The organism is Streptomyces sp. NBC_00353 (assembly GCF_036108815.1).
Lineage (GTDB): Bacteria > Actinomycetota > Actinomycetes > Streptomycetales > Streptomycetaceae > Streptomyces.
On the sequence record NZ_CP107985.1, the window covers coordinates 631,603 to 744,645 of the forward strand.

General features: G+C 68.6%; 106 protein-coding genes and 13 pseudogenes (2 of these 119 cut by a window edge). 55 read left to right on the forward strand and 64 right to left on the reverse strand.

The window, feature by feature from the left end; translation table 11 throughout:
* Nucleotides 1-2,525: the 5' portion of an AMP-binding protein gene (locus OHA88_RS02930; RefSeq protein ID WP_328624077.1), read on the reverse strand. Its footprint begins 940 nt before the window's first position; only the first 2,525 of its 3,465 coding nucleotides appear in the window; its start codon is at nt 2,523-2,525; its stop codon lies beyond the left edge, outside the window.
* A gap of 188 nt (nt 2,526-2,713) precedes the next feature.
* Between OHA88_RS02930 and OHA88_RS02935 the strand changes: the two genes are divergently transcribed.
* Entirely contained in the window at nt 2,714-3,709 is a 996-nt protein-coding gene (locus tag OHA88_RS02935; RefSeq protein WP_328624078.1) for an NADP-dependent oxidoreductase, read from the forward strand.
* A 96-nt stretch (nt 3,710-3,805) separates the two neighbouring features.
* On the opposite strand, the gene OHA88_RS02940 is transcribed toward OHA88_RS02935, so the two are convergent.
* Complete coding sequence (locus OHA88_RS02940) at nt 3,806-4,375, reverse strand: dienelactone hydrolase family protein (protein WP_328624079.1); 570 nt, start codon at nt 4,373-4,375, stop codon at nt 3,806-3,808.
* 441 nt (nt 4,376-4,816) lie between these two features.
* On the opposite strand from OHA88_RS02940, the gene OHA88_RS02945 reads away from it, so the two are divergent.
* The gene (locus tag OHA88_RS02945; protein ID WP_328624080.1) at nt 4,817-5,545 is read left to right on the forward strand and encodes a helix-turn-helix transcriptional regulator; all 729 of its coding nucleotides are present in this window, start codon (nt 4,817-4,819) and stop codon (nt 5,543-5,545) included.
* Here the strand turns inward: OHA88_RS02945 and OHA88_RS02950 are convergent.
* Nucleotides 5,540-6,415 carry a metallophosphoesterase family protein gene (locus OHA88_RS02950; RefSeq protein WP_328624081.1) on the reverse strand — a complete coding sequence of 292 codons (876 nt, stop codon included), beginning with the start codon at nt 6,413-6,415 and terminating at the stop codon, nt 5,540-5,542. The genes OHA88_RS02945 and OHA88_RS02950 overlap by 6 nt on opposite strands.
* A gap of 39 nt (nt 6,416-6,454) precedes the next feature.
* Nucleotides 6,455-7,585 (reverse strand): DNA glycosylase AlkZ-like family protein, encoded by a 1,131-nt coding sequence (locus OHA88_RS02955; RefSeq protein WP_328624082.1) that lies wholly within the window; start codon nt 7,583-7,585, stop codon nt 6,455-6,457.
* A gap of 251 nt (nt 7,586-7,836) precedes the next feature.
* On the opposite strand from OHA88_RS02955, the gene OHA88_RS02960 reads away from it, so the two are divergent.
* The 6 genes from OHA88_RS02960 (at nt 7,837) to OHA88_RS02985 (ending at nt 23,866) form a co-directional block, all read left to right on the forward strand.
* Nucleotides 7,837-8,871: a GNAT family N-acetyltransferase gene (locus OHA88_RS02960; RefSeq protein ID WP_328624083.1), complete on the forward strand. Its 1,035-nt coding sequence runs from the start codon at nt 7,837-7,839 to the stop codon at nt 8,869-8,871.
* Between the two features lie 86 nt (nt 8,872-8,957).
* Nucleotides 8,958-14,351, forward strand: a complete 5,394-nt coding sequence (locus OHA88_RS02965; RefSeq protein ID WP_328624084.1) for a type I polyketide synthase — start codon at nt 8,958-8,960, stop codon at nt 14,349-14,351.
* Nucleotides 14,351-16,681 carry a lantibiotic dehydratase gene (locus OHA88_RS02970; RefSeq protein ID WP_328624085.1) on the forward strand — a complete coding sequence of 777 codons (2,331 nt, stop codon included), beginning with the start codon at nt 14,351-14,353 and terminating at the stop codon, nt 16,679-16,681. The genes OHA88_RS02965 and OHA88_RS02970 overlap by 1 nt, the downstream gene beginning before the upstream one ends.
* A complete protein-coding gene (locus tag OHA88_RS02975) occupies nt 16,678-19,614 on the forward strand; it encodes an AMP-binding protein (protein WP_328624086.1) in 2,937 nt (978 codons plus the stop codon). Before OHA88_RS02970 ends, OHA88_RS02975 begins: the two co-directional genes overlap by 4 nt.
* Nucleotides 19,611-23,087: a condensation domain-containing protein gene (locus OHA88_RS02980; protein WP_328624087.1), complete on the forward strand. Its 3,477-nt coding sequence runs from the start codon at nt 19,611-19,613 to the stop codon at nt 23,085-23,087. The genes OHA88_RS02975 and OHA88_RS02980 overlap by 4 nt, the downstream gene beginning before the upstream one ends.
* A gap of 53 nt (nt 23,088-23,140) precedes the next feature.
* A complete protein-coding gene (locus OHA88_RS02985; protein WP_328624088.1) occupies nt 23,141-23,866 on the forward strand; it encodes a 4'-phosphopantetheinyl transferase family protein in 726 nt (241 codons plus the stop codon).
* Nucleotides 23,867-23,882: 16 nt separating this feature from the next.
* Here OHA88_RS02985 and OHA88_RS02990 read toward each other — a convergent pair whose 3' ends face one another.
* From OHA88_RS02990 to OHA88_RS03000, 3 genes are all read right to left on the reverse strand, one after another.
* Nucleotides 23,883-24,047 (reverse strand): hypothetical protein, encoded by a 165-nt coding sequence (locus tag OHA88_RS02990; protein WP_328624089.1) that lies wholly within the window; start codon nt 24,045-24,047, stop codon nt 23,883-23,885.
* A gap of 86 nt (nt 24,048-24,133) precedes the next feature.
* Nucleotides 24,134-24,547 (reverse strand): ATP-binding protein, encoded by a 414-nt coding sequence (locus OHA88_RS02995; protein ID WP_328624090.1) that lies wholly within the window; start codon nt 24,545-24,547, stop codon nt 24,134-24,136.
* Between the two features lie 97 nt (nt 24,548-24,644).
* Nucleotides 24,645-25,004 carry a hypothetical protein gene (locus OHA88_RS03000; RefSeq protein WP_328624091.1) on the reverse strand — a complete coding sequence of 120 codons (360 nt, stop codon included), beginning with the start codon at nt 25,002-25,004 and terminating at the stop codon, nt 24,645-24,647.
* Between the two features lie 462 nt (nt 25,005-25,466).
* Between OHA88_RS03000 and OHA88_RS03005 the strand changes: the two genes are divergently transcribed.
* On the forward strand, nt 25,467-26,150 hold the full coding sequence (locus tag OHA88_RS03005) for a helix-turn-helix domain-containing protein (protein ID WP_328624092.1): 684 nt from the start codon (nt 25,467-25,469) through the stop codon (nt 26,148-26,150).
* Nucleotides 26,147-26,455 carry a hypothetical protein gene (locus OHA88_RS03010; RefSeq protein ID WP_328624093.1) on the forward strand — a complete coding sequence of 103 codons (309 nt, stop codon included), beginning with the start codon at nt 26,147-26,149 and terminating at the stop codon, nt 26,453-26,455. Before OHA88_RS03005 ends, OHA88_RS03010 begins: the two co-directional genes overlap by 4 nt.
* Here the strand turns inward: OHA88_RS03010 and cutA are convergent.
* The gene (gene cutA, locus OHA88_RS03015) at nt 26,452-26,772 is read right to left on the reverse strand and encodes a divalent-cation tolerance protein CutA (RefSeq protein WP_328624094.1); all 321 of its coding nucleotides are present in this window, start codon (nt 26,770-26,772) and stop codon (nt 26,452-26,454) included. The genes OHA88_RS03010 and cutA overlap by 4 nt on opposite strands.
* 69 nt (nt 26,773-26,841) lie before the next feature.
* Here cutA and OHA88_RS03020 point away from each other — a divergent pair, with 69 nt between their 5' ends.
* Nucleotides 26,842-27,120, forward strand: a complete 279-nt coding sequence (locus OHA88_RS03020; protein WP_328624095.1) for a hypothetical protein — start codon at nt 26,842-26,844, stop codon at nt 27,118-27,120.
* A gap of 164 nt (nt 27,121-27,284) precedes the next feature.
* Here OHA88_RS03020 and OHA88_RS03025 read toward each other — a convergent pair whose 3' ends face one another.
* A complete protein-coding gene (locus tag OHA88_RS03025) occupies nt 27,285-28,931 on the reverse strand; it encodes a DUF1416 domain-containing protein (protein WP_328624096.1) in 1,647 nt (548 codons plus the stop codon).
* Between the two features lie 43 nt (nt 28,932-28,974).
* A complete protein-coding gene (locus OHA88_RS03030) occupies nt 28,975-29,808 on the reverse strand; it encodes a sulfurtransferase (RefSeq protein WP_328624097.1) in 834 nt (277 codons plus the stop codon).
* Nucleotides 29,809-30,479: 671 nt separating this feature from the next.
* Here OHA88_RS03030 and OHA88_RS03035 point away from each other — a divergent pair.
* The 3 genes from OHA88_RS03035 (at nt 30,480) to OHA88_RS03045 (ending at nt 31,674) form a co-directional block, all read left to right on the forward strand.
* The gene (locus OHA88_RS03035; RefSeq protein WP_328624098.1) at nt 30,480-30,689 is read left to right on the forward strand and encodes a hypothetical protein; all 210 of its coding nucleotides are present in this window, start codon (nt 30,480-30,482) and stop codon (nt 30,687-30,689) included.
* Nucleotides 30,690-30,988: 299 nt separating this feature from the next.
* Entirely contained in the window at nt 30,989-31,291 is a 303-nt protein-coding gene (locus OHA88_RS03040; RefSeq protein WP_328624099.1) for a type II toxin -antitoxin system TacA 1-like antitoxin, read from the forward strand.
* On the forward strand, nt 31,288-31,674 hold the full coding sequence (locus OHA88_RS03045) for a fic family toxin-antitoxin system, toxin component (protein ID WP_328624100.1): 387 nt from the start codon (nt 31,288-31,290) through the stop codon (nt 31,672-31,674). The genes OHA88_RS03040 and OHA88_RS03045 overlap by 4 nt, the downstream gene beginning before the upstream one ends.
* A 132-nt stretch (nt 31,675-31,806) precedes the next feature.
* Here OHA88_RS03045 and OHA88_RS03050 read toward each other — a convergent pair whose 3' ends face one another.
* Together OHA88_RS03050 and OHA88_RS44465 are read right to left on the reverse strand one after the other, a co-directional pair.
* Nucleotides 31,807-32,487: a hypothetical protein gene (locus tag OHA88_RS03050; protein ID WP_443044161.1), complete on the reverse strand. Its 681-nt coding sequence runs from the start codon at nt 32,485-32,487 to the stop codon at nt 31,807-31,809.
* Complete coding sequence (locus OHA88_RS44465; RefSeq protein WP_425898159.1) at nt 32,403-33,560, reverse strand: ATP-binding protein; 1,158 nt, start codon at nt 33,558-33,560, stop codon at nt 32,403-32,405. Before OHA88_RS44465 ends, OHA88_RS03050 begins: the two co-directional genes overlap by 85 nt.
* On the opposite strand from OHA88_RS44465, the gene OHA88_RS03055 reads away from it, so the two are divergent.
* A complete protein-coding gene (locus OHA88_RS03055) occupies nt 33,496-34,464 on the forward strand; it encodes an SDR family NAD(P)-dependent oxidoreductase (protein WP_328624102.1) in 969 nt (322 codons plus the stop codon). The two genes, OHA88_RS44465 and OHA88_RS03055, sit on opposite strands and share 65 nt — an antisense overlap.
* Nucleotides 34,465-34,563: 99 nt before the next feature.
* Complete coding sequence (locus OHA88_RS03060; RefSeq protein ID WP_328624103.1) at nt 34,564-35,442, forward strand: ISAs1 family transposase; 879 nt, start codon at nt 34,564-34,566, stop codon at nt 35,440-35,442.
* Here OHA88_RS03060 and OHA88_RS03065 read toward each other — a convergent pair.
* The 5 genes from OHA88_RS03065 to OHA88_RS03085 all read right to left on the reverse strand — a co-directional run bounded on the left by OHA88_RS03065 (nt 35,365) and on the right by OHA88_RS03085 (nt 39,597).
* The gene (locus OHA88_RS03065) at nt 35,365-36,267 is read right to left on the reverse strand and encodes a phosphotransferase family protein (RefSeq protein WP_328624104.1); all 903 of its coding nucleotides are present in this window, start codon (nt 36,265-36,267) and stop codon (nt 35,365-35,367) included. The two genes, OHA88_RS03060 and OHA88_RS03065, sit on opposite strands and share 78 nt — an antisense overlap.
* Before the next feature lie 194 nt (nt 36,268-36,461).
* On the reverse strand, nt 36,462-36,965 hold the full coding sequence (locus OHA88_RS03070) for a hypothetical protein (protein WP_328624105.1): 504 nt from the start codon (nt 36,963-36,965) through the stop codon (nt 36,462-36,464).
* Nucleotides 36,949-37,809, reverse strand: coding sequence for a hypothetical protein (locus OHA88_RS03075; RefSeq protein WP_328624106.1), 861 nt, complete (start codon nt 37,807-37,809; stop codon nt 36,949-36,951). Before OHA88_RS03075 ends, OHA88_RS03070 begins: the two co-directional genes overlap by 17 nt.
* A 64-nt stretch (nt 37,810-37,873) precedes the next feature.
* A complete protein-coding gene (locus OHA88_RS03080; protein WP_328624107.1) occupies nt 37,874-39,205 on the reverse strand; it encodes an RNA polymerase sigma factor in 1,332 nt (443 codons plus the stop codon).
* Nucleotides 39,178-39,597: a YciI family protein gene (locus OHA88_RS03085; RefSeq protein WP_328624108.1), complete on the reverse strand. Its 420-nt coding sequence runs from the start codon at nt 39,595-39,597 to the stop codon at nt 39,178-39,180. Before OHA88_RS03085 ends, OHA88_RS03080 begins: the two co-directional genes overlap by 28 nt.
* Nucleotides 39,598-39,859: 262 nt before the next feature.
* Between OHA88_RS03085 and OHA88_RS03090 the strand changes: the two are divergent.
* A pseudogene (locus OHA88_RS03090) lies at nt 39,860-40,090 on the forward strand (transposase family protein); the annotation flags it as partial.
* 181 nt (nt 40,091-40,271) lie between these two features.
* Here the strand turns inward: OHA88_RS03090 and OHA88_RS03095 are convergent.
* Both OHA88_RS03095 and OHA88_RS03100 read right to left on the reverse strand, forming a co-directional pair.
* Complete coding sequence (locus OHA88_RS03095; RefSeq protein WP_328624109.1) at nt 40,272-41,861, reverse strand: hypothetical protein; 1,590 nt, start codon at nt 41,859-41,861, stop codon at nt 40,272-40,274.
* Nucleotides 41,862-42,779: 918 nt separating this feature from the next.
* Nucleotides 42,780-43,628 (reverse strand): universal stress protein, encoded by an 849-nt coding sequence (locus OHA88_RS03100; RefSeq protein WP_328624110.1) that lies wholly within the window; start codon nt 43,626-43,628, stop codon nt 42,780-42,782.
* 429 nt (nt 43,629-44,057) lie between these two features.
* Between OHA88_RS03100 and OHA88_RS03105 the strand changes: the two are divergent.
* Nucleotides 44,058-45,161, forward strand: a pseudogene (locus tag OHA88_RS03105) (IS110 family transposase); the annotation flags it as partial.
* Here OHA88_RS03105 and OHA88_RS03110 read toward each other — a convergent pair.
* Nucleotides 45,154-45,639 (reverse strand): hypothetical protein, encoded by a 486-nt coding sequence (locus tag OHA88_RS03110; protein WP_328624111.1) that lies wholly within the window; start codon nt 45,637-45,639, stop codon nt 45,154-45,156. The pseudogene OHA88_RS03105 and the gene OHA88_RS03110 overlap by 8 nt on opposite strands.
* Nucleotides 45,640-46,335: 696 nt before the next feature.
* On the opposite strand from OHA88_RS03110, the gene OHA88_RS03115 reads away from it, so the two are divergent.
* The 3 genes from OHA88_RS03115 to OHA88_RS03125 are packed head-to-tail and all read left to right on the forward strand — an operon-like array spanning nt 46,336 to nt 47,431.
* A complete protein-coding gene (locus OHA88_RS03115; protein WP_328624112.1) occupies nt 46,336-46,899 on the forward strand; it encodes a DUF4240 domain-containing protein in 564 nt (187 codons plus the stop codon).
* Complete coding sequence (locus OHA88_RS03120; protein WP_328624113.1) at nt 46,896-47,015, forward strand: CbrC family protein; 120 nt, start codon at nt 46,896-46,898, stop codon at nt 47,013-47,015. Before OHA88_RS03115 ends, OHA88_RS03120 begins: the two co-directional genes overlap by 4 nt.
* Nucleotides 47,000-47,431 (forward strand): CbrC family protein, encoded by a 432-nt coding sequence (locus OHA88_RS03125; RefSeq protein ID WP_328624114.1) that lies wholly within the window; start codon nt 47,000-47,002, stop codon nt 47,429-47,431. The genes OHA88_RS03120 and OHA88_RS03125 overlap by 16 nt, the downstream gene beginning before the upstream one ends.
* Nucleotides 47,432-47,613: 182 nt before the next feature.
* Here the strand turns inward: OHA88_RS03125 and OHA88_RS03130 are convergent.
* Nucleotides 47,614-48,557, reverse strand: a pseudogene (locus OHA88_RS03130) (integrase core domain-containing protein); the annotation flags it as partial.
* 193 nt (nt 48,558-48,750) lie between these two features.
* Between OHA88_RS03130 and OHA88_RS03140 the strand changes: the two are divergent.
* A pseudogene (locus OHA88_RS03140) lies at nt 48,751-48,992 on the forward strand (hypothetical protein).
* On the opposite strand, the gene OHA88_RS03145 reads toward OHA88_RS03140, so the two are convergent.
* The 7 genes and pseudogenes from OHA88_RS03145 to OHA88_RS03180 form a co-directional block, all read right to left on the reverse strand.
* Nucleotides 48,943-49,482 (reverse strand): hypothetical protein, encoded by a 540-nt coding sequence (locus OHA88_RS03145; protein ID WP_328624115.1) that lies wholly within the window; start codon nt 49,480-49,482, stop codon nt 48,943-48,945. The pseudogene OHA88_RS03140 and the gene OHA88_RS03145 sit on opposite strands and share 50 nt — an antisense overlap.
* Nucleotides 49,483-49,892: 410 nt before the next feature.
* Nucleotides 49,893-50,168, reverse strand: coding sequence for a hypothetical protein (locus tag OHA88_RS03155; RefSeq protein WP_328624116.1), 276 nt, complete (start codon nt 50,166-50,168; stop codon nt 49,893-49,895).
* A gap of 60 nt (nt 50,169-50,228) precedes the next feature.
* Nucleotides 50,229-50,417: a hypothetical protein gene (locus OHA88_RS03160; RefSeq protein WP_328624117.1), complete on the reverse strand. Its 189-nt coding sequence runs from the start codon at nt 50,415-50,417 to the stop codon at nt 50,229-50,231.
* Nucleotides 50,418-50,847: 430 nt separating this feature from the next.
* Nucleotides 50,848-51,125, reverse strand: a pseudogene (locus OHA88_RS03165) (IS1380 family transposase); the annotation flags it as partial.
* Between the two features lie 158 nt (nt 51,126-51,283).
* Nucleotides 51,284-51,892, reverse strand: a complete 609-nt coding sequence (wrbA, locus tag OHA88_RS03170; RefSeq protein WP_328624118.1) for an NAD(P)H:quinone oxidoreductase — start codon at nt 51,890-51,892, stop codon at nt 51,284-51,286.
* A gap of 384 nt (nt 51,893-52,276) precedes the next feature.
* The gene (locus OHA88_RS03175; RefSeq protein WP_328624119.1) at nt 52,277-52,579 is read right to left on the reverse strand and encodes a muconolactone Delta-isomerase family protein; all 303 of its coding nucleotides are present in this window, start codon (nt 52,577-52,579) and stop codon (nt 52,277-52,279) included.
* A 49-nt stretch (nt 52,580-52,628) separates the two neighbouring features.
* Nucleotides 52,629-53,009: a nuclear transport factor 2 family protein gene (locus tag OHA88_RS03180; protein ID WP_328624120.1), complete on the reverse strand. Its 381-nt coding sequence runs from the start codon at nt 53,007-53,009 to the stop codon at nt 52,629-52,631.
* A 204-nt stretch (nt 53,010-53,213) separates the two neighbouring features.
* Between OHA88_RS03180 and OHA88_RS03185 the strand changes: the two genes are divergently transcribed.
* Complete coding sequence (locus OHA88_RS03185) at nt 53,214-53,831, forward strand: TetR/AcrR family transcriptional regulator (RefSeq protein WP_328624121.1); 618 nt, start codon at nt 53,214-53,216, stop codon at nt 53,829-53,831.
* 245 nt (nt 53,832-54,076) lie between these two features.
* Here OHA88_RS03185 and OHA88_RS03190 read toward each other — a convergent pair whose 3' ends face one another.
* The 3 genes from OHA88_RS03190 to OHA88_RS44470 all read right to left on the reverse strand — a co-directional run bounded on the left by OHA88_RS03190 (nt 54,077) and on the right by OHA88_RS44470 (nt 55,845).
* Nucleotides 54,077-54,547: a VOC family protein gene (locus OHA88_RS03190; protein ID WP_328624122.1), complete on the reverse strand. Its 471-nt coding sequence runs from the start codon at nt 54,545-54,547 to the stop codon at nt 54,077-54,079.
* Between the two features lie 147 nt (nt 54,548-54,694).
* Nucleotides 54,695-55,405: an SDR family NAD(P)-dependent oxidoreductase gene (locus OHA88_RS03195; RefSeq protein WP_328624123.1), complete on the reverse strand. Its 711-nt coding sequence runs from the start codon at nt 55,403-55,405 to the stop codon at nt 54,695-54,697.
* Nucleotides 55,406-55,539: 134 nt separating this feature from the next.
* Nucleotides 55,540-55,845 (reverse strand): hypothetical protein, encoded by a 306-nt coding sequence (locus OHA88_RS44470; RefSeq protein WP_443044163.1) that lies wholly within the window; start codon nt 55,843-55,845, stop codon nt 55,540-55,542.
* Nucleotides 55,846-56,051: 206 nt separating this feature from the next.
* On the opposite strand from OHA88_RS44470, the pseudogene OHA88_RS03205 reads away from it, so the two are divergent.
* The 3 genes and pseudogenes from OHA88_RS03205 to OHA88_RS03215 all read left to right on the forward strand — a co-directional run.
* A pseudogene (locus OHA88_RS03205) lies at nt 56,052-56,554 on the forward strand (tyrosine-type recombinase/integrase); the annotation flags it as partial.
* A 748-nt stretch (nt 56,555-57,302) separates the two neighbouring features.
* Nucleotides 57,303-57,665, forward strand: coding sequence for a hypothetical protein (locus OHA88_RS03210; protein WP_328624124.1), 363 nt, complete (start codon nt 57,303-57,305; stop codon nt 57,663-57,665).
* 50 nt (nt 57,666-57,715) lie between these two features.
* Nucleotides 57,716-57,901, forward strand: a complete 186-nt coding sequence (locus tag OHA88_RS03215) for a hypothetical protein (RefSeq protein WP_425901640.1) — start codon at nt 57,716-57,718, stop codon at nt 57,899-57,901.
* Nucleotides 57,902-58,072: 171 nt separating this feature from the next.
* Here the strand turns inward: OHA88_RS03215 and OHA88_RS03220 are convergent.
* A pseudogene (locus tag OHA88_RS03220) lies at nt 58,073-58,866 on the reverse strand (IS5 family transposase).
* Between the two features lie 170 nt (nt 58,867-59,036).
* On the opposite strand from OHA88_RS03220, the gene OHA88_RS03225 reads away from it, so the two are divergent.
* A complete protein-coding gene (locus OHA88_RS03225; RefSeq protein WP_328624125.1) occupies nt 59,037-59,798 on the forward strand; it encodes a maleylpyruvate isomerase family mycothiol-dependent enzyme in 762 nt (253 codons plus the stop codon).
* Between the two features lie 4 nt (nt 59,799-59,802).
* Here the strand turns inward: OHA88_RS03225 and OHA88_RS03230 are convergent, their stop codons facing one another.
* From OHA88_RS03230 to OHA88_RS03265, 8 genes and pseudogenes are all read right to left on the reverse strand, one after another.
* Nucleotides 59,803-59,928, reverse strand: a complete 126-nt coding sequence (locus OHA88_RS03230) for a hypothetical protein (RefSeq protein WP_328624126.1) — start codon at nt 59,926-59,928, stop codon at nt 59,803-59,805.
* Between the two features lie 209 nt (nt 59,929-60,137).
* Nucleotides 60,138-60,710 (reverse strand): hypothetical protein, encoded by a 573-nt coding sequence (locus OHA88_RS03235; RefSeq protein WP_328624127.1) that lies wholly within the window; start codon nt 60,708-60,710, stop codon nt 60,138-60,140.
* A gap of 420 nt (nt 60,711-61,130) precedes the next feature.
* Nucleotides 61,131-61,415 carry a hypothetical protein gene (locus OHA88_RS03240; RefSeq protein ID WP_328624128.1) on the reverse strand — a complete coding sequence of 95 codons (285 nt, stop codon included), beginning with the start codon at nt 61,413-61,415 and terminating at the stop codon, nt 61,131-61,133.
* 854 nt (nt 61,416-62,269) lie between these two features.
* The gene (locus OHA88_RS03245) at nt 62,270-62,887 is read right to left on the reverse strand and encodes a hypothetical protein (protein ID WP_261702483.1); all 618 of its coding nucleotides are present in this window, start codon (nt 62,885-62,887) and stop codon (nt 62,270-62,272) included.
* Nucleotides 62,888-63,515: 628 nt separating this feature from the next.
* Nucleotides 63,516-63,956 (reverse strand): hypothetical protein, encoded by a 441-nt coding sequence (locus OHA88_RS03250; protein WP_328624129.1) that lies wholly within the window; start codon nt 63,954-63,956, stop codon nt 63,516-63,518.
* Nucleotides 63,957-64,015: 59 nt separating this feature from the next.
* Nucleotides 64,016-64,204 (reverse strand): hypothetical protein, encoded by a 189-nt coding sequence (locus OHA88_RS03255; RefSeq protein ID WP_328624130.1) that lies wholly within the window; start codon nt 64,202-64,204, stop codon nt 64,016-64,018.
* Nucleotides 64,205-64,309: 105 nt separating this feature from the next.
* On the reverse strand, nt 64,310-64,648 hold the full coding sequence (locus OHA88_RS03260) for a hypothetical protein (RefSeq protein WP_328624131.1): 339 nt from the start codon (nt 64,646-64,648) through the stop codon (nt 64,310-64,312).
* 29 nt (nt 64,649-64,677) lie between these two features.
* Nucleotides 64,678-64,869, reverse strand: a pseudogene (locus OHA88_RS03265) (NUDIX hydrolase); the annotation flags it as partial.
* A 103-nt stretch (nt 64,870-64,972) separates the two neighbouring features.
* On the opposite strand from OHA88_RS03265, the gene OHA88_RS03270 reads away from it, so the two are divergent.
* Entirely contained in the window at nt 64,973-65,413 is a 441-nt protein-coding gene (locus OHA88_RS03270; protein WP_267006468.1) for a hypothetical protein, read from the forward strand.
* A gap of 182 nt (nt 65,414-65,595) precedes the next feature.
* On the opposite strand, the gene OHA88_RS03275 is transcribed toward OHA88_RS03270, so the two are convergent.
* Nucleotides 65,596-66,072 carry a tetratricopeptide repeat protein gene (locus OHA88_RS03275; protein WP_328624132.1) on the reverse strand — a complete coding sequence of 159 codons (477 nt, stop codon included), beginning with the start codon at nt 66,070-66,072 and terminating at the stop codon, nt 65,596-65,598.
* 338 nt (nt 66,073-66,410) lie between these two features.
* Here OHA88_RS03275 and OHA88_RS03280 point away from each other — a divergent pair.
* From OHA88_RS03280 to OHA88_RS03290, 3 genes and pseudogenes are all read left to right on the forward strand, one after another.
* A pseudogene (locus OHA88_RS03280) lies at nt 66,411-67,884 on the forward strand (IS1380 family transposase).
* A 451-nt stretch (nt 67,885-68,335) separates the two neighbouring features.
* Complete coding sequence (locus OHA88_RS03285) at nt 68,336-68,998, forward strand: Type 1 glutamine amidotransferase-like domain-containing protein (RefSeq protein WP_443044164.1); 663 nt, start codon at nt 68,336-68,338, stop codon at nt 68,996-68,998.
* Between the two features lie 688 nt (nt 68,999-69,686).
* Complete coding sequence (locus OHA88_RS03290) at nt 69,687-70,274, forward strand: hypothetical protein (RefSeq protein ID WP_328624134.1); 588 nt, start codon at nt 69,687-69,689, stop codon at nt 70,272-70,274.
* 62 nt (nt 70,275-70,336) lie between these two features.
* Here the strand turns inward: OHA88_RS03290 and OHA88_RS03295 are convergent.
* Nucleotides 70,337-71,554 (reverse strand): annotated as a pseudogene (locus OHA88_RS03295) (IS701 family transposase).
* Entirely contained in the window at nt 71,554-71,880 is a 327-nt protein-coding gene (locus OHA88_RS03300) for a helix-turn-helix domain-containing protein (RefSeq protein ID WP_328624135.1), read from the reverse strand. The pseudogene OHA88_RS03295 and the gene OHA88_RS03300 overlap by 1 nt, the downstream one beginning before the upstream one ends.
* Between OHA88_RS03300 and OHA88_RS03305 the strand changes: the two genes are divergently transcribed.
* From OHA88_RS03305 to OHA88_RS03320, 4 genes are all read left to right on the forward strand, one after another.
* Entirely contained in the window at nt 71,867-72,223 is a 357-nt protein-coding gene (locus tag OHA88_RS03305; protein ID WP_328624136.1) for a hypothetical protein, read from the forward strand. The genes OHA88_RS03300 and OHA88_RS03305 overlap by 14 nt on opposite strands.
* A gap of 71 nt (nt 72,224-72,294) precedes the next feature.
* Nucleotides 72,295-72,489 carry a hypothetical protein gene (locus tag OHA88_RS03310; RefSeq protein WP_328624137.1) on the forward strand — a complete coding sequence of 65 codons (195 nt, stop codon included), beginning with the start codon at nt 72,295-72,297 and terminating at the stop codon, nt 72,487-72,489.
* A gap of 14 nt (nt 72,490-72,503) precedes the next feature.
* Nucleotides 72,504-73,136 carry a DUF2461 family protein gene (locus tag OHA88_RS03315; RefSeq protein ID WP_328624138.1) on the forward strand — a complete coding sequence of 211 codons (633 nt, stop codon included), beginning with the start codon at nt 72,504-72,506 and terminating at the stop codon, nt 73,134-73,136.
* Between the two features lie 69 nt (nt 73,137-73,205).
* Complete coding sequence (locus OHA88_RS03320; RefSeq protein ID WP_328624139.1) at nt 73,206-73,970, forward strand: hypothetical protein; 765 nt, start codon at nt 73,206-73,208, stop codon at nt 73,968-73,970.
* 148 nt (nt 73,971-74,118) lie between these two features.
* Here the strand turns inward: OHA88_RS03320 and OHA88_RS03325 are convergent, their stop codons facing one another.
* Together OHA88_RS03325 and OHA88_RS44475 are read right to left on the reverse strand one after the other, a co-directional pair.
* Entirely contained in the window at nt 74,119-74,484 is a 366-nt protein-coding gene (locus OHA88_RS03325; RefSeq protein WP_328624140.1) for a hypothetical protein, read from the reverse strand.
* Nucleotides 74,485-74,623: 139 nt separating this feature from the next.
* Nucleotides 74,624-75,013: a polymorphic toxin type 24 domain-containing protein gene (locus tag OHA88_RS44475; RefSeq protein WP_443044165.1), complete on the reverse strand. Its 390-nt coding sequence runs from the start codon at nt 75,011-75,013 to the stop codon at nt 74,624-74,626.
* Between the two features lie 143 nt (nt 75,014-75,156).
* Between OHA88_RS44475 and OHA88_RS03330 the strand changes: the two genes are divergently transcribed.
* Nucleotides 75,157-76,005 (forward strand): hypothetical protein, encoded by an 849-nt coding sequence (locus OHA88_RS03330; protein ID WP_328624141.1) that lies wholly within the window; start codon nt 75,157-75,159, stop codon nt 76,003-76,005.
* Between the two features lie 939 nt (nt 76,006-76,944).
* On the opposite strand, the gene OHA88_RS03335 is transcribed toward OHA88_RS03330, so the two are convergent.
* From OHA88_RS03335 to OHA88_RS03370, 8 genes are all read right to left on the reverse strand, one after another.
* Nucleotides 76,945-77,199, reverse strand: coding sequence for a hypothetical protein (locus tag OHA88_RS03335; RefSeq protein WP_328624142.1), 255 nt, complete (start codon nt 77,197-77,199; stop codon nt 76,945-76,947).
* Nucleotides 77,096-77,803, reverse strand: coding sequence for a Ku protein (locus OHA88_RS03340; RefSeq protein WP_328629571.1), 708 nt, complete (start codon nt 77,801-77,803; stop codon nt 77,096-77,098). Before OHA88_RS03340 ends, OHA88_RS03335 begins: the two co-directional genes overlap by 104 nt.
* A gap of 1 nt (nt 77,804) precedes the next feature.
* The gene (gene ku, locus OHA88_RS03345) at nt 77,805-78,179 is read right to left on the reverse strand and encodes a non-homologous end joining protein Ku (RefSeq protein WP_328624143.1); all 375 of its coding nucleotides are present in this window, start codon (nt 78,177-78,179) and stop codon (nt 77,805-77,807) included.
* Nucleotides 78,180-78,333: 154 nt separating this feature from the next.
* Complete coding sequence (locus OHA88_RS03350) at nt 78,334-79,254, reverse strand: hypothetical protein (protein WP_328624144.1); 921 nt, start codon at nt 79,252-79,254, stop codon at nt 78,334-78,336.
* A gap of 479 nt (nt 79,255-79,733) precedes the next feature.
* Nucleotides 79,734-80,372, reverse strand: a complete 639-nt coding sequence (locus OHA88_RS03355; protein WP_328624145.1) for a Dps family protein — start codon at nt 80,370-80,372, stop codon at nt 79,734-79,736.
* Between the two features lie 177 nt (nt 80,373-80,549).
* Nucleotides 80,550-80,984 carry a DUF6343 family protein gene (locus tag OHA88_RS03360; protein ID WP_328624146.1) on the reverse strand — a complete coding sequence of 145 codons (435 nt, stop codon included), beginning with the start codon at nt 80,982-80,984 and terminating at the stop codon, nt 80,550-80,552.
* 483 nt (nt 80,985-81,467) lie between these two features.
* Nucleotides 81,468-81,950 (reverse strand): SPW repeat protein, encoded by a 483-nt coding sequence (locus tag OHA88_RS03365; protein WP_328624147.1) that lies wholly within the window; start codon nt 81,948-81,950, stop codon nt 81,468-81,470.
* A gap of 394 nt (nt 81,951-82,344) precedes the next feature.
* On the reverse strand, nt 82,345-82,599 hold the full coding sequence (locus OHA88_RS03370; protein WP_328624148.1) for a hypothetical protein: 255 nt from the start codon (nt 82,597-82,599) through the stop codon (nt 82,345-82,347).
* A 527-nt stretch (nt 82,600-83,126) separates the two neighbouring features.
* Here OHA88_RS03370 and OHA88_RS03375 point away from each other — a divergent pair.
* Together OHA88_RS03375 and OHA88_RS03380 are read left to right on the forward strand one after the other, a co-directional pair.
* Nucleotides 83,127-83,285 (forward strand): hypothetical protein, encoded by a 159-nt coding sequence (locus tag OHA88_RS03375; protein ID WP_328624149.1) that lies wholly within the window; start codon nt 83,127-83,129, stop codon nt 83,283-83,285.
* Between the two features lie 352 nt (nt 83,286-83,637).
* Entirely contained in the window at nt 83,638-83,913 is a 276-nt protein-coding gene (locus OHA88_RS03380; protein ID WP_328624150.1) for a hypothetical protein, read from the forward strand.
* Between the two features lie 180 nt (nt 83,914-84,093).
* On the opposite strand, the gene OHA88_RS03385 is transcribed toward OHA88_RS03380, so the two are convergent.
* Together OHA88_RS03385 and OHA88_RS03390 are read right to left on the reverse strand one after the other, a co-directional pair.
* On the reverse strand, nt 84,094-84,447 hold the full coding sequence (locus OHA88_RS03385; RefSeq protein ID WP_328624151.1) for a hypothetical protein: 354 nt from the start codon (nt 84,445-84,447) through the stop codon (nt 84,094-84,096).
* Between the two features lie 217 nt (nt 84,448-84,664).
* Entirely contained in the window at nt 84,665-85,216 is a 552-nt protein-coding gene (locus OHA88_RS03390) for a hypothetical protein (protein WP_328624152.1), read from the reverse strand.
* Nucleotides 85,217-85,862: 646 nt separating this feature from the next.
* On the opposite strand from OHA88_RS03390, the gene OHA88_RS03395 reads away from it, so the two are divergent.
* A complete protein-coding gene (locus tag OHA88_RS03395) occupies nt 85,863-86,096 on the forward strand; it encodes a hypothetical protein (protein ID WP_328624153.1) in 234 nt (77 codons plus the stop codon).
* A gap of 76 nt (nt 86,097-86,172) precedes the next feature.
* Here the strand turns inward: OHA88_RS03395 and OHA88_RS03400 are convergent, their stop codons facing one another.
* Nucleotides 86,173-87,369, reverse strand: a complete 1,197-nt coding sequence (locus OHA88_RS03400) for a PP2C family protein-serine/threonine phosphatase (RefSeq protein ID WP_328624154.1) — start codon at nt 87,367-87,369, stop codon at nt 86,173-86,175.
* A gap of 1,074 nt (nt 87,370-88,443) precedes the next feature.
* Here OHA88_RS03400 and OHA88_RS03405 point away from each other — a divergent pair.
* The 6 genes and pseudogenes from OHA88_RS03405 (at nt 88,444) to OHA88_RS03430 (ending at nt 92,547) form a co-directional block, all read left to right on the forward strand.
* Nucleotides 88,444-89,316: a Rieske (2Fe-2S) protein gene (locus tag OHA88_RS03405; RefSeq protein ID WP_328624155.1), complete on the forward strand. Its 873-nt coding sequence runs from the start codon at nt 88,444-88,446 to the stop codon at nt 89,314-89,316.
* 541 nt (nt 89,317-89,857) lie between these two features.
* Complete coding sequence (locus tag OHA88_RS03410) at nt 89,858-90,013, forward strand: acyl carrier protein (protein WP_328624156.1); 156 nt, start codon at nt 89,858-89,860, stop codon at nt 90,011-90,013.
* A 67-nt stretch (nt 90,014-90,080) separates the two neighbouring features.
* Nucleotides 90,081-90,722, forward strand: coding sequence for a hypothetical protein (locus tag OHA88_RS03415; RefSeq protein WP_328624157.1), 642 nt, complete (start codon nt 90,081-90,083; stop codon nt 90,720-90,722).
* A 165-nt stretch (nt 90,723-90,887) separates the two neighbouring features.
* Nucleotides 90,888-91,151: a hypothetical protein gene (locus OHA88_RS03420; protein ID WP_328624158.1), complete on the forward strand. Its 264-nt coding sequence runs from the start codon at nt 90,888-90,890 to the stop codon at nt 91,149-91,151.
* Nucleotides 91,152-91,268: 117 nt separating this feature from the next.
* Nucleotides 91,269-91,565, forward strand: a pseudogene (locus tag OHA88_RS03425) (helix-turn-helix domain-containing protein); the annotation flags it as partial.
* Between the two features lie 277 nt (nt 91,566-91,842).
* Nucleotides 91,843-92,547, forward strand: coding sequence for a recombinase family protein (locus OHA88_RS03430; protein WP_328624159.1), 705 nt, complete (start codon nt 91,843-91,845; stop codon nt 92,545-92,547).
* A gap of 10 nt (nt 92,548-92,557) precedes the next feature.
* On the opposite strand, the gene OHA88_RS03435 is transcribed toward OHA88_RS03430, so the two are convergent.
* Together OHA88_RS03435 and OHA88_RS03440 are read right to left on the reverse strand one after the other, a co-directional pair.
* On the reverse strand, nt 92,558-94,906 hold the full coding sequence (locus tag OHA88_RS03435) for an FtsX-like permease family protein (RefSeq protein WP_328624160.1): 2,349 nt from the start codon (nt 94,904-94,906) through the stop codon (nt 92,558-92,560).
* Entirely contained in the window at nt 94,903-95,610 is a 708-nt protein-coding gene (locus tag OHA88_RS03440; RefSeq protein ID WP_326608112.1) for an ABC transporter ATP-binding protein, read from the reverse strand. The genes OHA88_RS03435 and OHA88_RS03440 overlap by 4 nt, the downstream gene beginning before the upstream one ends.
* Nucleotides 95,611-95,824: 214 nt before the next feature.
* On the opposite strand from OHA88_RS03440, the gene OHA88_RS03445 reads away from it, so the two are divergent.
* Together OHA88_RS03445 and OHA88_RS03450 are read left to right on the forward strand one after the other, a co-directional pair.
* Nucleotides 95,825-97,135 (forward strand): sensor histidine kinase, encoded by a 1,311-nt coding sequence (locus OHA88_RS03445; RefSeq protein WP_443044346.1) that lies wholly within the window; start codon nt 95,825-95,827, stop codon nt 97,133-97,135.
* Nucleotides 97,132-97,830, forward strand: a complete 699-nt coding sequence (locus OHA88_RS03450; RefSeq protein WP_328624162.1) for a response regulator transcription factor — start codon at nt 97,132-97,134, stop codon at nt 97,828-97,830. Before OHA88_RS03445 ends, OHA88_RS03450 begins: the two co-directional genes overlap by 4 nt.
* Nucleotides 97,831-97,961: 131 nt before the next feature.
* Here the strand turns inward: OHA88_RS03450 and OHA88_RS03455 are convergent, their stop codons facing one another.
* Complete coding sequence (locus OHA88_RS03455; RefSeq protein ID WP_328624163.1) at nt 97,962-99,464, reverse strand: alpha/beta hydrolase; 1,503 nt, start codon at nt 99,462-99,464, stop codon at nt 97,962-97,964.
* A 97-nt stretch (nt 99,465-99,561) separates the two neighbouring features.
* Between OHA88_RS03455 and OHA88_RS03460 the strand changes: the two genes are divergently transcribed.
* Complete coding sequence (locus tag OHA88_RS03460; RefSeq protein ID WP_328624164.1) at nt 99,562-100,497, forward strand: helix-turn-helix domain-containing protein; 936 nt, start codon at nt 99,562-99,564, stop codon at nt 100,495-100,497.
* Nucleotides 100,498-100,675: 178 nt separating this feature from the next.
* Here OHA88_RS03460 and OHA88_RS03465 read toward each other — a convergent pair whose 3' ends face one another.
* Nucleotides 100,676-101,836, reverse strand: a complete 1,161-nt coding sequence (locus OHA88_RS03465) for an NAD-dependent formate dehydrogenase (protein WP_328624165.1) — start codon at nt 101,834-101,836, stop codon at nt 100,676-100,678.
* A gap of 136 nt (nt 101,837-101,972) precedes the next feature.
* On the reverse strand, nt 101,973-102,908 hold the full coding sequence (locus OHA88_RS03470; RefSeq protein ID WP_328624166.1) for a LysR family transcriptional regulator: 936 nt from the start codon (nt 102,906-102,908) through the stop codon (nt 101,973-101,975).
* Between the two features lie 46 nt (nt 102,909-102,954).
* Between OHA88_RS03470 and OHA88_RS03475 the strand changes: the two genes are divergently transcribed.
* The 7 genes and pseudogenes from OHA88_RS03475 to OHA88_RS03505 all read left to right on the forward strand — a co-directional run bounded on the left by OHA88_RS03475 (nt 102,955) and on the right by OHA88_RS03505 (nt 109,717).
* Nucleotides 102,955-103,371: a TOBE domain-containing protein gene (locus OHA88_RS03475; protein WP_328624167.1), complete on the forward strand. Its 417-nt coding sequence runs from the start codon at nt 102,955-102,957 to the stop codon at nt 103,369-103,371.
* A gap of 843 nt (nt 103,372-104,214) precedes the next feature.
* Nucleotides 104,215-104,483 (forward strand): annotated as a pseudogene (locus OHA88_RS03480) (FAD binding domain-containing protein); the annotation flags it as partial.
* A gap of 134 nt (nt 104,484-104,617) precedes the next feature.
* The gene (locus OHA88_RS03485) at nt 104,618-104,749 is read left to right on the forward strand and encodes a hypothetical protein (RefSeq protein ID WP_328624168.1); all 132 of its coding nucleotides are present in this window, start codon (nt 104,618-104,620) and stop codon (nt 104,747-104,749) included.
* Between the two features lie 201 nt (nt 104,750-104,950).
* Nucleotides 104,951-106,651, forward strand: coding sequence for an L-aspartate oxidase (locus OHA88_RS03490; protein ID WP_328629572.1), 1,701 nt, complete (start codon nt 104,951-104,953; stop codon nt 106,649-106,651).
* A gap of 286 nt (nt 106,652-106,937) precedes the next feature.
* Nucleotides 106,938-107,117, forward strand: coding sequence for a hypothetical protein (locus OHA88_RS03495; protein WP_328624169.1), 180 nt, complete (start codon nt 106,938-106,940; stop codon nt 107,115-107,117).
* A 512-nt stretch (nt 107,118-107,629) separates the two neighbouring features.
* A complete protein-coding gene (locus OHA88_RS03500) occupies nt 107,630-108,016 on the forward strand; it encodes a hypothetical protein (RefSeq protein WP_328624170.1) in 387 nt (128 codons plus the stop codon).
* Between the two features lie 801 nt (nt 108,017-108,817).
* Nucleotides 108,818-109,717 (forward strand): RNA polymerase subunit sigma, encoded by a 900-nt coding sequence (locus OHA88_RS03505; protein ID WP_328624171.1) that lies wholly within the window; start codon nt 108,818-108,820, stop codon nt 109,715-109,717.
* 262 nt (nt 109,718-109,979) lie between these two features.
* On the opposite strand, the gene OHA88_RS03510 is transcribed toward OHA88_RS03505, so the two are convergent.
* From OHA88_RS03510 to OHA88_RS03520, 3 genes and pseudogenes are all read right to left on the reverse strand, one after another.
* Nucleotides 109,980-110,930, reverse strand: a complete 951-nt coding sequence (locus OHA88_RS03510) for a sigma-70 family RNA polymerase sigma factor (protein ID WP_328629573.1) — start codon at nt 110,928-110,930, stop codon at nt 109,980-109,982.
* A gap of 931 nt (nt 110,931-111,861) precedes the next feature.
* Nucleotides 111,862-112,215: pseudogene (locus tag OHA88_RS03515) on the reverse strand (IS110 family transposase); the annotation flags it as partial.
* Nucleotides 112,216-112,566: 351 nt separating this feature from the next.
* Nucleotides 112,567-113,043, reverse strand: partial view of an N-acetylmuramoyl-L-alanine amidase gene (locus OHA88_RS03520; RefSeq protein WP_328624172.1) — the end only. It continues 1,419 nt past the right edge of the window; only the last 477 of its 1,896 coding nucleotides appear in the window; its start codon lies off the right edge, out of view — the gene reads right to left on this strand; the stop codon is at nt 112,567-112,569.

Here is a 113,043-nt window from a genome sequence, read left to right on the forward strand (position 1 = left end):
CGGCCGGCGGCGTAGGCGCTGTAGAAGGCGCCCACCTCACGGGCGAGGAGGGCGCTCGACCAGAAGTCCGTGATGATGTGGTGCATCCGCACCAGAAGCACGTCAGCGCTGGAGGAGCGGTAGAGGCCGACGTGCAGGAGTGGACCGGTGACCAGGTCCATCGGAGTGCTTGACACGGCGGTCAGGTGTGCGGTGAGGGCGCGTTCGTCCAGCTCGGGCACGTCGTGCACCTCGACCGTGACCGGGCGCTCCGGGTGGACGACCTGTACCAGCTCCTCGTCCAGCACCTCGAACGTCGTACGCAGCACCGGGTGCCGGGCAGAGACGGCGCCCAATGCCCTCTGGAGCGCGTCGAGATCGACCGACTCCGGCAGACGCAGCGCGGTGGCGACGGTGAACTCGGGATTGTCCGGCTCGAGTTGCTGCATCAGCCAGATCTCACGCGCGCCGTGCGACAGCGGTGCCTGTATCCTTCCGGCCGCATCCACGGCCGGCGACGGGGCTCCATTCCAGTGCGCCCCCGCCTTGACCGTCCCGGGAACACGCGGTGAGCCGCCGTCGATGATCTGCTCGAGAATCCCCTCCATGGCCCCGCCGGCGAGCACATCACCGAGCGGCACCGTGACACCGAACTCGGCCTCCAGCCGGTGCTGCAACGTGACGAGGGCGAGCGAGTCCAGGCCGATCGCCAGGAGCGGGACCTGCACGTCGAGCGTGTCCGGCGCGACGCCGACGAGCTGTGCGACGAGGGCACGCAGCCGGTACTCCACATCGTCGCGGGACCCCGGCAGCGCATCGGCCGCGGGCGCACGGGCCGCAGGCACACGCGGTGCGATCTCCGTCAGCTCGCCTGCCAGGTGGCGCGCGCGACACAGACTGCGCTGGACCTTGCCGCTGGAGGTCTTCGGCACCGTGCCTCGGCCCACCAACATGATCGTGTGGGCTCGCAGACCGTGGACGAGGGCCACCGCCTCACGAACCCGGGCGGTGATCTCGACGCCGTCGACGGCTTCGGCCGCCCCCCGCACCTCCATCACCAGTACCAGCCGCTCTTCGGCAGAGCCATCAGGCATTTGGAACGCCGCAGAACAGCCGACCCGCAGCGCCGGGTGCGCGTGCTCCGCGGTGAACTCGATGTCGTGCGGATAGTGGTTCCGGCCGCGCACAATGAGAAGGTCCTTGCGCCGCCCGGTCACAACCAGCCGCCCCTCCAGCTGGAATCCCAGATCCCCGGTACGCAGATAGTCGGCGTCCTCGCCTTCGATGCGTGCGCCGAACACGCGCTCGGTCTCCTCAGGGCGACGCCAGTACCCGCGGGCGACGCTCGGCCCCGTCACCCAGATCTCCCCCACCACGCCCTCGGGGCATCGCTGCCCGGTCCCGGCGTCGACGATCGCGATCTCCTGGTCCGCGGGGCCGGATCCGCAGGAGACGAGCGATACGTCCGACCCCGCACCGGAGGCGGCTGTGTTGCCGGCCAGTGCGTCGCGATCGACGTGGACGCGAGGCACCGGCTTGCCCCGTTCCGTGCCGCTGACGATTAGTGTGGCTTCGGCGAGGCCGTAACACGCCAGGAAGGCGTCCGCCCGGAAGCCTGCCGGCCCGAAGACAGCGGCGAACCTGTCCAGCGTCTCCGGGCGGGTCGGCTCGGCCCCGTTGAACGCCACCTTCCATGAGCTCAGATCGAGCTGGGCCACCTCCTGTGGAGTGGCACGGCGGGCACACAGCTCGTAGGCGAAGTTGGGGCCCCCGCTGACGCTGACGCCAAGGCTCGAGATCTTCCGCAGCCAGCGCATCGGCTGCTCGAGGAAGTGCAGCGGCGACAGCAGCGTCACGGGACAGCCCGAATACAACGGCTGCAGCAGCCCGCCGATCAGACCCATGTCGTGGTAGGGCGGCAGCCAGATCAGAGCCTGGCTGTCGGAGTCGGTGCCGAAGTACCTCTGGATCATGCCGAGGTTGTGCAGCAGATTCGCATGCGAGACCATCACGCCGCGCGGTGCGGCCGTGGAGCCGGAGGTGTACTGCAGGAAGGCCGTCGAACCCGGATCGACCGCGACGGGGGCGGATGTCTCCGCGGACACGGCATCGACCGCGATCCAGCGCAGCTTCCGCAGTTGCGGCGCATGCTCACCGAGATCGTCGATGAACCCGAGCAGATCCGACGTCGTCAGGGCGATGACCGGATCGGCGTCGCCCACCACGCCGATGAGTCGGGGCAGGGTGCGTTCGCGCCGGAAGGGGTCGGGCGGATAGCACGGCACCGCCACCACTCCGGCATAGAGGCAGCCGAAGAACGCGGACACGTAATCGAGTCCGGGCGCCAGCAACAGCAGCGCCCGCTCCCCGGGTTCGACCCCCGCGGTATGAAGCGAGGCGGCGATCGCGGATGCCCGTCGGTCGAGGTCGGCGTAGCTCAGCGTCTCCCGCTCCGCTTCGCCGTCGCTCAGATAGGTGTAGCCGATCGAGTCCGGCCGCTCGCGCGTACGCTCCCGCAACAGCTCGGAGACGGTGCGCGCATCCACGAGCTGTTCCTTCGGCGCCACGGTGAACCTCCAGCAAGAGGGGCGACACACGCGCGTACGCGACAGCACCGCTGACGGTATCCGGGTGTCGGGTCAACTGAAGCAAGGCAACGCCAGGCAAGGCGTCCCGTCCTGTCACAGGAACCTGGGGCGACGGCAATCCTCCGGAGGCACCTACCGTGAGTCCCATGAAAGGCCGCGAGATCCACCTCACTTCAAGGCCTCTCGGCTGGCCGTCGGAGGACGACTTCTGCATGGCTGAAGTCGTGGTGGCCGATCCGCAGGCCGGTGAACTGCTCGTCCGCAACCAGGTGATGTCCGTGGACCCCTACATGCGCGGGCGGATGAACGAAATCCCGTCGTATGTGGCGCCGTTCGACATCGGGCGTCCGCTGGAAGGCAGCGCCGTCGGCACGGTGATCGAGTCCGGGTCCGCGCTCTTCGCACCGGGCGACGTCGTCCTGCACAACGCCGGCTGGCGGGAGTACGCGACGGTGGCGGAGGACGCCGCGACGAAGGTGGACGTCAATCTTGCGCCGCCCTCGGCCTACCTCGGGGTGCTCGGGATGCCCGGCCTCACCGCCTACGCCGGCATTCTGGAGGTCGCTGCCCTGTGCCCCGGCGAGGTCGTGTTCGTGTCGGCGGCCGCCGGTGCCGTCGGCAGCGCGGCAGGACAGATCGCACGGCTGAGAGGAGCCGCGCGGGTGGTCGGGTCCGCCGGCTCCCCCGACAAGGTCGCGTATCTGCGCGGCATCGGGTTCGATGCCTCCTTCGACTACCACGACGGCGCTCTGCGCCGTTCGCTGCGCACCGCCGCGCCGGACGGTGTCGACATCTACTTCGACAACGTCGGCGGGCGGCAACTCGAGGTCGCCATCGGAGCCATGCGCCCGCACGGGCGGGTTGCCATGTGCGGTGCGATCTCGATGTACAACGCCGATGAACCACCGGCAGCGCCCCGGAACCTGGCGCTCGCCATGGGCAAGCGGCTCACCCTTCGGGGCTTTCTCGCCGGCGACTTCGCGCACCTGCGGGATCAGTTCGTCGCGGAGGCCGCCGGGTGGCTGCACCGCGGCGAGCTGCACTACCGGGAGACCTTCGCCGAGGGTCTCCCCGCCGCACCTAGCGCCTTCCTGGACATGATGCGCGGGCGTAACCTGGGCAAGATGCTCGTACGCCTCTGACGAGGGCTGGTCCGCCCCTGCCCAGGATGCGGGCGCGCTTCCGGCACGGCCCGCACAGCGTTCAGCGCGCGGCTGAGCGCCGGTTCGCAGCGGGGGTCAGATCGCCGCGAGGAACGTCCGCACCCGCTCCATCAACAGGTTGGAGGCCTCCGCGTCGAAGGCGTCGAGCGAAGCGTCGGTGAACAGGTGCTGATCACCTGGATAGGTGAACAACTCCGCAGCCGATGCGGACTTGGCCAGCTCGCGTGCCGCCGGCAGGTCCTCCTCGAAGAACTCGTCGCCTTCCTTGCCGTGCATCTGCACCGGCACGTTGTCGGGCCAGGACGTCCCGAACTCCGCGACGGGGATGCAGGAGTGCATCAGCAGTGCTCCCCGTGCGCCGGGTCGCGTCTGCGCAAGCTTCTGGGCGATGGTCACGCCGAAGGAGAAGCCGCCGTAGACCAGCTCCGGACCCAGGTCCTCGGCCGCCGCCACACCACGCGCTCTGAGGGTGTCGAACCCGGTCTCCCGCGCGAACCCCATCCCCTCCTCGAGGCTCCCGAAAGTGCGGCCCTCGAACAGGTCCGGCGTGTGCACGGTGTGGCCGGCCTGTCGCAGTTCACCGGCGAACGCCTGAACCCCGTCGGTCAAGCCCTGGATGTGGTGGAAAAGCAGAACCTCAGCCATCTCCGCAGTCTTCTCTCGTTATTGATCGACTGTTCCGAAAACGCACCACGACACTAGCCCGTCGCCCCGGCAGGTAACAACCTCTCACCTCATGGGTGCGCGACAAACTACTTTGCCCACTTTTGGCGGCGCTGATGAGCACAGAATTCGGCACGGACGGTCACTGAGAGGCATGCCCGCAGATAGGACGCGGATACGGCCGGACGCGCCGACACCGCGGACGCGCCGCACCCAACTTGCATGCAGACAGAGGGTGTTCGGCCGCGTAACGTGATGCGCGCTACGCGGGTCACATCTCCGAAGACCCGAAGGTTGACATGTCCGCACAGGGGTACCCATGTTCCCCAACAGACTTCCCGGTTCGCGGATGAACCTCACGCCGCGACAAGCGCAGCGAGCATCACCCGGCGCACCTGACGTCCGTCGATCGCGCTACCGCCAGTGGCAGCCTTCTTCCTTGGGACACGCATGATTCGTACAGACCTGCTCGTGACCTCTCCGTGCTTCCTCCTGGGCCTGAGTCAGGTCCTCACAGCGGCCGGGGTCAGAATAGTCGCCACCCGAACCTCGGCCGACGAGGAGCCGTGCTGGCTCGCCGACGTGGCGGTCATCGACGCCGACGCAGCCGCTGGTGCAGACCTCGACATCGTCACGGACGCCGCCCGGTCAATGGCAGTGCTCGTCCTCACCAACGACCTCACCGCAAACAGCAATGAATTCTTAAATGCAGGCGCGGTAGGGGTCATCAGCAAAGACGAGCCGGGGTCCGGAATCGTGCGCGCCGTCCAGCTCGCCGCCGCCGGATCAGCCGGTCGCACAGAGTTCACCCGCACCACCCCCCATCTCACCGGCAGCAAAGTCCAGGCGGGCCAACCCACGCTCTCAGAACGCGAGCAGCAGGTTCTCAGCCAGATCGCCCAGGGCAGGACGCACGGCCAGATCGCGACCCGCCTGGGGATAAGCCAGCACACCGTCGACACGTACGTGAAACGCATACGCGTCAAACTCGACGTAGGAAACAAGGCCGAGCTCACCCGCGCCGCGCTTCTCGGCAAATTCGTCACCTCCGTAGAGGACGAGGAAGCCGGCGGCACCGCGAGCATTCCCTCGTCCCGCGTCCCTTCTCCTGCCGAGTCTCACTTGGGACGGGACGGAGCTCCCGTGTCATAAACGTCCAACCGCACTGACTCCACAGGCAATCAACCGTGGCGCGAACGGTGTCTCCCGATTCCCCCACTCGCGCGGATAGCCGAGGGAAACTTCCTCGACGGCGACACCGTCATGGACCGACGACCGCGGCATATGCAGATGACCGTGCACGACAGCATGGATCGGGAAGCGCTTGTGCCACTCGGAGGTGAGCCGCGTGCCGCACCACATGGCCAGATGCGGGGAGAACATTCGCCGTACCGGCTCTTCGATCAGAGGGTAGTGGTTGACCACGATGATCGGGCTGCCCTTTCCGAGGTCGGCCAACCGCTTCTCGGTCGACGCGACGCGGGCGTGGCACCATTCCTGACGTGTCGGGTACGGATCCGGGTGTAACAGCAATTCGTCGCTGAACACATGCCCCGCCTCCCATGCCGCCTCCAGCGCGGAGTCGAGATCTGTGCCGGGGTCGCGGAACGAGTAGTCGTACAGCAGATGGACCGGGGCGATGACGAGTTCCTGCTCTGGGGCGCGCCACGTCACGTACTCGTCCTCGGGCGTCAGCACCTCGATCTTGCGGCACTTCTCCACCAAGCCCGCGTACCGCTCCACTCCCCGGCTCTGGTCCTCGTCGCGCGGATGCGTCCACAGTTCATGGTTGCCCGGCGTCCAGATGACCCGCCGGAAGCGACTGCGCAGACCCGCCAGCACCTCCTGTGTCCGCGATGACGACTCCGCCACGTCTCCCGCGACGAGGAGCCAGTCATCGGGATGCTGCGCGGCCAGTCCGTCGGCGATGCTCCGGTTCACTGGATGTCCGACGTGAAGGTCGCTCACCGCCCACAGGTGCGGATGAGCCCGGTCAGCACATTTCCGGCGCGGATCATCCATGTCGCCCTCTGCCTCCCTTTCATCGGCCGCATGCGTCGTTCAGGGACGTTCCACCTCCAGATCGAGCCATTCGGCGAGTGCGTCCACCTCCGCGTCGACGGCTGCTGTCATTTTCCTCGTGAAAGCCTCGTCCTCATGGACGGCGTTGACCCTGAGGACACCCTCTTTCCGGTCCGCGGACGCATCGAGCTTGCCCACCAGGCGATCGTGGAAAAGAATCGGGAGCGCGAAATAGCCCCAGCGACGTTTCGCCGCGGGCTTGTACATCTCGATTCCGAATTCGAAGTCAAAGAGCTCCATCGTGCGCTTGCGGTCGTGGATCAAACGGTCGAAGGGGGACAACAGCGCGGCCCGCCCCTCGAACGGCTGCCCCAGATACATGGGGTCGACGCGCCACTCGCCCTTGACTCCCTCCACGACGGCCGCCTCGCCTGCGCCGCCGACGTCGTAGGGCTCGATGGGCACCTTGGTCGACTTGGTGCGCGCGATCCCCAACGCCCGCAGCCTCCGCTCGTTCCGTTCCCGCAACGCCTCCTCCGGGTCCGGCACCGGCGCGTCCGGGTACACCCGGTCGGCCAGGTCCCACAGCCGGTTGCGGCCCTGGCGCCCCGCGATCGCCACCTCCCCCAGATCTGCCATGGTCCCCAGCAGCCGGATCACGTTCTGATCGTTCGTCCATCCTGTCGACTTCCACGGAAGCGCACACGTGTCCGGGATGTCGCGAGAGAGCAGCGGCCCGCCGGCCTCCAGCCGGGAAAGGATGTCCCGGCGGCATGCGTCATTGGCCTCGAGCCAGCCGTGCAGCCTCTTCTCCCAGTCGGCCGTCGGCGGCCGATCCCTCATCTCCGCCATTTCGGCCCGGAAAAGCACCGCGTCCTCGACCGGCCGGCTGGTCGCCCCGATCTCGACGAGCTGTCGCTCCTGCAGCACCTGGACCAGGTGTTCCGGCGCGTAGGCCGCACCGAGCCTGCTCCACGACACCAGATCCGCAGCCGGCGCGATGGCTGCGGTCGGATCCAGCTGCAGCAGCGTCAGATGCCTAACCATGGCGGTCAGTTCCGTCGGCCGCTCGCCATGCAGGAGCTGCGCGCGAATCGCGATGCACCGTGCATCCGCACGACTCAGTATGTGAACCTTCATCAGCCTTCCTCCAAAGTGGTTCCGCCTCACCACTCTGCGCCATGTTCATGGAGCGGTCGTTGGTTTCCAGAATGAGTGGGCGTCACGTCAGATACGAAAAATCCCCCCGCCGAGCGCACTGTTCATCCAAGCCGTTCCACGGGCAAACCTGTGAGGCGAGTCTCGGATCAGCCGCACGAAGCGTCATGCCGCCCGTTCGGGTGACTGGTCTCCTGCCTGCCCTGCGTTGTCCCCTACAAAGGGGGCCCCTCCCAAAGGCCCGCAGGCGACGGGATGAGGCAATGCGTACCGAGGAAGTCGACAAGGTATCGAGCGACCTCCTGGACGAACTCGGCATCACGGCACCCGATCACGTCCTGGGGGAACTGGAGCGCCACCACATCATGGCGCGCCGACGCGGCGCCCACATCACCTACTTGGTGGTGCGCCGCACATCGGGCACCGCTCTCGGCCTGCTCCCCCTCTATCAGTTCTCGCGCCCCTACGAGTCGTCCCTCACCCCGGAGAGCATCTTCGAAGGCGGGATGTCTTCGACCGGCTCCCGACTGTGTTCGGCCGGCGGTGCCGGCGGCTACCGGAATCATCTGGTCCTGAGGTCTCCGATCGCGTCCGCGTGCGGCGCCGACGCCGCACGCGCATTGATCTCAGCTGCCCGGGAGGTCGCCTCGACGGTCGGCTGCCCGCAGGTCCTGATCCCGGACCTCGACCCGGCACAGGCTGGATGGCTGGCGGAACTCGAGACGGATGCCATCGCGGTCGCCACGCGCGACAAGGCCGTGATGCCGATCGAATGGGGCCACTTCTCCGAGTATCTGGCCGCTCTGCCGCGCAAGCGCAGATGGCAGGTCCGCCAGGAGCGCCGCGCCTTCGCGGACAGCGGGATCGTCGTACGCGACGAACCACTGTCAGCGGTGGCCGACGAGGTCGCCCCTCTGCTCGCGCAGACCCAGCAGCGCCACGGCGACACCGCGGGCCCTCTCGAGGCGGAGTTCTACCTGGCCATGCTCGCGATGACGTCCGGTTCCGAGGTACGCGCGCTGGTGGGACATCTTTCCGGGAGACCGGTGGCATTCTCGGTGGTCCATCGCCGCGGCGGTACTTGGACGATTCGTGCGGTGGGCCGCGACTATGCGGCACCGGACCACAGTCAATACTTCAACTTGACCTATTACGAACCCATCACCCGCGCCATCGCCGACGGCGCCACACTGATCGACTTCGGTGCCGGATCCCTCTCCGCCAAGCGCTTCCGCGGATGCCGGCTCCAGCCCCTTCGATCCCTGCTCATCGCCACCGCACCGTCCCGAGAACGGTGATCGGTCGCCTGTTTCGGCGACAGGACCAATCCCCACCCGGGCCGTAGCTTCCAATCCATCGCACATCGTTGATCGAGGAGGCCTCAGTGGACGATGACGACAAGATCGCGGTGGTCGGGGTCGCAGCACAGGTCCCCGGCGCGTCTTGCGTCGACGCCTACTGGCTGAACCTCGTCCGGGGCAAGGAGTCCGTGGCAGCACTGAGCGACGAACACCTGCGCGACCACGGCGTCTCCGAAGACCTGTTGACGAACGCCGCGTACGTCAAGGCAGCCGCCTTGGTGCCGGACGCCCAGTATTTCGACGCCGACCTGTTCTCCATGACTCCTCGGGAAGCGCAGACCTGCGACCCGCAGATCCGGCTGTTCCTCGAAACCGCCCACACGGCCATCGAAAACGCCGGCTACGACCCGACCACCATCAGCGCGGGAACCGGAGTCTTCGCCTCGGCCGGCGCGCCGCTTTACCACGAGCACCACCTGCGCCCCCAGAAGGACGCGCTGGGCTTTCCGCTCTCCGATGTATCGACCCTCAATCTCGGCGGCTACATCGCCACCATGACTTCGTACAAACTCAACCTGCACGGGCCCAGCCTGACCGTGCAGACCGCCTGCTCCAGCACCCTGGTCGCCTTGCACCTGGCATGCCAGTCGCTGCGCAACGGGGACTGCGACACCGCGCTCGTCGGAGGGGCCAGCATCGACTTCCCGTACGGGCACGGCTATCTCTGGTCGGAAGGCGGAGTCCAGTCCCGCAGCGGCCGCTGCCGGCCCTTCGACGCGGAGGCCGACGGCACCGTTTTCGGCGGGGGCGCCTGTGCGGTCCTGCTGAAGAGGCTTCCCGACGCCCTCGCCGACCACGATCACATCCGCGCCGTGATCCGCGGAAGCGCGATCAACAACGACGGGTCCGACAAGGTCAGTTTCGGCGCGCCCAACGCGGCCGCGCAGCGGGCAGTCGTGATGGAAGCACTGGCCGTGGCCGACGTACGACCGGGCGACATCTCCTACGTCGAGGCGCACGGGACCGGCACCGTCGTGGGTGATCCCATCGAGATCAGCGCGCTGACCGACGCCTTCGTCGGCCTCGCCGAGGAGCCGCTCCCGGTCGGCAGCTGCTCCATCGGGTCGGTGAAGGGCAACATCGGGCATCTGGGGCCGGTGGCCGGCCTGGCGGGATTCATCAAGGCGGTACTCGCGCTGGAACACGAACAGCTGCCGCCCAGCATCAACTACCGGTCGCCCAACCCCCGACTCGACCTCGGATCCTCCCTGTTCCGCGTACAAGACCGGCTCACTGCCTGGCCGCGGGACCCCGAGCGGCCACGCCGCGCGGGCGTCAGTTCCATGGGGATCGGTGGCTCCAACGCCCACGTCGTGCTGGAGGAGCCCCCCGTCGTCCCCTCCGCCCTGCATCAAGGGGAACCGCGTCTGGTGGTCTGGTCGAGCCCCACCGCAGACGCCGAGCCGGCCGTCCGCGCCGGCCTCGCCGATGCCTTCCTGAAACTGGGGGACGAGGTGTTCGCGGACGCGGTGGCGACACTGCAGCACGGCCGCCAGACCCACCCGATCCGGGCGGCCGCCGTATGCGTCGGCGCTCACGACGCAGCCACCACCATGACGGCGGCCGACACCGGCCGGATCCTCGTCTCGCGACAGCCACTGACGAGCCCGCCCTCTGTCTGTCTGCTGTTCCCCGGCCAGGGTTCCCAGCATGTCGAGATGGCGCACGGCCTCTACCGGCGCGTGCCGGGTTTCGCGCGGGCACTCGACGAGTGGCTCGAGCGACTGGACGCTCCTGACCTGCCGCTGCGCGACTGCTGGCGCGGGACCGCCGGGCTCGACATCACCGAGACCTCCCTCGCCCAGCCTCTCCTGTTCGCCACCGAACTCGCCCTGGCGCAGATGTGGCAGCAGGCGGGCGTCCGCCCCGCCGCCCTCCTCGGCCACAGCCTGGGCGAGCTGGCGGCCGCCACCGTCGCCGGGATCCTCGAACCCGATGCTGCCGCCGCACTCGTCCTGGCCCGCGCCAGGGCGATGCGCGATCACGCAGCCGGCGGCGGCATGCTCGCTGCCGCGACCGGTGCGGACGCACTCCACGACGTTCTCACCGGGACCGTCACCGTGGCCGTGATCAACCGGGCCGACCAGGTGGTGCTGGCCGGGTCCGACGACGACCTCGCCGACGTGGCCGAGGAGCTGACCAACCGTGGTGTCGCATGCACCCGGCTGCCCACCTCGAGTGCCTTTCACACACCCCTGCTCCGGGACGCCGCCCGCGCATTCGAGAAGGCCTTCACCGGCGTGACCTTGTCGCCACCGGCCCTGCCTGTCTATTCAGCCGCCACCGGACGCACCATCACCGCGGACGAGGCCGTCGACCCGGCCTTCTGGGTGAGTCAGCTCATGGAGCCCGTGCAGTTCGCCACCGCCCTCGACGCGCTGGTCGAGACCGGGCCCGGCATGCTTCTCGAGGTCGGCCCCGGGCAGGTACTCACCGAGCTGGCCCGCCGCCACGAGCGGGTTCGAGACGCCTCCGTCGCCGTGGTGCCGACGCTGCCGCGGCGTAGCGGAACGGCTGCGGGTGACGACACCGACCCGGACATGACCGCCATGCTGACCGCCGCAGCGCACCTGTGGACGGCTGGTACCGATATCTCCTGGGAGGCCGTCGGGCAGGCTCCGCTGCGCCATCGGATCCCACTGCCCGGCTACCCCTACCAGCGCAAACGGCACTGGGTCGAGACACCGCCGGCAGCAGCTGACCTCATGACCGCGCCGGATCCGACCGCCCAAACCCACACCGCACAACCGCCGGCTCTTGCGGGAACCGGCGTCGACAACGGTCAGCCCAGCCCGTTCTCGACCCTGCGCTGGACCTCCTCCGCTCCGACACCACCCCCTCTCACCCGCGCGCGGGCCACAGCCGTCGTCTTCCTCCCTGCCGCCGAAGACCGCGCGAACGACGTGGTGGCCGCGCTCAAGCGCGCCGAGATGCACACGATCCGGATCCGTCCGGCCGACGCCTACCGCCACGACGGCGACGAGTTCGGGATCCGCCCCGGTGTCACCGCCGACATCGAGCAGGTCTTCGCCGCACTTGCCCGCCACGGGACCGAGGCCGACCTCCTGGTGCATGCCATCACGGCTGCTCCCTGGCCGCCTGCGTCGACGGCCACCGTCCAACAGCAGCTGGACGACAGCTTCTTCAGCGCACTCGCGCTCGTCCAACACGGCCTGCGGACCAGCACCACGGGCCGCGTCCCCGAGCTCATCACGCTGACCTCGGGCGCGGTCGACGTCTCAGGAGCCGACCCGGTCGACCCGGTGAAGGCGAGCATCCACGGAGTCATCCGCGCCCTGGCCGCCGAACTGCCTCGGCAACGCTGCAAGGTCATCGACTTCTCCTCCAACACTCCCGTCGACGAACTGCGCGATGAACTCTGCCGTGCCGGTGAGGACCTCGTCGTCGCACTGCGCGGGCGTCACCGCTGGGTGCCCCGGGAGACGCCGCTGCAACTGCCACCCCACCACGCATCGGCTCTTCGTTCCGGAGGCGTATACGTCATCACCGGAGGGATGGGCGCACTTGGACTGACAATCATGCGCAGCATCGCCGCGACAGGCATCCGGCCGCGGATCGCGCTGCTCGGTCGCACCCTTCCCGCCACCGAAGAGCCCGTCGACACCTGGTCGGCCGACGTCACGACCGCCGTACGGGACGCCACCGCGCTCGGGGCAGAGGTCCGCCTGCTCGCGTGCGACGTAGGTGACCCGCGGCAGGTGCGGCGCGCCCTCGACATCGTCGCGGCCACCTTCGGGCCGGTCCAGGGCCTGCTGCATCTCGCGGGGGTCGCAGGCAACGGGATTCTGCAGGTCCGCGATCCGGAGCGAGCCGCCGAGGTGCTGCGCCCCAAGGTGCACGGAACGCTCGCCCTCGCGGAGGCGCTCGCCGGCCGGCCCGTACTCGACTGGATCGTGCTCTTCTCGAGTCGCGCTGCCGTCGACGGCCTCGTCGGCGGCGGCGACTACGCCGCGGCGAACGCGGTCATGGACCTGTGCACGCGCCTCGACCAGTTCCCCGCGGACCGGGTGCTGAGCATCAACTACCCGAGCTGGACCACCGTCGGCATGGCCAGCCGACCCGACGGCGCGCCCGCGGTCGGCGAACTGCACTGGACCACCACGCTGGACGCCGAGAACACCTGGGCGCTCGACGAGCACCGGCTCGACGGCACCCCCATCCTGCCCGGAACCGCCCACCTCGGCCTGGTCACGCGCGCGTTCGGCCAGACCGTGCCGGAGGACACCGGCCGCGCATTGGTGCTCTCCGATGTGGCCTTCGTCGCGCCCTTGACTGCGCGCCGGGCGAGGCGTGTGACTGTCGTGTTCGCCCCCGACGGTGCCCGCCACCGCTTCGAGGTCCGCTCCCAGCCCGCGGACGACACGACCGCACGGTGGGTCACGCACGCCACCGGACGGATCGAACACCGGAGCGTCGAGGCGCCTGCCTGCGATCTCACGGCACTGCGCAAGGCCACCCGTCCGACGGCGGGATCCGCTGCCGGGGCCTTCACACTCGGAGCACGCTGGGACTCGGTCGTGGAAGTCCGCGACAGTGCGCACGAGAGGCTTGTCGAGCTGCGGCTCCCGGCGCAGTTCACCGACGATCTCCGCACACACCCGCTGCATCCGGCACTGCTGGACCTGGCGACCTCCGCGCTGCGGGGGTGCCCGGGGCCCGGCCCCGAGGATCGGGCCGACGAGGCGTATCTGCCCTTCCTCTACCGTGCGCTCACGGTCTTCGCGCCGCTTCAGGAAGAGATCTCCGCCCACATCCGCCGGAAGGAGATCCACCACGGACAGCTCGTGGCGGACATCGACGTCATCGGCGCCGACGGCGTCCTCCTCGTCTCCATCGAAGGCTTCACGATGCGGAAGATCGACCGGACCGCGTTCGACGCCGACCACGGTGACCACGACGCTGACACCCAGGACCACGCAGGCATCGACCCATCCGTCGGAACCGACATCCTGATGCGTCTGCTCGCTGCCAAGACTCCCGAACAGATACTTGTGCGCCCACACCGGAACGGCCGACCGGTGCCCGTACTATCTGCCGCACACCTCACTTCCGGGCTGCCGGCTTCCGAAACCATTCGCGCTGAGTCTTCCCGGCCACTACCGAAACCGGAGCCCGCAAGCGCACCAACAGGGCCTGCGGCACCGGCCGCTGATTCCTGGACAGATACGCCGGGCTCGACCTCGGACCGCCTTCGCGGCCTGTGGGCGCGCACCCTGGGGCACGACCAGTTCGCACCCGACGACGACTTCTTCGACCTGGGGGGCAACTCACTGACCGCGATTGAACTGATGGCGCAGATCCGAGAGGTGTTCGACATCGAGTTGACCGTCGGGTTCCTCTTCGAAGCCCCCACCTTGGCCGAACTCGCCGAGGTCATCGACCAACGGGTGCAGTGATGACAGCCGCACCGCACACCTCCACCGCCCCCGGGCCCGCGGCGGATCCCGCACACCGCCTCACGCTGCACAACGACTGGTCGCTGTGGCGGCTGGCCGCCCTGCGCAGCGCCGGCATGCCGATCTCATGGCTCGACAGGTTCGCGGTACCCGACTGCGCGGACGACGAATCCGACATCCGCAGCCGCGAGACCTCCGCAGCGGCAGTACGCTCTGTCGTCGCACAACCCGCCTTCCTCGAAGCTGTCACCTGGCAGAACCCGGCTCTCATCCGGAACTGGATGGGCCGCTTCGCCGCAGATCTCGCCGCAGACGGAGACGGACGCCTCTCCCGCAGAGACCAGCGCGAAGCCCTCGTCGCCTTCCTCGCACAGCGCTACTGCGCGAAGAACGAGACCATCGGCTTCTTCGGCCCCGTCGCCTGGGCACGGTTCGGCGACGACCACGCCGGTGTCCGCACGCGCGGCACGGCCGGGCTGCGCAGCCGCACCCTCTTCCGCGAGCACTGGGCCGTCGACGCGATCGCCCGTACCTTCGCGGAGCGGCCGGCCCTCCACACCCACCTGATCGCCCGGCGGCACCCGGCGTGCTCCTTCGACGGCGGAGTACTGCGCCGACCACGACGCCGACCGCAGCCTCTGAACCCCGACGAAGCCGCCCTGGCCGCTGTCCTTGACCGCCCGCGCCGGGTGGGTGAGCTGCTGAGCGCGTACGGACCTCCCGAATCGGCGCCGGCCGCCGCGCGGGCCCTGGAGCGGCTCGCGGCGACCGGAGCAGTCCTCATCGGATTGCCCGTCCCGGTCACCGATCAGCCGGAAGACGCACTGCGCGACCATCTCTCGCAGATCCCGGACGAGAAGCTGCGCGACAGCCTGCTGGCCGAACTCGACCACCTCGACGAAGCCGTCGACGCCGTCGCGGCCATGGCGGGCGACCCGGTGGCGCTGCACGGCGCCCTGGACCGGCTCGGGGCAGAGTTCCGGTCCCTGACCGGAGTCGGCGATCAACGCGCCAAGCCCGATCGTGACCTCGGACGGTGCATCGTGTACGAGGACTGCCGACGGGACCTCGACGTCGACATCGGCACGGACCTGATCGACGATCTCCGTGCCCCGCTCGGACTCCTCCTGGACACCGCCCGCTGGCTCGTGTGCGAGAACGGAGCCGAGCTCGAGCGGGACCTCGCGGCACGCGCGGAATCCCTGCATGCCGCCTCAGGACGGCCGGTAGCACTGTGCGACCTGGTGATGGCCTCCGGAGATATCCTCAGCGGACTGCCCGGCAGCACGGTCTCGCGGGTCGCCGCCGACTTCCAGGCACGCTGGACGGAACTGCTCGCCACCGCCACCGAATCCTCGGCGTCCTCGGTCCGGCTCACCACCGCGGCAACGGCCCCGCTGGTGCGCCTGCTGTTCCCTGCCGGCCCGGTCCGATGGCGCGCCGCCCGGCAGCACAGCCCGGACCTGATGCTCCGCGCACGCCCCGGCAGCCGTCCGCAATGGGTGCTCGGCGAGCTGCACCTCGCCGTCAACACGCTGGAGAACCGCGCCTTCGCCACCCAGGCCGACGATCGTGCGGAACTGCTCGCGGCAACCGCGGCCGACTTCCCGGACGGCCGCTTCGTGCCCGTGTACCCGGCCGCGTCACCAGCGGTCACCTCACGCACCTACCCTCCGCTGGCCCTCGACCTTCCCGAGCTCTACCAGTACTGGTCCTGGACCGCGGACGAGGGGCATCCCTCGGGCAGGACCGTACTGCCCGGCGCAGGTCTGCTCGTCGAACAGGACGACACAAGCCGACTCCTCGTCCGCTCGGCCGACGGCACCTGGCGGGCGCCGCTCACCGAAGTGCTCGGCGAATTTTTCACCGCAGTCGTCGCGAACCAGTTCAGCATCCGGCCCCGAGCCGCCCACCAGCCCCGCCTGCTGCTCGACGACGTGGTCATCGCACGTGAGACCTGGCATCTGCCGGTGTCGGAGCTCCCCTACACCGTCGACAACGACTACCGTCATCGCGCGCTGCGCCGGCGACTGCAGGAGCTGGGCATGCCGCGCTGGGTGTTCGCCCGGACCCCGGACCAGCCGAAGCCCTACCTCGTCGACCAGGACGCGCCGCTGTCCCTGCGCAACCTCGCACGGGGTCTGCGCCGGAGCGCCGCCTCCGACGCCTCCACCGCCGTCACCTTCACCGAGATGCTCCCTGCCACGGACGAGCTGTGGCTCGCCGGACCCGACGGCCAGCCGCACACCAGCGAACTGCGCGTTGTCGTCCACGACGACGCCCAGGTCACGTCCCCGCTGACAACGCCAGATCGGACGGCATCCGCATGACCGCATTCTCGTCAGCCTGGTTCAGCGACGTGGTCAATCCGGACGGGGACGGACCTCTCGTGATCGCGCTGCCCTACGCCGGCGGTTCAGGGCGCGCGTTCCGCCAGCTGCACCAGTACCTGCCCGGCGACAGTGTTCTGGTGATCGTCGACCTGCCGGGACACGGACCCCGGCTGTCCGAACCCTGCCTGCGCGATGCGGACGACGTCGTCACCGGGCTGCTCGGGGCGCTGGAAGAACTCCCGGCGGAACGGATCGTGCTCCTGGGGTACAGCATGGGCGGGTGGCTCGCCTACGAAGCGGCCGCACGACTCACCGACGCGGGAACTCCGCCCATGGGCCTCGTCGTGTGCGGCACACGCGCGCCCCAGACTGGGATCGGGCATCCGTCAGTCACGACGCATCCCCCCGGCCGGGCCTTCCTCCGCGCCGCCGTCGAGATGGGGCTCGCCGCCCCGGAGATGCTCGAGGTCCCGGGCATGGCCGATCTCTTCGCCGAGCCTCTGCACGCGGACTTCGCGGTGGTGCAGAGCTACCGCTACCGGCCGCGCCCCCCGCTCTCCGTACCGAACTGCGTCGTCGGCTTCGACTCCGACTGGCTGGTGCCCGAGCCGTCGCTCCGGGCCTGGGACGACGTGTGCACGCATCCGCTGCACCGCCGCGTCAAGGGCACCCATCTCGCACTGCACGAGGACGAGGCGGCGTTCGGCGCAGCGGTGGCGGCAGGAGTGGCGCACATCAGTGCCACCCATCCGCCGCAGCCGGTCACGACGGTCCAGACGGCCTCGGCTCGGCCATCCGACGAGGGGAACATCGCGGACCGGGCCGTCCCCGACGGCGTCACCGCAGTGGGCCTCGTAGCGCAGACTGCGCGGCAGACACCGGACGCACCGGCCGTCGTGGACAAGGACCGCGTCGTCTACACCTACCAGGATCTCCTGAAACTCTCGGCGCAGGTCGCCCGGCTTCTCCACGAGCACCGCATCGAAGCCGGCCACCATGTGGCGTTCATCGGACGGCGCAATCCGGGATCCGTCGTCGCGATCCTCGGCACAGCCCTGGCGGGCGCCGCGTTCGTACCCATCAGCGACAAGTGGCCGCTCGAACGGACGGCGTACGTCCTGCGCTCGACACGAGTGCGCTGCCTTCTCGGTTTCGCCGATGACCTGGCCCTGCTTGAGCAACTTGGTGCCGCCTGTCCCGATCTCACCGACGTCGTGCTCCTCGATGTCCCCACGGAATGCCCTCCGCAGCCACGTCCCACACGTCCGCCCACCGAACAGGCCACCACCGAAAGCGACTTCAAGGAGATCGCCGACTGCGTCATCGCCGAAGAGCCGCGCACCGTACTGCAGATCGGTCTGGGGCAGGGCGAACTGCTGAAGCTTGTCGCACCTCATGTGGACCTGTTCACCGCCGTCGACGCGGACGACAACGCGATCCGCACGGCGACCGCGTGGGCCCAGGACCACGGCGTGTTCGCCGATCTCCAGGTCGGCCAACCGGAACGCCTCGATGAGCTGGTGTCGACCACCGTCGACGTGGCCGTCCTGCCCGCAGGTCCCTCCCCAGCGCTGCTGAACGCCGTCACAGCCGTCGTCCGGCCCGGCGGTGCCGTACTCCTGCCGGGTCCCGCACCGCACGAACCCGGCCCCGCCTGGGCGGTACGGCCCCCGACGCAGGGCAGTCACACGACCGTGCTGCGCCGGACAGACCTGCCACCGGACACAGCGGACCGGCCCGCCCAGCGCGTGCACACCAGATGGCACCTCGCCCGGCAGCCCGATTCCCCGCCACCCGTCTCGGCCGGTCCGGGCGACGTCGCCTACGTGATCTACACCTCCGGCTCCACCGGCCACCCCAAGGGCGTCGCGGTCAGCAACAGCGCACTGCTCAACACACTCTCGGGCTCCGCCGAACAGTTCGCCGTCCAAGCCGACGACAAACTTCTGCAAGTGACGTCATTCTGCTTCGACCTCTCCATCTTCGATGTCTTCGGGGTGCTGTCCGCAGGGGGCGTCCTGCGCATCGCCGACGACACCGAACTCGCCGAACCCCGAGTGCTCGCACGGGTGTTGCTTGACGAGGAGATAACCGTGTGGAACTCGGCACCCTCGATGTTCGCCTGGCTCCTCCCGTTCCTCACCGGCAGCGACGCGCCACGTGAGCAGCGAACGTCCCTGCGCCTGATGTTGCTCGCCGGCGACTGGATCCCTGTGTCCATGCCCGACGAAACCCGTGAGGTCTTTCCCAAAGTGCGGATCGTCAATCTGGGCGGCGCCACCGAGACCGCAGTCTGGTCGTGCTTCTACGAGATCGACTCCGTGGACCCGGAGTGGCCGAGCATTCCCTACGGGCGCCCGCTGAAGGGCTCGCACTACTACATCCTCGACGAGCAGCGACAACCCGTCGCGCTCGACGAAGTCGGCCAGATCTACGCGGCTGGGGACTCGCTCGCTCTCGGATACCACGGCGATCCCGCACAGACCGCGCGGAGCTTCGTCCCCGACCCGTTCCGGCCCGGGCAGCGCATGTACGCCAGTGGTGACCGCGGCCGCTGGCGGGCGGACGGGGAGATGCAGTTGCTGGGCCGGATCGACCACCAGGTGAAGATCCGCGGATACCGCGTCGAGCTCGAGGAGATCGAGGCCGTGATGGCCAGTGCGCAGAATGTTCGATCGGCCGTCATCGTCACCTGCGACCGCGGCGGGAACCGGACGCTCGCCGGCTTCTACACCTGCCGCGGATCCGGAACAACCAGCGCCGAGATGCGCGAGCTGCTGGCATCCCATCTCCCGCCTTACATGATCCCGAGCCATCTCGGTCGCCTGGACACATTCCCCCTCACCACCAACGGCAAGGTGGACCGGGCCGCGCTGGCACAGCTCGTGCTCCAGGCCGGTCCGACCACCTCCACCGGAGGGCAGCAGTGACCGCCCCCGACAGCGGTCTCCCCCGCCGACTGCACGACATCTGGACCGACCTGCTCGGCGACTCCGACCCAGATGCCGGATTCCTCGAAGCCGGCGGACACTCGGTGCTGGCGGCCAGGCTCATCGCCCGTATCGGCGCCGAGCTCGATGCCACACTCAGCCTCGCCACCCTCATCAGGGACAACCCTTCGTTCCATGACCTCGTCGCGTTTGTCGAGCGGGCCAGGCACGATCCCTCCCCTGCCGGCCCACGTCCCGCCGCCCCGGAGTCAACCGCCGACAACCACCCGGAACCGGCGCCCATCTCTCCCGCCATGCGCAGAATCTGGACGTGGCACCAACTCCACCCGGACTCCCCCGCCTACAACGTCGTGCGGGTCCTCACGCTCGACGCCCAGGTGCAACCCGCGACGCTGCGCGCCGCCCTGGCGGACCTCGCCGACCGTCATGACGCCTTGCGCTGCCGCGTCGTCGAACCCGCACCCGCCCGCGCCGAGATCGTCATCGACGAGGCAGTCTCCGTACCTCTCGTGATCGACGTCGTACACGGCACGTCACACGACGACGTGGCCGACCAGGTCGACACCGCACTGCGCCGGACCGCCGACCGGCCGATCCCACTCGACACCGCACCGCTGTGGCGGTGCGGACTCGTCTGGTCACCCGCCACCGGGCGCACCTGGATCGCCCTGGTGATGCACCACCTCATCAGCGACCTGCGCTCCTCGGACATCGTGCTCAACGACCTGGCGATCGCCTACGCCGCACGCCAGGACGGAGCCGCACCGCAGTGGCCGCGCCCGGCCCCCGGTCTCCTCCCCCACCTCCGCCGCCAGGCCGGCCACGCCGACTCCGCACAGTGGAAGGCCGACCTCGACTGGTGGGGTCAGCGGCTGGCCGCCCGCGCCCGCACCCCGCTGCCCGGGCCTGCACCACTCGCAGCCGGACCTGACGAGCACCGGGCCACCACCCACACCGTCGACCTGCCGGCCCGAGCCGGCCACGCGGTGGACTCGATGGTGCGCGGCGCCGGAATCACACCGGCGGTCTTCTTCCTGACCATCGCCACCACGATTCTCGCGTCACGCTCCGGAGGCGACCCGGGTGTGGTCGGCGTGCCGAGCCTCCGGGTGGCGGAGCCCTCGGACGAACAGACCGTTTCCTTCCTCCTCGACACATTGCTGCTGGACCCCGGCGATCCCGCCGCAGACAAGCGCACCGTCGTCGAGGCCTGCGCGGCGACACGCCTCACGCTCCTAGACGCCGTGGACCACGCGACGCCCACCTACGACGAGATCCTCGACCGCCTGCAGCTCCCGCGCACGTCCCGCAGTCCACTCATCCGCCTCTGGTTCAACGACCTCACCGGGGCAGCTCCACCAGCGCGGTTCGCCAACCATGCGAGCACGGAACACGACCTCGCGCCCGGGTGGGCACTGTTCGACCTCAGCCTGTACGTCATACGCACCGCCGACGGCTACCGCCTGCACCTCGCCGCCCCGCAGCGATCAGCACACCACGATGTTGCCGATCTCACCGATCTCGCGGAGCAGGTGGCACGGGTCTGCTCAGCCGCCGCAGCCGACCCGCAGCGCCAACTCGTCGGCCTCCTGCCGCCGGCGCGGAACGGCGGACACAGCACCACACCACCCGCCCCCGGTCACGCGCCGTCGACGGTCGAACTCCTCACCCGTACAGCAGGCGAACAGCCCACCGCCCCGGCTCTCGACACCGACGACGGAGTCGTCGACCGGCGCACACTCGACCACGCCGTCACCGCCCGCGCCGCCCAGGTGCTGGCAACGGCTGAAGCCGGAGACCTCGTCGCCCTGCCCGCTCGACGGGACCGTCTCTTCATCGAGCGGCTGCTCGCCTGTCTGCGCGCCAAGGTCACCCCCGTACTGATCGATGCCGCGTGGCCGAAGGCACGCCGCGACGCAGCGGCTCTGGGCAGCCGCGCCTCCCATGCCTTCCCCGACGACGACGGCCCTCTGCAAGCCCTTCCTGCCCCGCCCCGGCAGGCGCACGACCTTCCCGCGCCGGCACATGTGCTCTTCACCTCCGGCACGACCGCCGACCCACTCCCGGTACTCATACCGACACCTGTCACCGACGCCGCGATCGCCGACCTCGCGGCCTGGCTCGGAGTAGGCAGCGACGACCGCATCGCCCTGCTCAGCGGACCGGCTCACGACCCTGCCCTGCGCGACATCGGCCTCGCGGTCCGGACGGGAGCATGCCTCTGCCTGCCCGCGCCGAGTGAGCAGGCCGACCTCACCAGGCTTGCCCAGTGGCTGCACACCCAGCGGATCAGCGTCCTCAGCGCGACCCCGACCCTGCTGACCCTGGCCTTCGGCTCGGCTCAGGGCACCCAACGCCTCCCCCACCTGCGCCTCGTCATCTGCGGGGGCGCCCCGCTCACCACCGCGACGGCGGCACTGATCAGGTCGCGAGCACCGAAAGCCGTCATCATCAACGGCTACGGATGCGTCGAGACCCCGCAACTGGTGGTCACACACCGCCTCGATCCCGACGACCCGCTCCCCGACACCTCACACGTACCCATCGGTCGTCCGCTGCCTGGCAGGAGGGTCGAGCTCCTCACCACGGACGGGCGCCGATGCACCGACGGAGAACGCGGTGAACTCTGGGTCGGCGAACCGTGGATCGCGTCCGGATACCTCACCGATGCACCCGAGCGGTTCGTCACCGGCTCCCGCCGGCTGGTGCGCACCGGCGACCTCGCGCAGCGGGACTCGACCGGGCTGCTCCACCTGGTCGGTCGCCTCGATCGGCAGGTTCTGGTCAATTCCCACCGTGTCCTGCTCGACGAGGTCGAGGCAGCGGCACGCGGCTGCCCCGGGGTCGCGGACGCGGTGGCCGAACTCGTCGGCGACGAAGACCACCAGGCGCTGCGGCTGTGGGTACAGCCCCTGGCTGCGGAGTCGCGTCCGCAGGAGGCGGCCGTGCGCACGCATCTCACCGAAGTGCTCGCTGCGCCGGCCCTTCCCGCCACGATCACGTTCGTCGACCGGCTTGACCTGTCCGCGAATCTCAAGCCCGCTGCCCCAGGCGCGGGAGCACACACCGCGCCTTCCCCCGGGTCCTCTACGTCACTCGACGCCCGGCTCCAAGACACCGCCGCGGCGGTACTCGGCCACCCCGTCTCCACCACGACCAACTTCTTCGACGCCGGCTTCACCTCGATCACGCTGCTGCAGTTCGGGGCAGAACTGAGCACCGTCCTCGGCCGACGGGTGGAACCGCTCTGGCTGTTCCAGCACCCGAACCTGCGGGCGCTCGCTGCGGCTCTCGGCCTCACCGCCCACCCCCTTACCGGGGCCGACGGCGCCCGTCACGGCACTCCGCCACCTCACAACCCCAGCGGGCCCGGCCACCAGGAGAGCCGCGAGCGTCTGCGTGACGCCCGGCGCCGGGCCAGGCAGCAGACCCGCACGTCCACGGACCAGTGAACCGCCCCATCGGCCAAGACACCTCGTGAAGGCCGGAGGGCAGGCTAGGGAGGATGGATCAGGTGACGCTCAGACCCGGCAATCTGGCGGAGATCGCAGTATCCGGCCGGCCGGCACCAGGGCCGCTGCCCCCAACCGGTCCGGCGCTGTGGGAAATAGTGCCGGAGGCCTGGCGCACCGATGTCTCCGAGTTGGCCACTGAGGTACTCGACGCCAGGGAGCGAGAGCGGGCCGCGGCATTCCGGTTTCCGGAAGATCGGGAGGCGTACGTGGTCGCGCATGTGGGGCTGCGGCTGCTGCTGGGCGCATACCTGAACACACCAGTCGGTTCCGTGGCGCTGGAGCGGCGACCCTGTCCCGTCTGCGGCGGGCCGCATGGTCGACCAGCGGTGCCAGGTGACGAGGTCCACTTCTCCCTCTCGCACACCAGAGGGCAGGTGCTCTTCGCGTTCGCTCTCGCGCCGGTGGGGGCGGATGTGGAGCAAGTCCCCTCGGCGTCCCGGGTGGATCCGGTGGTCCGGACTCTGCACCCGGAGGAGCAGAGGGAACTGGCGGCACTACCTGCGCAGGCGCGGGCCGAGGCCTTCGGCCGAGTGTGGGTGCGCAAGGAAGCCTTCTTCAAAGGGCTTGGTACAGGGCTTTCCCGCGGGCTCGAGCAGGACTACGTCGGCGTGCTGCCACGCGGTGCGATACAGCCGCCCGGTTGGGAGATCAGGGATGTGGCCGTGGGGCATGGCTTCCAGGCCGCGGTCGCTGTGCAGCAAGTCAGGACACGGTAGGCCACGAAGAGCGTCTTCATACGGCGGCCTCGCCGGGGCGGGCGAGTCGGCGGACGCACGGCTGGCAGCAGTAGAACGGGGCGTCCCCCTGCTCCAGGCTCTGTACGGGGCCGAGCCACAGAACGGGTACGTCGGGCTCGTCGCAGCGCCAGCAGTGGCCGGTTATCCACGTCCGGTGCACAGCTCGGCTATCCGTCCTTGATGCCGAGGACCAGCGCGGCGAGCAGCACGGCGAGCGTGACCACGTAGAGGATCTGGCCGAGGCGTTCATTCACCAGGCACCTCCGACAACTCCGTCCACACGCGCTTCCCCCAGGGCAGCGGGTCGACGCCCCACCGGCCGCCGCTCAACGCGTCCACGATCGTCAGGCCACGCCCGGACTCTGCATCCGCGCCGACGGGGCGAGGCCGCGGCAGTTCTCGCGACAGGTCCATCACGGCGACGCGCACCCGCCGCCGGTCCAGGCGCGTCACGGTCACCCGCACCGCCTCCCGTTTCGCGTGCGTGATCGCGTTCGACATCAGTTCGGCGATGACGAGCTGGATGGCATCCTCCAACTCGTCCAGGCCCCAGAAACGGAGAGCCGACGATGCCAGGCGTCGCGCGACCCGCGCGGAGCCGGGGGTCCTCGGCAGGGTCTCGGTGTAGGCGGACTTCCGGCCGACTCTGGTCTCAATCACCACGGACGCCCCCAACCTCAGGGGCCTGGAAGCAGCACTGTCGACCGCTTCAGGGGCCCGCGGCGACATGGTTGCCACCTTTCCGGAATGGCGGGACTCAAGCATCTCGACGACCCTCCGGGCTGCGGAGGACATCCCGGCCGGAGCTCGCCAGAGCGACGATGCGGTCGGGCGGACACAGAAGTCCCGGACCGTCGAGCTGGGTCACCCACCACGGGCCAGTCTCAACGCGTTCGATGACGTCGGGTGCGGGGACCAGGAGCAAGCCGCGTTGCGGGTGCGCCACTGTGCCCGGCATCGGCGGCAGCTGCGCCACGCGGGCCGGGAGCAGCGCCGTGTACGAACCCTCCCGGCCGAACCCTTCCGCGTTGTAGAACAACGGGCCGCCTTCGAGGGCGTCCGCGAGCGGTGCGGCGCACGCCTCCGGGCTGTCCAGGCCGATTGCAGCGTGGACCACGGCCGCCCGGATCACCGCGGCAGCGAACAGGCCTCCCGGCCGCAACCAAGCCGCCCCGTTCTCCTCTCACTCGACCTTCGCCTGCGGTCGTAGCGGAGCAGCAGACAGCAGCCAGTGCCCGGAGGCCAACATCCGCTCAGCGCGGCTCGTCACGACTTCTTGCGGTCCTGCCGGGACGAGGCCAACGGCTTCGACCCCTCTCATTGCGCTACCTCCAAGGAAGCGCAACGGGTGTCCACCCTGAACTTTCCCGCACGGAAGGCGAGTTGGGTACGATCAAGCACGGCGACTCCTAACCAGTCGTCCACGCCCCGGGCCGGCGGACAGCACCGCCTCCCGGGGCCTTGGCGTACAGAGTGGTATTCCTGCCAAACCTCTGCCTCCTGGCGCGGGGTATACCCATGATGGGTACGCACCGTGGACGACCACCACGCAGACTCAGGCGAGCAGGAAGAGTGCCGCATGATCTACCAGCCGCCCACGGACCTGCCGCGGGACCTCCTCAAAGACGAGGACATGCAACGCGCGCTGACCGGCCATGACTTCGGGAAAGTCTTCCGGCTCGCACGCGAACGGGCGGGGATCAGCTACTCGAAGATCGCCGCCGAGTGCGACATCAAGCCCGACAGGGTCGGGACACTCGCGCGTGGCCAAGTCCGGATCACGACCTTCGAGAAGATCGTGCAGATCGCGGATGCTCTACGCGTCCCTGGACGCGTGCTCGGCCTCGCTCCCCGCCCGTGGGAGACGGACGCCGCTCCTGCTGCAACATCCGCATTCGATGGCGGTCGCACCCGCGACGCCGAATCCCTCTACGAAGAGAGCCGCGACTTCGCGCGCGACGCACAGGACACCGACCTCTACGGCAACAGCCTTGCCTTCCTCGCCTACAACACCATCGCAGACGACCGGCGCACCGCCGTCGCGTTCGCAGAGGACTCTGCGCCACGATCACCGCCCGGACGCCGTCCTCCGTCCGCGCCCTCCTCTACGAACGGCTCGCCTGGGCCTGCGCCGTCGACAACCAGGCGGACGGCACGGAAGTCGCCCTCACCGCCGCACGCAAGGCCCTTGCCGACGCGCAGGACGACGAACCTCAGCCCGACTGGTCCGTCTGGGTCGACGACACCGAGCTCGACATCATGACGGGCCGCTGCTGGACCGAGCTCCGTCGTCCTCTCCGCGCCGTACCCGTCCTCACCGACGCCCTCAACCGGTACTCCGACGACCACGCACGCGACAAAGCGCTCTACCTCTCCTGGCTCGCCAACGCCTACCTCACGGCCGGCGAGGTCGAGCAGGCGGCCGTGACGACCGGCCGCGCGCTCGAACTCTCAACAGGTGTCGCCTCCATCCGGCCCCGGCAGCGCATCGCCCCGCTACTCGACCAGCTACGCCCTCACACGGATCTATCCGTCGTCCGGGACCTTCTGGAGCATGCGGCCGGTTAGGGAGCTACAGAGTCAGCGATCCACTTCTTGCACCCTTCGGCTCCCAGGGTGATCGGTACGGCACGCAGCTCCGGGTTGGCCCACAGGTGATGCTCAAGGAGGTGCGCCTCCAGCTCCGGGTAGCGGTCCGTCGTCGTCTTGAGGAGGAGCTGCCAATCCTCGCCTGTGCCGTACTCGCCCAGGTGCCAGAACACGCTCGTGACCGGCCCGATGACCTGCGCACCGGCGGCGAGCCGCTGCTGGACTGCCGGGCCCGCGAGATCGATTGCCTGCTGCTTCGTCTCCGTGGCCGTGGATACCTGCACGTATTCAGTCATGGGGCCGAGTGTATGAACTGGCGAGTCCCGTGTGCCGTGAACCGGCCACCGCCAGTACGATCGCGCCCCGTGGCAATCGAACTGAGCGACGAACTGATTGAACTGGAAAAGGCGGCATGGGCCGAGCAGCAGGAGAACCGGCTGACGGTGGAGACCGTGGCCCGCGTGCAGGTGGCGATCACCGACCACGCCGAAGCGACGGAACAAAACCGCTACGACGTCGAGCAGGAACTGAAGAGGGTCACGTGGGACATTCCGAGCCTGGCGGCGGCTGACCTGCGCAGGGGCCCCGCCGGGTTCCTTGCACACCAGTTCGGAGCGGCCGGGCCGCAGCGTCACCGTGGTTGAGGTCGACGTGCCCGGGATGATGCCCTTCTCGGCCCCTGCGCCGCGGCCGCGTGGCACGCCTCCACCCCATGCCGCCGCATCGATGCCCCCGGGGAGCCGATGGGGCGCTGCCCAAGGGAGTGACCTGCCGACCCCCGCCGGACTCGGTCTCGAACCTCTGTGCGCTAACCCTCCTGCACCACGGGGCGCGCGTGCTCGACGGTGTCGTCAATGAGGACGACCTGGTGTCCGACGGCGGCGAGCAGCGAGGCGGCGATCGCGGCCCGGAAGCCGCTGCGGCAATGCACCCAGTGCTCGGCCTCCGGCAGGGACACGATGGCGTTGGGCAGTTCGGGCAGCGGGATGTGGCGGGCGCCGGGCAGGTGGCCGGAGCGCCACTCGCGGTCACTGCGGACGTCCAGGACCTCCACCTGTCGCCCGGTCCGGACAGTGGCGAGGGTGGCGAAGTCGGATCGCGGGTAGGAGGCCAGCTCTTGTGGGCCGACCCATTCGAGCGGGTTTCCGACGGCGGCAGCCGCAAGATGGTCGAAGCCGATCCGCAGCAGCTCGATGCGGGCTGCCTGCAACTCGTTGTGGTCGGCGGCCAGCAGGGTGACGGGGGCGTCGAACGGAACCAGCCAGCCGAGGTAGGTGGCAAGGGATCCGGAGGCGTCGAAGTTGACCGTGCCCGGCAGATGGACCGGTGCGTAGTCGGCTCGCGGACGCACGTCGACCACCCACTCGCCCGCTGTGATCCGGTCGGCCAGTTCGGCCGGATCCGCAAGCCTTGGCCCGGGGAGCGAGGCGCGGGGCGGCGGCCCGGCGGCGTTGATCGGCGCCATCCGGCGGTAGTACGCGGGGCAGGGCTCCAGACCCGTCAGTGTCCCGGTCACGAAGGTGTCTTCGGTTTGGCTGAAGACAGGGTTCACGGCCCGTTCGCGGCCGATGGTGGAGCGTTGGACCGCGCCGACGGTCGTCGCGGCGCAGAAGCTGCCGAAGCCGTGGGTCGGCAGGATGACGGTGTCTTCGGGTAGTACCTCGGCCAGGTGGCGCACTGATCGGTACTGCTGATGGGCGAGCGGCTCGGCGAGGTCTGCACCCATGAGGTCGGTACGGCCCGTGGTGCCGTACAGCAGGGAGCCGCCGGTGCATACCAGCCGAGGTGCCCCGTCGGCGGGCGCGAAGGCGTAGGCGAGGTGGTGGTCGGTGTGCCCGGGTGTGGCGATCACCTGGATCCGCAGCTTCCCGGCCGTCAGTTGGTCGCCGTCGCCGACCCGGACGGCGTCGAAGCCAAGGGGCGGCCCGGCTGGCACCGCGTACGCCGCCTGGCAGCGGCGTGCGAGCTCCAGACCGCCTGTCACATAGTCGTTGTGCAGGTGGGTCTCCACGACCGTGTCGAGCCGCAGGCCGCGGTCCTCGAGCACACTGGTGACGCGCTCCAGGTCACGTTGCGGGTCCACGGCGACCGCGACCGACCCGTCCGTGATCAGGTAGCTGCGGTTCCCGAGGCTGAGCGTGGAGATCTGGATGATCTCCACGCTATCGGGCAGCCGCTCGGAGAGCCGCAGCTCGGCCTGGGTGGCCCGGCCCGGCTCCGCCTCGACCGGCATCTCCGTGACACCACGCGGCGAGAGCGCCCGCAACACCCAGTGCCCCGGGGGCACGTAGAAGCGGAATTCCCCAATCGCGGAGGTGACTACCTCACCGACGAACTCCCCTGCCGGATCGAGCAGCCGGACCCAGACGCCCGCGGCCGGCCCGTCGGCGACCTGGACGCGGCCGGTCACGACGGTTCGGGTGGTGGGTTTGGGATCCACAGGTGTCGCGGTCATCTCTGATCCGTCTCGCGCAGCCCCGCCTATGCTTCCGGCGGGGTCACTTCTCGATCGGAACGCCGACCATCGAGCCGTACTCGGTCCACGAGCCGTCGTAGTTCTTCACGTTGGGGTGGTCGAGCAGTTCGTGGAAGACGAACCAGGTGTGGGCGCTGCGCTCGCCGATCCGGCAGTAGGCGATGGTGTCGCGGTCGAAGTCGACGCCTGCGTCGAGGTAGAGCGCCCGGAGTTCCTCGTTTGTCTTGAAGGTGCCGTCGTCGTTGGCCGCCTTGGACCAGGGGACGTTTCTGGCACCGGGGATGTGACCACCGCGCTGCGCCTGCTCCTGCGGCAAATGGGCGGGGGCCAGCAGCTCACCTGAGAACTCCTGGGGGGAGCGGACGTCGATCAGGTTCTGGTTCTGCTGCCCGATCGAGGCCAGCACCTCGTCACGGAAAGCCCGGATCGAGTAGTCCGGCTCCTTGGCGGTGTAGCCGGTCCTCGGTCGCTGCGGCACCTCGTCAGTGAGCGGCCGCAACTGCAGTTCCCAGATTTTGCGACCGCCGTCGAGCAGGCGCACGCGCTCGTGCCCGTAGACCTTGAAGTACCAGTAGGCATAAGCGGCGAACCAGTTGTTGTTGCCGCCGTACAGGACAACGGTGTGGTCGGGCGTGACGCCGCGCTCCGACATCAGCTCCTCAAAGCGCTTCTGGTCCACGAAATCGCGGCGGACCGGATCCTGCAGATCGTTCTTCCAGTCCAGCTTCACCGCGCCCCGGATGTGACCGGTGTCGTAGGCGCTCACATCCTCGTCGACCTCGGCGATCACCATGCTCGCGTCGTCCACGTGCTGCTGCACCCAGTCGGCGTCGACCAGGGATTGGTCACGGCTCATGGGCATGCCTTTCACTCGGGGTGTACCCCTCTTCCAGCACAACCCCTGCCTCGGAAGGCGTCAACATCAGGATCCGCCTGGCACCTACAGGAACCCCGCTCCAGAGCTGGAGCGCGCCGGTCGCAGGGCCGCTGGAAGACGTCGCCGGTGCTGACGATGGCTGGAGGCTCGCTCCAAGCCCCTGGGCGCCGCTCTGGCATCTGGCGTGCGCCGTAGCGGGCGGTCCCGTGGGCGGTGGCCTCTACCGGCCGGTCACATCGAGCTCGGCGTACATGCCGGCGGCGTACTGGCCGGGTTCGTTGCACACCAGTTCGTAGCGGCCGGGCCGCGGCGGCGAGGGTGAAGACGCCGGAGCCGGTGTCCTGCCAGCTGACGGGGAAGACGACCACGATTGCGTAGGTGAAGAACTGCTCTCCGTGAGCGGCTCGCAGGATCGCGTTCCAGGCCACGGGCCGGAGGGCCGCGGCGAGCGCACCGGTCGCGACGACGGCGCGGCTGCCCGGGTGGCGGCGATGAGGACGGCGGCGAGGACGGCCGACAGCGCGGCGCCGTAAACGACCTGGACATCCCACATGCCACCTGGCTGGACCTCGACTACGGCAGGGGCCGGAGCGGGACCAGCTTGGCTACGTGACGTCTGCAGCCGACTGAAGGAAAGCGGGCTAGAGCCGTTGGAAGGGCTCAAAGGCTACGACGAGGCCAACGACATCCGCGACGATCTCGAGCCCAAAGAGATTCGCACGATCCAGCAGCACCTGCGCACGTTCGGGATCTTCTACGCCGCGCCGCTTGACCTCGACTACGCCATGCTGCAGAAGTTCCAGGCCGCCTACAAACATCCCCAACACGGCCATGGGAGAGGGGGAACCAGGCTGGCCTAGTGGAGTGGAGCAACGAGGAACGCCTTGAACTGCTGCGTTGGTACCGCTACCTGTTCCTGTCGCGCTCGAAACCAAGCACCCACCTGCAGGCGCTCGGCCACCTGAGCGACGGCGAGCTGAGCGCAAACCGGAGGTACGGGTGCCGACCGTTGCGCTCCTGTCGCTATCGGTGAGTCGGCAGGAGCGCGAGTGCTGTCCGTTGCGACTGGTCAAGCCGAGCTTCTCCAGGCAGCCGAGTTTCACGGCTCCCGGGGTAGCAGGTGGCGGAGGCCTGGGCATTAGTTGGTACCACTGGTACCATGAATACCATGTCGGAACCCAAGGCCATGAACCTACGCTTCCCCGATCCCGAGCAGCGGGCCGCCATCGCGGCCGCCGCAAAGCAGGAAGGGGTCAGCATGCAGGAGTACATCCTGTCCGCCGCCTACGCCCGCGCCACCGCCATCGAGGACAGGTTCCTGGACAGTTTCAAGGAATCGATGGCTCGCAGCGGCGCCGCGTTCGCCGCCGAGCCCAGCAGCATCGACGCCACCGCGGAGCAGCGTGCCGCTGAGCAGCAGGCGCGCGAGTTCGAGCAGCAGGGGCAGGGCCACGCCGCGTGACCCAGCCCGAACCGATCCACCCGCTCGACGTCACCTACCTGCTGCACGCCGCCGAGCTCCTCGACGGCGACCCCCAGGTCGACGACTACGGCCCCCTCTATGCCGCGGTCGCGCGCGTCAACGCCCAAGCCATGGACCGTGACATCTACGGCTCCCTGCACCTCAAAGCAGCAGCCCTCCTCCAGACCCTGGCAAAGTTGCCTTGCCTGGAGCATTCCAACGAAGCATTCGCCTGGCACTCCGCCGAGGCCTACCTCACCCTCAACGGACACCGGCTCGACTACCCGCCCAAAGCAGCCCTCGCACTCGTTCGGGACGCCGCCTCCGGGGCGCTCGGTGTCGCCCGGATCGCCCGCCAGCTGCGCGGCTGGACTGTCACCTGACTCCTCGGGCAGAAGTCTGGGCAGCGGGGCACGGCCCGCCCGGTCGACGTGCGAAGGGCTGTGTCACGTTGGTGGGGGTGTGATCGGCTGATGGCGTGTCAGGGTGTGGTGGGGCCGGGTGGCAGTTTCGAGTCAGGCCGCGGTGGGCATGGCGGCGGCACCGGTGATCTGGTCCCAGATCGCGAAGCGGATGGTCATCTCGGCGCGGTGGCCAGCAGCAGTCATCAGGAACTCCGGGTCCGGGTGCACATTGAACGACCAGGCCCGCTGGTCAGGTGCCAGGTATTCGGCGAGGATCCGCTGGATGATCAGGTCCATGGACGGCGAGGGCCGCTGGTAGGCGGGTGGGCGGATCATAAACCGGCCGATCGCGATGTGCTCGCCGGCCCGGACGGGGCCGGCGGCCCGGACGTGCCGCCAGGCGGCGGCCACGACGGGGTCCACTGCGGCTTCCTCCTCGCCCCGGCCTTCCGGTGGATCGGTCAGCCGCAGCCAGGCCATGAATCCCACCGGCTCGCCGGACGTCCGTCTGTGGTGGACGTGGAAGTCGCCCGGTGCGCGGTCGAGCCAGTACGCGACGAGGGCGGCCGACTCCCCGCCTTCGGCTTCCTCGGCCATGTGCAGCAGCGCGGCCCGGTCCTGCGGCCGGTAGGGCTGTTCGTACACGTCGTGGTCGCGCTGCCCAGACATGTAGCCCGGCAGCACGCCATTGAAGCTGTGCGAGTGGTTCATGGCCGCCATGGCGGGCAGCAGAGCCGATCCGCTCGCCTCGCGGGACCGCTGCAGTAAATAGGCGTGGATCCGCTCGTGCATGGCCTGGTATCCCTCGGGGGCACGCCAGCGCAGATCGCTGTCGAGCACATCCCGGACCACGTCGTGCGGGTAAATGCCGTGCGGGCCGGTCTCGGTGAAGGGAAGCGCGCGCAGCCAGCCGAACAGGGTGTTCGCGTCCTCGCCGGGCAGGACCGCGCGCAGCAGGTCCACGGTGGTGGTGTGCGCGTGGGCGCAGATTTCCAGGGCGTCGCGGTGGGCGGGCGAGGGCACCTCGCCGACCAGGTGTTCCAGGAGCGCCGCGTAGATGTCCTGCGTGGCCGCCAGTCGACGGTGTCCGCAGGGTGGTTGACCGCGACCTCCGCGGCGAGGCAGAGCGTGAGGGGGTGACCGCCTGCGAACCTCAGAAGCGGGGCGTGGAGCCGGGACGGCACCTGTCGCAACGTCAGCAGTACGGTCGCATCGGAGGGCGGCAGATTACGCAAGTCGACCACGTGCAGCGCCTGCGCCCATCCGGGATCGGTGTGCCAGCGTGAATCGGGTGACTGCCGGCCCGCGATCACAACAAGGGCTTCGGCGGGCAGCCGGGGCAGGAAGCTGTCGCGCAGCCAGCTCTCCAGGCCCTGGCACTGCTCGAAGGTGTCGATCAGCAACACAGGCCGTTCGTCAGCCATAGCCGGCGCGGCCTCGGCTTCAAAGTTCTCCCGGGACAAGCCCTGGGATCGCCCGTCGATCCGGATGACCGTCCTGGCCGCTGAGCGTGCCAGGCCGGCGAACCTCCGCAGAAGCGTGGACTTGCCGATACCCCCGGGACCGTGAACGAACAGCACGGCGAAGGAATCCGGCGTGCCCTCCAGGGCTGAGCGGAACAGATCCAGTTCGCGGGCGCGGCCCACGAAGCCGCTCTCGCGGGCCTGGACGAGTCGCTGGCCGAGGCTGGGGGGCGGGTTCATGGGATGGTCATCCACTTTCCGGGCGGCGGGGTCGCCGGGAGGTTTCTTCCGGCAGCGCGCGCAGGGCGACATCGGCTGACCAGTGAAGGAGCCTTCCATGAAGCACACCATCGTGATGACGGGCGCGAGCCGCGGGATCGGCCGCGTCGCCGCGGAGTGCATCCTGCGCCAGTCGCCGGACGTGCACCTCCTGGTCGTTGCCCGCGGATCCTCCGGCGCGCAGCTCGCTGCGGAACTCGCCGCGGGCGGGCACACGGTCTCGCACATCTCGGCGGACCTCGGCTCGCTGGAGAGCGTCCGCTCGGCCGGCACCGAGATCCGTCACCGGCTCGACCGCGGTGACCTGCCGCCGCTGCGCGGCTTCGTGGGCAACGCGGGCATGCAGTACACGAACGCGCTCACCGAGGGACCCGACGGATTCGAGTCCACCTTCACGGTCAACGTGCTCGCCAACCACCTGTTCGTCCGCCTGCTCCAGGACCGCTTCGCCGCTCCCGCCCGGATCGTGATCACCGCCAGCGACACCCACTTCGGCGACTTCAAGCACAACATGGGCATGGTGCCCGGCCCGGCCTGGAAGTCCCCGGACGTCCTCGCCCGCACCGGCGCCTTCCCCAAGCCGGACACCATGGTCGCCGGGCGCATCGCGTACTCGACGAGCAAGCTGGCCGCCATCTACCTCGTGCACGAGTACGCGCGCCGCCTGCCGGCCGGAATCGACGCCGTCGCCTACAACCCGGGCTTCGTACCCGGCACCGGCCTCGCCCGCAACGCAGACCCCGTCTCCAGGTTCGCGATGCGCCGCATCCTGCCAGCGATGACCCTCACCCCGTTCGCCACCAGCCGCAACGCGGCGGGCCGCTACCTCGCCGACGTCGTCCTTGGCACGACCCACGCGCCGACCGGCTCCTACGTCGACCGCAGCCGTGCGGACCGCTCGTCGCAGGAGTCCTACGACCCGCAGCGCGAAGGCGAACTCTGGGAGGCCGCTGAACGGTTCACCGCGGCGTACGCAGCCAGGGCGGATGCGCTCTCAGGCGACGTGACGAGCGGTTCACCCCGATAGATCGAGCAGCGACCGAATGGCCCGGCTGGCAGCAGTGAACGCGACTCCTGATGATCAAGGTTGTCGAAGCCATAGATCACGAACAGGGGTCGCGTTCGCGTGTCATCCTCCCTGATCGGTGTCCTGCGGCGCCACTGCGCAGACATCGACTCCACCTGCCCGGATCCGCAATCGCCGCAGCTCACCTGCCTGGCGGACGTGCTGGGCTGGATACCCGATCCCCGACGGGTCCGGGGCCGCCGCTACCGCCTGGGCTCCCTGCTCGCGCTGTGCCTGGTCGCCGTCCTCGGCGGAGCCACCTCCCTGGCCGCCATCGCCCGCTTCGCCGCCAATACCTTCGCCCCGTTGATGGACCGGATCGACCTGCGCGGCGTGGTCGTCACCGCCGATGCGATGCACACCCAGCGCGCCCACGCCGAGCATGTCGTCACCGCCGGCGGCCACTACCTCCTGGCGGTCAAGGGGAATCAGAAGAAGCTGCGCAAGCAGTTGCGGCGCCTGCCCTGGCAGCAGATCCCGCTGCAGCACCGCACCATCAAGGTCGGGCACGGCCGCCGTGAGATCCGCCGTCTGAAGGTCTGCACCGTCCGTCCCGGTCTACTCTTCCCGCACGCCGTCCAGGCCCTGGAGATCAAGCGCCGCCGCACCCACCGCAAAACTGGCAAGGCCGAGACGAAGACCGTCTACGCGATCACCAGCCTGCCGCCCGAACAGACCGACCCGGCACAACTCGCCGAACTCATCCAGAATCACTGGTCAGTTGAGGCCCTGCACCACATCCGAGACGTCACCTATGGCGAGGACGCCTCACGCATACGCACCGGCACCGCACCCCGCGCCATGCCAGCACGTCGCGGCCTCAATGGCGGGCCACGCCGTAATCACTTCGGATCAACTCGTCTAGGTCCCATTAGCGCGGTTCAAAAGGATCACCACGCGATCGAGGAGCTTGCTCACATTCTGGATGCCTGGCTGTAGCTCTCGCTGGTGGACGAAGACGGTGAGGTCGAGGACAACTTGGGCGAAGCAGTAAGCAAGGGCGCCGGGGCCAGCGACCTGCTCGCCGGCGCTGCAGAGCATTTCCAGCGCTTCGGGCGTGATGTCATGGGCGCTCAGCAGCGTTGCGTAGTCGAAGGCGCGAGTGCCGCTGCCCAACGCTTCGATGTCGATGACGCCGCTGACGTGGTTTCCGTGGAAGAGGATGTTGCCGGGGCGGAAGTCTCCGTGGACCAGATCACCCGTGGGCAGATCGACAGGCCCATGGGCAGCGAGTAGTCGCTCGCAGGCGTTGACCAGCTTCTGCCCCGTTGGGCCGGTCTCGGCTGCGCCCTGAAACAGCTCGTCACGATGGTCGGTCATCTGCCCCGTCACGAACTGAGACCAGCACCGCTGCGGGTCGGGGTCGAGGCCCGCGTGCGTCTCCAGGACGCCGATCAGCAACTGGGCCTCGCCTGCGGTCACTTGGTTCCGGCTGCGTCCGGGCACGAGTTCCTGAATCTGGTAGCCGAAACCGTCGGTAGTAACACCGACGACAAGCCATGCTGGGGTTGGGTATCCGATCGAGTGGACCTTCGCGACGCCTCTGGCAGCGCGCTCGATCTGCGAGGCCCAGCCGCGGTCAGGGCTCCATTTCAGCACCGCCTGTTGTCCTGTGCCGTCGGTCAGCAGCCAGGCTCCCGACTGGAATCCGTCATCAAATCGGTGATCCAGCTGGAAGTCAGTGCCATGGGCTTGGTTGGCCTCGTTCAGGACAGTGAAAGCAGTGCCTGTGTCGGCTCGGTCAGGCATGTGGCTCGGGGCCATAGTGAGATCTCCTAGGCATATCCATGAGCCGCGGTCGGATGCCGACGGCGGCGGAGTGCACCTTCGACCGCCGGTCAGGCCGGCGGCATGGGAGATCAAGCCACGTGCGGCACGTTATTACGCCCGAATCGTGAGGCGCAACTCCATTCCCGACCCGCCGGTAGGGCGGACAGCCAGAGGGCGCTCTTCGGCCGTCAGCTGCAGGTGCCGATGACGGTGGTCCTGACGCGGGGGACAGTGGCCAGCTTGGCGGGCGACGGCGGCTCGGGGGACGGCTGCGGGCTGCGCAGGTGCGTGATCTCGTCGTGCTGGGCGGCGAGCCGGGACAGTACGAGTTTCTTGAACTCGGTCAGCTCCTCGATGGTCGAGTCCCGGTCGGTGACGCGGTCCTTCAGTTCGGCGTTCTGGGCCTTCAGGCGCTCGATCTGGGCGTCTCTGGGGTCTGGCGCCTCCCCGGCTTCCCGGAGGGCCGCCAGACGGCGTACGAACTCGTCACCAAGGTGCTGGTAGGGCCCTTCCCGGACGCTGCCGTCCCGGTCCCTCTTCGGGTAGAAGCCGGTGCGGGTCACTCCCGTCTCTGCCGCGAGGGTCTTGAGCGCATCGGCCGCCGGGCGGGAGTTCGCCGCGAAGGAGCCGGTCCATGGCGGCCGGATCGCTTCCTCGTTCCGACTCCGATCGGTGTCACTGATCCTTCCCATGCACTCCTCCAGTAGCGGTGGCCAGGGCCGCGTCGATGGCTGCGACGACGTGGTCAGCCCGCTCGGCCTCGGCGGTGAGTCGCGCCTTCTCGGCCTTCTGGGACTTGCCGATCTTTCCGATGAAGACCCTGCTGCTGGCGGCGGCTGACGCCCAGACGGGTCGATGGCAGGGGTAGTGGGTGACCTGCGGGCATCGGGCGGAGTCACACATCCCAGCCAGAGGGCGGCTGCGGTCCTCGGTCTGGGCGAGCTTGAGGCAGAGGGCCTTGCCCGGGTCGATGAACCAGCAGTAGTTCGCGAGGCCCAGGTGCAGGGTGCCGGCTCGCCGGGACAGCAAATTGATCACTTCTTGGTCGCCGTGCTTGATCTGCGGGGCCGCGGCGTCCTGGAGGAGTTCGTTCTCGACGAACTTGAAGAAGCTCACGAGGTCACGGGCGCCCGGGCCGGCCGGCTGGCGGCCTGCCTGGAAGTCGCGGAAGGCCTGCAGGGTCAGGGTGCGGTTCCGGTTGTGTTCCGACTCGCCGACCTCGGCGAGGAACTTGGCCTGCGCTCCGCCGGGCCGGTTCGCATAGCCCTCGGTGGTGACCACGGACAGGTGCTTGAGCTGGATCTTCCCCTCCTCGGGCTCCACAGCGGCGGCGGTCTCCTCCGAGGCAATCTCCTCGCCCTCGGCGGCCGCATTGGTGTCGTCGTCGCGCACCTGCGCCGCGAGCGCGTCGAACCCCTCGTGTCTGAAGCTGTACCCGGTGCGGTTGCCGACCCAGCGCGAGCATGCCCGGGAGATACGGGCGCTGCTGAAGGTCCGTGACTTCGATGACCTCGAGCTGGCGTTGCGCGAGTACATCGCTGGCCGGGTGCCCCAGCCGCTGGCACCACGGTGCACCTGCCCGGACGGAGGCGGCCCGATATCACGCCAGCGCAGCCGCCTTGCGCAGCAGCACCGACCGCTCACGGACGTTGCTGCACAGTCGGGCGGCGAGCTCCAGCTCGACCCGTGCCTCAGCGGTCCGGCCGAGCCGGACAAGTAGCTCGCCGCGCACGCTCGGGAGCAGGTACGACCCCGACAGGCGGCCGGAGGCGACCAGTTCATCCACAATAGACAGCGCCCGCTGTGGTCCATTCGCCATCGCGACAGCGACAGCCCGGTTGAGCTCGACCACGGGTGACGGAGCCACACGACCGAGCGCCTCATAAAGGAGCACGACACGCTCCCAGTCGGTCTCCGGAACCGAGGATGCCGACGCGTGGCAGGCGGCTATTGCTGCCTGCAGTCCGTACGGGCCAAGGCCGCGCCCGACAGCCGAGGCTCTGCCGATCGCGGCCAGACCGCGACGGATCGCCGACCGGTCCCACAGGCGCCGGTCCTGATCCTCCAGGAGCACCGCCTCGCCATCGGGCCCGGTGCGTGCGGGAAAGCGCGCGGCCGTGAGCTCGAACAGGGCAAGCAGCCCGTGCACCTCCGGCTCATCGGGCAGCAAGGCGGCCAGCATCCGGGCCAGCCGGATCGCCTCGTACGCGAGATCGGGACGAAGCAGGTGGTCACCGGTCGTCGCCGTCGAGCCTTCCGTGAAGATCACGTAGAGCACGCTCAGGAGACCGCCGAGCCGCTCGCGCCGTTCCTCGGCCGGCGGCAGCTCGAACGGCACTCCCGCCGCGGCGATCGTCTTCTTCGCCCGCGTGATCCGTGCCTGAACCGTCGACACGGGCACGAGGAATGCCCGGGCGATTTCCTCGCTCGCCAGGCCGCCGACCACGCGCAGCGTCAGCGCCACGCGGGCCTCCGGCGAGAGCACCGGATGGCAGGCCACAAGCATCAGCGCGAGAACGTCGTCGTCGACCCGGTCGGGATCCCACGGCAGGTCGTCCGACCGGCCCCTCGGGGCTGCCGCGCCCGAGTTCGCCTCGCCCTCCGCTAGCTGGCCGGCGAGCATGGCGTACCGCTCGTCGAGTGCCGACCGTCGGCGGAAGCTGTCGATGGCGCGCCGCCGCGCGGTCACGAGCAGCCAGTTCACCGGGTTCGCCGGCTCACCGTCGCGCGCCCAGGTGACGAGCGCCTCCGCCACCGCCTCCTGCGCGACGTCCTCGGCGAGGTCGAAGTCCCCGGTGACCCGGGCGAGCGCACCGATGATCCGTGCGGACTCGATCCGCCAGACGGCCTCGACGGCCCGCCGCACCGATTCGGTGCTCAGCGGGCCGCCGGTGGCCGCGGGTGTCAGAGCTGGCCGGTTCGCTCGCGCCACGCCCGCTCCTTGATGATCCACTCGTTGTCCTGCGGGAACTCGTCGATGCCCGGCACGCGGCGGATCTCGCACTTCGAGCCGGCAACCGCCGGGAGTCGCTTGGCCCACTCGACCGCCTCCTCCTTCGAAGCCACGTCGATCACGTAGAAGCCGCCGAACAGCTCCTTCGTCTCGCCGTACGGGCCGTCGGCGACCACTGGCGTCTCGCCGCTGAAGTCGAGCACCACGCCCTGGGCCGGGTCATCCAGGCCCTCGGCAGCGACGAGCACGCCGGCCCGGATCATCTCCTCATTGAAGCGACCCACCGTCTCGAGCATCTGCTCGAAGGGCGTCTCCATCATCTTCGCAACGGATTCGTCCGTGCCTCGCATGATCAGCATGTACTTCGCCATCTTCGAACTCCTTGATATCGGGTCGCCTCTGGACCCTCTCACTCCAAGGTCGAACGAGGCAGCCGCGGATCGACACGGCAGAAGAATACGGATCAATCTTTTTTTCATCCCCGACAAGGGGCTCAGCCCGTCGGTCCGGTCAGGCCGGGTGCACCGACCGGCCAGCCCGGTCCCGGACTGATTGGGATCGAGCCGCCGCAGCCACCCGACGAGACTCTTTCGCCACAATTGCCCCCTCTCTCCCCTTGCACGCGCGCAGCTTCGAGGCGCAGGCGGCACGGTCCGCACCCCCTGCTGGGGACAGTGGGAGACCCTTTCCACTGATCAGAAGGCCGTGAACCGGTCCCACGCGAAGATCCGCGCACTCGTCGAGCAGGCCGTGGCCACCCTCAAGTCCTGGCGGCTCCTTCGGAAGCTTCGGTGCTCGACCAGCCGGATCACCACCCTGGTCCAAGCCGCCCTCCCCCTCCATCTGGACAGCTCAGACCGATGATGGCAAAACCTCGCTGGCAGTGGGTATTGCGGATCGTGTCCGCGCGGAGGGGCACTGACTGGTGGCTCGTCCGATGCAGCCAGCTGTCCCCCTCACCCTTCGGTCGTCCGTTGAAGCCTCTTGAGGAGACCTCCGCCGGCAGTTGGCACATCGTAGTGGCGGGCGGTTTCTACCGATCCGGTCAACCCGGGACCGAGCAGTCCAGGATTCGCCCGTCCACCGTCCCCACGACCAGCCGCTGTTGCTCCGCCCGGTACGCGGCGGACACCGGCGTGACCGGGTAGCCGTGCGCGCGCAGGGTGTGCCGGGCTCGCACCTCGCCCGTCGCCGCGTCCAGTGTCTCCACCTCACCGGTGAGATACACGACGTACACCCTCCGCTCGTCGCCGTCGAGATCGGCGAGCGGTTTGTCGGTGCCGTACACCCAGCGTGCCTCTCCGTCCGGCAGCCGGCGGCTCACGACGTACGTGCCCTCGCGGGCTTCCACGTAGGTGGCGCCCTGTTCGTACGACCGGCCCGCGTGGACGAGGGTGTGTGTCAGCTCGACGGCGGGGCCGTACCAGGGCTGGAGTGCGGACGCCGGGTCCCAGCGCAAGGGGAAGAGGGCGCGCAGAGTGGCGGGGCCGTGGGCGCCTGGAGGATCGATCGCGTGGATCCACGGCGCGTCGTCGTCCGGGCCGGGGCCGTCCACATACAGCAGACGGGCGCTGTGTCTGACGCGCAGCGCCGGGGAGTTGGAGCGGCCGGGGACGAGGCCGAGACGTGCCGCCTCCTGGTGCGTGGGGGCGAGCAGCACCGCGGCGTGTGCGTCGCGCCCTTGCGGGCGCAGGGCAAGCCAGCCTTCGTCCGCGGCGCACAGTGCGGGGACCGACGGCACATCCACGCAGTCCACCGCATCGCCGTCCGCCGTCGATATCCGCCGAACAGTGGTCGCGCGGTCAACCAGGCGACCCGTCACCTCGTCGCGCCGGTAGCCCCGGTACGTCACCCACGCCGACTCGTCGTCAGGGGCCGCCTCGACCCGGACGCTCCCCTCCCCGTCCGCAGGAAGAGCCCACCTCAGCGCGCCCGACGGATCCCAGCATTCGAGGTCCGTGTGCCAGCCGGTTGCGAGCACCCGGCCGTCGGCCAGCACCGCCAGGTCCCGCACCTCCGCCCGCCGCCGCCACCGGCCCTCTGTCAGCCGCGCGAGGGTGTTCTCCACACGCGGGTCGTAAAGGAGCCCGCTCTCGACCATCGGATGGCGTGTGTCGTCGGGGTCGACCAGACCGGCCGGAGCAGACAGCCAGTCGTCCACCGCGACGGCCAGCTCGAAACCCTTGCGGAAGCCGCCGTCCTTGTCCTCGGGGGAGAGCAGCATCGCGAGCCTGCCGTCCTCCAGCCAGCGCAGGTGGCGCACTTGGCGGCTCTTGCTCAGCAGGTTCGTCACGCGCCCGGTCTCCAGGTGCAGCAGGAGCAGCTCACCCTGAAAGTCCCACGAGCCGTCGTAGCGGCCGGTGCCGACGGCGACGAGCGGCAGCTCGGGGTGAGGCTCGATGGCACATACGGAGTAGCGGGAGGCGACGACGTGGCGCGGACGGAGGGTGCCAGCCTCGTACACGCCGATCCGGTAGCCGAGCCAGTGGCCCGTACCACGCCACATGACGTGCCCGAGGTCACCGGCCGCGATGACACAGCCGTGACGCTCGTCGGTCACCGCCCACACGGGCCGGCCGATCTCGGCGAACGGCTGGTCCCCGAGTATCCGGCAGACGGTCAGCTCATCCGGCACGACAATCTCCCCCCAGGTGGCGCACAGTCTGCCAGGCCCGGCGCTTTCCTGCGGTCTTCCGAGGGAATCGGCTCATCCATGTACGTGGTGCGCACCTGCCGGTGGTGCGGATGTCGTGGATCTCGATGGTGCGCACCGACTCTTCGCCATCGCCGTCCCTGACGGCGCTGGTGCTGGCCGCGTAGGCCGCGCGGGCCCGCCCCTCAGCGGGCCGCCCACAAGCGGGACCGCGCAGCACTCAAGGAGGCGCTGCGCTCGATACCGGTTGAGTACGTCGCGTCCTCGCAGTCCCAGATGTCAGCCCATGCGGCCTGTCCCGCAACCGGGTTTGCAGTGATCGGCATACCGGCCGTGCCGTCGCCAGTAAGGCCACAGCCCACGACCGGCAGGGCCGGGACGGGCGAGAGGCTGCCGCTGGTGCCGGCCATCAGTCGGACACCTTCTTGAAGCGGAAGTTCAAGGCCCAGACGGCCTCGGCGGTCGTGGTTCCGCTGTCGACGTGTTTCAGCGCCTCGACTCGAATCGTTGCGGGCCCCGCCACCTGGTAGAGCGCCGCTGCCGAGGTGTTGCCGTGGAGGGTGTGTGTGATGCCGTCGGCGGGCGTGGCAGCGAAGAGGAGGATGCTCCGCGTACTGAGCGGAACGGCTGCGTTGGTGGTGACGTCGAAGAGCCGGGCTCCCCGCCCCCTTCGTCGCCCTCGCCGACCTGGCGGGCGAGCCCACCATCGAGCGGGCGCAGGCCCTCGGCCGTGCGCTCAACGCGGTGCCCGACCTGCAGGCCTGGCTCCGTGAGCAGAGGCAGCTCACCGTCCGCGCTCTCCTTGACGGCCCGCTCACCAAGGAGGATCTGGACCCGCGCCTGGAAATCAGCCCGCAACGGGTCGCCGAGGCTCTGGTCCCGGACCGATCCGGTCCGAGCTCAGAGCCCCTCGTCGGCCGGTGGTGGCACGGTGACGACAGGGCAGACGGCCCTGTGCAGCAGACCATGCGGAACGGAGCCCAACCGCATGCCGGTGAAGCCCTCCCGGCCGCGGCGCCCGACGACCACGGCGAGCGCATGCTCGGCGGCCTCGGCCAGTACCTCAACAGGATGTCCCGGCAACACGGCATGGCTCAGCGGAACATCCCGATAGGCGCGGGACCGCCCCGCCGTGGCTTCGTGCAGTTGCCTGTGGCACGACTCGAGCGCTGCCTGCTCATCGAGAAAGCCCAGTAGAGGCCGCTGCCACACCCACACGGCACGCACGGAGGCACCACGCAAGGCGGCGGCCTCCAAGGCGTGTTCCAACGCGGCATCGGCCGACCGGCTGCCGTCCACCCCCACCACCAGGTACGGCGGCTCCTCCACGTCGCGCTCGGCTTCCGGCACGACGACCACCGGACAGGCGGCGTGCGCGCTCACCGGGACCGCCGTGGAAGCAGCATTGAGCACTTCCGCCAGTCGGCCAAGCCGACGCGAGCCGAGGACCACCAGCCGCGCGTGCGCGGAGTGCCGTACCAAGGCCTGGGCCGGATCGGCTTCCGTGATGAAAGTCGTCACCTCAAGGCCGGGTTGCCGCTCATGGGCACGGACGATCGCCTTGTCGAGCGCCTCGTCCCCCAGCTGACGCAAGGCCTTGTGGTGCGCGGTCTCCTCGACGCCGCGTACACGGTGAGTCACCGGCAGGACTGCGTTAGTCAGCTGGAGGGGCGCTCCACGGCGGGCGGCTTCGTCGGCTGCCCAGGCCAGGGCCGCATTCGCCGGTTCCACGGGGTCGACGCCGAACATGATCGGGAGTACTTCACTGGCAGATGTCATGACTCCTCCACTGATCTGCCTGCGCGTGGCAGCAGCCGTCGGCTGCAGCAGGAGCTCATACCTGCACCGTACGCACATGGACGCCGAGGCAGCAGGACCGAGTGGTCCCCATTCAGGGAGCCGTTGGTCCGGAGGAGACGACAGGTTTCCTCGCTCACGGCCGGGTCACTCAGCAGGGCTGCGCGAAACCGGCCGGGCCTGCCCGGCTGCTATGGCGACCGCCGCCCGGAGCAGGGGCTCGGTCTCCAGCACCGAGCACAGGAATGGCACGTAGAGGGCCACCGCAGCAAGGCGTGCGGATGCCAGTACGGACAGTGGCAGGACCGGCGGATAATGTCGTAGCCGCGGCGCCCTCCTCGACCGCCACCACCAGCGTCGACACTCGTCGTCGGTGAGCACAAACGCCTACCCAACACCGAACCCAAGCTCCGCGAACTGTTCGCGAAACTCCAGGCCAAGCACGGAACGGTGCTGGTCGTAGTCGATCAGCCGGCCTCGATCGGTGCCCTGCCGCTCGCGGTCGCAAGGGACATGGGCTGCCCGGTCGCCTATCTGCCGGGGCTGACGATGCGGCGGATCGCCGACCTCTATCCAGGTGAGGCCAAGACGGACGCGAGAGACGCGTTCATCATCGCGGACGCGGCCCGCGCGATGCCTCACACCCTGCGGGCCATCGACGGCGAGGACGAGACAATCGCCGCGCTGGAGATGATCGTCGGGTTCGACGACGACCTGGCCGGCGAAGCCACCAGAGTTGCCAACCGGCTCCACGGCCTGCTGACCCAAATCCACCCCTCGCTGGAGCGGGTGCTGGGGCCGCGGTTGCAGCACCCGGCGGTGCTGGCCTTGCTGGAGCGGTTCGGGTCACCGGCTCAGATCCGCAAGGCCGGACGGCGGCGGCTGGTCACGCTGTTACGGCCGAAGGTCCCGAGGATGGCCGAGCGACTGGTCGAGGACATCTTCACCGCCCTGGACGAGCAGACCGTCACCGTTCCGGGGACCGAGGCAGCCGCGCTGATCGTCCCGAGCCTGGCCACATCCCTGGCCGCAGTCCTTGACCAGCGCAAACTCCTGACCGGGCGGATCGAGGAACTCTTGGAGGCTCACCCTCTTTCGAAGGTCCTGACGTCCATGCCGGGAATCGGCGTCAGGACCGGAGCCAGGTTCCTCATCGAGGTCGGTGACGCCAGCACCTTCCCGACCGCAGGCCACCTCGCCGCCTACGCAGGACTCGCCCCAGCCACCCGCAGTTCCGGGTCGTCGATCCGCAGCGAACAACCCTCCCGGAGAGGAAACAAGCAGATCAAGCGGGCTTTCTTCCTCTCCGCGTTCGCAGCCCTGGGCGACCCCGCATCACGGGCCTACTACGACAAGAAGATCGCCCAGGGCAAGCACCACACCCAGGCCTTGCTCTGCCTCGCCAGACGACGGGCCGACGTCCTGTTCGCGATGCTCCGTGACGGAACCGTCTACGAACCGCAGCCGGCCGCAGTCATCACCTGACCTGCGGGTCTGCAAGGAGAACGACTCGATCGGCCTCGACATCGAAGCCGAGCACCGGATCGCCATAGCAGCCTTCCGGGTCCATCAGCACGGGTTTGCCCAGCCGCCGCCCGATCTCCCGAAGGAAGCCACAGAACACATCAAGTCGATCCTGGCCCTGCAACTCCCGCAGGTCGACGTCGAAGTCGACTTCATCGTCGGAATGAAAACGGAAGATCGCCAACACATCGGCAGTCGGCCAGACCCGCAGGTCCGGGCACTCGGCATCCGCCGGGCGGGACAGCACAGCCTCCGCCCGAGGCACCGGAAGCACTGTCTCTCCCTCGGAGTACTGGCACTTCCATTCCTTCTCTGCGACAAGATCGAGGACCGCCTGCCAGTCCTCCACCGAGGCATCCGGGACGCGCACGTCTGGCAGCGACCCCATCAAGTCCGGGTCGAAGAAGGAACTCACGTCATCCCACAGCAGATCAGCCACCCCGCCATGCTGCCCGGCTCGCCGACCCAACGCACCCCCGTTTCCCTTGACCAAAGAGATAGGGGCACCCCCCACTTTCAGCTGCTGACGGACCGGGATACCCCACCTTTCCAGGACCGCCCGGGAGGCGCCTCGCATGAGTGGCGTGCGCTTCGTCGCCGCCCCCGACCCCAACGACGGCGAGGGACTCGAGGCCCCCCTTATCGACGGTGGCGAGGACGCGGAGGCAGAAAAGACCGAGGAGCAGGTCGGCCTCCTCGGCGCGCTGTTCACGGGCGTGTGCGGGTCGGCCAGATGGCTCAGTGACCGCGCTGGCAAGAAGGCGCCTTGGGTGGCCCATGGGATCACGCTGTATGCGGCCATCCACTACGGCGGCTGGGCAGCCGTAGTGATCGTCGTGGCGTGGACAACAGCGGTCACCTTGTTCATCCCCCGCGAGTACCTCGAACACGTCGCCCGGAGGATCGAGCAGCGTGACGCCCCCGAGCCTGCCGAACCGGACGACGACCAGCCGCCCGCAGCCATCGACCAGAGCCTCGATCCGGAGAAGCTCACGTACGCGCGGGTGGTGGAGGAGACATCGTCCGGCACGCTGATCGGCGGCGCGCTCGCGCTGCCATCGACCTACCGGGTGGGGTACGAGCAGAAGGCGACGCAGAAGGGCACTGTCAGAGCTTCATGGCACAGTCGCCCGCCATGGACACCGACACGTTCTGGCGCCTCGTCGACACCGCGCGCGCCACTGACGCTCCGCTCCACGAAGCCCTGTCCGACCTGCTGGCCGCGGGAGGTACCGAGGAGATTCTTGCCTTCCACGACCGCTTCGACAGGCTGGACACCGCAATAGACCGGTGGGACATCTGGGCGGCCGGCTACCTCATCGGCGGAGGCTGCTCAGACGACCGGTTCATGGACTTCAAAGCCGGCCTGATCGCCCTGGGGCGGGCTTGGTACGAGCGTGCCGCCCACTGCCCCGACTCCCTGGCGGAACATCCCGACATCCGCCACGCGCTGGCCACCGGCGTCGAAGAAGCCGTGTTCTACGAGGAGATGGGATACGTGGCGCCGGCAGTATACGGGCGCATCACCGGCGACGAAGACGGCTTCTACCCCGCCCTCGACCAGTACCGCGCCCAGCACGGCGAAGCCGACGGCCCGTCCCATGACATGGGCGAGGACTTCGACTTCGACGACGCCCAGGAAATGCACCGGCGCCTGCCCCACCTGGCCGCCCTCTATCTCAAGGGAATACAGCAGTGAGCAGCCAACTGCCCTTCTTCCGCTACCACCCCGAACCCGTCACGACCGGCGCGGTCACCGCGAGTGGCGAGGTATGCGTGTGCTGCGGCCAGGCCCGTGGGTGGATCTACACATAGCGAGCTTCTACACCCAACAGGACGTGCCGGGCCGGATCTGCCCGTGGTGCATCGCCGCCGGCGGTGCGGCCGGACGGTTCAACGGCGAGTTCGCCGACGCCTACGGCCTCGACGGGGTGTCGTGGGAAGTCCTGCAGGAAGTCACCCGCCGCACCCCCAGCTTCCATGCCTGGCAAGACCCCCGCTGGCTCATCCACTGCCAGGACGCAGCCGCGTACGTGGGCGAGGTCGGCTACACCAAACTCGCCGCACACCCCGAAGCCCTCGAACAACTCCGCACCGAGATGCGCCTGGACGGCTGGCACGACGCCCAGCAACGTGAGCGGTTCCTGCAAAGCCTCGGCCACGGCGCCACTGCCATGCTCTTCAAGTGCACCGTGTGCGGCACCCACCTCGCCTACACCGACGCCTCCTGAAAGGCCGCCCTCAGATCGCTCGGGAATCTGCACTACGCCGACCAGCCAGTCGTAATCCAAACGCCACCGTGATCAGGTCACCACAACGACACCACCGACCACATCACACCAGACCAGACCTCACATGCCGGTCCGGTGACATCGCATGCTCACTGGCGACAGCCACACACAGATTCGCAGCAGTTGTAGTGCTCCTGATACTCGGCGAGGACCTGTCGAGCGTGGGCCCTCGTTCATGATCAGGATATGGTCGAGGGCCTCGCGCCGGATCGTGCCGATTACTCGCTCGCAGTGGGCATTCATGCGCGGCGCCCGAGGTGCGCTGAGCAGTACCTCGGTGTCCTGGGCTTCGAAGACGGCGTCGAACGGGTCGGTGTACTTGCTGTCGCGGTCGCGAAGAACGAAGCGCAGCGACTCGACGCGGGTGCCGAGGTCGGCGGCGAGATTGCGGGCCTGCTGGGTCGCCCACTGCGCGGTGGGGTGGGCAGTGACGCCGGTGATGTGGAGCCTGCGGGTGCCGTGCTCAAGGAACGCCAGCGCGTACAGCCGCCTGCCGGTCACGGTGTCCACGTGGAAGAAGTCCGCCGCGATGATCCCCTCGGCCTGGGTGGAGAGGAACTCGCGCCAGCTCGGGCCGGTACGGCGCGGGGCCGGGCCGATGCCGGCCGCGTGCAGGATCTCCCACACCGTGGACGGCGCGCTTGGATGCCCCAGCCGGGCCAGTTCACCCTGGATCCGCCGGTGGCCCCACCGCGGGTTCTCCTGCGCCAGACGCAGAACCAGCTTCTCGAGCGCGGTGGCCGTGGGAGCGCGCCCGGGTGCGTCGGCGTCTGTCGGAGTAGTCCCACTTGCCGGCGATCAGCCCGCGGTGCCAGGCCAGCAGCGCCCCCGGCGTGACCGGGAAGACACCGCTCCAGCGGCGGCGCGGTATCAGCGACGACAACGCGGCCAGCCAGAACCGGTCTGCGGGCTCGTAGCGGACCGGACCGCTGAGCTGTCGTCGCAGCACCGCGTTCTCGTGCCGCAGCACCAGCAGTTCGGCGTCCTTGACCGTGTCCCGGCGCAGCAGCACCGCAGGCACGGACAGCAACGCCCGGGTGGCCCGGTACAGGATCGAGATGATCACGGGGTGCAGCGGGCCTTGCACGCGGGCTCCCACCAGCAGCGATGACTTTGCGAGCCCCACAGGTACCGCGTCGAGTTGGGACCTCTCCGCCGACTCCTCCCTGCCGGTGACGGACCCGCACGTGCCCGGGCACTCCCACGATCACGTTCGCAAGATCGGCAAGGAGAACCTCTGCTCGTGACCGTCGCCCTTGATGTGGGAGGCCCGGGCGGTGGCGGGCCGGGGCGAGGAACTCCTCGCCTGGGCCTGCGCGCCGGAGCTGCCCGCCCCGCCCCTGTGCCGCGAAACCTTCCGGGCCCCGCGAGACTGGGTGCTGGTCATCACATGGTGGGACCCTCGTACGACACCGAACTGGCCGAACTCCCCGAGTCTGACAGGGGGTTGGTCACTCCGGCGGTGTATCAGTGGCGGTTCGAGTCGGTGGCGACGGCCTGACCGGGGAGTACGAGAGCTCCCACGGACTGCCCGGGACGTGCCCCCGCCACAACAGCACGGCGTTCTTCTTCTCCCAGCGCGCTGCGATGCCGGCCCGGATCAGCCAGTCCAGGGACACCCACAGGGGGGTCAGGGACAGCCAGGGGCTCAAAGTCAGTCCCGCGACCAGTGCCGCCACCAGCAGCACGGAGAAGAAACCCTTGTCGACGAGGTTGTGGCGCAGGGAGTAGTCGGCGGGTCGGGGGGGTTCGGGGTCGTCCAGCGGAACCGCTTCCTCGAAGGTGCGAACCACACTGACCCACTTGAGCCGGGAAGCCTCGAGCATCCCGAAGAGCACGCCGCCGAGCATGGAGATGACCACGACCATCCACACCGCGTCGTCGACCACGGCAGGTATCCCGCGCACGCCGAAGGCCACCGGCGCACCGACGACGCAGGCGCACACCGCCATCGCGACGCCCATCAGCTGATGGTGGACGTACCTGATCACCGAGCCCCCGTACTCCCGACGCCGAGGGTCAGCCCACCCCCGACATCTCTGCCTCGCACCGCAGCCTCCGGTCCAGGCTCAGCATCCGTAGCGGTCCCGTGAGGGTCAGCCGCGCAGTGTGCCGTAGGTCCGCGCTGGACGCCGCCAACGCTAGTTTCAGCGGCCCGGTTCAACCACCCAGTAGCCTGAACGGTCGGTGAACGCCGAGAGATCTCCGTGGAAGCAGAAGGTCAGCAGGCCCGCCCCGCCCGGCGCCGGCTCCAGCCGCTGCTGGACGTCTACGAGCCCAGTTGGCCGGGGTTGGCTGTCGACCGCCGTCCAGCTCGGCATGCCGGGCTTCGGGCAGTCCAGAGGAACCGATGAGGCGAGGAGACCAACGCCGTGAAATCAGGAGCAACCGAAGACGGAGATCAAAACGGAACCGACATCCCGGCCTCGCGCAACTTGGACAGAGCCGCGGACATGCACTGTTGCGCAGTCCTCCCATCAGCACGCATGCCATGTTCCAAGGGACCCCCACTGGCGGCGAACGTCCACGCCGGCGCGTTGTCAGCCACTCTCTCAGCGTCCACCCTGATCAAGGCATTCACGCCCTGCTCACCCAGCCATTCCAGGATGAGTAGCGTCACGTCCTCGATGCCACGATCCTGGTCGGTCTTTGGCCAGCGGCCGCGATTTCCTGTCATTGCCCCGACTCTACCGAGGCCTTCGCGGCGGTCGGGGCGCCCGTTGGTCAAGCTGGGGAATCAGCGCCCGGTATCCAGTACGGCGAAGAGTGCAGCGCACTCGCTGGCGAAGGAGCAGAGGTGGTACAGCAGCCCCTCGATGAAATGCGCGAAAACCACCCGCGGCTCCGGCCGGTTGAACAAGTGCCCCAACGAACCGGTCAACACGGACAGTTCGGCGTCCAACTCGGCTATCTGCTTAGCCGTCACATCCAGCAGCATGCCCGGCCAACGACGCCACCGGGAGTCCGTCACAAGATCTCCGGCTGTAGTACCAGTACCTGCCCAACAGCAAGCTCGACGTCGTCGACGCTGGCCACTGGGTCTGGGAGGAAGCCCCTGGGGAATACGCCGGGATCGTCAACGACTGGTGAAGTCGAACTGACCCCGGTCGGAAGACGACGCGTTGAGTCGGGTAGCGGTCGCGACCGCGGCCCGGCTCAGCGCCGTCGCCGCTGGTCAGGCCCTTCGGGAGCCACATCAGCAGGCCGGCGGTTGGGCCGCGATCTGGCGGCCCACCGCGGTGGTCTCGCAGGTCGGCATCGGCGTGACGGTCCCTGTGCAGAACCGGCACTTCCGCGCAGTCGCTACGCCGCAGCAAACACCAGAGGAGCTGCGTTGACGAACCGTAACTGGCGGACAGGGGCAGGTTCCGCAGACAGTTTGAACGCGCGGCCCCGGATCCGGTCCACGGCTGGGGCCGACGGCCAGTAGCTGAGCCTGAGTTCGGCGATGGTCCGATTGGCGGTGCCAGCGCCGAAGCAGGTCAGCCGGACTCCGTCCGCGTCGGTGAGATCCTCAACGGGGCCCGGCATGCGGTCGTTCCTTGCGGACGACCGGCCGCACGCCCTGCGGCGCGCCGTCCAGCAGGTCACCGCTGATGTCGGCGCCCCAGGCGCCGCCCCGGAGCTCGCCTTGGCGTCTTGGAGGCACAACTGCGCCAGGATCTCCTCCCGGAACCGGAGAGAGGCACGCAGGCCTGGTCCGTCCGCCGGATCGGATGACGAAGTGCACCCGGCCCCTACCGCGGCGATGCGCGCAGGAGGGGCCGGGTACGCGGGGTGCCACCGAGGCGGTCAGGCGGCCTTCAGCTGTGCGGCGATCTGCACGACGCGCTCGGCCTGGATCCGCGCGGCGGTGCGGGTGACGTCGTCGACGGGGTTGCTGAGCTGGCCGTCCACGTGCGAGGTGCCGTACGGGTTGCCGTCCACGAACTTGGCGGGGTCGGTGAACCCGGGTGACGCGATGATGCCACCGAAGTGGTGGACCGAGTTGTACAGCGCCAGCAGGGTGGACTCCTGGCCGGCGTGCGCGGTCGCTGTGGAGACGAAGCCGCTGTAGACCTTGTTGGCCAGCTTGCCCTCGGCCCACAGGCCGCCCAGGGTGTCGATGAACTGCTTCAGCTGCGCGGAGACGTTGCCGAAGCGGGTCGGAGTACCGAAGATCACGGCGTCGGCCCACTCGACGTCGGCGGGGGTCGCGACGGGGACGTCCGCGGTGGCGGCGTGATGGGCGGCCCAGGCCGGGTTGGAGTCGATGGCGGTCTGCGGGGCCAATTCGGCGACCTTGAGCAGCCGGACCTCGGCGTCGGCCTTGAGACCGGCGTCGGACAGTTCCTTGGCGACCTCGGCGATGGTGCCGGTCGAGGAGTAGTAGACGATTGCGAGCTTTACAGGGGTGGCCACGGGGCTCTCCGATTCGTTGTGCATGTAGGTGCTTGGAGCAGTCGGCTGCGAGCAGCCACAATCAACATAGACGACCGGTCTAGTAATCGCAAAGGTCGGCACCTGCTGGGGGCGGGCTTCGGTTTGCCCGGTCGAAGTCGTCTCGACGCGCGACCGGAACTGCGCGGGGGCACGCAGCCTTCTCCGACGCGCTCCGACAGCGCGTCGGAGCCGTAGTCCGGCTGCGGGCACGCCGGGCGACCGGATGAGTCGGCGAGCAGTGCCGCTTCTCCACATGAAGGGCTGCGCTGCCCGGTCGTGGTCGGGTCGCGAGGTCGTGCGCCCACACCGCGCGATGCCTGCGACTTCTGACGCGGAAGGGGGGCCTGCGCGCGAGTGCGCAGGTCAGGCCGTGTGCTCTGTGAGACCCGGGTCGTTGGGGTGCGGCTGTACTGCGGTGACCACCGAGACCATCCAGGGCCACAGCGGCAGGGTGCCGAGCACCTTCTGGTACAGCTCCTGCTCGTCCGCAGCGCGCCACAAGCCGATGCTGCGCAGTTCACCCACCGGGCGCCACAGCCTCACCAGGTGGCCGGTGGCGGCCAGCTCTCCGGCCCGGACGGCTTCGTCGGCACGTCGGCGATCGACCTCGGCCCGTGGGGTGTTCTCGGGCACGACGGTGGTGAGCTCGACCAGGAACTCCTTCATGACCTCTCCAATCTGCGGTGCTGCTGGGGCGCTTGAGCGGTGCGGGCCGTCAGTCGTCAGCCGCGAGCCGGGAGACGTGGTACTGGCGGATCCGCCAGTCGTCGCCGTCACGCACGAGGACCAGCGACAGGTGCACGGCCACCGCCCAGCCGTCCGGGTCGCGGAACGTGACGTCAGCGAAGCCGCCGGCCAGGCCCTCGCCGATCCGGTAGCCCTGGACGTCCGCGACGTGGGCGCTACGCTCGGCCGGCACGGCCTCGTCGTAGGCGCGTACGGCTTCCCGGCCGGAGACGACCGCCGGCCCGAATCCCTGGAAGAGGGTGTCGGGGGTGAACAGGTCGGCCATGGCGGCCGACCGGTGGCCGTCGAAGGCGGCCTTCCAGCGGCCCAGCACCTCGCGCATGGGGTGATTCGATACGTCTTCACTCATGGTGATCAGCTCTCCTGGGATGGGGGTGCGGGCGGAGGCGAAGGTGGCGCCGCAAAGGGAGTCGGCAGCGCCCGGCCCGTCCGCTGGCACGGCCGCGCTGCCGGGGCTGTCGCGGTTCCGTCCGGCAGAGTGGCTGAAGCGCGGAGATTCCATCGTAGTCAACCGGTCTACTAAATGATAGTCGGGCGGTCGTATACTGTCCTCATGGGACGCACCAGTGACGCCAAGGAGAAGATCATCAGTGCCGCGGAGTCGCTCATCGAGCTCCACGGTTATTCCGCGTTGGGCGTGGCCGAGATCTGCAAGTCGGCCGGAGTCCCCAAGGGCAGCTTCTACCACTTCTTCGAGTCCAAGGAAGCGCTCGCGCTGGCCGTGATCGACCAGCACTGGGCGGTCGAGTGCCGTGGCTGGACCGGCGTGCTGAACAGCGACGCCGAGCCGCTGGAACGGCTGCGCCAGCTGTTCCAGCTGACGGAGGCGGCTCAGCGCACCAGTCAGAAGAACTGCGGAACCGTCTCGGGCTGTATGTTCGGGAACCTCACCCTGGAGATGAGCAACCAGACCGAGGCCATCCGCGCGCGCCTGCAGGGCATCTTCGACGCCCAGGTCGACATGGTCGACTCCCTTATCGGCGAGGCCCGCGAACGCGGCGAGGTCATCGTGAGCGACACCCACCAGGCAGCCCGGTCGATCGTCGCCCAGCTCGAGGGTCAGGTGCTCTTCGCCAAGCTCTACAACAACACGTCCCTAGCCGACGCCCTGTGGACGAACGCCCTGTCCCTGCTGGGCGCCCGCGCACCGCAGATGGCCGCCGAAGCCTGACTATCGCTCCATGGACAAGTGTCTCGTGCAACGGGACTCCCGAAGATCGTCAAGCTTGGTCGCGAGATGATCTGCGCGAGTCCCGTTTCGCACGTCCAACCTGGTTGACCAGTGATGTAACTCTCCAACGCGGCGACGTTGCCGTCTCGGTTGCAGGCGGTGGCGGGACGTCCTCAACTCCTTCGCGCGGTCCGGAGGGGGCCTGTTTGGTCGAGACCGTGCCGTCACTGGGAACCTTGCGGGGGTCAGCGGCCGGGGAGTCGCTCGGTGATCTCCTGGAGTACCCAGCCGTTGCCGTCCGGGTCGCTGAAGGTGGCGAAGGAGCCGTAGGAGGCGCGCTCGGGCTGAGGGCCGGCGAGCCGCTGCTGCCCCTCGATGCGGTGGGTAACCTCTCCCCCCTCGTGGCCGTGGTAAAAGAAGCCCGCGTCGTGGAAGATCTCACTCACCTCGATGCCGCGCTCGATGAGTTCCGCGCGTGCCTGCTCGATGTCGGAGACGACCAGGTATATGCCCTGGGCCGAGCCGGGCGCGGCGGAGGCGACCCCTTTGCCGAAGATGATCGAGCACTTGGAGCCGGGCGGCGTGAACTGCACACCGCGCCAGTCCTCGTTGGCGGTTTGGTCGAGGTCCAGACGGAATCCCGCCTTCTCGTAGAAGGCCTTGGCCCGGTCGACGTCGGAGACGGGGAGTACGAAGACTTCGAGCTTCAGATCCATGGATGTGTGCTCACTTTCAAAGGTAGATCAGCCGGTTTCCATACCGGATGCATGTTCGAACTACTCCGATCCCCCGAGTGCTGGCGCACTGCCGAACCGGACGTGGGCCCGGCGGATCGGAAGGTGGTCGACAGGCGCGTCGTCGACTCAGTGGCCGGCGATCTGCCCTCCGTCGACGTGCAGGATCTCGCCGGTGACGAACGGGGCGTTCTCGAGGTACATGACCGCGTCGACTGCATCGCTCACCTCGCCGATGCGGCCTACCGGATGCAGGGCGCCGAGGTCGTCCCAGTACCCCGCGGTCATAGGGGTCTTGATGGTGCCCAGGGCGACGGCGTTGCTGCGGATGCCGCGGGTGGCGTACTCGATCGCGAGGGCCCTGGTGGCGGACTGCAGGCCGCCCTTGGTCAGTGCGGCAAGTACGGATTTCACGTTGGAGTTGGCCTGGTCGGCCAGGGTGCTGGTGATCTGTACGACGTGACCACCGCCCTGGGTCAGCATCTGCCGGGTGGCGAGCTGCGTGATCCTGAAGAAGCCTGCCAGGTTCACGCCGAGTGCGGCGTCGTAGTCCTCCTCGGTGAAGTCGGTGAACGCGTTGGAGATGAAGATCCCGGCGTTGTTGACCAGCGTGTCGATGCGGCCGAACTGTTCGAGGCCTGTGGCGATGACCCGTTCCGCGGTGGCGCGGTCGGCGATGTCACCCTGGACGGTGAGAATGCCGGGATCCTGCGAGGGTGCGATGGTGCGTGATGTGGCGACGACGGCGTAGCCCAGCTTGCGGTAGGCCACGACCAGTCCGGCGCCGATGCCCTGCGACGCGCCGGTGATGACTGCAACCTTCTGGCTGTGAGTGCTCATGATGGCCCCTTCGAGGGATGCGGACGTTGCGAAAGATTAGACGACCGGTCTTCTATTTGTATTCCCACGTTCGAGGCGGCGGAGCGTATGGGATTGCAGGTCAGATTGAGCACGCCCTGACGGAGCTCAGCGCGTCACTCATCGCGGTAGGGGGTCGTTTGAACTGAGCCGGGGCAGGTCTGGGCGGCAGAGGGGACCGGTCGGTCCCCTCTGCGGCCGAGTGCGTCGTACTGGATGCCGCGGACCTTCAGCGCATAGGAGTATTCGGCGCCCTGGGCCGGGACCACGGTCAGAGCAGCGAACGTGCCGGCCGTGAGACCAGCCGCGATGGCGGCATGGGTGCGCAAGATGAAGTCCCCCAATGCGTCGCCCGCAGGGACGGACGCCGACCGGACGTCGAAGACCGCGTCCCTGCGCTTATGACCCCGCAACATCGCCATCGCAGGCAGGCACTGCTGGGCCAACGCGCTTGCGGCCCCATGTGAAGATGAACACCGCGACGACAGCAGTCAGGACGAAGAGGATCGAGACGCCGAGCCACTGCATGCTGTTCATCTGCGAGAGCGGCAGGTAGTCCACCGACCAGCCCACGATGCAGGCCTTGTGCGGACAGGCGTCGTGAGTCCTCCTCGACGCCTCGTGCGGCATCTGGGTGCGGACCGCCGAGCCTGAACTCACCAACGGTCGGCGGGCACCGGGTGACACCAAGTCTGATGCGGGCAAGCGGTTCCTCGTCCTGTCGGCCTTTCTGGAGAAGTACCTCAAGCGGCATCTGGCCTGGTACGCGGAGAGGCAGCCGGCGGACTGTTGTTCGTGGAGGAGCGGAGCAAGCCTCTCCGGCGCTCCACGTTCGGGCGGAGGTGGCGGAAGGCTCGAGCCGAGGTCGGGCTGCCGGACAGCTTCCGCTTCTACGACCTTCGTCACACCGGACACACGCTCTCGACGCAGTCGGGCGCCACGCTCAAGGACACGATGGTCCGCGCCGAGCAGTCCTCCGAGCGTGCCGCGCTGAGCTATCAGCACTCGAACCTGGAGCGTCAGCGGGAGGTGTCCGACGGGATCGACGCCCGCGTTCGCGCCGAGCGGGAGAAGGTTGCGATTGTGCCCGACGATCAGGCATCGGGCACGCGACGGGCACACGACGCCTGATGCGGTCTAGACAACAAAGAAGCCCCGGGCCGTTGGCCTGGGGCTTTTGTATGGAGCGGGTGACGAGAATCGAACTCGCGCTCTGAGCTTGGGAATCCTGAGACGACGTCCCGGTGTGGGTGCTCTGGCCTGCAGGGATAACGTCAATGCCTGCTTCGCGCCTCGGTGGGGTTGACCGCTGTTGACCGTGGTTCTCCGCCGCAGATGGTGCGGAGGTGGTGCGACGTCGTACGCGTTTCTGAGAGAAGGAAGTCGCCTCCGGCGACTGCGACCTACCAGGCCGGATCAGGCAACGCTTGCGCGACGACGGCCCGGGAAATCTCGTTTTCCCGCGCTGCTCGACGGTCTGAACCGTCTGGCCCGCCCTCGGCGCGCCGATCGCCTTGTCTCTCCACTTCTCTGCCCATACTCCATGCGGGTGGTGTGGGCCTTTGGGGCGTCACCGTCGAAGAGGGACGGCGTCAGGGGGGACGTCATGGCTCGGGCCTGAGCGCCGACCGCTGACCTGCGGAATTGAGCAGATTTCTGCTCAAGATGCTGGAGAGGGTATGTGCTACTAACGTCATGCCTGTGAGAGTCGCAACCGGGGCACGCCCCGGGCAGCAAGATTCCGGAAGGGCCGGAACCAATCAGCGGCGAGACGTGCTCCCGCTTCGAGCTGTGACCTCTGCGAACCGCACCGTATGTCTTGCATGCGCTGCGGCCACCCGTCTTCGATCTTCGGTGGCGGAAGGAAAGGTAGAGACTCATGCGAACACCTCATATCAAGCGTTCCCTCGCTGTAGCCGCCGCCGGTGTGATGCTGGCTGGTGGCGCCGCTGTTGGTGCCGGAGGGGCGGCCGCGGCCGCCCCTGCCCACGCGACCTCCGCGGCCAGCCACTCCTACGACCGGTGCGGCTGGTGGGGTGACTGCAACGGGTACTGCGGCTACGGCTACGGCAACGGGTACTACGGCTACGGCAACGGGTACTGCGGCTACGACAACGGGTACTACGGCTACGACAACGGCTACGGCTACGGCTACGGCTACGGCTACGGCTACGACAACGGGTACTACGGCTACGACAACGGGTACGGCTACGGCTACGGCTACGGCTACGGCGGATACTGAGCCAACTCGGGGATAGGTGAACTAGTGCCGCATCAGACAACGTTCGCCCTGTGGAAAACTCGTCGAAATGGTCTGTCGGGCGTGGCCGAGGATGGTCCTTCGGGCTGCGAGCGGATCTGCGCCGGCTCTCCTACGCGCTGAAGTGGGAACGGCGCGGGCGCGCCAGCGACGACGCCACCCTCTTCATGATCGAGTGGCACGGAGGCGCCGCCGACCACCTCGCGGTCCTTGACTGAGCGCCCGCGCGTCAGGCCCCGATCACGTCATCGGCGACAAGGGCTGATCACTTTCGCGGTGCCTCGAAAGTGAAAATGCCTGTCACCTTACGGATGCCCGTAAAGCGATCACGCCCCCTGCTCCGGCTACGGCCGGGGAGGGACGCATGCCGCCGTATGGCCTAAGAGGAGCTAACACAATGCCTGGACTCGCCTGTAGGTGATCACACAGCAGGCGAGCCTCAGGAACGCCTCGTGGATGTCGTCGCGGATCTCCCAGCGGATCCGTAGCCGTCGGAAGCCGTGGATCCACGCGTTCGTCCGCTCGACTACCCAGCGGACCGAGCTCAGGCCGGAGCCGTGCGGAACTCCGCGTCGGGCGATGACCGGCTTGATGCCGCGCTTTCACAGGAGCCGACGGTACTTGTCGAAGTCGTAGCCCCGGTCGGCGAACAACTGCCGCGGCCGGTGACGGGGGCGACCGGTCACTCCGCGGATCCGCGGGATCGCGTCGAGCAGGGGCAGCAGCTGGGTGATGTCGTGGCGGTTGCCACCGGTCAGGGTGATGGCGAGCGGGGTGCCGCCTGCGTCGGTGATGACGTGGTGCTTCGAGCCGGGCCGGGCACGGTCGACCGGGCTCGGCCCGGTTTTGGGTAGCCCCGACGGGCCTGATGGTGGGAGCCGTCGATCACCGCCCGGGACCAGTCCAGCTTCCCGGCACGGTGCAGCTCGGTCAGCAGCACCTGGTGCAGCCGGTCCCACACCCCGGCCTTGTGCCAGTCCCGCAGCCGGCGCCAGCACGTCATCCCGGACCCGAAGCCGAGCTCCTGCGGCAGCCACTCCCACTGGATCCCGGTGTGCAGCACGAACAGGATGCCCTGCAGGCAACCACGGTCGCCCAGTGGCAGCCGGCCGGGATGGCGCGGACGCCGCTGCCTGACCGGCAGCAACGGCTCGATCCGCCTCCACAGGTCATCCGGCACCATCCACGGAGGGCCGTTTCCCTTCCCCATGACTCGTTCAACGAGCCAGCCAGGAAGGGGATATGGCTACGACCAGGCTTCTATTAGGTGCTCTAATAGGTGCTCTAACTCCCGCAGCTGACGGCCTGGAAAATAGGGTGCGATCGGCTGAGCTGGGGTGATAGGTAAGCGATGTGACAGAGAGTCTTGAGTATTCCGCCCTGCTGCAACTGATCGACGAGCGGTCGGCCGCGTTCAGGAGTGCGGTTGCCGCCGCGCCCAGCCTTGACGCGCCGGTGCCGTCCTGCCCCGAGTGGACGTTGTTCGATCTGGTGCAGCACCTGGGTACGGGCCAGCGCTGGTGGGCCGCGATCGTCGCCGCGGGCCCGGCCGAGGCTCCGCCGGCCAAGGATGCCGCGGAGGTGCCGCGCGAGCTCGAGGCGCTGCTGGCCTGGTACGCCGAGTCGAACGAGCTGCTGCTGAGTGCGCTGCGCGAGGCTGGCCCGGAGCGCGAGTGCTGGGCGTGGTGGGGCGCCGGCTTGTCGCCGGCGAATGCCTGGGGCGTTGCCCGGCGCCGGGTGCACGAGGTGCTGGTGCACACCTACGACGCCCAGCTCGCCGCAGGCGCCGTGCAGCCGATGCCGACGGACGTCGCGATCGACGGCGTGGCCGAGTTTCTCGACACCTGCAACTCCACCCCGGCGGCCTGGCCTCACGAGGCCGCCACCATCCACTACCACGCCACCGAGGGCCGCTCCTGGCTCCTCGCGCTGGACGGCACCGGCGCCTGGCCCGCACCCCTCACGGACGACGCCGCGCCCGCCTCCGCTTCGGCCACGGGCACGGCCGAGCAGCTGCTCCTCTTCGTCTGGGGCCGCCTCACGGTGAGCGACCTGAAGATCGAGGGCGACCAGCAGGTGTTCGAGCAGCTGATCGCCTGGGAGCCCGAGGAGTAGCCAGTCAACACCGCCAGCGGACGGCCTCGATGACGTCCGCGTCGGTGAACATCGCGAACAGCTCCGCCTCCGCGCGGCGGACGGCCAGTACGGCCTCGTACAGCTCGGGCCCGAGCGCCTCCCGCAGCACTGCCGACTCAGCCAGGAAGGGGATATGGCTACGACTCGCGCTCTGAGCTTGGGAAGCTGAGGTGATCTGGGGCCCGCGCGCGTCTGACCTGCACTGCAAAGCCTTCGATGCTTGGTGGGTGAGCCCGTTAATTCCCCAAGGCTCCCCGCGGTTCCCCGCACGATCTGGCACGTGTCTGGCACGCCTCTTGTCGGTACCGGGGCTGTCCTCTAGCAGTCGTAGCGGTGTGCGTAGGGCAGTTCGGGACACTGGCGGCACAGGAAGATATAGATGCCGCCCAGGTCACCCATCACCATGTCGAGGTCTTCCTCTGGGGTGACGCTGAGCAGGTGCTCCATGCGGTCGCCACAGTCGCAGACCGGCCAGTCGGGGGACTGGTTCCAGGCCGGATACCCTCCAACCTTGTTCTGCAGCGCACACGCCAACAGCGTGTACTCCATGCCGAAGCGCTCTTCGAGCTCCTCGATGCGGGGCTGCAAGGTCTGCCCAAGCTCCCGCGGCAGATCCCAGTTCGGGTACTCCACCACAGGGGTGGGAGACACTGTGCACGGGCTGGGCATGAACTCTTCTTCGTACTCACCCTCCCGCGGGGCGGGGATGTCCCGAAGTATGCCGGTGGCGAGCACATCCGCCTCGCTGCGCCAGTAGAGCTTCGGGAGTGCGGCGCATGCCTGGTCCCGAGGATGGATCAACGGGCACCAGACCAGTTGGAGTACGTCCAGGCCTTCCGGGAAGGCAAGTTCGGGCGTGTCTCGTGCGAAGAGCTGTACCACCGGCACCATGGAGACGGTCCCGGCCGGGTTCTTCTCGTTGGGCCAAGCCCAGTGTCCCGGTTGTCCGCAGGATGGCCAGGGCTCGTCAACTGGCCAGAGCATGGGGCCGCCCAGGGAACTATCCCCGATACTGGGGGACCCGTTCTTCGGCAACAGCAGCGTCGTCCGCCGGCCGAGCGCCGCGAGTTCAGGTATCAGGTCACCCAGGTCATACGGTGGGCCTCCAAAGCTCTGCTCCACGGGCGCGGCCTCCTCAGATCAACAGGTCCAGTTCTTGGGCAAGCTACCTCTTCGTTCCGAAGCAATGCGTCCGACCCGATGGGCTGCGGCTCAACGGTCCTTGACCTGTGTGAACTGTTCGCCAGAGTCCGTGGACCTCCGCCTCGGTGTGGGGTCGTTGTAGCGCAGTTAGACACTCGGCCTGTGCCCCTACAGGCCGCGTAGTGCCTCGTATAGGTCGCCGTAGGCTGTCCAACAGTCGATGCTGCCGTCTTCGTACAGGCTGCCCATGTACCAGTCGTCGTCGTGGACTGGCTTCACGAGGCACAGACTATGGAACCCGAGCACGATTTCTGGTTGCAGCACCTCGTCGGTTCCGTCGAAGGCTACCCACTTCACCGCCCTGTTTGGGGCCAGGACAACAGCCTCTTGGTCCCCGGATACGTCGGCAATCTGCTGAAGGGTCCACCCCCGGGGTAGCTGCGCGTCTGCCATCCACGGATGATCTCACCCGCCCGGTGTGGACCACCGCTTTAGGAGCGAGGTTGGGCGAGCACAGGCGTGACCTACTGACTTCCTGACTTCGGCAGAGTCCGGCCGAAGTCACCCTGGGTACCCCGGTTCCCCGTGAGTCCCCGTCCGTTCTGGCACGAGAGTGGCACGATCCGGGGGGCGTACCTTGCAGCGTCCGCCCTAGTTCGGAAGACCCCGTATGTGGGTGGCGGCTGACCTGCGAAGCCCCTGACCTGGGCCGGAGCGTGGTCGGTGCCGCTGTTCCCCGTGAGTCCCCGCTGCGTCCCGCCGTAACGGGCATGCAACGGGCACGGTCCCGGCCGGGTAAGAGCACGCATGGGCTCGGCACGCGTGTTGACGAGCGGGCCACCCCCACCAGTAGCCGAAGAAGTGAGGGGCCGGGTCTCTGACCTGCAACCCTCCAATCGATCAACGCTGCGACCTGCGACTTAGCTGTCGACGGTTGTCAGCGTCAGTCGTCGTTGAGCACCCTCGGACGGCCCACAGACGGCCCGGCTCACGGACCCGATGAGCCGCTGGCCCATGCATCGCGACCAGGTACGACAAGACCCCGGACGGCTACCTGGCCGGACTCCGCCTGCGCGCGTCGATGAGTGCGGACCCGTCACCGTCCGACGACGTTGATGTCAGCCGTGGATGTCAGCCACCGCCGATCAAGCACGACTTCGGAGGCCGTTGCGACTTCCGGCGTGGCGCTGATCAGAGACGAACGATGCTCCTTCGCTCAGGTGCCAATCCACGAATATGCGGCAGCTTGGCCGGCCCGTGCGTTATCGCCTGAGCCGTCCCGGGCAGCCGCGGAGCCATTGGCGACGTCAAATGGAGACGTCAGTGGTAACTGACGCGCCGTTCCCGAGAAGGAGCTCGAGCAAGGCAGCGTCGTGGGGGCGTAGCCAGTAGGACTCGGTGCCGAGATCCACAGCTACGGTGTACCCCATTCGGGCCTGTGTGCCATTCTGCTGCTGGCGCTCCCGACGTGCGGCCACCGGGCCCTGAAGGTTGATCGGCTGGTCAGTACTGCCCTTCCCGCGCTTGCGCCAGGCCAGACAGACCTCGCCGTCCGAGGACTGGTGCAGGAGCACGTGGCCGAGGGTCTGACTGCCGTCGCGCAGGCCAAGCGAGAGCATGCTGAGACGCACTCCTTGCCGAAGCCTCGCGGCGTCGGCCTCGACCGTGCGGGAGGCTCCCAGCCCGAGGCGAGCGGTCAGTTTTGCGGCCCAGCCGCGGTACAGGGCGCAGGTCGCTTGCGCCCCCTTCGGAGCCATGAGGAAGGAAACCGGAAGTAGCGCCCAAATCAACGGCTGAAGAACAAAAAAGAAGATCACGAAGCCCAGCAGACCGAGTGGCGCCCCTCCCAACGTCAGGCCGCCGAAAAACAGACCGAAGCCGACAGCAAACAGGATCAAGAGGTGTATCTGAGTACGGACGTTCACGGTTCCCACCAGTGTGCTTACTGTTCCAATTAGGCGAACCGGCAGGCTACCTGATGATCAGAGCTCGTTGACCATGGAGAACGTAGTGGTTCTCAGGTCAGCCTCGGGCGGGAGTGCGGACACACGTGGGCGTCGGCGCGATCTTTGGTTGATGGCACGCCCGGACTGGGGTCGAGCATGGCCAGGGAGCCGTACGCCAGCCGCGAATGCGGCTGGCTCCTGCCTGCCCGTAACAAGCCCGATCGGCTCCCTCGTCTTGCTCGACGTCGGGTTCCAGGCAACACGTTCTCCGGGTGCGGTGGGGCAGCGACGATCAGTCGGCCTGACGGCTCGAACTACCGAGCCTGTGGCACGGGTGTGGCACGGCCGTGATCACGACAAGGGCCAGCTCCAGAGGATCAAGCCTCTGAACTGGCCCTTAGCCGTGTGCCCCGGCAGGATTCGAACCTGCGACACCCGCTTTGGGAGCGTGGTGGGGCGAGTTGGGGTCTGACCTGCGGGATGCCGACTTCGGCGTCTGCTGGCCGTGGCCTCCGTCAGCAGCCGCAGTTCCCCGTGCGTCCCCGCTCGATCTGGCGCGGTTGTGGCACAGGGCAGCGTCGACCACCCCTGTTCGCGCCTGTTGGTGTCAGCTGCTGACGTCGGGAACCGGGGCGCTCGACGAGTTCGGGCTACTTGCACGCCGGATCATCTCCACAACGTGCACCGCCTGCTCCGGGTAGGCCCATAGCCGTACGGGCCCCGCAGACGATTCACACTCGAGCACCAGCGCTTTGGCCGGGACCCGCAACATTTCGCGGAAGGTCGCTTGGTGTGCGCGGATGTAGCGTAGATCTTTCGGGAGTTCGCGCAGCCGCGTCCTCGACCAGCGAGGCTTCCATTGGAACTTGCCTCCGGCGCGTACCTGGCCAAGGCTGTATCGGGGCCCCTCGTCCGGCAGGTTGGCCCCGACCTGGAAGAAGACTGTTTGCCCTGCTTCGGTCTGAGTGGCTGTTCGCCGCGCTCGCCGCGCCAGGAGGAGCCTCCCGATCACGCCGCCGATGAGGGCAGCACAGAGTCCCTGAATCATGCGTGAAGATTACAGGCGGCCAACTCACTGCCGAGGGGTTCGGCGCATCTCGGACCTGGTCAGCGCTTCTGCTTGTAGCGGTCGACGAGTTCTCCGGTGACGATGATGATCCCTGCGAGGAGTGCACTCGTGTACCAGCTGTTCGGGCTGCCAAGCACCTGGGCAAGCGACCAGCACATCACGGTGCCAACGATCCAGGCTACGGCCCAGACCAAGGATTCCGGCACGACCGGGCGTGGGATCTTCACGGAGTCGCCTGGCGCGGCCAGCCGGGGCGAAGACAGAGGCAGGCCGCGCCGCTGAGGCGGCGCGCACCCGCGCCGTGCGCGGGTCTTGATGAAGTAGAGAAACTCTTACCGCGCCGGCTGTTCGCGTTGGGCTCGGAACTGGTCGAGCAGGGCGAAGAAGAGGTCGATGGCTGGTGTTCCGGTGGCCTCTGCCTCGCGTTCGATCTCCACGGCCCAAAGGACTGAGCTGGCACGGCCGTTTCGCTCACACAGCCATGCGTCGAAAGGGGCCTGACCGCCCGGCGTCCAGAAAGGGAAGTCCTCCTCGATGCCGTGGACTTCCATGGCCACGCGGTATCCGTGCAGGAGGGAGCTGAGGTGCAGGAGGGAGCTCCGGCGGACCCACATCCCGGGTCGAAGCCGCACTTGGTCCAGGAAGTCGTAGACGTCCCGCAGCTCGGCCATATGGCGAGGCTTTGATCCGCCCCGCTCCTTCATGCGGACGTACTCAGGTGCTTGCCGTCGTGGCTCCGCACGTGAGGGCCGGCCCCGTCCAGGGCATCGAGGAGGCGGATCGCGTAGACCTCGGACATGCGCTCGGTGATCTGCTCCGGGGTGAGCCAGTCGACCGCGGTTGATTCGGCTGACGTGCGCTCGGTGCCCCCTGAAGGCTTGCACCGGAAGACCGGTGACGCTGGTTACCAGGCGTTGCAGCATTGTTGGCCGGTGTTAAAACTTTGCCGGGGCCCTGATGCGCGGAGTGGCGGCCGGGCAGGCTAGTTTGCTCGGATGAGTCTCCTTGATGATGTGGCCGAGCGCGACGGCTGGCGATGCTGGGTGTGTGACGAGGCCGTCGACCCCGACGAGTCGGTGAACGACCCGCGGGGGCCCAGCGTCGACAGCCGGACTGCCGACCGGAAGGCCAAGGTCGCCGAGCGGCTCGCGCACCGCGGATGCAACACCCGCAAGGGCGCGGTCAAGGTGGTCATCGCCTGGCCGGACCGCCTGTACGTGGTCGAACCCGCGCCGCTGATCACCGTTGCCGGGAGGCTGGAGCGCAAGGGGGGCCGCGAGATGGTGGGCCGTTGTCCGACCAGGCGGGACGCCCAAGAGGCGGCGGATTGGCTGGTTGACCGGTTCTCCCGACTGGTACCGGGACTGCCGGTGACCGCAGACATCGAGCCTGGCGGCGGCCAGTTCCTCGTCATCCTGGCCACCGGCCGCCGCTGACCAGGGATCACCAGCGCACACTCGCGTCGAGCCGAACCGTCAGCCCACACCGACCTGTCCTGGCACGAGCTGACCCACATTGCTCGCCTGTGCCCAGCTACGGATCGATGTCGCCGATTGCCGCAGCCATGACTGAGGCCGAACCGGAAACACTGTGCGTGCTCCCAACCGAAACGGCAAGGCTAGGGTTTTTTGTCCGGCGTGAATCCGGCGTCCACTGCGCGGCGGTACAACTCCTGAGCCTCGTCCTCCTCGCCCCGTCGGCTGAGCCGGATCGCGAGGTTCACCATGGCCGGCGGGTACCCGCAGTCCACTGCGCGCCGGTAGACCGCGTCGGCGCTGTCCTGGTCGCCCTCGCGCTCGAGGGCGAGGGCGAGGTTGAACAGCTGAAGCCCCGCCCTGTATGGCGACACCAAGGACAGGCGCTCCTCGGCGGCTTCCAGTCCCTCGCGGCGATAGGCCTTGAGCAGGATGCTCGTCGCGTTTCTGGTACCCATCGGGGTGGAAGCCCAGGCAAACAGCGATCCGATGAGGATCGCCGGTGCCGCGATCGTCCACGACACCCAGGTCGGTATGCCCATCGCTGAACGGCTCCACCCCGTGACGGCTCCGAGGACGAGTGCTGCCGGCACTGCCGTTGCGAGCGTGAAGATGGTCACGCGCGAGCGTCTGCTCGTTCCGATGGTCACTGCACAAGGTCAGCACACGGACCACGGGGGCATCAAGGGGCGGTTGTCCACGGGTCGTTGGAGCGGTTTTCGTCTGGGGCTTGATGTTGTAGGCCGGGCCGGATCTGTGCTGAGTGGCTCACGTGCGCGATCAGGCGGGGCTCGCTGCGGGGACAGTGCCAGGTCTTTGAAGGAGCCGAGTACGGCCGTGAGGCGGTTGGTGGGCTGCTTGCCGTGCGTGGTCGCGGGTTCCTCGCCTACGTGCCTAACCTCGCCGTTTCGGTTGGGGCTGGTCCGGATGTTGGCCGGATACGCGAAAATGCCTTCTGATCTGGGACGACGCACCTTGTCGGGGGGTTCCGTCGGTCCAAGCGGAAGGCGCTTACTGCGTGCAGGGTATCGGTTCTCGTCCCAAGCTTCATGTGTCCACCGACGGTTCGGGCGTGGTCGGGCACGCCGGGGCACGTTTGCTGACGGATCTCGCCGAGGCAACCGGTCTGACCACCGCGTACTCCACAGCGCTCAGGCCGTTGCGACCGCGCGGGACGGGGCATGATCCGGGCCGGACTGCCACCGATCTCGCGGTGATGCTCGCCGACGGCGGTGAGGCGATCGCGGATCTGGCCGTGCTGCGGGACCAGGGCGAGGTGTTCGGCCCGGTCGCCCCCCACACCCACAGCCTGGCGATTGCTCGCCGACACCGACGAGGCTGCACTCGCTTCGCTGCGAGCGGCCCGCGCCACAGCCCGGGAAGTCGCCTGGATGCAGGCCGCCGAGACCGGCGAGTGCATACCCGCAGCCCGAGCCGCGGGGCGCATTCTGCCTGGCCTGGTCCTGGACCTCGACGCCACACTGATCACCTGCCACTCCGAGAAGGAACAGGCCGCGCCCACCTATAAGGGCGGCTTCGGCTTCCACCCACTGCTGTGTTTCCTCGCGAACACCGGCGAGGCCATGTCCGGCCGGCTACGGCCCGGCAACTCCGGAGCCAACACCGCCGCCGACCACATCGCGGTGCTGGACGACGCACTCGCGCAGATCCCCGACGCTCACCGGCACGGCACCACGATCCTGGTCCGCGCCGACAGCGCCGGATCCGCGAAACCCTTCCTCACCCACCTCCGGACCTTGCACGAGCGCGGCCTGGACCTGCGGTTCTCGGTCGGCCACGCGGTCACCGAGCCGGTCCGCCGTGCGATCCGAACCCTGCCTGAGCAGGTCTGGCATCCCGCCCTCGACCAGAACGGGACACTGCGCGACGGCGCCGAGGTCGCCGAACTGACCGGCATGGTCGACCTTGCCGGCTACCCGTCCGGCTCCCGCATCATCGTGCGCCGAGAGCGTCCGCACCCCAGCGCCCAGCTGTCCTTGTTCGATCACTACGAGGGCCTGCGGTACCAGGTATTCCTTACCGACACCCTCTACCCCGGCAGCGGCTCAGCGCAGTTCCTGGAGGTCCGCCACCGCGGACACGCCACCGTCAAGGACCACATCCGGTGCGGCAAGAGCACCGGCTTCGGCCGCTTCCCCTCCCGCCACTTCACCATCAACGCCACCTGGCTCGAACTCAGCCTCGCGGCGATCGATCTCCTCGCCTGGGCCCGCGTCCTCCTGCTGGACGGCGAACTCGCCACTGCCGAACCCAAGAAACTCCGCTACCGGCTGCTGCACGTCGCCGCCCGCCTCACCCGCGGCGGACACCGCCTCCGGCTACGGATCTCCGCGACCTGGCCCTGGAAAAACGAACCGGCCACGGCCTTCCACCGCCTCGCCGCACCGCACCGCACCGCACCGCACCGCTGACCGGCCGTCCCCCGCCCACCCACAACCCGAAGGACCCCGGAGAACCCGACCACCGCGCCGGGACCCCACCATGCCCAGGCAACAAAATCGCCTCGACCACCCCACAGTTGGTCATCAGCGACGCCGCTTCAGCCCAACCGAAACGGCAAGGTTAGTACTCCAGCCGGACCTCTTCATCAGCGCTGGTCAACGGCTTGGGCGTGGAGAGTGTAGCGGGCTGGAGTGAGGGTGGGACGGTCTTTGCCGGGCCGTCGCACGAACGTGTGGCCGCGCCGCTTGTAGTGGCAACGTTCCGGGCAGTCTGCCCGTATGAACATGCATCAACGAACGTGGGGGCAATCGCGCGGCGACCTGAGAGACCTCTGAAGAGGTTGCCCGAACTACGATGAGTCCCAGCACGGTCCCGGGTCTTCAGGTACATCCACCTTCCGCGCGCGAAATTGTAGGCACCTTGAAGCTCTTGCTTACGTCAGGTGGCGTCACGAACCCAAGCATCCACTCGGCGCTCGTGCAGCTTCTCGGCAAGCCGATCGCCGAGTGCCACGCCCTCTGTGTCCCGACAGCACAGTGGGGTCACCCGATGTGCGGTCCGACATCGGTGCGGGGCTTCGTAGCCGCCGAACCCGAGGGGCTGCACCTATCCGGCCTGGGCTGGGCGTCGCTCGGTGTCCTTGAGCTCACCGCACTGCCCACCATCGGCGCGGAGCGATGGGTCCCCTGGCTCCGGGAGGCCGACGTGCTCCTGGTCGACGGCGGCGACGCGACGTACCTGAGCCACTGGATGCGGGAGTCCGGGCTGGTCGATCTGCTGCCTTCGCTGCCCGACACGGTCTGGGTGGGAGTGAGTGCCGGAAGCATGGTGATGACGCCCCGGATCGGAGCGTACTTCGTCGAGTGGCCGTCCGCGCCGGACGACCGCACCCTGGGAGTCGTCGACTTCTCGATCTTTCCGCACCTGGACGCCTTCCCGCAGAACACCCTGGCGGACGCAGAGCGGTGGGCCGCCGACATCGGCGTTCCGGCCTACGCCATCGACGAACAGACGGCCATCAAGGTCGTCGACGGCTCCGTCGAGGTGGTCTCCGAAGGTCAATGGACGAAGTTCGGGTCATAGCCGACCGGCATTCGTGACGTCGCACCGTTGGACGTGACCTTGTCGCCTTGCAGCACTTCCACCGCGTGTTCTTGGTGAGGTGCCTGCACCGTGCAAGATCGGGCGGTGACCGCACGGCGAAGAGCAGTCCCTGACCGGTGGCAATCGTTGCTCCGCGAGGTGGCGATCCTCGTCGCGGGTCGGTTCGCGCCGGGGTGAACCCCAGTCGAGGACAGGAGAGTTCGCGACCGGATTCTCTCTTGCGTGGAATGAACGAACCGCCGGCCGCTGGTTGACAGGCTGACCGACGGCCGAGGCTCCCACGCGATGCTGATCGCGCGTCCTGCTGAAAAGCAGCTGGTCTTGGCCACTATGACATGAACCGGACTAGTGGCACGATAGGCGCACAAGCAGTATCAACGGTCGATACGTGTTTCCTGGGGCGCCCATGAACATTCGGCTCCACTTCCGACTCTTCGCTGCAACGGCCGGGACCGGCCTGGTGCTCACCGCCTGCGGGAGTTCCGGCTCGCCCCCGAGCGCGTCAGGATCGCCGTCCGCCGCACCGGGTACATCGTCGCCGTCGCGGTCGGCCACCGTCTCCGTACCGTCAGGCCCCTCGGCGATCACCCCACCGGGCACGCCGGTGCCGACCACGCCGGGGCCCGGGGGCGGCGCGCCGCCGCTCGGCTCTGGGCGCCTCCAGCCGATGTGGCCGTTCACCACGCTCGCCGAAGCCCGGGCGTGGGAGCGTGACTTCCACTCCGCCGGCCACCAGCCCTGGCATCTCGACCCTGACCAGACCGCACTGTCTTTCACCCAGGGCTACCTGGGCTTCCAGGACATCGACCGCGTCACCGCGCACACCGTCAGAGGTCCGGACGCCCGCATCGGCGTCGGGCTGAGCAGGCCCGCGGGAGTCACGGGCACTGCGGCGGTCATCCACCTCGTGCGGTACGGCACCGGCCCGGACGCCCCTTGGGAGGTCGTGGGCACCGACGACACGACGTTCTCCCTGACCATTCCCGGATACGGGTTGATCGTCCGCTCCCCCCTGCTGACCGGCGGGCGGATCACCGGCGTGGACGAAAGAATCCGCATACAGGTACGCCAGCCGTCGTCCGCGGCGCCGCTAGGCACCTCCTGCTGCACCCCGGCAGGCGGCAACGGCCGGCCCTGGAAGGAGTCTGTGCCCTTCTCCGGCACCGACGACCCGGTGCTCACGGTCGTCGCGTCCACCGGCGGGCACATCGCCGAGGTCGAACGCTTCACAGTCACCGCGGTGCGCACCGGCTGACCGGCTCACGTGCGCACGAAGTGCGGCTGGAGTATTGGTACTCCAGCTGTAGATCGTGATCTTCATGCCTGGACGGCTTGTCGCTGGTAGTGGCTTGTCTGGAATCGGGCCTGGTGACGGCGTCGCCAGGTGGACCAGCAGAGTCGGTAGGCAGCGGTGCGGACGGGCTGGACAACGAGGGTGATGAACAGGCGCTGGACCTCGTTGCAGGTGAGCGGCGCGAGGCCGTCCGGTGCAGGGTGGCGGACGTGTTCGTCCGCGCGGACGACGGCGAGGAAGGCGTGCGCGAGCATGACGAGGGTGACCCAGCGCAACCAGGACGCGTAGCGGCGGACCTGGTGCTCGTCCAGTCCAGCCAGGCCCTTTCCGGACTGGAAGAACTCCTCCACTCGCCACCTTGATCCAGCGACCCGCACCAACTCGGTCAGCGGCACCGGGGTGGGCGAGTAGCAGCGGTAGTAGGCCAGTTCGCCGGTGCCGCAGTTACGTCGGATCAGCAGTTGACGGCTGCTGGGATCGAGGTTGGCGAGGTCGATGACGGCCCAGTCGTAGAAGCGGTGGCCCTTGGCTCCGGTTTCGGCGGAGAGCTTTTGCCAGGCCCGTTCGGGCACCCTCTTGGCCAGGGTGTCCACGCGGAACTACCCCGCGCTGGTGGTGACTTCGTGCGAGCAGGCCACCGCAAGTTCCTCCAGCGCGCTTCGCAGCTTGGGGTTGCCGCCGTAGACCTCGTCGCCCGCCACCCACGCGGCCCGGTGGCCGGCGTCCAGGGAACCGGGCGACCATGCACGCGGCCGGCTCGGGTTTGGTGGCGAGGCGGTCTCCTCACCGGGTCCGGCGGCGCGGCAACGGTCGGGGTCGGTGGTCCAGGAACGCGGAACATACAGTTCCCGGTCCACTGCGGCGTGCCCGCGCTGCCCGGCGTAGACCAGGTAGACGACAACTTGGGCGTTCTCGATTCTGCCCGCGGTGCCGGTGTACTGGCGCTGGACGCCGACCGTGCCGATGCCCTTCTTCACATCGCCGGTCTCGTCGACCACCAACACCGCCCGCTCGTCCTGCAGGTGTTCCACCACGTGTCCGCGTACTTCGTCGCGGACGGCGTCGGCGTCCCACTTGGCCCGGCCGAGTAGGTGCTGCATGGCATCTGGGGTGGCCTCCCCGGCCCACTCGTCGATCGTCCAGCAGTTCTTGCGCGGCACGTCCGACAGGAGCCCGAGCACCAATCGCCGGACCCGGCGCCGGGGCTCGACCCGCTTGAACCGACCCGCGATCCGGCCCATCAGGCATTCGAACGCCTCTTGCCATCGAGCAGGGTCCATACCCCGTAGGCCGCGCGAAAGATCCGGCCGAAGTTGGACATGTCGGTGAAGCCCCAGCGCCGCGCTACTGCCTCGATGGTGGTGAGGCAAGCAGTCGGGCGTCTGAATTCGTTACGGCATTCCTCAAGGCGATGCGTTCGTATCCAGTCCGCCAGGGGGATGCCACCTTCCGCCATGATCTTGTAGAGGCGGCGCACCGACATGTGATGCGCGGCTGCGATCTGGGCAGTGGTCAGGCCCGGCTCTGCCAGATGCGCGCGGGCGTACTCAAGGATGCGCAGCAGCAACGTCGACTGGCTTCGGGACCACCTCGCTCCCGGAGCGACGCACTACTTGTTCCCCGCACTCGTGCATCACCTCAGTCACCGCCCCAAGGCGTCGCCGCACTGGAGATGCGAACTGCTGCTGACGGCCCCGTGCGGCGAGCAGTTCTTGAGCCTGCTCGACGTGCTCCCCGCCACGTTCAGCAAGCTCCCGGAGACCTTGGGCCCCACGTTCAAGACGGACATCGCAAGCCGCATGGAGCGGGCACCAGTCCGGCGTGAGTGGGCAGGAGTAGCTGGTCGACTGCCGAAGTCGACCCTGAAGAAGACACACGAGCCCGAGACACCAGACGGGGACATGGGCTGATCAGCCCAGCGAGCCCCTGGTCAGGGCGACGGCCTATGTCACGGGCCGCGAGATCCTACATCCGTGTAGGTGTGGGATCTCAAGTTCGACTGCGCAATCTCACCGCCCGCCTCATATCGACTGCACTCTCCGTGTTCCTCGACGAACTCGCCCACCGCGCACGGCACATCGAACTGGCCGGCGAGCCCCGCCGCAACACCTCCCACCGTGTCTGGGGCTACGCCTCCCTGCCCGTCTCACTCTCCGCGCGCGCGGATCACGGGTGAGCTATCCTGCGCGCATGCGCGGACAGTTCACCGGCTGGCCGGAGCAGGCCATGGACGTGTTGTGGCAGCTCCAGGGCGAACCGACCCACGCGACCCGCGAGCGCTACCGCGCGGACCGCGAACGCCTGGTCCGGCAGCCGATGATCGCCCTGCTCAACGAGGTCGCGGACACCGACCCCCGGTACGAGGACTTCTCCGTCTGGCACTACCGCACCGACTCCTGGTGGTGGCAGCACCAGGGCGCGGTGATCCGGCTCGGCCGCAAGATCGAGATCGGTCTCCGCTTCTCCCTGGACGGCCTGCGGATCCAGGGCGCCTGGTGGTACCCCGATCCCGGCCAGGTGGACATGTTCCGCAAAGCCGTGGCCTCCGAGGGGAGCGGCCGCGAACTGTCCGCCATCGTCGAGGACGTGCGGAAGAAGGGCTACGACATCTCCGGGGACGTGATGAAACGCCCCCCGCGCGGCTATCCGACAGACCACTCCCGTACGAACCTGCTGCGCCACCGTTCTCTGATCGCCGCCCGTCCCCTCGGCTGCGAGGAGTGGCTGCACACCCCCGAGGCGGTCGACCGAGTCCTCTCGGCCGCCGCTGACCTCGACGCCCTGCTGATGTGGCTGGTCCGCCACGTGAAGCGCGCCGCCTGACATCACGAGGGCCCCGCGCGGCACGGGAGGAACCAAACCCGTGCCGTCGGTAGGCGCGGACTGGGGCGGATGCCCCCGCGCAGCACGATGTTGCGGTCGAACATCCGGCGCGCCGGGTTCAACAAGAAGCAGGTCGGCGAGATCATCGGCCGCAACCCTTCCATGGTCAGCCAGTTCGTCACAAAGAACAAAGGTGCCAGCTTCGTTGAAGCGCTCCGGGCCGTGGTGCAGGAAGTGCAGGCCGGCGGGCCGCGCGATATTGCCAGCCTCAAAGCCCTGGCCGCGAACTGCATCCAGCCGCGCTTGAACCGGGAAGGCTACAAAGCGCGGGTGCGGCGCAAGGACAAGGGGCGTGCCGAGAAGGTTGTCAAGGACCAGCGTGGCAGGCCGGTGATGGGGAAGGACGGCAGGCCGGTGAAGGCTTGGTCGTCGTCGCTGGCCAAGGCCGGCAAGCAGCACATCGCGTCCGGCGCCTCCCGACTGCGGCCGATCGTCGAAGAGGCCGCTGCGAACCGAGGGAAGATCGCGTTCACCGTACGGGCCAGGAAAGGTGCGTTCACACATGACGCCGGCAGGATGGCCGACTCCCCCGGCGTGCGACGCAACATCGTCCAGCGCCGCGACGGAACCGAGGAACGCGCCTACGCCGAAAACACCGGCGGCCCGGGCTCCGGCGAGCAGGGTTTCGACGCCGTCCAGTTCAAGGCCATGGTCGACGCCGCGAGCGGCGACGTCGCCGCCGCGGTCCGCAACTGGCTTGTCATGACCGGCCGCCTCGACCCCATCGCACCCGTCGTCGGCCTGGAGATTCGCGCCTGGAAGCCTCAAGGCTGACCGGGGAGACCCTGTCACCCCACTCGGCGTAGACCGTCCGGTGGCGTCGCCGTCACCGGTGCTGTCAAAAGCGCGAGAAGCCCCGCCGGAACGTACTCCGGCGGGGCTTCAGATTTGCGACAAGCGGTCGGAGTGGCCTGTCTGGGTGTCAGCACCCAGTGAGTCTCAACGTCGGGCCGTAGTCACCGGAGCCGTCCGAGGCGGCGATCTCGAACTCCCGGTCAGGGAAAGCCGCCTGTACCGCCGCTCGCCACATGACGGCAATGCTTTCCGCCAATTCAGGGAGAGCCGCGTATTCCGAGTCCAAGGTGATCACAAAGTAGTCCCACAGGTGAACGTGGTTCACGACCGATTCGACTGCTCGACAATCACCTTGCAGACGGCCATACCAATCATCGATGGCATGTCTCTCGAACTTGAAGCCGAGGAATACACACTCCCTATATTCCACAAACTTCGGCCAGTACAAATCCGCCAGAGCTGCAGCCTCGGCCACGGAGACGTTGGCAGACATGAAGCCCTGGAGATGGTACCCGTCGGCCTCGGCACCGGTCACCCACTCCGACAACTGCGGCAACCCTCTGGGATCCATTATATTGGCTCGCTTCGGTCTCGAGTTCGCTTGCCTGACGGCACAACCATGACATGTTCCATCAACATCTGATGGGCGGGACGTCCCCCGGACCCGTCGGACTGGCGGTGTCTGCCTGGTATGGGAAGACTCGGCCGTCGGGAGTCTCGTTGGTCAGGTATTTCTGGACGTGCGGAGTGTCAACACCCTTGTGAGATTCTCCGACGAGGTCCACTCTCCTCAGAATGATCCCGCGCTCGTTATAGACGGCGTAGTTGCCGACGCATCTCGGCCTCCACCGGCTGTGCTTCGTCCAGGAGACCGAGCAGTTCAGCGGTGAGTGTCCCCTTCCCCGCGGGTGCAGGGAGTAGTTGCAGGAGGCCATGCGGATGACGAACGAGTCGGGGTCATCCCCGCGTGCGCGGCAAGCAGGCCTGCCACTTGGAGACGCCGCCGAACAGCGCGGCACCATCCCCGCAGATGCGGGAAGCAGACCGGTCGGCAGTGACCGGCTGGCCGAGCGGGGGTCGTCCCCGCGGATGCGGGAAGCAGGCGAGGGCTGCCGCGCAAATCGGCCCTGATGTCCTGTAGCCGGTGGCGGGTAGCGTCCCACGCGTGGAAATCGCCGACCTGACTCCTCTCGAATCCCGCATCCGGCATACGTTCGCACTGGGCGAACCCGTAGACGCACGCCAGGAACACGGGGCCCCGAACCGTCCGGACGACCAGCACCATCCGAACACCCCAGGGCCGCCGGTACGAGCCACCGTGCTGCGCGGACTATTACTCTCCCGCCCTGCGGAGGAGGGAGAGATACCCGCGCTGCGCCTCACCGGCGCGACCGTTACCGGCCAACTCGACCTCGCATTCGCCGAGATCCCGTATCCGCTCCGGTTCGCGGACTGCGACTTCGAGCACGCGCCTGATCTGCGCGGCGCCCGATTACGCCAGCTCGACTTGCACGCGTCACGGCTGCCCGCGCTCACCGCGACAGGCCTCCGCGTCGAGGGCGACCTCCTGCTCGCCGACTGCCGGGTGTCCGGCCCACTTCGGCTGGGGCACGCCCGCGTCGAGGGCAACATCAGCGCCCCGCGCCTGGTGGCACACGGCGAGGTCATACTGGAGGCAGCCCAGATAGCTTGCGCCCTCGACCTCGAGGACGCCCTGCTGCACAACCCCGGAGGCCTCGCGCTCAACGCCCCCAGTCTCAGCCTCGGCACCATCCTCAACGCAGGTGGCCTCAACGCCGATGGCAGAGTCAGACTCACCGGCACCCGGGCAGGAGGCTGGATCTCCTTCATCGAGGCGCGGCTACACAATCCCGGAGGAGGCGCGCTGGGCATCAGTAGCTGCGAGGCCCGCCAGCTCTCCCTCCGCAACGCGGAGCCCATCAAGGGCGATGCGCATTACGGTGCACGGACAGGTGGTCATCCGGCGCTGCCGGGTGTGGCCGAGTCGGGGTGAGCTCGGCGGAGCGGGTGCCGGCGGGCTGAAGGTCCGCGTACGGGTGGAGCTTGGCCCCGGCGGTTCCGTTCGTGAGCGTCCGGATTGGTGTGTCGGTCGGCTGGGCGGTGGTGGGTGCGGGTTCGCGGCGGCCGAGGAGTGCTGCCCGCCACTGTGCAACGTCGGAGTCGCCGCACCCCTCCGCCCGTGCGAAGTCGTCGGCACTGACCCCCCGGACGCACGAACCGCCCCTGCCTCGGCCGTAGCCGGAAGCAGGGATGGCGTGCTGCGAGGGTCGGTCTCGAACCCAGCTTGAGTCCGCCCCCTCCCGAGTGTGGGGGCGGACTCGCCGTCCGGCCGCGGCCGGGGTAAGGGTTCCGTGGACCGGGCGACTCCTCTACCCAACCAGCCCACAAACCCCTGCCTCAAACCCCACGTAGGCCATCCGGCGGTAGGACGAGGTCCGTGAGCCCCGTCTATCGGTGGCGGTCCAGGCCGCCGCCGGGAGACATCGGGACCGCCACTACACCAATTTTCCCCCCGGGCCGGACACTTCGCAGCTTGGTCGGGGGCGCCTGACGTCACCGTGATTCCTGCACTCTGCCCGTTTACAACGGCGGGCAGCACTTGCGGCACCCGCAGCAGCCCGTCCTGCCGCTGTCAACCGGTCCGTCGACATCCTCGCCCACATCAAGTCGAGCCGGGCCATAGGAGGTCCGTTGAAGCATGGATGTGGGACGAACTGGTCGACGCGATGACGAACGGGAGCGCCCCCACACCGAGTTGCAGACCCGACCGCGAATAGGAAGTTCTGAAGCATCGAGCACCGGCGATGCCAGCAACAGCTTGACCAGCTGGACCAGCTGGCCGATCAAGCCGCCCTAACCCACACAGATGCCGGTCTGAACCAGGAAGCGGCAGCGTGCCTGCGCCCACTCGTCGGCCACAAGACCAACGTGCTCACGCATTGCGCACGGCCTGCTCGATGTCGTTGCGGTCAAGGCCCTCATTCTTCGCGTACTGCGTGATCGCCTCCTGCAGATCGCGCTCGAGATCTCGCCAAGCCCGCCATGCCGTCTCGTAGGTCGTCGTCTGCGCCTCGCTCCACGACTCAGTGGCCGGCGGCCCCAATCCCTCGCGCAGTTCCATGACGCGAACGTGCGCCTCGTCCGTCGCGCGCCGCATGCCGACCAGCTCTTCGATGGTGTCTGCCACGCCCGAACCTTAAAACGATACGGCCAGGCGCGCCCGCGCGGACCCGGACGGGCGGACGTGGTGGCGGTGGTGGCCGCGGGTTGTCGCCGACGCGTGGGCTGTCTTCGGCGGGGCCTTCTTGGCGGTGGTCTTCCTCTTCGCCTGCGGCTGGCGCACGTTGCGGGCGGCGGTCTTCCTCTTCTGCGGCGCAGTCGGCTCCTTCTCCTGGGAGCCCTGGGCCTGGTCGAGGCTGCCCTGCAGGAGTGCCATCAGGTCGACGACGTTGGTGTCCTGTGGCGCCTCCTCCGCCGCCGCGATCTCCTGGCCCTCGGCCTTCGTCCGCACTAGCTCCCGCACCTTCTCCTGGTAGGTGTCGTGATACCGGGCCGGATCCCACGGCGCATCCAGAGCGTCGATCAGCTGGATCGCTATGTCCCGCTCCTTGCCTTTGCCGGCACGGCCGGAGGGCAGTTCGGGTAGCTCCTCGGACCTCGTCCGCCCAGTGGAGCGTCTGCAGCACCAGGAGCTTGTCCTCGGCACGCAGCGCGGTCAGGTACTGCTTGCCGCGCATCACGAACGTGGCGATGCCGGCCTTGCCCGCCTCCGCCGGCGCCGCCCGCAGCAGTTCATAGACCTTGCTGTACTCCTTGCCACGGGGGGGCGATGTAGTACGTCCGGTCGAAGTAGACCGGCTCGATGTCGCCCAGGTCGACGAAGTCGCTGATGTCGATGGTCTGGGAGCGCCCGGGCGCGATCTCGGCCAGTTCGTCGGGCTCGACGACGACGTACTCGCCTTCGGCCACCTCGAAGCCCTTGACGGTGCCCTCGGCCGGTACTTCCTTGCCGGTGCGTTCGTTGACCCGCCGGTTGCGGACCCGGTCGGCGCTGCCGCGCTGCAGCTGGTGGAAGTGGACCGTGTGGTCCCCGACCGCGGTGTGCAGGCCGACCGGCACGCTGACCAGCCCGAAGCTGATCACACCCGTCCAGATCGCACGTGCCATGACCGTCCACTCCCATCCTGCCTGTCCCGGGCGCAGATGCTCCTGCTGACCACGCTGGCACTCCTGCATGCACAGCGCGCGCTGGGAGCAGGCACGCGGAGTGGGCCCATGCGGCCATGTAGCAGCCCAGCATCTCGGGCCGGGCGGCCGACACTTATCTGACGGAGCTGGTCAGACGTTCTACCTCCTGTGCAGCCTCCTGCGCCGCCCGTTCGGTCCGCGTCACAGCGCAGGCCGACGCCTGGCACCGTTCCTCGGCTTCCTGCTGTTCGTGCTCGGCCCGCTGAAACTCCTCGCGTACCTTTCGCAGTTGCTCCTCGGCCGCGGCCACCCGCTGGCGGGCCTGGGCGTGCAGGTTGCGTGCGTGCTGCAGCGATGCGTCAGCGTCCGCCTGTTCGGCACGCTGCCTGCGAAACTGCTGATCGGCTATCGCAGCGGCCTTGCGGGCCTGGGCGAGCTGTTCCTGCCTCTGCAGTTCGTCCTTCACCCGCGTCCGCGAAGACCGCGGCGCAGTCGGCGCTCGTGTCGGCTTCTGCGGTGCCTCGGCTGGCGCGGCGGTGCCGGCCAGAAAGTCTGCCGGCGGGGTGAGGGCGCTCTCCAGTCGGCCGGCGGCCCACCGGTCTGCCGCGTCCTGATCGGCCAGCACGGCGCGCAGGGTGGATACGACGTCCTGCTGCGCCGTACCCGACAGCCGGTGCCCCGCTTCACGGGCAAGTGCGGCAGCTTGCCGTGACAGGGCCGAGACGATACTGCTGCGCTGGTCAGACAGCTCTTTGATCCCGTCGGCATCCAGGGTTCGATACGCCTCGCGCAGCGCCCGCCCGAGCTCCAGGAACCGCTGGCTCTCTGCCGGTTCCGAGCGCAGCAGCAGATTCGCTGCCCAGGCCGCGAGCGTGGGGCGGCGGGCAGCACGGATCTGACGGGCACCCTCCACGCGCCCGTCCGCCTTGGCCTCGGAAGCAAGCTCCTCACGGCGGGAGACGAAATCCGGCGGCGGCGTGGCGTAGAGCTCATCCAGAAGTCCCTCTACGTCGTGCCCTCCGCTCCCCGGCGCATCCTCACACTGCATGATCATCAGCCTCCATCGAGCCGGGCCACCGCACACCTCGGGCTGCACTCCCAGCGCGGCAGGGGAAGGGCTCACCCGTGCCGGGGCCGTCGCCTCATCCGCGGCACCCAGAACCGCTGGGCCGGAGGCGTCCTGGCCATGCCATTACCGGGAAATTTCAACATGGCTTCAGACTGCGCCGACGGGGGTGCCAGCGGTAGACCCCTTCCAGCAGTACGCACAATCCGTGCCGCTTGCACGGCGTCGTTTTGCCTCGCACCGCCGGTCCGTTGCTGTTCTGGGTGGTGTGTGCGGAGTGGGGGCGTATGCGTGGAGAGCATGCGGCGGCCCGGTAACCGATGCCGAGTGGTTCCGCTTCTCAGCGTCTGCTGCGAGCAGAGGCTGTGAACGCAGTTGCCGCCGGCCAGAGGAGTCACTCCGGTTCCCCCTGAGTGGCCGCCGTCTGCTGGTCGCCCCGGGGCTCAGACGTCTGCGACTGGCGAAGGTCACCGTGTCCGCTTGACCGAGGTTGCCTTCTTGGCTGCTCGCTTCGTGCCCGTGGTCTTCTTGCTCGTTGTCTTGCGTACGGGAGCCGTCGCTTCGGCAGCCTCTGCCTCGCTGCTCGCGCCTGCCTGAATCAGAATGCCGGAGCTGTTCTCCAGATGTGCGCGGATGAACCACTGGAACTGCTCCAGGGAACGCAGGTGCCCGATGAGCAGATCCTCGGTGACGGGGTCGATGGAGGCGACTTTCGCGGCGGCACTCCGGTGGTCCTTGATGACGCCGGAGTAGACGAGGTCGAGTGCACCGAGGTGAGCCAACGCGTCCGCACGACCGACGCTGTAGTCGTCCCAGTCGCGCTCGGAGACGATAACTCCGGGGGTGCCGCGCGGTTCGCCCCCCAGCGCGGAGATGCGTTCGGCAGTGCCATCAGCCATGCTCCGCACCGCAGCGGTCTGCGGGTCGAGCATTTCGTGCACGGCGATGAAGTTGGGCCCGACCACGTTCCAGTGAACGTGCTTGAGGGTGAGGGCGAGATCGTTGAGCGCGTGCAGACGCGGCTGCAATAGTCCGATCGCTCGTCCGCCCTGTCTGACGCCGAGGCCGGGGACGCTATAGCGGGGGGTGGTGTCGCTGGGGGACATGAGGCTCCTGTGACTCAGTGAAGAACTACCGCTCTCATGTGCACCACGTCGAGGGTCCTCCCACGCCCAACTGCGAAGACACCACCTGACTGGCCCTTCGCGAGGGCTCGGTCGGCCTATGCGTGCGACCCTGCAGTGCTACACCACCGCCAGGATGCTGGGTACCACTGATCTGCTTCAGCCACGTTGCCCCGATCGCCGCCGGTGGATGACCGCCAGGTCGAGCACCGCTACGAGGAGGAGCACCCCGCAGACTGCCGCGAGCACGCCAAGGACAGTCGAACTGGGGGAAGAATCCCTGCTTGAGGAGGTCGCCCACCACGCGAACCCAGCGGTCGCCAGGGCGAAGACGACCAGTGCGGCTGTGGACAGAATCGTGCGCAGGCCCAGGTCGCTGCGTGCGGCAAGGGGTTCGGTGCCCGAGCGACGGTGGCGTGTCGGGCTGCGGGATTGGCTGTCGTCCCTCGGTTCGCGCGGGGGCATCTGGGACATCGAGCTCACCTCTGACCTGCTGATGACCGGACCGGGGGCAAATGCGGTACCCGGCTGGATGCCGGGCCGCCGGGTTGCGGCCCGACAGGTTCGAAAAAGCTGCACTACATCGTCTTGCATACAAGGGCGAGGCGGCGTCTGGGAACGGGCGAGCGCAGATCTGACTTGATGCGATGAGCAGTCACGCAGTTGACCGAAGCCAGGGCGGGCCAGCAGTTGACGATGTGTTACGACCGACCGTCTCCCGTCCACCGTGACGGGCCCCACTGAGCGGGCTCGTCAGTGCCCACGGTCATCTCTGACCATCCTGCTCGATGGGCTCGATCGTTTACAGAACCTGGCAGCACTCCGGAACTGGCCTGCCCCGTCTACTGTGCGTCCAGCCAGTGAAGATGACGATGTCGAGGGCGGCCGTCTGGGCCGGTCATGCGGCTGGATGAGCTCCACCCATCTGGTGGCCAGCGGGTTTTGGGTGGGACCGTACGATCTGGTTAGCTTCCGCTGCCGTCCGGTCTACGCCCCCGTGACCGGGCGGCAATTTCCGCCCCTCCGCAGAAGGGGCGGAAAAGCCAAGCGGGAATGCGGGGGCCGGCGGTGGCGGTGTCAGCGGTCGCCGGGCATGGTGCGGCGCTCTCGTGCGCCGGGGCGGGTGCCGCGACCGTCGGTGCGGTCGCGGGCCGCGGAGGCGGCGGCGAGGGCGAGGAGGGTGGCGATGACGCCGGTGATGAGGTTACTGGTGATAGAGCGGGTGTGGGCGACGTCGCCTGCGACGACCCAGGGGGCGACGCAGGTCCAGATGCCGATGACGGCGGCGGCCCAGGCCATGGAGTGGGTGCGCTCGTAGGAGGTGCCCAGGCCACCGAGGAGCAGCATGAACGCGATCCCCGCGATGAGGTTGTTGACGGCGAGGGTGGCGAAGCCGTTGAAGCCGGCTATCCAGGGTGATGCCGCGAGGTAGAGGCCGGTGATGAGAGCCAGGGCCTCGATCAACTGGGCTCGTGGGGTGGCGGCGGCGCGCTCGTGCCGGGCACGCAGTTCCATCAGGTCGGGGTGCTCCTCGATGGGTGCGCGATGGGTTGACGCCATGATGGCCTCCGAAAGAGAGCTTTTTACCCACCACCTAGCCTAAAACTGACATAAAAATAGGCAAACGGGGCCCCCAGCTCCGGCTTTCGGGGCCCGCCCGCGCCGGATACGTCCGTCGGTGAACCCCGCCCCGGGGCCGGGTCAGCTCTTGGCGATGCCCATGCCCAGGAAGATGCCGACGACCAGAGCCTCGGCGCCGGCGGCCCTCACGGCGCGGCTGCCGCTGTCCGCGACGGCCTGCGTGGCCTGCGCGCCGGCAAGGTTGCCTCCCGGACGGCCAGGGCCGTCTCCAGCCCGTGAATCTCGCTCTTCAGCTCTGCTGTCTCCACGATCACGTTCCTCACGTGCCGCATCCGAGTCCCCGAGAGGTGCCATCCATCCGTTCGTCGCAGATCTACCAGGCACTCTCCTTCGGGCAGACCTCGGCCAGGAGCTCGAGCAGGTAAGCGGAAACCGGATTGAGTTCGCCGCGCCGCACCCAGGTGTAGACGACAGCCCGCGTCGGCGCGTCGACGTGCTGCAGCACGTATCCGTCCACCAGGCCGTCGCCGTCGGGGCACTGCCGTACCAGGATCTGCCGGGGCCTCCCGTCCTGTTCGACTAGGACCTCGACGACCTCGCGCTCCGGGCCGTCACGGAACTGATACACCCAGCATTTCCGCATACCAACCATTCTCTCCACCGCCCTCAGGAACCCGGCGCCAGACACGGCCACAGGCCACTCGTTGGATCACCACCCGTTCAGATGGCGACGCCGATCCGTCGTCCAGAGAGGCGCTCGCCGGGCACCCGCACGGCGGCGGGGGCGCGCACCCACACCCCTCAGGCCCTGTGCGCCGACCGCGTCGGCGGGTCATCGCGCGGCCGCCCCCCAGGCCCTGCACGCGCTCTCGGCGCCACCCAGGGCTCGACCGTTCGGCATCGAATCCGGGGCCGACGACACCACGCCCTGCCCCAACCAACCGCGCGACCGCTGGCCCCCGGCGCGGGCGCCCGTCGTTGGCAACGGTGCGCCGCAGACACCCAACGCGGCTGTGCCCGCGCAGTGGGGAAGCGATGGACGGTGATGCCGGAATCGGCCGGCACACCGTGAGAGAGGAACCGCGCCATGGAACAGTCTGAGCTGGAGAGCAAGGTTCAGCAGCTGGAAACGGGTATGGCCGCCCAGGAGGCGTTATGGCCGGGGCGCAGGCCACGCAAGCGGCGGCGCAGGCAGGGATCACCTCGACGTTCAGGTTCGCCGCGACGCAGACGGGGACGTGGGCGGTCATGGCCACCGGCAGCGTGGCACTGCTGGCCGGAAGCTTCCTCGGCATGGCCATCGCCAAGGGCTGACGGCCGGTCCCGCCCTACCGGGAGCCGCCGCCTCGCAGCGGGCCGCCCCTGTCGGCCCCCTGTCGCCGGGCAGGGGCGACTCGCTGCGAGGTGGCCGCGGTCCAGCAGCGGATCCCAGCGTTCGCCTCACACGGTGAAAAAGTTCCCATGGGCGGGCGGGGCATGACCGCGGCACCCGTTTGCGGGCCGCGGGCCTCCTCAGGGATACGGAGCGCACCGGAACCGGTTCATCGCGCTGGTCGAGCCGGACATCGAAGCGTGCCAGATCTGCCCATCCGGAGGCAGGGCGGGCGCATAAGGCCGTCGGACCGCCCGACGCGCCATGGGATGGCGGAGCCTGCAGGATCGCAGTGTGGAGTTCCCGATCAAGGTAGCGCTGGCTCAGGCGGTCCCGACGCTGCCCGAGGGGCCGGGGATGTGGTTCGAGCCGAAGTTCGACGGGCACCGAGTCGTGCTGCGGCGTACCGATGACACGGTGATCCTGTATGCCCGGTCCGGGAGGGCCGTCACGCCGTACTGGATGGACCTGGCACTGGCCGGCATGGCGCTGCGGAACATGATCGAGGCTCTCGATGTGGGCGTACCCCTACGTGAGGTTTACGAGCAGCTTCGCCACGTCCAGACCTAGGAAGGCACCGATGTCGCTGACGTCGATCACGCGCTTCCTCCGGTCATCCTCACCCGGCCGTCCCACGGCACCGATCAGCAGGGTGCCGGTCGGCACTGGCTCGCGTTGCCACGTGCCGCCTCCGGGCTGGCTCATGATTTCTCCCGCTGATCGATGGGGGCGGCAGCGAAAGCAGGACGGTCATGTGCTGAGGAGGCGGTTGAAGAACGAGCGGTAGCGCTGGAGCGCTATGCGCAGATCCTCGGTGAGGACCTCTTCTCCCCGGCCCCACTGGCTTTCGAGCCCTTCCTTGCGGGATGCGAACGACCGGGTCAGCGTCTGCATGACCTCGGCGACCAAGGCGTCGGCCGTACGGACGGCGTCCTGCGGATCGTCGACGAAGGCTGTCTGGACGGCCCGCCATTTGGACTTGAAGGCCTCGGCTTCCTCGGGACCGAGAAGCGGCTCGTTCTCCTGGCCCTGGTCCGGCGCCGAAGCGTGCGGTGCACCCGCCACGGCCTGCCCCGTGGACGGGGAGCCCTCAGCGGCGTCCACAGTGGGCGGGGGAGCGTCCGCCGCTGCCGGCGGTGTCCACGATCTGCGTCTCGGTCATCCCGAGGCCGGGCGAGATCCTCGGTGCTGAGGCCCGCGTCGGCCGCGCTGCTGTGGTCGCCCGATCCACTGTGTTCGCGCTGCATGCTTGTTCACCTCGTCCGAATGGGTTTCGACGGGCTCTCGATCCTTTGGCCCGCCGGTATGCGCGGGCGCCGGGTCAAGTGTGTTGCTGCCCCGGCCTGTCGCCGTTGGTGAGCAGGTCGTCGAAGAGTGCGCGGTAGTGCACCATCGCTCCCCGCAGTTCCTCGGTGGTCGTCTGTTGACCGCCGGCTCGTGCATTGACTTCGTGGGCGGCGCGGTAATGCTCCAGCGTGCGCCCGTGTTCGACCGACAGGTCCTTCACCTGCTGCTCGTAGCCCTCGGTCGGGTAGCCGCGTTCCTTCATGAGCCGGGTCACCAACTGGTCCGCCTCACCGACCGCCTCTCGCGGACGGTCCACGAAGTGCTCCTGCACGCTGCTCCAGTCCTGCGTGTACTGCTGACGGGCAGTCGGGGCCAGCGGCTTCAGATCGAGGTCGTCGTGCCGTTGCTCGCGGTCGCGCAGATCACGCTCAGCCGCCGTGCGGCTGTCACCGGCTTCAACAGCGCGCTCATACTCCGGCCCGAAACGCTCCCGCAGATGCCGACGACGAGCTGCCATCCACAAGCCGACCGCAAGGACGATGAGGACGACCACGACAATGATCGCAATGACGATTCCTGACGACATCGAGCGCCTCCCTGATGTCGCTGTTCAGATCCCTGTCAACCGGCCCAGCGTGCGCAGCATCCCGGGAGGCGATTCCCGCGCCCCGCGCGCCATCCCTAATCGGGCCGCCGCATGCACTCCACCCATACGCCCCCAACGCCCCGCCCGCCACCCGGGACACCACAATGAACACGCAGGGCACAGGCCGAGAAGCAGTGAGTGATGCGGCTGTGGGCACTGCTGACAGCCGACAGCGCAGGCCCAACCGATCACTCCCCCACTGCCTGCACCAACCCGGCTCGGGCGCAGACCGGGGAGTATGAACCCCTACGAGGGGCTGGCCACGGTTACGAGGGGCTGGCCACGGTTACGAGGGGCTGGCCACGGTGGAACGCATGGACGGGACCCGGGTACGCGCGTGGGCCGAGGTCGCCGTCGCCCGGGAGCACAGCCCGGCAGACGCGGACCGGCCGTGGACAGCCCGGCTGACTTGACCGCAACCGGCAGCGAAGCACTCCTGCTGAAGGGCGCCGTCACTCTGCTCCTCGACTCCCGGACCCGCTGGCCCGTCGAAGTCACCCACGTACAGCCAGATGGCCGATGCCGAGCCTGGCCGCCTGCTCGTTAATCCTCACGCTGAAACCGTGAACACGAGAAGAGACGTCGAGTGGAACGGCGAACCCTCCCCCAACCCGCACGCCACGCTGACGGGACGCACGACAAGCACGGGACGGGGCCGCTCGGTACGGACGGAGCTGCAACAGATCGCTACACCGCCGACCAGGCAGCGGTGGTGGTCACACCGCTCGTCTCCCAGATTTACGCCGCGGCAGCGGAGCTGGCCGGACTCGCCGAACACCTCCTGGTACTCCAGGAGCACCAATACGCCGACCGGCCATAGCAGCAGGGTGCCGCCGGACGTAACTGGCACCCGGGGCGCCGAGTGCCTGGCCGGGCCGCACGGGGCGCGGCAGTGCTTATCTGTCGGCTCCGGCTTGGGCGTGGCGGCCTGCGGGCTGGGGCCCGTGCCAGTCCAGGCACACGATGGTGGCGTCGTCTGCCGGGTGCCCGTGGCAGGCATCGGTGACCGCTTGGGCAAGCGTCCGGACCACCTCGCGAGGGTGTTCGCCAGCGGTGTTTTGGATCACGTCAGGCAGGTCGACGGATTCCGCTTGGCGTTCTTGCATGCCGTCGGTGTAGAGCACCAGGCGGTCGCCTGGGTCAAGGCCGAGGTCCTGGACCCGGAACGGGCCGGGTGCGTGCACGCCGAAGGGCAGGTCGGCCTGCAGGGGTACTTCGTCGACTGTGCCATCGCGCAGGCGCAGTGGCCAGGGGTGGCCGGCGTTGACGAGCTGTGCGCCGGACCCGTCCAGGGCGATACGCAGGAGCTGGCCGGTGGCGAAGGCACCACGGCCGTGGTTGAGGAGGGCCTGATTGGTCTGGCGGGCTTGTTCGGCAAGGTCCTCCTCGGCGCGGCGGGCGCTGCGGGAGGCGTTGATCAGGAGGGTGGCGATGAGGGAGGCCTCGACATCGTGGCCCATGGCATCGGTGACGGCAAGGTGCAGGGTGGCGTGGTCGAGGCTGTAGTCGTAGGTGTCCCCTGCGACGGTGTCGGCCGGCACCAGGGCGCAGGCAAGGGCGAACTCAGCGGCCTCGCAGGAGGCGGCCGAGGGCAGGAGCTGGTGCTGGATCTCGGCGGCCAGGCTGAGCTGGGTGGTGCGCTCGCCCCAGTGATAGAAGTCGGTGAAGCGGCGGTCGGTGACGATGATGTACGCCAGCACGTGCGCGGCCTCCTCGACCTGCTCCAGCACCTCCTGCGTGGCCTGGGGAAGGAACAGCTCCAGCACGCCGATGGTGTCGCCCCGGTTGGTGACTGGTGCGACCACCCGCTGCAGGTCGCCGGCCGGCTCCTGCACCAGCTTCTGGGTACGCAGGACCTTGTCGTAGATGCTGCCGGCCAGGGGGAGCTGGTCGGCGCGTCGACCCTGCTGTGGGACCGCCTCCTCGCTGACCCGCACCACCTGCTGGCCGACAACGTCGACGAACAGGAAGCTCACGTACTGCGCGCCGAAACGGTCCCGCAGGTTGTCCGCGACCATGTCCAGGGACGCCACCGGCGCCGCATCCTCGGCTGCGTCCAAAAGCTCGGCCAGCCGGCTCCGATCATTGGCCATTGTCGTCTCCCAGCGTTCTCCTTCGCACCCCCACCTGACCACGCGCACCATCCTCACGCGACTGCGCATCGAGTCGGCTGGGGGATCTGACGACTGCCGTTAGCTCCAACCAACAGCTTCAACGAGCGCGGTCCATGCTCACCTCCAAACGGGCCGCGTGGTCGAGCCCAGGAAGTGGTTGCTGGACACCCATGCGCGCGCCTTGCCCGATCGGCTCACCCATCACCTGGGCTGACTTTCCGTGGTGCAGATCCAGGCGCCGTCTCAAGTGCCTGGCCTGCGCATCCACAATCACCGCCTGGAGAGTCGGACTTCGTCCTGATGCCTTTCTTCGCGCGCCGGGCGCGAGCAGGGACGGGGAGAGCCCAGCGCGCGGTGTAGAGGCGGTACTCCGGGCGCGCGCCGCGCGACGTCCTCGCGCCGGTGATATCGGTGCAGTGCGCGGCCTATGATCCGCTCGTCCAGGTCCCGCTCGTGGCGGCGGCCGCGCAGGACGAGCGCGAGGTGACATCGGGCTTCGGCAAGCAGTGCCGAAGGTGGAACCAGCCGCCGCCGTTCATCACGAATACGCGCGCGGTGACGTCGACGGCCCGCCAGGGCCACGTCGACGACGGCGGCGACGCGGGCACGCCCGAGTGGGGACTCGATGACGGTAATCCCCTGGAGGTGAGGATGGCGCTCTCGACTTCCACCCGTTGCGCAGCTGCGCAAACGGCCGGGCCACGCTGCTTGGGCTGGCGGCTCTTGCGGGCCGCGATCCCGTTCAGATTGGTGCGGGCCCGCTCGGAACGACAGACAGAAACTTCAGCTCGCCGTCGTCGCCCTGCGCCGCACCTCCACGGCGGGTGAGCCGAGTACTGTGACGGCCGGGCTGTGGCCTGCCGCTCCGGTGCGCCCGGACCACCTTTCGAGCAGATGGCGGCTGTCAGGTCGTTTCTGTGTGCGCCGCAATTACCTGTTGTTCATGACTGAATCGCTAGATTTCGACGACCGTGGCCCTGATGCTGGAGCTGTGCGGCAGGCACTGAAACGCGTACTGCCGTCGGCTTCGGGCCCGGCAGGATAATCCAGGGTATGGACCGGCTGGAGCGCGCTGCCGCCCTGGACGGGCTCGTCGAGCACGTCCGGAGCACGGTTCGAGCAGTTCCCTTTGGCCGTGCGAGGGACGTGCTGCACGGCCGCTGGCTGGGCCATCCCGTTCATCCGCTGATGGTGCAGGTGCCGATCGGCACCTGGTTCTCGGCGGCCGTGCTCGACCTGCTCCCCGGACAGCGACGGGCAGCGAGCACGTTGATCGGTGTCGGGCTCGCTGCCGCCGTTCCGGCGGCCGCCGCGGGCTGGGCCGACTGCGCGGAGCTGCAGCGCCGGCAGATGCGGGTGGGGCTGGTGCACGCGGCGGCGAACGTCACGGGAGTGTGGCTGTACACGGGATCTATCACTGCTCGGGTACGGGGGCGCGCCGCCCTGGGAAAGGCGCTCGGGTTCGCCGGCCTGGCGGTCGTCGGTCTCGGCGGGGCGATCGGTGGTCACCTGGCCTACCGGCAGGCTTCTGGCGCCAATCACGCCGAGATGGTGCCGGAGTTGGTGAAGCCGGGGTGGCACGATATCGGGGACGTCGCCGACTTCCCCGTCGGCAGAGCAGTCCGGCGGCACGTCGACGATGTGGCCGTCCTACTCGTGCGCGAGAGCGGCAACCGTGTGCATATTTTGGCGGACTCGGGCAGTCACATGGGTGGCCCCCTGTCCCAGGGCGCGATCGACGACGGCTGCGTACGCTGTCCCTGGCACGGCAGCGTCTTCCGCCTCCAGGACGGCTGGAACGTGCGTGGACCCGCGACCGCCCCTCAGCCCGCCTTCGACACCCGTATCACCGGTGGCCATGTCGAGGCGCGGCTCCTCAGCACGGAAGCAGCAGGCACAGCCGACCCGTCGCACGATGCGGCTTGACGTGCTGGAAGGCAAAACCATACAAGACCATCAATGCCATTCAGCGAAGGCAGCTGTGGATCACGGCGTGCGTAAGGAAGGCACCCGGATGCAACGGGCCGTGGAATCGGTCCGACGTGCAAGCAGCACCTACTCTCCGCGGGAGGAACGCCGACTCGGCGGGCATCTCGGAGCCCCCAGTCGCGTTCGGCGCGTATACAGCCGCCTGGAGTGCGGCAGTCGGCATGCGGAAGACGAAGGTCCCGGACCGCCACGAACCCTGGGACGTCCCTCCTCGATCCAACCGAGTGTCGCTGGAGGAGATCGACAGCATATTGATGGAGGACGCTGGTGTGGCGCCAGCAGGCACCGCCCTCGTGGTTCCGCGGGACGGGTACGACGGCGACCGCTTTGTCGCCGCCTACGTCGTACGCGCCAAGGACGGTAGGGATCCCGACGGCGTTGTCACCGTCCGGCTGCACGAGCGCCTGCGCCGTTCACCAGCCGCCAGCTCGTCGGTACTGGCCGCGTGGTGCCAACTCGCGGTGAGCTGGAGACGAGGGTGCGTGACGCCTGGGCGCAGACGCGCGGCATCGCTCCCGGCGAGTTGTCGACGGAGGCCGATTTCTTCACCGACCTCGGCGGTCACTCCCTGCTCGCCGCGCGCCGTGTCGTTGCTGCGTGGCCGGGACGACGGGGCCGGTCCCACCCTGCGTGATGTGTACGAGAACCCCACCGTGCGGGCGTTGGCGGCACGCCTGCGTTCCTCGGCGGGATCCCCCAGCATGGCGGAGCAACCCCGTCCCGCGCCACTTCGGCACGGCCGTGGGGGGATCGCGCGTGCCGGGATGGCCCAGGCGGCGGCGTTGTACGGGCTGCTCCTGCTCCTCACGGTGCCGGTGGCTGTCTCCTACGCGGTGAACCACGCCCGGTTGTCGGGCTGGGGCGCCGTGGGGACGACGATTGCCGTGCTCGCCGGTTACACCGCCGTACGCTGGATCGTTCCCGTCGCCCTCGCCCGGCCGCCGGCGGCGTGCATCAGACCCGGCCGGTACTCGCCGTGGGCAGCGACCTATCTGCGTCTGTGGGCGCTGGACGTGCTGGTGCTCAGGATGAGTCCCCCGCCATGGGCCCCTATCTGTGGCTCCTGGGCGCGCGCATCGGCCCTGGCATCACCCATCGCCACCAGTTTCGTCGGTCTGCCCACACTGCTGCGCGTTGACCGCGACGCCGCGATCGGCTACGGCGCCACGCTGCGTCCCTGGCAGGTTGCCGACGGATGGGTCACGGTCGCCCCGATCACCATCGGCGAACGGGCGTACGTCGGTGCCAACGCGGTCTGTGAACCCGGCGCGTGTCCGGATCCAGGGCCCGGCCCTTGGACGGCGCCGGGTGCTCCCGTGGGTTCCCGGCGCCGCCCTGTGTGACCTGCCGGTGGGTCAGTGCTGCAGCAGCCTGCGGTGGCGATGCCACCGACCGAGGCGCCGGTCTCGGCGAGGTTCCCGCCCCGAACGTACGGTGATGATCCCTGTTCGTTTCATGATCGAAATGGGGAGAAGTACGAAGGGGGTTCCCTGTCCGGGAGCCTCTGCATGCCGGGAATGCACAAGCACACAAGCGCCGCTGACGGGGTGACAGGGGACGGGGTCGCTGGTGGCTGGTGGCTGCAGCGCAAGGCGATCCTGCGGGACCGCGACACCAACGACTACGCCTTCACCGAATGGATGTACGGCCCGACAGCGCCGACACCCGAGGAGGGGCCGCCGATGTTCTCGAAGATTCCGCTGGCCTCCCTCGATGTGTCCGACCTGACCGACAAGGCAGAGGTCTCCTCGGAGCTGGCGAGTGCCCGCTAGGTGTTCTGTCCATGGAGGTTGGTGACGGGGTTCACGGTTGAGTGATCTTGAAATGGGTGAGGGCCTTCTGGCCTGGTGTGGATTGCGACATCTGCACCGGCGACCGGAAAGGCCCTCGTGCCTCACCGTAATGCACCCCTGACCGAGACCGGACGTCTGCGCCTGGCACCGTTGTGTCGTCGAGGACGGCTGGCCTCTGCGGCGGGCGGCCGAGCGCTTCCAGGTCTCACCAACGACAGCCCAGCGATGGGCGGACCGTTACCGGCTGTATGGCGAGGCGGGCATGGCGGACCGGTCAACCGTCCGCACACCAGCCCACGCCGCACCCCGACGCGGACCGAACGACGGATCATCCAGGTCCGGAACCTGCGACGGTGGGGACCGGCCCGCATCGCCCACCTGCTCAGCCTTAACAGCCGCCCTGAGGCGAGCTGTTCGCGCAGTGTCCGGCGGCGCTCGGCGGGGGTGGTGCGGGTGTGCAGCGTCAGAACAGGCCCTTCGGGCGCTGTGCGTCGTACGCGGCGACCGCGGCGGTTTCGACGGCCGGACAGAGTTTCGCGAGCCAGGTGCGTCCACCTCAGTCGAACGGCCCGCCGCGTCCAGGAACGTGTCCTGCGCGGCGATGATGCCGCGCAACAGGTCGGCACCCCGAAGCTACGGCGAAGTGACAAGTAGCTCTCCGATCACCGGCATGAACGCGCCTATGGAGCCATCCGAACTCCTCACGCCCTCGCCCGCGATTCTCACCGACGTCCGGATCGGGTACGCCCGGCTCTCGACCGGCGGGCAGAAGCTCGACCGCCAGGTTGACGCGCTCACCGCGGCGGGCTGCCGCCGCATCTTCGCCGACAAGAAGTCGAGCAAGAACAACCTCCGCGCCGAGCTCAAGGTGTGCCACGCCTTCCTCACCCCTGGCGACAGCCTGGTCGTCCCCTCCCTCGACCGCTACGATCGGTCACTCCAGGACCTCGTCAACATGGTTGCCGAACTCCGTGAGCGCGGCATCGGCTTCCGGTCCCTGCACGAGGCGCTCGACACCACCACCCCGGGCGGGCGCCTGATCTTCCACGTCTTTGCCGCCCTGGCGGAGTTCATCCGCGCACTCATCGTCGCCGGCACCCGCGAGGGCCTGGCCGCCGCCCGCGCCCGCGGCCGTACGGGAGGGCGCCCCACCGTCGTCAACGAGGACCTCATCCGCGCGGCCCGCGACATGCTGCCCGACCCGGCAAACAGCGTCACCACCATCGCCAAGATCCTCGGCGTCTCCGTCGGCACGCTCTTTAACCAAATCCCGGAGCTGAAAGAGCTCCGGGACTCCCGCGTCCCGCGCCAGTTGGAGGGAACCAGCCAACCAACCCCCGCTCCTTGCTGTGGGGGGCGGAGGCACGAGCTCTGAACCTGACCTCCTATTCGGTGCGCAGGGCCGTGGCGGTTCGGGCCCTGGCGGCCCAGCCGGCGGGCAGGAGCGCACCCAGGGTGGCGATGAGCAGGCCGCCGAGTGCGAGCGGGAGCAGTTCGGTCCCGTGGTAGACGGCGATGGCGGAACTGGGGAGGCGGAGCCCCACGCTGTCGCCCATCGCGGGGATGACCCAGCCGTGCAGGGCTACGCCGAGCGGCACGCCCAGAGTGCCCGCGACCAGGCCGGTCACTACGACCGAGGTGATGACCATCGCGATGGTCTGCCGGGGGGTCATGCCGAGCGCCTTGTGGACACCGATCTCCCGGACGCGCTCGCGGGTGTCGAGCAGCACGCCGTTGAGCACGCCGAGCGCGGCAACGGCGACGAGCATCAGCGTGAGGATCACGGACAGCGCGTTGAGCGTGACGACCATGTCGCCGCCGGCGTCGAGCCCGCCGGCCCGAGCGGTGGCCCCCAGCGGTGCCAGGTCGTTGTTCAGCGCGTCGACGTAGCCGGTCACGTCGGTGCCTGTCGTGACAGCGATGTGATGGCTCGTCTCCGTCAGGTCGGGATGTGCGGCCGTGAGGGTCGAGGCGTCGGTGAAGACCTGCATGCCGTCGTTACGGGGGTCGAGGACCTCGCCGACGATCCGGACCGTGACCGGCTCGGCCAGGCCGTTCAGGGTGACGGTGTCGCCGATGCGTGTGCCGGTGGCGGCCAGGAAGGGGGTCGGGACCACGGCCTCGCCGGGCTTGTCGATCCATCGGCCCGAGACCATCGTGTAGCCGCCCCAGGAGGCGTCGCCGGTGAAGGCGATCACGTCGATGGTGCCGGTCAGGCCGGACACGGTCGCCCGTACCGTCGCGGCGCTGTAGTACTTCCCGGTTCCGGCGGCGGCCTCGATGGCCGCGGCAACTGCAGCGGGATCGGCCTTGGGCTGCTTCTCGGGGTCAGGGCCTTGGGGTCCGAAGTTCGGCAAGGGCGCGGGCACGACGACATCGGCGGCGTCGTGGGCCTTGGCTTTCATCACCTGGCCGAGCGAGGCGCCCATCCCCACGGTGAACGTGACGGCGATGGTGCCGAACAGGATCGCCGTGCCCATGGCCAGCGCGCGGGCGGGCCGCGCGAAGGGCCGGGCCAGGCCCAGCGAGACCGGCTGCGGCAACGGCAGCCGTCCGGCCAGGCGGGCCGCCCATCGGCCGCGCCCCGCCGAAGCGGTACGCCCGACGGCGAGCGCATCGACCGTACGCAGCCGCCCGGCCCGCCAGGCACTCGCCCACGCGGTCGCCGCCACCAGACAGAGCACCCCGGCGATCACCGCCAGGTCGACCCAGGGGGCAATGGCCAGGGACGAGGTGCCGTAGACCTCCTCGGTCTCGGCCAGTACGGGGACGGCAAGCAGGTGACCGGCGAGGACACCGAGGGCCGTACCGACGACGGCCGGGATCAGTGCCTGGCCCACGTAGGCCCGCACGACCTGGGCCGGGGTGAAGCCGACGGCCTTGAGGATGCCGATGCGGCGCGTTCCCGTGCCGACGGCCGACGCGACGACGTTGCCGACGATGAGCATCGACATGACCAGACCCAGGGCACCGAACGCGACGAGGAACGGGACGTAGACGGCGGTGTCGCGCTCGGCGGTCTTCTTGACCGTGAGCCATGACTGTTCGCCGACGGCCGTTCCCGGTGGCAGAGATTCCGTCACGGCCCTGCGGCCTGCGGTGATCTGTGCGGCGGTGCCCGCGTCGGTGAAGCGGTAGAGCATCTGGTAGCCGCCGATGCCCGGCGCGGTGAGCGCCCGCATCTGGGACGGAACCACCCAGGCGTCAGCGGTCTGCGTGACCGAGCGGGCCACACCGACCACCGTCAATGTCGGACCGCCGGGCAGATCGGGGAAGGCGAGCTTCATGCCAATGGTCGGGAAGAGCGAGGAGTTGGCGGACAGCACGATCTCGCCGGAATGCGTGGACCACCGCCCGTCGAGCAGTGCCACCTCGTCCACGTCCTGGCCGGGATCGCCCCGGCCGACCACGGTCATCGGCCACCCGGGGACCGCCCCGTCCGACCGCGGGGTGACCGTCGCCGTACGGAACGGCCCGACCGCACTGCTCACCCCTTCGGTGTCCTTGGACTTGGACAGTTGCCCGGCACTCACCTTGCCCGCGTCGTACTGCACGGACAGATGCGCGCCGTGCTGCCTGGCGAAGGCGTCGTCGAAGGGCGCGCCGGAAACCACGAGCAGCGATCCGCCGAGGACGGAGGCGGCCACCGCCATCATCGTCGCGAGCCCGATCACCAGCGTCTGCACCCGGCGTCGGTTCACCCCCGAGCGCACCACCTTGCCGAGCGCGCTCATCGGACGGCCTCCGAGGCGACGGCCTGCGACCGGACGTCTTCGGTGATCCGGCCGTCGGCGATCCGGACCGTACGGTTCGTGCAGGACCGGGCCAGAGCCAGGTCGTGGGTGACCACGACGATGGTCTGGCCCTCGGCATTGAGGCCGGTGAGCAGCCTGCTGACGTCCTGTCCGGCGGCCGTGTCCAGGGCCCCGGTCGGTTCGTCGGCCAGGAGCAGCGCCGGCCGGTTCATCAACGCCCGGGCCACCGCGACGCGCTGCCGCTCGCCGCCGGACAGCCGCCCCGGGTAGGCGCGGGAGTGCCGGTCGATGCCCAGCAGTTCCAGGAGTTCCGCCGTCCGGCGGTCTGCCTCGCCACGTGCCATACCCGCGAGGCGCGCGGGCAGGACGACATTGTCGGTGACGGTCAAATCGTCGAGCAGGTTGAAGAACTGAAAGACCATGCCGATCTTCGACCGCCGGTAGAGCGCCGATCCGGCTTCGCCCAGCTGGTCCACCCGCACCCCGTCCACCGTGACGGTCCCCGTATCGGGCCGGTCCAGGCCCGCGATCAGATTGAGCAGCGTGGACTTGCCGCTGCCGGAAGGACCGAGGATCGCGACGGCCTCGCCGGGCTGCACGGTCAGCGACGCCTCGTGCAGAGCGGGCGGGCCGTCGTCGTATCGGCGGCTCACCTCGCGCAGTTCGATCACCGGCGTGGTCATGGAGGGCTCCTCAGGTACGGGCAGCTGGCTCCGCGAACGCTAGGAGCAGGCCCGCCCTGCACGCGTCGTCCGCCCGAACCCATTTCGGTACCGCGCTGGGACGATCCCCGGAAACGTCATCCCTGCGATGTAGGCGGGTGATGTATCCGGTGCGGTGGGAATGACCACCGGGACGGACTCCGCAGGTCCGCGCGGCGGCGACAATGAACCGGTGATGGACGTACGTACGACGCTGGAGCGGCTGCGGGAAACCGCCCGCCGCACGGTCCGCGACGCCAGGCTTCCGAGCGGTCCACCGCTGCGGCCCACCCGGCGCGCCTGGCAGTTCGACGCGCTGGTGGCACTGGCACTCGGAATCGCCACCGTCTACTACGGCATCGACAACGCCGACAACGTCGTGGTGCGTGAGATCGCACCCGGCGTGGAGCGCGTCGTGCCGCGCCCGTCCGGCCCCGGCGGCATGGCCTTCATGGTGACCCTCGCGGTCATCGCCTCGGGTTCTCTGGCGCTGCGCCGCCGCTACCCGCTCGCCGTGCTGTGCATCGTGACGGCCGCGACACTGGCGACACCGCAGAGCGTCCTGCGGCTGACCTTCTACGCGTTCGTCATCGCCGTCTACAGCGCCGCTGTGTACAGCCCGTACCGGGTGGCGACCCTGGCGGCGCTGCCGGTGTCGGTCGTCCTGGTCGGCACCTCAGGGAACTCGGTGACACCGATCGTCCCCAACGAATACATCGCCCTGCTGATCCTGGTCCCGATGGCCGTGGCCGCCGTCGGCCTGCGTACCTGGAAACTCCGGACCGACGAGGGCCACACCCGGCTCTCCGCCCTGGAACGCGAACAGGCCGAGGCACTGCGCCGGGCCGTCGAGCACGAGCGGGCCAGGATCGCCCGCGAACTGCACGACGTCGTCACGCACAACGTCAGCGTGATGATCATCCAGGCGGGCGCCGCCCGCAAGATCATGAACACCTCTCCTGAGCAGGCCGGCGAGGCGCTGCTCGCCGTCGAGGCGGGCGGGCGGGCGGCCATGACCGAGCTGCGCCACGTCATGGGACTGCTCACCATGGCCGACGAGAGCGAGGGGACGGACGGAGGTGCGGAGCTGGCCGATACGGCGGCGGAGTTGGCCCCGCAACCCGGCCTGGACCAGCTGGAAACGCTGGTCGGACGGGTCCGGGACACCGGACTGCCCGTCGACCTGACTGTGACCGGCCCTCCCCGCCCCCTCCCGCCCGGCCTCGAACTCGCCGCCTACCGCGTGGTCCAGGAAGCCCTGACCAACACTGTGAAGCACGCGTCCGGCGCCGCCGCCGTCGTGACTGTCGAATACGGCCCGGAACGGCTCCGGGTGGAAGTCACCGACACCGGTGGGCACTCGGGCGCGGGCGCGGCCGCCGGGAACGGCCGGGGCCTGATCGGCCTGCGCGAGCGTCTCGCCGTCTACGACGGAAGCCTGAACACCGGCCGGCGGCTGACCGGCGGGTACCGTGTGGAGGCGCTGATCCCCTTGGAGGCACCGTGACCGAGCCGCTGCGTGTGCTCCTCGCCGACGACCAGACCCTGGTGCGCACGGGATTCCGGTTGATCCTCGGCGCCGACGGCATCGAGGTCGTCGCCGAGGCGACCAACGGAACCGAAGCGGTCGAAGCGGTCCGCCGCGCACGTCCCGACGTGGTCCTGATGGACGTCCGGATGCCCGAGATGGACGGCCTGGAGGCCACCCGCCGCATCCTCACCGGCGCCCCCGGCGAACCCCGTGTCATCATCCTGACCACCTTCGACCTCGACCGATACGTCTATGCGGCACTGTCCGCCGGGGCCAGCGGCTTCCTCCTCAAGGACGTCACCCCCGAGCATCTGACCGCGGCCGTCCGCACGGTCCGTACCGGCGACGCTCTCCTCGCGCCCGCCATCACCCGCCGCCTCGTGCAGCGGTTCGCCCAGCGCGGCAGCGACACCGCCGCCCTCCACCGCGACCTCGCGTCGCTCACCCCGCGCGAACTGGAGGTCCTCGGCCTGCTGGCCCGAGGGCTGAGCAACGCCGAACTCGCCACCCGCCTCCACCTGGCCGAGGCGACCGTCAAGACGCACGTCGCCCGCATCCTCGCCAAGCTCGGACTCCGTGACCGTGTCCAGGCCGTCATCGTCGCCTACGAGACAGGGCTGATCAGTGCCGGCGCACGCGAGGCCGCCCAGCAGCCCACCGAGCAGGCGTAGATCGAAGCCGAGACTTGGGCTCAGCAGCCGGAACTGTGCCTGTCCCGGTAGTTCATGTGGGCGAAGGCGAACCCGACGATCGAGGCGCCGTGCGTGTCGGTGTGCTACCGGTCGATCTCCTCACGTAGCGGTCAGGCCTGGAGGTGGGCCAGGACTGCGTCGTGGGCGGCTGCCACGGCATGGCGGGAGTCGTCGGTGTGGTCGGCCGCGTCGAAGCCGTGGTGGCCGGCCGGGACGTCGATGATCTCGATCCGGGCTTCGGCGGCCTTGGCGGCGGCCAGGAACTCCTCGACGGTGGCCGCGAATTCGGCGTGCTCCAGGCCGGCCCGGGTGAGGACGATCGGCAGCTCCCCGGCTGTCCGCACCGCGGCCATGGGGCGGAACCGCGCGTCGACGGCGTTCCATCCGGGGGGCGGCGCGAGGACCGGGTAGTTCGCGGCGACGCAGCGCAGCCACGGCGGTGGCGCGGCGAGCCAGTCGGTGGCGAGCAGCCCGCCGGCGGAGAAGAACCACAGGGCGATGCGGTCGGCATCCACCCGCGGGTCGGCCCGGACGAGTTCGACGGCCGCGGCGATGTCCTCGGCGGCCTGCGCGTAGTCGGTGAGGGCGTACAGGCCGTGGTCGACGGTCACGCCGACGGCGCCCCGACTCGCCGCGTACCGGGCGTGGCCGGTGTAGACCGGCCAGTCCCGCGGGGTGGGCCGCAGCTCGGCTGCGACGGGGCCGCCGTGAACGAACACGACGGCGGGCCGGGGTCCGTCCGCGTCCGGCAGGTGGAGGTCGACCGAACCGATCCGCTCGCGCGGCCGCTCGGGGACGTCCAGTACGAAGGGCTTGAGGTAGAAGGGCTGTTCGTCGCCGCTCGCGGTGATCCGGTGCCCCTCGCCGGCGGCCGCCCGGAGCAGAACAGTGGCCAGCTCGTCAGGGGTGGAGAGCATCGGCCAGTGCCCGGTGGCGAGTTCGAAGAAGGTGACCTGGGGGTCGGCGAGCGCCCGGAACTGCGGCGGTCCGCTCCGAACCAGCGTCTCGACCATGGCGATGGTCACCCCGCCGGCGGTGCAGAAGACGCCAGTGGTGGGCAGTCCGGCGAGCGCCCCGCTCAGCCGCAGCGACTGAACGAGAGTGCCGGACGGATGCGGCGCGGCGTAGCGGTCCAGCCGGGCCAGCGCCTCCGCCGGGAGGCCGGTGGTGCTGCCCCAGCGATGCCACTCGTCGGGCTTCGGCACGGGGATCCGCCAGTCGTGCTCGGCCGCCCCGTCCCGGCTCAGCAGCCGCTCGCGGACTTCCTGGTCCGGGACGAGGGCGGCGTCGCCGTCCTGCGGCAGGCCGGCGTCCAGGTGAACGACCCGGCTGATCCGCTCCGGGCGGCGATCGGCGGCACCCAGCACCGGGTGGATGGCGTAGTCGTGGCCGACCAGCACCAGCTCCGGCGCGTCGAGGTGGTCGATCAGCTGCACCACATCCTCGATGTGCGTCTCCAGGTCGGTGCCCGGCCCGGCCAGGTGGCGGCGCTCCCCGAGGCCGGTGAGGGTCAGCGGGTGCACCTCCGCCCCCGACCCGCGCAGCCGTTCGGCGGTCTCCCGCCAGATCCAGCCACCGGTGAAAGGTCCGGAAACCAATACGAACGCCGTCATGATCGCCTCCTTGCGTGCCGCGGTCCGCGCGGCCGGCCGTACCGGTCGTCCGCGCTCGCCGGTACGGTAGGAACTCCCCCTGAGGGAGGTTCAAGCCTTGTCCCCTGACGGAATGTGGAGCATCGGCGAGCTCGCCGAACAGGCGGGCGTCACCGTGAAGACCGTCCGCTTCTACTCCGACCGCGGCCTGCTGCCCGAGGCCTCGCGCAGTGCCGGCGGGCACCGGCGGTACGGGCCCGACGCGTTGGAAAGGCTGCGGCTGATCCGCTCGCTGCGCACCCTCGATCTGCCGGTGCCGGAGGTGGGCCGGGTGCTCGACCACGGCGACGGGCTGGCGGACGCACTGGAGGACGCCATCGACGGACAGCTGCGCGAGCTGGGCTCGCAACTGACCGCGCTGCGCTGGCGGGAGGCCGCCCTGCAGCTGATCCGGGACTGCCCGGCCGAGGAGCGCGCCGACCGCCTGCGGCTGGTCGGCAGGGTGTCCGCCCCACCCAGCACGGCGCCGCTGGCGCGCTTCTGGCGGGGAGCCCTGCCCGTCCGGCTGTCGCCCCGGCTGGTCTCCTCGATCCTCGAGTACGCGGTACCGCAGCCACCGGCGGATCCGACGCCGGCCCAGGTGCTGACCTTCGCCCGGCTGTACGCCATCGCCACTGCGCCCTGCCCAGCTATCGACCCGCGCCGGCAGGCGGGCAACCGGACCGACAAGGTCCGCCGCCCCGACGTGCTGTACGACGGCCTCTTCGATGCGTACACGCTGGCCGCGGCTGACCTGAAGGGGAACCGGGCACCGAAGCGGGGGCAGGCACTCGACTGCTTCGTCGCGGCCCACGCCGACTCGCGCGGCCTGCGGGACAGCCCGGAGTTCCGCCGCAGGCTCAGCGGGCTGCTGGCGCTGGCCGCCGATCCGATGGTCGACCGGTACTGGGAGCTGACCGGCGAGCTGTCCGGCTCGCCGGAGCCGACCCTCGGGGCTGCCCACGAGTGGCTGCGGGCCTCGCTGGACACCGACGTCGCCGCAGCGGCCGGCTGAGCGGGGCACACCCGCTCAGCCGGCCGCTCTGGAGGTCGGCATGGAGGCCACCGCTCGGGTGAAGTCGACGAACGTGCGCATCGGCCGTGCTTGAGCGGGCCGGGCGGCAGCCTCCAACCAATTCACCAATTCACCGGGTCACCGGGTCACCGGGTCACCGGGTCACCGGGTCACCGGGTCACCGGGTCACCGAGTAGGAGTGGGCGCCGGTTCCGGCCAGGGATCCTCCATCGACGATCTGGTACTCGTCACGGATCGGACGGCCCGCGAACCAGGACTCCAGGATCTCTCGGGTACCGGCCGCGTACCGGGCCTGCGCGGAGAGCGAGGACCCGGAGATGTGCGGGGTCATGCCGTGGTGCGGCATCGTGCGCCAGGGGTGGTCGGCGGGGGCCGGCTGCGGGTACCAGACGTCGCCCGCGTAACCCGCCAACTGTCCGCTGCGCAGGGCACGTTCGACGGCGTCCCGGTCGACGATGCGCGCCCGGGCCGTGTTGATCAGATACGCGCCACGCTTCATTGTGGCCAACAGCTCGTCGCCGAACAGCCCCTCGGTCTCGGGGTGCAACGGCGCGTTGACCGTGACGACGTCGCAGTGCGGCACCATGTCCGCTGCGCTCTCATGAAAGACCAGCCCCAGCTCCCGCTCGACGTCCTCGGGCAGCCGGTACCGGTCGGTGTAGTGCAGCTTGACGTCGAAGGGAGCGAGGCGGCGCAGTACGGCCAGCCCGATGCGACCCGCGGCAACCGTGCCGACATGCATGCCCTCCAGGTCGTACGACCGGGCCACGCAGTCCGCGATGTTCCACCCGCCGTCCAGAACCACCTGGTGGGAGGGCAAGTAGTTGCGTACGAGGGACAGCGTCATCATCACCACGTGCTCGGCGACGCTGATGCTGTTGCTGTACGTCACTTCGGCGACCGTCACACCGTGCGCGATCGCCGCGTCGAGGTCGACGTGATCGGAGCCGATGCCGGCGGTGATCGCAAGCTTGAGGTTCTTGGCGGCGGCGATGCGCTCCGGGGTCAGATACGCGGGCCAGAACGGCTGCGAGATCACGACATCGGCGTCGGGCAGCTCCCGGTCGAAGACCGAACCGGCGCCGTCCTTGTCCGAGGTGACGACGAGGGTGTGCCCGGCCTTCTCCAGAAAGCCACGCAGACCGAGTTCGCCGGACACACTGCCGAGCAGACGACCTGGCGTGAAGTCGATCGCCTCGGGGGCCGGGGTGGTCTGGCCACCGGGGTAGTGGTCGATGACGGGGAGATCGTCACGGGCGTACGAGGTCGGATATCCGGCGGTCGGGTCGTCGTACAGGACGCAGAGCACCTTGGCCATGGTCACGGCTCCTCAACTACGTTGCCAGTAGGTGAAGTTCACGATCCTCGGGATCGAACGCCCTGGTCAAAGCGAACCTCGCTATGCCCGTATAGCCGACGGCTATCACCGTCGGCCACCAGCCGTCCGCCCGTAGTCATCCGTGTCCGTCGAGGTAGGTGCGCAGGAGCTCGTCCAGCGCCTGTCGTACGTCAGCCGCTCGGGCCACGGTGAGCAGGGCCGCGGCGAGAACCGAGGGTGGGTCGTCGGGGCCGGTGACCAGCCCGACCCGCGGTCCGTGCGCGGGCCCCTCCAGCGGAACCACCCGCATGCCGTCCGGTACGCCGAACATGTGCAGCCACGCGTGCGAGATCACGCTGGACCAGCGGCCACCGGGCAGGTGCGCGTACAGCCCGGCGACGCTGTCCGACTCGATCGTCGGCGCGGCGGTGGCGCCGTCGGCGGCGAAGCACTCGTCGATGATGCGACGGTTGCGCATACGTGGGCCGAGCAGGCACAGCGGGAGCGCGGCGGCCTGCGCCCAGCCGGCCGTGGGCGCGGTGGCGAGCGGGCCGTCGACGGGAGTGAGCAGGACGTACCGCTCCTCGTACAGAGGCAGCCGGCGCAGACCGCCACCCCGGGTGTCGTCGTCGAGGTACGTCATCGCCGCGTCCAGCTCGAACTCGGCCAGCCCGTGCGTGATCTCGGCCGAGGACAGCGACTCGATGCTCACCCTGGCCCGCGGGTGGCGCTCGCAGAAGGGATTCGTGACGAGGGAGGCGGTGGGCAGGGCGGTCGGGACCACGCCCAGGCGCAGGGTGCCGGACAGGCCGTCCCGTAACGCCGACAACTCCTGCCGCAGCCCGTCCCGTTCGGCGAGGAGGCGATGCGCCCACGCCAGCACCACCTCGCCCTCCGGTGTCAGCCCTTCGTACCGTCGCCCCCGGCGCACGATCGGTACGCCGAGTTCGTGTTCGAGACGGCGGATCGCAGCGGACAGCGACGGCTGCGAGACGTAGCAGGCGGCCGCCGCGCGGACGAAGTGGCGTTCACGGGCGAGAGCGACCAGGTATTCCAGCTGACGCAGCAGCATGCACGACCTCCGAGGGAGACTGCGGGGCAGGGCCTAGGGTTTCGGTGTGCCGACGTACAGCATTGGGCAGGCCGCGCGCCTGCTGGGGGTGAGTCCGGAGACCGTGCGCCGGTGGGCGGACAGTGGTCGGCTGCCGATGGGGCGTGATGGCTCGGGGAACCGGGTGATCGACGGGGTGGGGCTGGCCCGGTTCGCGAAGGAGCGTGCTCTCGGTGGTGTGCACGGTATCCCTGGCGACGCGCCGCCCACCTCCGTGCGCAACGCGTTCACAGGCATCGTCACCGCCCTGACCGTGGACGACGTCGTGGCCCGGGTCGAGGTCCAGGCCGGGCCTCACCAGGTGGTGTCGCTCGTGACCCGCGAGGCGGTCGAGGAACTGGACCTCGCCGTCGGCGTCACGGTCACCGCGCGCGTGAAGTCGACGAGCGTGCACGTCGACCGCCCGCGCCGGGTGAGTTCGTAGTCGGCGGCGTCGGGGTGCCCAGGCACAGCAGAGCGGTTCACAGGTCGAGGCGGTCGGCGAGGCTGGACAGGTTCCGGCCGGTGAAGTGCTCGATGCGCTGGACGCGGTAGTGCCGTCCGGGAGTCGCCCCAGGATTGCGGGTCCAGTCCCTGCAAGGGCCACCACCTCCGCGAGAGCTCCTTCCGCCAGTCCCGCCAGTCCCGCCTGTCGCGCACAGGCGTCCGCGGTGATCACCCGGTACGGGCCCCCGGCCGGGAACCCACAGCTCCACGACGCAGCTGCCACGGCGGCGCTCTCGGCCTCGCCGCCGGTCCCGGTGCCGGCCCCGGCTCCGGCTTCGGTTCCGATGAGCAGTACGCCGATTTCGTCCGCCGCCTGTTCAGCGGCGGCCCGGCGGTGGGCGATCGACTTCTGGCAGCGACCGAGAATCGCGGCCACCTCATGTTCGGCCCTGCCCTGACCGCCCTCCGCCGCCCACCACACCAGTCCGCTGAGCACGACCTCGCCCGACCGTACGAAACGGACCTCCAGGTCAGTGACGGTCACCCGGTGATCTCCCGCCGCAGCAGCGTGTCCTCGGCTCACAACAGGCGCAGGCCAAGGCTCTCTCTCCCCCCGGCAGGTGTTCGACGTGCATGCGCTCCGGCCCCTCGCAGCAGCTGCCGCATACGCCCCTCAAGGGCGTCCAGGAGTCTGACATCGGCATCTCGCATTCACCAGGTGTCTGCGCGTCATCGCATCGTAAGTGCCAGGTGGGATGAGCGGAATACCTCTTGGTTGATCCTCCAGAGTGCACACGGGAAAAGTCGGCGTTTCCGTGCGGTGAACCAGTCGCGCCGGCCCGGCGGTACGTATCTCTTCTCCGAGCAGCAGCCGCACCTGCGGCATCTGGTGGACCTGAGCCGGACCGGCTGGCCATCGGTGGAGCTACTGCCGGAAGGCTCGCTGGAGATCACTGTGACCTGCACGGTCGCCCAGCTGTCCCGCTTCGCGAAGGGATTCACAGCCGAGGTGGCACCGTTGTTCGAGCAGTGTTGCCGTGCCTTCCGGCCACGTTCAAGATCTGCAACATGGCCACGGTCCCGGCCGGCTCACGCGTCACCCCCACGGCCCTGAGCGAGGAGGACCGCGTCGGGGGCCTCGAACACTGGACGGGGTGCACGGAACCAGAGGGCTGCAACCGCGTCGTCCTACGCGAGCCGTCCGAGCGACAGTTCATCGCCTTCCGGATGGCAGGAAGAACCACGTGCCGGCAGGCATGAATGTCGGCATGCGGGATGTCATGGACCTGATCCGGTCCCTCATCACATCCGGATCGGACGTCGCCGATATGCCCCTCTCCGACCCGGACGTACCCCTGGGCCGCAACCTGCCGTGACGCCCCCGCCCGGGGCGAGAGTGGGCCGGATCCCACACCGTCTCTCGCCCTCTGTGCTGACAGTCGCCGCCACCCACCATGGGCTCACTGACGCACAGCAACGGAGGGATGTCACAGATCCCGGGATCGCCTGGTCGTAGTGAGTGACAACCCAGGCGATCGGAGTAGACCGTGGCTATCACTGAACAGAGTCTTTCCACCATGGTGCTGGTGATCGGCACCGGAGGTGCTGGGCTGCGAGCAGCAATCGAACTGGCTGAGGCCGGTATCGATGTCCTCGCGGTCGGCAAGCGCCCCAAGGAGGATGCCCATACGGCACTTGCTGCCGGAGGAATCAACGCAGCCCTGGCCACCATGGACCCCGAGGACAGCTGGCAACAGCACGCAGCCGACACTCTCAAGGAGAGTTATCTGCTCGCCGACCCTCGCACCGCCCAGATCGTCACTCAGGGCGCCGCCCGAGGCATCGACGACCTGGAACGCTACGGCATGGCCTTCGCGAGGGAAGAGGACGGCCGTATCTCCCAGCGCTTCTTCGGGGCGCACAAGTTCCGACGGACTGCCTTCGCCGGCGACTACACCGGTCTGGAGATCCAGCGCACGCTCATCAGGCGCGCCGATCAGCTCAATATCCCCGTGCTCGACGGCATCTGCATCACCCGGCTCCTGGTGCAGGATGGCGCCGTTTTCGGTGCGTACGGCTTCGACCTCACGCACGGTACGCGCTACCTGATCCACGCCGACGCCGTCATTCTTGCTGCGGGTGGCCATACCCGTATCTGGCGGCGCACGTCCTCACGGCGCGACGAGAACATGGGCGACTCCTTCCGCCTGGCCGTGGAGGCCGGAGCCCGACTGCGCGACCCTGAGCTGGTCCAGTTCCACCCTTCCGGGATCATCGAGCCGGAGAACGCGGCCGGCACCCTGGTCAGCGAGGCCGCTCGGGGTGAGGGCGGGATCCTGCGCAACATGCTCGGGGAACGGTTCATGGCTCGCTACGACCCTGACCGTATGGAGCTGTCCACCCGCGACCGCGTAGCCCTGGCTGCCTATACGGAGATCAAGGAAGGGCGGGGGACCCCCAAGGGAGGCGTGTGGCTCGACGTCTCCCACCTGCCACGGCAGACGATCATGACGCGGCTCCCCCGCGTCTACCAGACTCTTCTGGACCTGCAGATGCTGGACATCACCCGCGAACCGATCGAGATCGCGCCCACTGCGCACTATTCGATGGGTGGGGTGTGGGTACGTCCCGAGGACCACAGCACTGACGTCCGTGGCCTGTACGCCATCGGGGAAGCGTCGAGCGGGCTGCACGGCGCCAATCGCCTCGGTGGGAACAGCCTCATAGAACTGCTGGTCTTCGGACGCATCACAGGCCAGGCAGCCGCCGCCTACTCGCAGTCACTGACCGCGCAGCCGCGGTCGGCATCGGCGATAGCGCATGCTCGGGCGGAGATCGACGATCTTCTCGCAGCCGACGGACCGGAGAACGTTCGCGCCCTGCAGCGCGCCATCCGCAACACCATGACCGAGCATGCGGGAGTCGTACGCGACGAAGAGGGCCTGCGCGCCGGACTGGCGGAGCTCACAGCGATCGAGAAGAGGATGGCGGACATCGGCGTGCACCCGGACATCGCCGGCTATCAGGACCTCGCGCACGCCTTCGATCTCAAGTCCGCCGCCCTGGCCGCCCGGGCCACCCTCGAAGCCGCACTGGAGCGTCGTGAGACTCGTGGCTGTCACAACCGCAGCGACTACCCCGACTTGGATCCCGCTCTGCAGGTCAATCTCGTGTGGTCCCCGACGGCGGGTATCACCCGCGAAAGCATTCCAGCCATCCCGGACGAGATTTCCTCCCTGATGGAGGAGGTCTCGACCGACGGAAAGCTTGCCGAATGACCTCGCACAACCAGGCACGCGCACATCGCCGGGACCCGGTTCGTCGACTGGCTCGCGCAGCAGCAGTAGGTCCTGCGGGTGGCCCCTGCCGACAGGCGACAGATGCTGTCTGTCGGCTCATCAGCTGCCGGGCTCAGGGAGCGTAATGCGCCGGCAGCACTTCCCGGGCACCCCCCTGGGGTTCCGCGACTGCCGTTCCGGCAGGGCAGGCCTTCCCACGCGCCAGATAACTCCGTGGGGTCGTGGCGGCCACATTCATCCGGTCTCTGCCGCAGAAGGACACACGATGACCCGATCCACCGAGAACCAAATCGACATCGCGGCCACAGTCATGTCGCTAGCCGCCGAAGCCACCGACCTGGAGGCCCGCGTCAACGAACTTCGCCAGAAACTCGTAGACCTCAACGAGCGGATGAGAGCCATCTCCAACGCTCTATACCAGCTTCCCCCAGTTCAGCAGCCATAGGCAACGCAGCCGTCGGTGACGGACTCTGACGGCGCCCGCCCCTCAAGGCCCGCGTTCTGGCCGCTGCGTAGGGTCGCACGTGACGCTGCGGCAGGTCGCCCCGCTCTCACTCAGCGAAGAAACACCGCTGATCGTGGACGGCACGCTGATTCCTCCCGCGGCCGACAGGTCGCTGAGCGGTTGACGAGCTGCCGGCACTCGGCCAACGACCAACTCGTCATCGAAACCGACACCTCGCTCGTCTCGTCGGCTGACCACGAAAAACCGATAGGACGGCACGGTGTCGGAGCTGTCCGGTGCGCGGGATGCCGGGGGTGACACACCTGTGATTACCGGCAGCAGTCGGCCGCATGAGCCGTCGGTCTGCCCGTAAGGCCGGCCTGCACGTGTCACAAAACGACCCGCCACTCGGTCAAATACACAGAAGAGCAAATCACCCCAATCATGTCTATATCTGGACGGCACCCCGTACTCCGACGTGATTGCCCTGGTCGGAATGGAGATGAAACAGCATGTCGCAGACGGACACGTATCTTGCACAGGGCGCATCCACGGTCGGTGCTGCTGCCGAGAGAGTTCTGGGGTCCGGCTTCTCTGATTGGAGCGGGCGTGATCCTGCAGACAGTGAGCGAGTTCCCTCTGGCTCGCGCCTCATGGATCACGACAAGTGGCTGGTGGGCCTACAGTTCCACACCACCGACTGCCAACGCGTTTGGCTGTACTACGTTGTCGATGAGGTCTTCGACACGACTCACGCAGTGCCCATGGCCATCAAGCGGGCCAACAGTGACCCGGAGCGGGTGACCCGGGGCGGGATCCGGGCCGAGGCGGATCAGGTCGAAGTCCAACAGATACATCGGGATGGCATCGGCCGTTTCAGTCTGACCCGTTGTTTCTGATCAGTTCAGGCGAGGGTTTTCGCGGAGTCGCGCATGGTTCCCTTTGAGCGCACTGGTTCCCGCAGTCGCCATGCGGGGGTTTCGTCGTCGACACCGATGACCTCAAGGAGGGCATGGTGAGCATCAGTACACCGGGACTGCAGGCCGGAGGCCGGATCGAGGCTTCCCGAATGACCCTCCACCTCGTTCACTCCGCCGCAGCCGGCATGTTGTCGTCGATCCCCACCCCGACCGCCCGCGCTCTTGGGTCAAGGAACCCCACCGGCGCTGCTGCGCGGCCGGCATCCCCGACGGCTCAAGGCCTGCGGCTCAGACCGCACCGGCCACCCAGATATTGCCCAAGCCATGGACGCCAATCCACGCCGAGTGAGTCAGAAGCCGTTGTCCTACCGGACGCGGTCGGAAGGTTTTCGCTGGTCAGGCATGGTCTCCGGGTGGTCGATGAAGGTCTTCGTGGAGACAAGCCGCTTGTTCGCGCCAATACATGGCGTAGTTCCCTCGTTCAGCAGCCAAGGGCCCCTGGCGAAAGGACGGTGCCCGAGTCTTGGGGATCAGATGTGGAAGCTCATGTCACAAGATTCATGCCTGCCCGGTCTAACAGGTCAAGCCGAGAAATGGAGGAGGTATCCCGTGCGCAGGCACTCAGCCCTCGGCTACTACAGCCGTCTCCCCGGGCACAGGGAGCGTACGTGGTGGCATCCTGCCATCGGTCCGCCGATACCGCTGAAGCCCTCCTGAACTGCGACAAGATGGATGCATGTGGCCCCGTTGTGTGGTGCCGTGCGAGAGGATGGATGCCGTATGGACCACGCTGACGCGGTGCCGATCGCGGAGTTGCTCAACGAGCGTCGGTATCTGCTGAATATCGCCTACTGGATGCTGGGCAGCACCGGTGAGGCGGAGAGCGTCGTCGATGAGACCTACCGCCGGTGGTACGGGCTGTCCGGCGCGGCGCGTCGGCAGATCACGGCGCCCCGACCCTGGCTTGCGAAGACCGTGGGCGGGATTTGTCTGGACCGCTTGCCCGACCGGGGTGCGGTCGGCCGGAGAAGGGGTGTCCGTACGCAGGCGCAAGATGCGGAGGGGCCGAAGCAGAGGCTGGAAGAGGAGGTCACCTGGGTTCTGCTGAACGCTCTGGATTCCCTGTCGCCGGCCGAGCGGGCGGCATTCGTGCTCAAGAACGCCGGAATGCCCCCCGATGCAGTCGCCGACATCGTGGGACGCACCGAGCCGGAGTGCGCCGAACTCGCCGACCGGGCGCGCCAGCACCTGCGGGTGCAGCGCTCACGTCCCACGACGCCGGAACAGCACGAAGCCCTCGCCTGCGCCGTCCGCCAAGCCTGTCTGACGGAGGATGCCGGGCTGCTGTCCTCGCTCCTCTGCTCGGACGCCACGGCGTTCTTCGACGGCGGCGGCAAGGTCCGGGCACTGGTCAGGCCGGTCCACGGCAGCCAGCAGGTCGCACACAGCCTGCTGACGCTCCTGGCCCGCCACCCGCGCACCACACTGACCACCCAGTCCGTCAACGGCCGCACCGGCCTCGTCGCCCGCTACGACCACCAGGTCGCCGCCGTCATCAGCCTCGACATCGCCGACCACCACGTCGCACAAGTGTGGGTCGTACTCAACCCCGACAAGCTGCATTCCTGGAACCAGCCCCCCACTCCTGGCGGCCCCAGCTCACACCAGAGCCCCTCATAGCAAGGGTGACCGCTGGTCCTGATCACTCCTGAGAGGTCTGCCCCACGACTGCTTCGGCAACACGGCAGCCATCATGTGCGCCGGCCGGACACCGCGTCCCGCGGGAAAGCGTCAGGTCGGTCGTGGCGCCTCGGCAGCTGTTCCTACCGGCACTCCACGCCGCAGAAGGGCGCGTGTGACCTGATCGATCACGTGTCCTGCCCGTGTGATCCGGCATCAGGCTCAGTCGAGAGCCTTCGTTGTTCTCCCCCAGGCCTCCTCGTCATCCTGGCGGGGGGCCACAGACCCCCGGCGCAGAGCCGAGAGCCACTGCGAAGCGGGAGCGCGAATCCAGGAACGCGGCGATCTTGCTTGCGTTGAATACCCACATCAGCTTGTGGATGCCTTCCTTCGAGGCGGCTATCGTCAGGAACGTTGTGGGCTCGCCATCTCGGTAGATCATCACGCCTGTACGGCCGTTGGCTTCGACAGACCTGAGGTCCGCGCCACGCCAGAACCGCGGATAGGCGGTCGCCAGGTTGGCCACGCGTGCACGGCCCAGCACGGGTATACGAGCGACCCCCCGGATGCCGTTGCCGTCGGAAAGACTGACTGCATCGATGGTGAGGAGGGCTTCCAACGAGGCCACGTCCCCCGTTTGGGCTGCTGATACGAAGGTGTTGAGCAGGCGTCGGTGTTCTGCCGCGTCCACGCTCACCCGCTGCTCGGCCGACAGATGCTTGCGAGCACGGCTTACGATCTTCCGCACGTTGACGAGGGTGAGTTGAAGGATGTCAGCGATCTCGGGATAGGTGTAATCGAACGCCTCGCGCAGTACGTATGCGGCACGTTCAGTGGGACTCAACTTCTCCAACACCAGCAGCAGGGCCAGCTCCAGAGCCTCCGCACGCTGCGCGCCTACCTCAGGGTCGGAGCTTGTGTCGATGGGCTCAGGCAGCCATGGTCCTATATAGGTTTCCCGACGCACCCGCGCAGACTGCGCAACGTTGATGGCCAAGCGGGTCGTCGTACTCGCGAGGAAGGCCACCGGGCTGACCACCACGGATCGGTCGGTCTTCTGCCAGCGCAGCCACGCTTCTTGGACGACGTCCTCAGCCTCGACCGCGCTGCCGAGCACGCGGTAGGCAATTCCGAAGAGACGTGTCCGGTGCTGCACAAAGACAGCAACGGCCTCTTCAAGGGAATTTGCTGTGGGGGACGCCTCGAAATGCATGATCGTGCGGTCTCCGTTCCTCCGGTTGCGGCTGTTCAGGAGCGTGACCACGCAGCGATCGCGTGGTCGCGGACGGCTCCGGCAACTGGTCCCAGGTCGCGCTCCTGGCGACCGCGGCAGGGTGTTGCGCGCTGCATGGCTTGTTTCGGAGCGGCAGGAGCTGTGGCCACTGATGGTCACGGGGCTGCTCGGATCGAGTCCGCCCCATGAACGGGATCGGCCCGTTCATGTGTCAGGACCGGGGCAGCGGGGTACTGCCGGCCGTCGTCAAGGTGGCAGGTAGCAGGCACAACACAGTGCTTTCGTGGGCTTACGACCCGACCAAACGGATCAAATCACATCTCTAAGTACAAGGTTCATATGGGTGGCAGGCTGCGCATAGTCCCCAGCCCAGGGCCATGGAACTGCCCCAACAGTGCCATTAAAGCATTGACACAATGTTGACCAGTGGTTGGGCTACTCCGCGTCCCGACACGCGCCGAATGAGCCCCGCGGCAGCGTTTTCGCGCCACCGACACTGACTCGCCCCCGAAGAGCGGCTGCATCGCGACGATGCGTGTCACCACAACACGGATGTGCGTGACACGGTGCAAGCAGACCATGGCCTGCAGTCCGCCTGAAGGGGTGGAACGGCACAGAACCGGATAATTGTGGGCGTGGAGTCGCCTGCGGGGACCGCCATGCCTGATCCGGGGAGGGCCGGTGCCGTGCTGCGAGAGAGCATGGGACGACGGCCTCGGCGACGGAGCCGGAAGGCTTCTCGCAACGTTGTGGCACAACCACTTGCAGGCCTCCCGCGTGTGCCTACCAGCCAGAACCCGGGGGCCCACGCGTTTGGTCAAGGTCGGTGACCAGTGGGTTTGTGTGATCGGGGTTGGAGGCCAAGCCGGTACCCAGGCCGTGCAGCCGGTTGGCGACCCGGGTGGCCTCGCGTGCGAGGCACCGCGGCAGCGCCATTGGCGATGATGAACGCGTCCTTCGCGTCGGTCTTGGCCCCACCCGAGTAGGGGTCGCCGCGTCGTCAGCCCGGCAGGTACAGGTAGGCGACGGGACAACCCATGTCCCGGGCAACCGCCTGCGGTAGAGCCCCGATCGAGGCGGGCTGGTCGCCCACGATGAGCACGGTCCGGTGCTTCGCCTGAAGCTTCGCGAACAGCTCCCGGAGCTTGGGGTCGGTTTGGGGCGGGCACTTGCCGAACAACCTCCTGCCGGCGAGGGTGGCGTGGTGTTCGCCTTTGCCGACGCCCAGGCCGAGGCAGACGCCGGTATCGCCGGTGCCGATCACGTGCAGGCCCCTCCATTCACGCTTTCGTCCGGCCCTCGCACGGCACCGAGCTGCCACATCCGCGTTACGGAAGGCTCTTCCGATTCGGGTGAAGCCGGTACCCAAGCCGCTCACCAGCGTTCTGCCGATGCCTTCGGGCCCGGTGACACCCCAAGATCATCAACAACAAGGGGGAAGTCGTGCCGGACCCGAAGGCCAGAAGCCATTGCGGAGCCACGAAGACGGCGACGGAGGGCCCCCTCGCCGTCCTGGCCTCGACCGGTGCGTCCGGGGCAAGGAGCCATGGCGACTGACCGGCATCCGGATGGTCGCTCGTCGGCCCTGGCCGGCCAAACGTTTACGGTCGGACGATCAGGGCGCTGTCGTCACGTCGGACTCGTACACCAGCCCGACTCGGTGATTGTATTGAATGGTGTACATCTTTTTGCCGCCGGTCACGACGCTGCCGCTGGAGGGGAAGTAGTCGTCGGTGGCCGCGGCCTCACTGGTCGCGACATACGCCTGGCCGGCGGGGACGCTGTAGAAGCTCAGCGGAGCCTGGGTGGAGGGCGACAGCCCGGCGGGATATTCAGCCTTGTCCGGGTAGCTGCTGCCGTACACCGCTGCGGGTGCATCCCCGGCAGCCTTGACCACGGTCACGCCGCGGGCGGGAGTTGTGTTGCGTCCGTACGGGTTGTGGAACCACACCTTGGTACCGCTGTACCAAATGGCTGTCCAATCGCCCTGGCGACCTGCGACGACGAACTGTTGCCCTGCCTGCGCAGTGCTGCCCCAGTCGTTGACCCGGTTGGTCCCGATACCGTCCGTGTGAATGGCCTGGTCGCCGAA

What these genes read in the sequence shown, in the direction of transcription:
- OHA88_RS03420 (WP_328624158.1), top strand. Translation starts at nt 90,888, where the DNA reads ATGCCGGGAATGCACAAGCACACAAGCGCCGCTGACGGGGTGACAGGG.
- OHA88_RS03350 (WP_328624144.1), bottom strand. Translation starts at nt 79,254, where the DNA reads ATGATCATGCAGTGTGAGGATGCGCCGGGGAGCGGAGGGCACGACGTA.
- cutA (WP_328624094.1), bottom strand. Translation starts at nt 26,772, where the DNA reads ATGACTGAATACGTGCAGGTATCCACGGCCACGGAGACGAAGCAGCAG.
- OHA88_RS03430 (WP_328624159.1), top strand. Translation starts at nt 91,843, where the DNA reads ATGAACGCGCCTATGGAGCCATCCGAACTCCTCACGCCCTCGCCCGCG.
- OHA88_RS03470 (WP_328624166.1), bottom strand. Translation starts at nt 102,908, where the DNA reads ATGCTGCTGCGTCAGCTGGAATACCTGGTCGCTCTCGCCCGTGAACGC.
- OHA88_RS02935 (WP_328624078.1), top strand. Translation starts at nt 2,714, where the DNA reads ATGAAAGGCCGCGAGATCCACCTCACTTCAAGGCCTCTCGGCTGGCCG.
- OHA88_RS03290 (WP_328624134.1), top strand. Translation starts at nt 69,687, where the DNA reads ATGTGGCCGTTCACCACGCTCGCCGAAGCCCGGGCGTGGGAGCGTGAC.
- OHA88_RS03175 (WP_328624119.1), bottom strand. Translation starts at nt 52,579, where the DNA reads ATGAAGGAGTTCCTGGTCGAGCTCACCACCGTCGTGCCCGAGAACACC.
- OHA88_RS02970 (WP_328624085.1), top strand. Translation starts at nt 14,351, where the DNA reads ATGACAGCCGCACCGCACACCTCCACCGCCCCCGGGCCCGCGGCGGAT.
- OHA88_RS03495 (WP_328624169.1), top strand. Translation starts at nt 106,938, where the DNA reads ATGACCCGATCCACCGAGAACCAAATCGACATCGCGGCCACAGTCATG.
- OHA88_RS02975 (WP_328624086.1), top strand. Translation starts at nt 16,678, where the DNA reads ATGACCGCATTCTCGTCAGCCTGGTTCAGCGACGTGGTCAATCCGGAC.
- OHA88_RS03315 (WP_328624138.1), top strand. Translation starts at nt 72,504, where the DNA reads ATGCGCGGACAGTTCACCGGCTGGCCGGAGCAGGCCATGGACGTGTTG.
- OHA88_RS03235 (WP_328624127.1), bottom strand. Translation starts at nt 60,710, where the DNA reads ATGGTGCCGGTGGTACAGCTCTTCGCACGAGACACGCCCGAACTTGCC.
- OHA88_RS03115 (WP_328624112.1), top strand. Translation starts at nt 46,336, where the DNA reads ATGGACACCGACACGTTCTGGCGCCTCGTCGACACCGCGCGCGCCACT.
- OHA88_RS03260 (WP_328624131.1), bottom strand. Translation starts at nt 64,648, where the DNA reads ATGGCCGAGCTGCGGGACGTCTACGACTTCCTGGACCAAGTGCGGCTT.
- OHA88_RS03360 (WP_328624146.1), bottom strand. Translation starts at nt 80,984, where the DNA reads ATGCAAGACGATGTAGTGCAGCTTTTTCGAACCTGTCGGGCCGCAACC.
- OHA88_RS02960 (WP_328624083.1), top strand. Translation starts at nt 7,837, where the DNA reads ATGCGTACCGAGGAAGTCGACAAGGTATCGAGCGACCTCCTGGACGAA.
- OHA88_RS03435 (WP_328624160.1), bottom strand. Translation starts at nt 94,906, where the DNA reads ATGAGCGCGCTCGGCAAGGTGGTGCGCTCGGGGGTGAACCGACGCCGG.
- OHA88_RS03065 (WP_328624104.1), bottom strand. Translation starts at nt 36,267, where the DNA reads ATGGCCCCGAGCCACATGCCTGACCGAGCCGACACAGGCACTGCTTTC.
- OHA88_RS03050 (WP_443044161.1), bottom strand. Translation starts at nt 32,487, where the DNA reads ATGCACGAGCGGATCCACGCCTATTTACTGCAGCGGTCCCGCGAGGCG.
- OHA88_RS03355 (WP_328624145.1), bottom strand. Translation starts at nt 80,372, where the DNA reads ATGTCCCCCAGCGACACCACCCCCCGCTATAGCGTCCCCGGCCTCGGC.
- OHA88_RS44475 (WP_443044165.1), bottom strand. Translation starts at nt 75,013, where the DNA reads ATGGTGCCGCGCTGTTCGGCGGCGTCTCCAAGTGGCAGGCCTGCTTGC.
- OHA88_RS03490 (WP_328629572.1), top strand. Translation starts at nt 104,951, where the DNA reads ATGGTGCTGGTGATCGGCACCGGAGGTGCTGGGCTGCGAGCAGCAATC.
- OHA88_RS03505 (WP_328624171.1), top strand. Translation starts at nt 108,818, where the DNA reads ATGGACCACGCTGACGCGGTGCCGATCGCGGAGTTGCTCAACGAGCGT.
- OHA88_RS03465 (WP_328624165.1), bottom strand. Translation starts at nt 101,836, where the DNA reads ATGGCCAAGGTGCTCTGCGTCCTGTACGACGACCCGACCGCCGGATAT.
- OHA88_RS03070 (WP_328624105.1), bottom strand. Translation starts at nt 36,965, where the DNA reads ATGGGAAGGATCAGTGACACCGATCGGAGTCGGAACGAGGAAGCGATC.
- OHA88_RS03030 (WP_328624097.1), bottom strand. Translation starts at nt 29,808, where the DNA reads ATGAGCCGTGACCAATCCCTGGTCGACGCCGACTGGGTGCAGCAGCAC.
- OHA88_RS03040 (WP_328624099.1), top strand. Translation starts at nt 30,989, where the DNA reads ATGAATACCATGTCGGAACCCAAGGCCATGAACCTACGCTTCCCCGAT.
- OHA88_RS03445 (WP_443044346.1), top strand. Translation starts at nt 95,825, where the DNA reads ATGGACGTACGTACGACGCTGGAGCGGCTGCGGGAAACCGCCCGCCGC.
- OHA88_RS03025 (WP_328624096.1), bottom strand. Translation starts at nt 28,931, where the DNA reads ATGACCGCGACACCTGTGGATCCCAAACCCACCACCCGAACCGTCGTG.
- OHA88_RS03365 (WP_328624147.1), bottom strand. Translation starts at nt 81,950, where the DNA reads ATGGCGTCAACCCATCGCGCACCCATCGAGGAGCACCCCGACCTGATG.
- OHA88_RS02985 (WP_328624088.1), top strand. Translation starts at nt 23,141, where the DNA reads ATGGATCAGGTGACGCTCAGACCCGGCAATCTGGCGGAGATCGCAGTA.
- OHA88_RS03075 (WP_328624106.1), bottom strand. Translation starts at nt 37,809, where the DNA reads ATGTACTCGCGCAACGCCAGCTCGAGGTCATCGAAGTCACGGACCTTC.
- OHA88_RS03305 (WP_328624136.1), top strand. Translation starts at nt 71,867, where the DNA reads ATGCGCAGCAGCAACGTCGACTGGCTTCGGGACCACCTCGCTCCCGGA.
- OHA88_RS03440 (WP_326608112.1), bottom strand. Translation starts at nt 95,610, where the DNA reads ATGACCACGCCGGTGATCGAACTGCGCGAGGTGAGCCGCCGATACGAC.
- OHA88_RS03510 (WP_328629573.1), bottom strand. Translation starts at nt 110,930, where the DNA reads ATGCATTTCGAGGCGTCCCCCACAGCAAATTCCCTTGAAGAGGCCGTT.
- OHA88_RS03185 (WP_328624121.1), top strand. Translation starts at nt 53,214, where the DNA reads ATGGGACGCACCAGTGACGCCAAGGAGAAGATCATCAGTGCCGCGGAG.
- OHA88_RS03155 (WP_328624116.1), bottom strand. Translation starts at nt 50,168, where the DNA reads ATGACAGGAAATCGCGGCCGCTGGCCAAAGACCGACCAGGATCGTGGC.
- OHA88_RS03270 (WP_267006468.1), top strand. Translation starts at nt 64,973, where the DNA reads ATGAGTCTCCTTGATGATGTGGCCGAGCGCGACGGCTGGCGATGCTGG.
- OHA88_RS03210 (WP_328624124.1), top strand. Translation starts at nt 57,303, where the DNA reads ATGCGAACACCTCATATCAAGCGTTCCCTCGCTGTAGCCGCCGCCGGT.
- OHA88_RS03085 (WP_328624108.1), bottom strand. Translation starts at nt 39,597, where the DNA reads ATGGCGAAGTACATGCTGATCATGCGAGGCACGGACGAATCCGTTGCG.
- OHA88_RS03325 (WP_328624140.1), bottom strand. Translation starts at nt 74,484, where the DNA reads ATGTCTGCCAACGTCTCCGTGGCCGAGGCTGCAGCTCTGGCGGATTTG.
- OHA88_RS03500 (WP_328624170.1), top strand. Translation starts at nt 107,630, where the DNA reads ATGTCGCAGACGGACACGTATCTTGCACAGGGCGCATCCACGGTCGGT.
- OHA88_RS03455 (WP_328624163.1), bottom strand. Translation starts at nt 99,464, where the DNA reads ATGACGGCGTTCGTATTGGTTTCCGGACCTTTCACCGGTGGCTGGATC.
- OHA88_RS03405 (WP_328624155.1), top strand. Translation starts at nt 88,444, where the DNA reads ATGGACCGGCTGGAGCGCGCTGCCGCCCTGGACGGGCTCGTCGAGCAC.
- OHA88_RS03010 (WP_328624093.1), top strand. Translation starts at nt 26,147, where the DNA reads ATGACGGGCCGCTGCTGGACCGAGCTCCGTCGTCCTCTCCGCGCCGTA.
- OHA88_RS03195 (WP_328624123.1), bottom strand. Translation starts at nt 55,405, where the DNA reads ATGAGCACTCACAGCCAGAAGGTTGCAGTCATCACCGGCGCGTCGCAG.
- OHA88_RS03180 (WP_328624120.1), bottom strand. Translation starts at nt 53,009, where the DNA reads ATGAGTGAAGACGTATCGAATCACCCCATGCGCGAGGTGCTGGGCCGC.
- OHA88_RS03415 (WP_328624157.1), top strand. Translation starts at nt 90,081, where the DNA reads ATGGCGGAGCAACCCCGTCCCGCGCCACTTCGGCACGGCCGTGGGGGG.
- ku (WP_328624143.1), bottom strand. Translation starts at nt 78,179, where the DNA reads ATGGCACGTGCGATCTGGACGGGTGTGATCAGCTTCGGGCTGGTCAGC.
- OHA88_RS02950 (WP_328624081.1), bottom strand. Translation starts at nt 6,415, where the DNA reads ATGGATGATCCGCGCCGGAAATGTGCTGACCGGGCTCATCCGCACCTG.
- OHA88_RS44470 (WP_443044163.1), bottom strand. Translation starts at nt 55,845, where the DNA reads ATGGCGATGTTGCGGGGTCATAAGCGCAGGGACGCGGTCTTCGACGTC.
- OHA88_RS02940 (WP_328624079.1), bottom strand. Translation starts at nt 4,375, where the DNA reads ATGGCTGAGGTTCTGCTTTTCCACCACATCCAGGGCTTGACCGACGGG.
- OHA88_RS03250 (WP_328624129.1), bottom strand. Translation starts at nt 63,956, where the DNA reads ATGATTCAGGGACTCTGTGCTGCCCTCATCGGCGGCGTGATCGGGAGG.
- OHA88_RS03400 (WP_328624154.1), bottom strand. Translation starts at nt 87,369, where the DNA reads ATGGCCAATGATCGGAGCCGGCTGGCCGAGCTTTTGGACGCAGCCGAG.
- OHA88_RS03375 (WP_328624149.1), top strand. Translation starts at nt 83,127, where the DNA reads ATGGCCGGGGCGCAGGCCACGCAAGCGGCGGCGCAGGCAGGGATCACC.
- OHA88_RS03240 (WP_328624128.1), bottom strand. Translation starts at nt 61,415, where the DNA reads ATGGCAGACGCGCAGCTACCCCGGGGGTGGACCCTTCAGCAGATTGCC.
- OHA88_RS44465 (WP_425898159.1), bottom strand. Translation starts at nt 33,560, where the DNA reads ATGCACTCCGCGGCGACGCGGCCGATCCCGCGGCTCGCGCCCGTCATC.
- OHA88_RS03055 (WP_328624102.1), top strand. Translation starts at nt 33,496, where the DNA reads ATGAAGCACACCATCGTGATGACGGGCGCGAGCCGCGGGATCGGCCGC.
- OHA88_RS03005 (WP_328624092.1), top strand. Translation starts at nt 25,467, where the DNA reads ATGATCTACCAGCCGCCCACGGACCTGCCGCGGGACCTCCTCAAAGAC.
- OHA88_RS03320 (WP_328624139.1), top strand. Translation starts at nt 73,206, where the DNA reads ATGCCCCCGCGCAGCACGATGTTGCGGTCGAACATCCGGCGCGCCGGG.
- OHA88_RS03190 (WP_328624122.1), bottom strand. Translation starts at nt 54,547, where the DNA reads ATGGATCTGAAGCTCGAAGTCTTCGTACTCCCCGTCTCCGACGTCGAC.
- OHA88_RS03100 (WP_328624110.1), bottom strand. Translation starts at nt 43,628, where the DNA reads ATGTTCGGCGTCGACCCCGTGGAACCGGCGAATGCGGCCCTGGCCTGG.
- OHA88_RS03390 (WP_328624152.1), bottom strand. Translation starts at nt 85,216, where the DNA reads ATGTCGTCAGGAATCGTCATTGCGATCATTGTCGTGGTCGTCCTCATC.